The 115,343-nt window shown below is 44.9% G+C and carries 116 protein-coding genes, 1 pseudogene and 1 riboswitch (1 of these 118 cut by a window edge); of the genes and pseudogenes, 87 read left to right on the top strand and 30 right to left on the bottom strand.

All coding sequences use genetic code 11. The annotated features are described in order from the left end of the window. On the bottom strand, positions 1-830 hold the 5' portion of the coding sequence (locus AC3AQ9_RS10395; protein ID WP_488307400.1) for an ABC transporter substrate-binding protein. It extends 493 nt beyond the left edge of the window; 830 of the gene's 1,323 nt are visible here — the first part of the coding sequence; its start codon is at positions 828-830; its stop codon lies off the left edge, out of view. Between the two features lie 335 nt (positions 831-1,165). On the opposite strand from AC3AQ9_RS10395, the gene AC3AQ9_RS10390 reads away from it, so the two are divergent. The 7 genes from AC3AQ9_RS10390 to AC3AQ9_RS10360 all read left to right on the top strand — a co-directional run bounded on the left by AC3AQ9_RS10390 (position 1,166) and on the right by AC3AQ9_RS10360 (position 6,922). Then, the gene (locus tag AC3AQ9_RS10390) at positions 1,166-2,296 is read left to right on the top strand and encodes an ABC transporter ATP-binding protein (protein ID WP_488307399.1); all 1,131 of its coding nucleotides are present in this window, start codon (positions 1,166-1,168) and stop codon (positions 2,294-2,296) included. A gap of 35 nt (positions 2,297-2,331) precedes the next feature. Further along, a riboswitch (TPP riboswitch) is annotated at positions 2,332-2,435 on the top strand. Between the two features lie 154 nt (positions 2,436-2,589). Beyond that, positions 2,590-3,273 carry a thiaminase II gene (tenA, locus tag AC3AQ9_RS10385; protein ID WP_488307398.1) on the top strand — a complete coding sequence of 228 codons (684 nt, stop codon included), beginning with the start codon at positions 2,590-2,592 and terminating at the stop codon, positions 3,271-3,273. A 1-nt stretch (position 3,274) separates the two neighbouring features. Continuing rightward, complete coding sequence (gene thiM / locus AC3AQ9_RS10380; RefSeq protein WP_488307397.1) at positions 3,275-4,063, top strand: hydroxyethylthiazole kinase; 789 nt, start codon at positions 3,275-3,277, stop codon at positions 4,061-4,063. Then, positions 4,060-4,899: a bifunctional hydroxymethylpyrimidine kinase/phosphomethylpyrimidine kinase gene (gene thiD, locus AC3AQ9_RS10375; protein ID WP_488307396.1), complete on the top strand. Its 840-nt coding sequence runs from the start codon at positions 4,060-4,062 to the stop codon at positions 4,897-4,899. Before thiM ends, thiD begins: the two co-directional genes overlap by 4 nt. Then, positions 4,880-5,536 (top strand): thiamine phosphate synthase, encoded by a 657-nt coding sequence (gene thiE, locus AC3AQ9_RS10370; protein WP_488307395.1) that lies wholly within the window; start codon positions 4,880-4,882, stop codon positions 5,534-5,536. The genes thiD and thiE overlap by 20 nt, the downstream gene beginning before the upstream one ends. Beyond that, entirely contained in the window at positions 5,533-6,021 is a 489-nt protein-coding gene (gene thiW, locus AC3AQ9_RS10365) for an energy coupling factor transporter S component ThiW (RefSeq protein WP_488307394.1), read from the top strand. The genes thiE and thiW overlap by 4 nt, the downstream gene beginning before the upstream one ends. Before the next feature lie 91 nt (positions 6,022-6,112). Further along, positions 6,113-6,922: a YkuS family protein gene (locus AC3AQ9_RS10360; RefSeq protein WP_488307393.1), complete on the top strand. Its 810-nt coding sequence runs from the start codon at positions 6,113-6,115 to the stop codon at positions 6,920-6,922. Positions 6,923-7,089: 167 nt separating this feature from the next. Here AC3AQ9_RS10360 and AC3AQ9_RS10355 read toward each other — a convergent pair whose 3' ends face one another. Both AC3AQ9_RS10355 and AC3AQ9_RS10350 read right to left on the bottom strand, forming a co-directional pair. Then, positions 7,090-8,031, bottom strand: coding sequence for a nuclease-related domain-containing protein (locus tag AC3AQ9_RS10355; protein WP_488307392.1), 942 nt, complete (start codon positions 8,029-8,031; stop codon positions 7,090-7,092). 269 nt (positions 8,032-8,300) lie between these two features. Then, positions 8,301-9,578, bottom strand: coding sequence for an MFS transporter (locus AC3AQ9_RS10350; RefSeq protein ID WP_488307391.1), 1,278 nt, complete (start codon positions 9,576-9,578; stop codon positions 8,301-8,303). A gap of 203 nt (positions 9,579-9,781) precedes the next feature. Between AC3AQ9_RS10350 and AC3AQ9_RS10345 the strand changes: the two genes are divergently transcribed. Next, positions 9,782-10,540 carry an exodeoxyribonuclease III gene (locus AC3AQ9_RS10345; protein ID WP_488307390.1) on the top strand — a complete coding sequence of 253 codons (759 nt, stop codon included), beginning with the start codon at positions 9,782-9,784 and terminating at the stop codon, positions 10,538-10,540. Positions 10,541-10,585: 45 nt separating this feature from the next. Here AC3AQ9_RS10345 and AC3AQ9_RS10340 read toward each other — a convergent pair whose 3' ends face one another. After that, a complete protein-coding gene (locus tag AC3AQ9_RS10340; protein ID WP_488307389.1) occupies positions 10,586-11,296 on the bottom strand; it encodes an alanyl-tRNA editing protein in 711 nt (236 codons plus the stop codon). A gap of 313 nt (positions 11,297-11,609) precedes the next feature. On the opposite strand from AC3AQ9_RS10340, the gene AC3AQ9_RS10335 reads away from it, so the two are divergent. Further along, on the top strand, positions 11,610-12,584 hold the full coding sequence (locus tag AC3AQ9_RS10335; RefSeq protein WP_488307388.1) for a threonine ammonia-lyase: 975 nt from the start codon (positions 11,610-11,612) through the stop codon (positions 12,582-12,584). Between the two features lie 92 nt (positions 12,585-12,676). Here AC3AQ9_RS10335 and AC3AQ9_RS10330 read toward each other — a convergent pair whose 3' ends face one another. Then, complete coding sequence (locus AC3AQ9_RS10330) at positions 12,677-13,864, bottom strand: CDP-glycerol glycerophosphotransferase family protein (protein ID WP_488307387.1); 1,188 nt, start codon at positions 13,862-13,864, stop codon at positions 12,677-12,679. A gap of 174 nt (positions 13,865-14,038) precedes the next feature. On the opposite strand from AC3AQ9_RS10330, the gene AC3AQ9_RS10325 reads away from it, so the two are divergent. From AC3AQ9_RS10325 to AC3AQ9_RS10310, 4 genes are all read left to right on the top strand, one after another. Then, on the top strand, positions 14,039-15,652 hold the full coding sequence (locus AC3AQ9_RS10325) for a catalase (protein ID WP_488307386.1): 1,614 nt from the start codon (positions 14,039-14,041) through the stop codon (positions 15,650-15,652). A 209-nt stretch (positions 15,653-15,861) separates the two neighbouring features. After that, entirely contained in the window at positions 15,862-16,362 is a 501-nt protein-coding gene (locus AC3AQ9_RS10320) for an RNA polymerase sigma factor (protein WP_488307385.1), read from the top strand. Further along, positions 16,359-17,570 (top strand): hypothetical protein, encoded by a 1,212-nt coding sequence (locus tag AC3AQ9_RS10315; protein WP_488307384.1) that lies wholly within the window; start codon positions 16,359-16,361, stop codon positions 17,568-17,570. The genes AC3AQ9_RS10320 and AC3AQ9_RS10315 overlap by 4 nt, the downstream gene beginning before the upstream one ends. A 16-nt stretch (positions 17,571-17,586) precedes the next feature. Continuing rightward, a complete protein-coding gene (locus AC3AQ9_RS10310; RefSeq protein ID WP_488307383.1) occupies positions 17,587-17,751 on the top strand; it encodes a hypothetical protein in 165 nt (54 codons plus the stop codon). Between the two features lie 628 nt (positions 17,752-18,379). Here the strand turns inward: AC3AQ9_RS10310 and AC3AQ9_RS10305 are convergent. From AC3AQ9_RS10305 to AC3AQ9_RS10260, 10 genes are all read right to left on the bottom strand, one after another. Then, positions 18,380-19,081: a P-II family nitrogen regulator gene (locus AC3AQ9_RS10305; protein ID WP_488307382.1), complete on the bottom strand. Its 702-nt coding sequence runs from the start codon at positions 19,079-19,081 to the stop codon at positions 18,380-18,382. Continuing rightward, complete coding sequence (locus AC3AQ9_RS10300) at positions 19,065-19,808, bottom strand: DUF1538 domain-containing protein (protein ID WP_488307381.1); 744 nt, start codon at positions 19,806-19,808, stop codon at positions 19,065-19,067. The genes AC3AQ9_RS10305 and AC3AQ9_RS10300 overlap by 17 nt, the downstream gene beginning before the upstream one ends. Beyond that, entirely contained in the window at positions 19,805-20,500 is a 696-nt protein-coding gene (locus tag AC3AQ9_RS10295) for a DUF1538 domain-containing protein (RefSeq protein WP_488307380.1), read from the bottom strand. The genes AC3AQ9_RS10300 and AC3AQ9_RS10295 overlap by 4 nt, the downstream gene beginning before the upstream one ends. Before the next feature lie 111 nt (positions 20,501-20,611). Then, positions 20,612-20,914, bottom strand: a complete 303-nt coding sequence (gene mnhG / locus AC3AQ9_RS10290) for a monovalent cation/H(+) antiporter subunit G (protein WP_488307578.1) — start codon at positions 20,912-20,914, stop codon at positions 20,612-20,614. A gap of 37 nt (positions 20,915-20,951) precedes the next feature. Next, positions 20,952-21,236, bottom strand: coding sequence for a Na(+)/H(+) antiporter subunit F1 (locus AC3AQ9_RS10285; protein ID WP_488307379.1), 285 nt, complete (start codon positions 21,234-21,236; stop codon positions 20,952-20,954). Further along, positions 21,233-21,718 (bottom strand): Na+/H+ antiporter subunit E, encoded by a 486-nt coding sequence (locus AC3AQ9_RS10280; protein WP_488307378.1) that lies wholly within the window; start codon positions 21,716-21,718, stop codon positions 21,233-21,235. Before AC3AQ9_RS10280 ends, AC3AQ9_RS10285 begins: the two co-directional genes overlap by 4 nt. Before the next feature lie 46 nt (positions 21,719-21,764). Then, positions 21,765-23,252: a Na+/H+ antiporter subunit D gene (locus AC3AQ9_RS10275; protein WP_488307377.1), complete on the bottom strand. Its 1,488-nt coding sequence runs from the start codon at positions 23,250-23,252 to the stop codon at positions 21,765-21,767. Then, complete coding sequence (locus tag AC3AQ9_RS10270) at positions 23,245-23,583, bottom strand: Na(+)/H(+) antiporter subunit C (protein ID WP_488307376.1); 339 nt, start codon at positions 23,581-23,583, stop codon at positions 23,245-23,247. Before AC3AQ9_RS10270 ends, AC3AQ9_RS10275 begins: the two co-directional genes overlap by 8 nt. Positions 23,584-23,585: 2 nt before the next feature. After that, the gene (locus AC3AQ9_RS10265) at positions 23,586-24,008 is read right to left on the bottom strand and encodes a Na(+)/H(+) antiporter subunit B (RefSeq protein WP_488307375.1); all 423 of its coding nucleotides are present in this window, start codon (positions 24,006-24,008) and stop codon (positions 23,586-23,588) included. Beyond that, positions 23,998-26,397, bottom strand: a complete 2,400-nt coding sequence (locus AC3AQ9_RS10260) for a Na+/H+ antiporter subunit A (protein WP_488307374.1) — start codon at positions 26,395-26,397, stop codon at positions 23,998-24,000. Before AC3AQ9_RS10260 ends, AC3AQ9_RS10265 begins: the two co-directional genes overlap by 11 nt. A 315-nt stretch (positions 26,398-26,712) precedes the next feature. Between AC3AQ9_RS10260 and AC3AQ9_RS10255 the strand changes: the two genes are divergently transcribed. Both AC3AQ9_RS10255 and AC3AQ9_RS10250 read left to right on the top strand, forming a co-directional pair. After that, positions 26,713-27,399, top strand: a complete 687-nt coding sequence (locus tag AC3AQ9_RS10255) for a universal stress protein (protein ID WP_488307373.1) — start codon at positions 26,713-26,715, stop codon at positions 27,397-27,399. 68 nt (positions 27,400-27,467) lie between these two features. After that, positions 27,468-28,109 carry a pentapeptide repeat-containing protein gene (locus AC3AQ9_RS10250; RefSeq protein ID WP_488307372.1) on the top strand — a complete coding sequence of 214 codons (642 nt, stop codon included), beginning with the start codon at positions 27,468-27,470 and terminating at the stop codon, positions 28,107-28,109. A gap of 742 nt (positions 28,110-28,851) precedes the next feature. Here AC3AQ9_RS10250 and AC3AQ9_RS10245 read toward each other — a convergent pair. Further along, positions 28,852-30,348 (bottom strand): peptide MFS transporter, encoded by a 1,497-nt coding sequence (locus AC3AQ9_RS10245; RefSeq protein ID WP_488307371.1) that lies wholly within the window; start codon positions 30,346-30,348, stop codon positions 28,852-28,854. A gap of 411 nt (positions 30,349-30,759) precedes the next feature. Between AC3AQ9_RS10245 and AC3AQ9_RS10240 the strand changes: the two genes are divergently transcribed. The 13 genes from AC3AQ9_RS10240 (at position 30,760) to AC3AQ9_RS10180 (ending at position 49,229) form a co-directional block, all read left to right on the top strand. Next, positions 30,760-31,101, top strand: coding sequence for a helix-turn-helix domain-containing protein (locus tag AC3AQ9_RS10240; protein WP_488307370.1), 342 nt, complete (start codon positions 30,760-30,762; stop codon positions 31,099-31,101). Between the two features lie 250 nt (positions 31,102-31,351). Continuing rightward, positions 31,352-31,864 (top strand): hypothetical protein, encoded by a 513-nt coding sequence (locus tag AC3AQ9_RS10235; RefSeq protein ID WP_488307369.1) that lies wholly within the window; start codon positions 31,352-31,354, stop codon positions 31,862-31,864. A gap of 207 nt (positions 31,865-32,071) precedes the next feature. Continuing rightward, positions 32,072-32,569 (top strand): DUF4334 domain-containing protein, encoded by a 498-nt coding sequence (locus AC3AQ9_RS10230; RefSeq protein WP_488307368.1) that lies wholly within the window; start codon positions 32,072-32,074, stop codon positions 32,567-32,569. 113 nt (positions 32,570-32,682) lie between these two features. Next, a complete protein-coding gene (recQ, locus tag AC3AQ9_RS10225) occupies positions 32,683-34,464 on the top strand; it encodes a DNA helicase RecQ (protein WP_488307367.1) in 1,782 nt (593 codons plus the stop codon). A gap of 240 nt (positions 34,465-34,704) precedes the next feature. Beyond that, positions 34,705-39,297, top strand: coding sequence for a glutamate synthase large subunit (gltB, locus tag AC3AQ9_RS10220; RefSeq protein ID WP_488307366.1), 4,593 nt, complete (start codon positions 34,705-34,707; stop codon positions 39,295-39,297). A gap of 83 nt (positions 39,298-39,380) precedes the next feature. After that, positions 39,381-40,868, top strand: coding sequence for a glutamate synthase subunit beta (locus tag AC3AQ9_RS10215; RefSeq protein WP_488307365.1), 1,488 nt, complete (start codon positions 39,381-39,383; stop codon positions 40,866-40,868). A 248-nt stretch (positions 40,869-41,116) separates the two neighbouring features. Continuing rightward, positions 41,117-41,551 carry a hypothetical protein gene (locus AC3AQ9_RS10210; protein WP_488307364.1) on the top strand — a complete coding sequence of 145 codons (435 nt, stop codon included), beginning with the start codon at positions 41,117-41,119 and terminating at the stop codon, positions 41,549-41,551. 87 nt (positions 41,552-41,638) lie between these two features. Beyond that, the gene (locus AC3AQ9_RS10205) at positions 41,639-42,550 is read left to right on the top strand and encodes an HD-GYP domain-containing protein (RefSeq protein WP_488307363.1); all 912 of its coding nucleotides are present in this window, start codon (positions 41,639-41,641) and stop codon (positions 42,548-42,550) included. 128 nt (positions 42,551-42,678) lie between these two features. Then, positions 42,679-43,350, top strand: a complete 672-nt coding sequence (locus tag AC3AQ9_RS10200; RefSeq protein WP_488307362.1) for a hypothetical protein — start codon at positions 42,679-42,681, stop codon at positions 43,348-43,350. A 112-nt stretch (positions 43,351-43,462) separates the two neighbouring features. Further along, positions 43,463-44,920 carry a circularly permuted type 2 ATP-grasp protein gene (locus AC3AQ9_RS10195; protein WP_488307361.1) on the top strand — a complete coding sequence of 486 codons (1,458 nt, stop codon included), beginning with the start codon at positions 43,463-43,465 and terminating at the stop codon, positions 44,918-44,920. After that, positions 44,920-46,797, top strand: a complete 1,878-nt coding sequence (locus AC3AQ9_RS10190) for an alpha-E domain-containing protein (RefSeq protein ID WP_488307360.1) — start codon at positions 44,920-44,922, stop codon at positions 46,795-46,797. The genes AC3AQ9_RS10195 and AC3AQ9_RS10190 overlap by 1 nt, the downstream gene beginning before the upstream one ends. A 141-nt stretch (positions 46,798-46,938) precedes the next feature. Continuing rightward, positions 46,939-48,384 (top strand): DEAD/DEAH box helicase, encoded by a 1,446-nt coding sequence (locus AC3AQ9_RS10185; protein WP_488307359.1) that lies wholly within the window; start codon positions 46,939-46,941, stop codon positions 48,382-48,384. Positions 48,385-48,662: 278 nt separating this feature from the next. After that, positions 48,663-49,229 carry a 3D domain-containing protein gene (locus tag AC3AQ9_RS10180; protein ID WP_488307358.1) on the top strand — a complete coding sequence of 189 codons (567 nt, stop codon included), beginning with the start codon at positions 48,663-48,665 and terminating at the stop codon, positions 49,227-49,229. Between the two features lie 81 nt (positions 49,230-49,310). On the opposite strand, the gene AC3AQ9_RS10175 is transcribed toward AC3AQ9_RS10180, so the two are convergent. Next, positions 49,311-49,535, bottom strand: a complete 225-nt coding sequence (locus tag AC3AQ9_RS10175; RefSeq protein ID WP_488307357.1) for a DUF378 domain-containing protein — start codon at positions 49,533-49,535, stop codon at positions 49,311-49,313. Positions 49,536-49,978: 443 nt separating this feature from the next. Here AC3AQ9_RS10175 and AC3AQ9_RS10170 point away from each other — a divergent pair, with 443 nt between their 5' ends. The 5 genes from AC3AQ9_RS10170 (at position 49,979) to AC3AQ9_RS10150 (ending at position 53,809) form a co-directional block, all read left to right on the top strand. Beyond that, on the top strand, positions 49,979-50,821 hold the full coding sequence (locus tag AC3AQ9_RS10170) for a MurR/RpiR family transcriptional regulator (RefSeq protein WP_488307356.1): 843 nt from the start codon (positions 49,979-49,981) through the stop codon (positions 50,819-50,821). Positions 50,822-50,901: 80 nt separating this feature from the next. Further along, positions 50,902-51,738, top strand: a complete 837-nt coding sequence (locus AC3AQ9_RS10165) for a transporter substrate-binding domain-containing protein (protein WP_488307355.1) — start codon at positions 50,902-50,904, stop codon at positions 51,736-51,738. Between the two features lie 20 nt (positions 51,739-51,758). Next, complete coding sequence (locus AC3AQ9_RS10160) at positions 51,759-52,424, top strand: amino acid ABC transporter permease (protein WP_488307354.1); 666 nt, start codon at positions 51,759-51,761, stop codon at positions 52,422-52,424. 13 nt (positions 52,425-52,437) lie between these two features. After that, positions 52,438-53,160 carry an amino acid ABC transporter ATP-binding protein gene (locus AC3AQ9_RS10155; protein WP_488307577.1) on the top strand — a complete coding sequence of 241 codons (723 nt, stop codon included), beginning with the start codon at positions 52,438-52,440 and terminating at the stop codon, positions 53,158-53,160. Positions 53,161-53,383: 223 nt separating this feature from the next. Continuing rightward, positions 53,384-53,809, top strand: coding sequence for a CBS domain-containing protein (locus tag AC3AQ9_RS10150; protein ID WP_488307353.1), 426 nt, complete (start codon positions 53,384-53,386; stop codon positions 53,807-53,809). A gap of 68 nt (positions 53,810-53,877) precedes the next feature. Here AC3AQ9_RS10150 and AC3AQ9_RS10145 read toward each other — a convergent pair whose 3' ends face one another. Continuing rightward, entirely contained in the window at positions 53,878-54,291 is a 414-nt protein-coding gene (locus AC3AQ9_RS10145) for a hypothetical protein (RefSeq protein ID WP_488307352.1), read from the bottom strand. Between the two features lie 402 nt (positions 54,292-54,693). Here AC3AQ9_RS10145 and AC3AQ9_RS10140 point away from each other — a divergent pair, with 402 nt between their 5' ends. The 8 genes from AC3AQ9_RS10140 to AC3AQ9_RS10105 all read left to right on the top strand — a co-directional run bounded on the left by AC3AQ9_RS10140 (position 54,694) and on the right by AC3AQ9_RS10105 (position 61,199). After that, positions 54,694-55,230: a TetR/AcrR family transcriptional regulator gene (locus tag AC3AQ9_RS10140; protein ID WP_488307351.1), complete on the top strand. Its 537-nt coding sequence runs from the start codon at positions 54,694-54,696 to the stop codon at positions 55,228-55,230. A gap of 276 nt (positions 55,231-55,506) precedes the next feature. Further along, the gene (locus AC3AQ9_RS10135) at positions 55,507-56,400 is read left to right on the top strand and encodes a beta-keto acid cleavage family enzyme (RefSeq protein ID WP_488307350.1); all 894 of its coding nucleotides are present in this window, start codon (positions 55,507-55,509) and stop codon (positions 56,398-56,400) included. Further along, positions 56,400-57,365: an L-carnitine dehydrogenase gene (locus tag AC3AQ9_RS10130; RefSeq protein ID WP_488307349.1), complete on the top strand. Its 966-nt coding sequence runs from the start codon at positions 56,400-56,402 to the stop codon at positions 57,363-57,365. Before AC3AQ9_RS10135 ends, AC3AQ9_RS10130 begins: the two co-directional genes overlap by 1 nt. A 22-nt stretch (positions 57,366-57,387) precedes the next feature. Beyond that, complete coding sequence (locus tag AC3AQ9_RS10125) at positions 57,388-57,858, top strand: thioesterase family protein (RefSeq protein ID WP_488307348.1); 471 nt, start codon at positions 57,388-57,390, stop codon at positions 57,856-57,858. A gap of 32 nt (positions 57,859-57,890) precedes the next feature. Then, positions 57,891-59,084, top strand: coding sequence for a quaternary amine ABC transporter ATP-binding protein (locus tag AC3AQ9_RS10120; protein ID WP_488307347.1), 1,194 nt, complete (start codon positions 57,891-57,893; stop codon positions 59,082-59,084). Then, positions 59,081-59,911 carry an ABC transporter permease gene (locus AC3AQ9_RS10115; protein ID WP_488307346.1) on the top strand — a complete coding sequence of 277 codons (831 nt, stop codon included), beginning with the start codon at positions 59,081-59,083 and terminating at the stop codon, positions 59,909-59,911. Before AC3AQ9_RS10120 ends, AC3AQ9_RS10115 begins: the two co-directional genes overlap by 4 nt. Positions 59,912-59,933: 22 nt before the next feature. Next, positions 59,934-60,806 (top strand): glycine betaine ABC transporter substrate-binding protein, encoded by an 873-nt coding sequence (locus tag AC3AQ9_RS10110; protein ID WP_488307345.1) that lies wholly within the window; start codon positions 59,934-59,936, stop codon positions 60,804-60,806. Between the two features lie 96 nt (positions 60,807-60,902). Beyond that, positions 60,903-61,199 carry a cupin domain-containing protein gene (locus AC3AQ9_RS10105; RefSeq protein WP_488307344.1) on the top strand — a complete coding sequence of 99 codons (297 nt, stop codon included), beginning with the start codon at positions 60,903-60,905 and terminating at the stop codon, positions 61,197-61,199. 142 nt (positions 61,200-61,341) lie between these two features. Here AC3AQ9_RS10105 and AC3AQ9_RS10100 read toward each other — a convergent pair whose 3' ends face one another. Then, positions 61,342-62,058 (bottom strand): DUF6904 family protein, encoded by a 717-nt coding sequence (locus tag AC3AQ9_RS10100; RefSeq protein WP_488307343.1) that lies wholly within the window; start codon positions 62,056-62,058, stop codon positions 61,342-61,344. An 11-nt stretch (positions 62,059-62,069) separates the two neighbouring features. Beyond that, the gene (gene rluF, locus AC3AQ9_RS10095) at positions 62,070-62,777 is read right to left on the bottom strand and encodes a 23S rRNA pseudouridine(2604) synthase RluF (RefSeq protein WP_488307342.1); all 708 of its coding nucleotides are present in this window, start codon (positions 62,775-62,777) and stop codon (positions 62,070-62,072) included. A 227-nt stretch (positions 62,778-63,004) separates the two neighbouring features. Between rluF and adh the strand changes: the two genes are divergently transcribed. From adh to AC3AQ9_RS10075, 4 genes are all read left to right on the top strand, one after another. Beyond that, positions 63,005-64,528 carry an aldehyde dehydrogenase gene (gene adh / locus AC3AQ9_RS10090; protein WP_488307341.1) on the top strand — a complete coding sequence of 508 codons (1,524 nt, stop codon included), beginning with the start codon at positions 63,005-63,007 and terminating at the stop codon, positions 64,526-64,528. Between the two features lie 166 nt (positions 64,529-64,694). Further along, the gene (locus AC3AQ9_RS10085) at positions 64,695-65,057 is read left to right on the top strand and encodes a DUF779 domain-containing protein (protein ID WP_488307340.1); all 363 of its coding nucleotides are present in this window, start codon (positions 64,695-64,697) and stop codon (positions 65,055-65,057) included. A 134-nt stretch (positions 65,058-65,191) separates the two neighbouring features. Next, complete coding sequence (locus tag AC3AQ9_RS10080) at positions 65,192-65,386, top strand: hypothetical protein (protein WP_488307339.1); 195 nt, start codon at positions 65,192-65,194, stop codon at positions 65,384-65,386. Next, positions 65,379-65,966 (top strand): Fic/DOC family protein, encoded by a 588-nt coding sequence (locus AC3AQ9_RS10075; protein ID WP_488307338.1) that lies wholly within the window; start codon positions 65,379-65,381, stop codon positions 65,964-65,966. The genes AC3AQ9_RS10080 and AC3AQ9_RS10075 overlap by 8 nt, the downstream gene beginning before the upstream one ends. 169 nt (positions 65,967-66,135) lie before the next feature. On the opposite strand, the gene AC3AQ9_RS10070 is transcribed toward AC3AQ9_RS10075, so the two are convergent. Continuing rightward, the gene (locus AC3AQ9_RS10070; protein WP_488307337.1) at positions 66,136-66,966 is read right to left on the bottom strand and encodes an AAC(3) family N-acetyltransferase; all 831 of its coding nucleotides are present in this window, start codon (positions 66,964-66,966) and stop codon (positions 66,136-66,138) included. Between the two features lie 92 nt (positions 66,967-67,058). Between AC3AQ9_RS10070 and AC3AQ9_RS10065 the strand changes: the two genes are divergently transcribed. Further along, positions 67,059-67,541, top strand: a complete 483-nt coding sequence (locus AC3AQ9_RS10065) for an acyl-CoA thioesterase (protein WP_488307336.1) — start codon at positions 67,059-67,061, stop codon at positions 67,539-67,541. A gap of 226 nt (positions 67,542-67,767) precedes the next feature. Next, a complete protein-coding gene (locus AC3AQ9_RS10060; protein WP_488307335.1) occupies positions 67,768-67,983 on the top strand; it encodes a hypothetical protein in 216 nt (71 codons plus the stop codon). A 643-nt stretch (positions 67,984-68,626) separates the two neighbouring features. On the opposite strand, the gene AC3AQ9_RS10055 is transcribed toward AC3AQ9_RS10060, so the two are convergent. From AC3AQ9_RS10055 to AC3AQ9_RS10045, 3 genes are read right to left on the bottom strand one after another with little or no spacing between them, the layout of a single operon-like run. After that, entirely contained in the window at positions 68,627-69,646 is a 1,020-nt protein-coding gene (locus tag AC3AQ9_RS10055) for a YecA family protein (protein WP_488307334.1), read from the bottom strand. A gap of 49 nt (positions 69,647-69,695) precedes the next feature. Then, a complete protein-coding gene (locus AC3AQ9_RS10050; RefSeq protein ID WP_488307333.1) occupies positions 69,696-70,220 on the bottom strand; it encodes a GNAT family N-acetyltransferase in 525 nt (174 codons plus the stop codon). An 11-nt stretch (positions 70,221-70,231) separates the two neighbouring features. Then, positions 70,232-71,134: an acetamidase/formamidase family protein gene (locus tag AC3AQ9_RS10045; protein WP_488307332.1), complete on the bottom strand. Its 903-nt coding sequence runs from the start codon at positions 71,132-71,134 to the stop codon at positions 70,232-70,234. A gap of 132 nt (positions 71,135-71,266) precedes the next feature. On the opposite strand from AC3AQ9_RS10045, the gene lepB reads away from it, so the two are divergent. The 8 genes from lepB (at position 71,267) to AC3AQ9_RS10005 (ending at position 82,967) form a co-directional block, all read left to right on the top strand. Beyond that, positions 71,267-71,800, top strand: coding sequence for a signal peptidase I (lepB, locus tag AC3AQ9_RS10040; protein ID WP_488307331.1), 534 nt, complete (start codon positions 71,267-71,269; stop codon positions 71,798-71,800). A gap of 25 nt (positions 71,801-71,825) precedes the next feature. Beyond that, positions 71,826-73,253 carry a response regulator transcription factor gene (locus tag AC3AQ9_RS10035; protein ID WP_488307330.1) on the top strand — a complete coding sequence of 476 codons (1,428 nt, stop codon included), beginning with the start codon at positions 71,826-71,828 and terminating at the stop codon, positions 73,251-73,253. 173 nt (positions 73,254-73,426) lie between these two features. After that, entirely contained in the window at positions 73,427-75,109 is a 1,683-nt protein-coding gene (gene hutU, locus AC3AQ9_RS10030; protein WP_488307329.1) for a urocanate hydratase, read from the top strand. Continuing rightward, positions 75,102-76,349: an imidazolonepropionase gene (gene hutI / locus AC3AQ9_RS10025; protein WP_488307328.1), complete on the top strand. Its 1,248-nt coding sequence runs from the start codon at positions 75,102-75,104 to the stop codon at positions 76,347-76,349. Before hutU ends, hutI begins: the two co-directional genes overlap by 8 nt. Beyond that, positions 76,346-77,278, top strand: a complete 933-nt coding sequence (locus AC3AQ9_RS10020; RefSeq protein WP_488307327.1) for an agmatinase family protein — start codon at positions 76,346-76,348, stop codon at positions 77,276-77,278. Before hutI ends, AC3AQ9_RS10020 begins: the two co-directional genes overlap by 4 nt. A 24-nt stretch (positions 77,279-77,302) precedes the next feature. Then, complete coding sequence (locus tag AC3AQ9_RS10015) at positions 77,303-78,634, top strand: YjiH family protein (protein ID WP_488307326.1); 1,332 nt, start codon at positions 77,303-77,305, stop codon at positions 78,632-78,634. Positions 78,635-78,773: 139 nt separating this feature from the next. Then, on the top strand, positions 78,774-80,288 hold the full coding sequence (gene hutH, locus AC3AQ9_RS10010) for a histidine ammonia-lyase (protein WP_488307325.1): 1,515 nt from the start codon (positions 78,774-78,776) through the stop codon (positions 80,286-80,288). A gap of 315 nt (positions 80,289-80,603) precedes the next feature. Beyond that, the gene (locus AC3AQ9_RS10005) at positions 80,604-82,967 is read left to right on the top strand and encodes a purple acid phosphatase family protein (RefSeq protein ID WP_488307324.1); all 2,364 of its coding nucleotides are present in this window, start codon (positions 80,604-80,606) and stop codon (positions 82,965-82,967) included. A 259-nt stretch (positions 82,968-83,226) separates the two neighbouring features. Here AC3AQ9_RS10005 and AC3AQ9_RS10000 read toward each other — a convergent pair whose 3' ends face one another. After that, positions 83,227-84,390: a pyridoxal phosphate-dependent aminotransferase gene (locus AC3AQ9_RS10000; RefSeq protein WP_488307323.1), complete on the bottom strand. Its 1,164-nt coding sequence runs from the start codon at positions 84,388-84,390 to the stop codon at positions 83,227-83,229. A gap of 87 nt (positions 84,391-84,477) precedes the next feature. Here AC3AQ9_RS10000 and AC3AQ9_RS09995 point away from each other — a divergent pair, with 87 nt between their 5' ends. After that, positions 84,478-85,278: a carbon-nitrogen family hydrolase gene (locus tag AC3AQ9_RS09995; protein WP_488307322.1), complete on the top strand. Its 801-nt coding sequence runs from the start codon at positions 84,478-84,480 to the stop codon at positions 85,276-85,278. Between the two features lie 41 nt (positions 85,279-85,319). Here the strand turns inward: AC3AQ9_RS09995 and AC3AQ9_RS09990 are convergent, their stop codons facing one another. Further along, positions 85,320-85,901, bottom strand: coding sequence for a GNAT family N-acetyltransferase (locus tag AC3AQ9_RS09990; protein WP_488307321.1), 582 nt, complete (start codon positions 85,899-85,901; stop codon positions 85,320-85,322). 152 nt (positions 85,902-86,053) lie between these two features. On the opposite strand from AC3AQ9_RS09990, the gene AC3AQ9_RS09985 reads away from it, so the two are divergent. The 4 genes from AC3AQ9_RS09985 (at position 86,054) to AC3AQ9_RS09970 (ending at position 90,351) form a co-directional block, all read left to right on the top strand. Next, positions 86,054-86,992, top strand: a complete 939-nt coding sequence (locus tag AC3AQ9_RS09985; RefSeq protein WP_488307320.1) for a carbohydrate kinase family protein — start codon at positions 86,054-86,056, stop codon at positions 86,990-86,992. 29 nt (positions 86,993-87,021) lie between these two features. Next, positions 87,022-87,471, top strand: coding sequence for an OsmC family protein (locus AC3AQ9_RS09980; protein WP_488307319.1), 450 nt, complete (start codon positions 87,022-87,024; stop codon positions 87,469-87,471). Between the two features lie 358 nt (positions 87,472-87,829). Next, positions 87,830-88,831 (top strand): M14 family zinc carboxypeptidase, encoded by a 1,002-nt coding sequence (locus tag AC3AQ9_RS09975; protein ID WP_488307576.1) that lies wholly within the window; start codon positions 87,830-87,832, stop codon positions 88,829-88,831. Positions 88,832-88,923: 92 nt separating this feature from the next. Next, on the top strand, positions 88,924-90,351 hold the full coding sequence (locus tag AC3AQ9_RS09970; RefSeq protein ID WP_488307318.1) for a M20/M25/M40 family metallo-hydrolase: 1,428 nt from the start codon (positions 88,924-88,926) through the stop codon (positions 90,349-90,351). Between the two features lie 85 nt (positions 90,352-90,436). Here the strand turns inward: AC3AQ9_RS09970 and AC3AQ9_RS09965 are convergent, their stop codons facing one another. Next, positions 90,437-91,129 (bottom strand): oxidoreductase, encoded by a 693-nt coding sequence (locus AC3AQ9_RS09965; RefSeq protein WP_488307317.1) that lies wholly within the window; start codon positions 91,127-91,129, stop codon positions 90,437-90,439. A 234-nt stretch (positions 91,130-91,363) separates the two neighbouring features. Between AC3AQ9_RS09965 and AC3AQ9_RS09960 the strand changes: the two genes are divergently transcribed. From AC3AQ9_RS09960 to AC3AQ9_RS09935, 6 genes are all read left to right on the top strand, one after another. Beyond that, positions 91,364-92,044 carry a TrkA C-terminal domain-containing protein gene (locus AC3AQ9_RS09960; RefSeq protein WP_488307316.1) on the top strand — a complete coding sequence of 227 codons (681 nt, stop codon included), beginning with the start codon at positions 91,364-91,366 and terminating at the stop codon, positions 92,042-92,044. A 93-nt stretch (positions 92,045-92,137) separates the two neighbouring features. Then, on the top strand, positions 92,138-94,246 hold the full coding sequence (locus AC3AQ9_RS09955; protein ID WP_488307315.1) for a type IA DNA topoisomerase: 2,109 nt from the start codon (positions 92,138-92,140) through the stop codon (positions 94,244-94,246). 77 nt (positions 94,247-94,323) lie between these two features. Continuing rightward, positions 94,324-94,530 (top strand): heavy-metal-associated domain-containing protein, encoded by a 207-nt coding sequence (locus AC3AQ9_RS09950; protein ID WP_488307314.1) that lies wholly within the window; start codon positions 94,324-94,326, stop codon positions 94,528-94,530. A gap of 261 nt (positions 94,531-94,791) precedes the next feature. Continuing rightward, positions 94,792-94,986: a hypothetical protein gene (locus AC3AQ9_RS09945; protein WP_488307313.1), complete on the top strand. Its 195-nt coding sequence runs from the start codon at positions 94,792-94,794 to the stop codon at positions 94,984-94,986. Between the two features lie 24 nt (positions 94,987-95,010). Further along, entirely contained in the window at positions 95,011-95,433 is a 423-nt protein-coding gene (locus tag AC3AQ9_RS09940) for a DUF1259 domain-containing protein (protein ID WP_488307312.1), read from the top strand. Positions 95,434-95,524: 91 nt separating this feature from the next. After that, positions 95,525-96,223, top strand: a complete 699-nt coding sequence (locus AC3AQ9_RS09935; protein WP_488307311.1) for a Na-translocating system protein MpsC family protein — start codon at positions 95,525-95,527, stop codon at positions 96,221-96,223. 46 nt (positions 96,224-96,269) lie between these two features. Here AC3AQ9_RS09935 and AC3AQ9_RS09930 read toward each other — a convergent pair whose 3' ends face one another. After that, entirely contained in the window at positions 96,270-96,974 is a 705-nt protein-coding gene (locus AC3AQ9_RS09930; RefSeq protein ID WP_488307310.1) for a Na-translocating system protein MpsC family protein, read from the bottom strand. Between the two features lie 209 nt (positions 96,975-97,183). Here AC3AQ9_RS09930 and AC3AQ9_RS09925 point away from each other — a divergent pair, with 209 nt between their 5' ends. Next, on the top strand, positions 97,184-97,684 hold the full coding sequence (locus AC3AQ9_RS09925) for a DUF2243 domain-containing protein (RefSeq protein ID WP_488307309.1): 501 nt from the start codon (positions 97,184-97,186) through the stop codon (positions 97,682-97,684). Continuing rightward, positions 97,685-98,473 (top strand): cytochrome c oxidase assembly protein, encoded by a 789-nt coding sequence (locus AC3AQ9_RS09920; protein ID WP_488307308.1) that lies wholly within the window; start codon positions 97,685-97,687, stop codon positions 98,471-98,473. Positions 98,474-98,631: 158 nt separating this feature from the next. Here AC3AQ9_RS09920 and AC3AQ9_RS09915 read toward each other — a convergent pair whose 3' ends face one another. Continuing rightward, positions 98,632-99,213: a protein-L-isoaspartate(D-aspartate) O-methyltransferase gene (locus AC3AQ9_RS09915; RefSeq protein ID WP_488307307.1), complete on the bottom strand. Its 582-nt coding sequence runs from the start codon at positions 99,211-99,213 to the stop codon at positions 98,632-98,634. 161 nt (positions 99,214-99,374) lie between these two features. On the opposite strand from AC3AQ9_RS09915, the gene msrA reads away from it, so the two are divergent. From msrA to AC3AQ9_RS09855, 12 genes and pseudogenes are all read left to right on the top strand, one after another. Next, complete coding sequence (gene msrA, locus AC3AQ9_RS09910; protein ID WP_488307306.1) at positions 99,375-100,052, top strand: peptide-methionine (S)-S-oxide reductase MsrA; 678 nt, start codon at positions 99,375-99,377, stop codon at positions 100,050-100,052. 116 nt (positions 100,053-100,168) lie between these two features. Next, positions 100,169-100,864 carry an MgtC/SapB family protein gene (locus AC3AQ9_RS09905; protein WP_488307305.1) on the top strand — a complete coding sequence of 232 codons (696 nt, stop codon included), beginning with the start codon at positions 100,169-100,171 and terminating at the stop codon, positions 100,862-100,864. 129 nt (positions 100,865-100,993) lie between these two features. Continuing rightward, complete coding sequence (locus AC3AQ9_RS09900) at positions 100,994-101,383, top strand: GntR family transcriptional regulator (protein ID WP_488307304.1); 390 nt, start codon at positions 100,994-100,996, stop codon at positions 101,381-101,383. After that, positions 101,380-102,477, top strand: coding sequence for a DUF1648 domain-containing protein (locus tag AC3AQ9_RS09895; protein ID WP_488307303.1), 1,098 nt, complete (start codon positions 101,380-101,382; stop codon positions 102,475-102,477). Before AC3AQ9_RS09900 ends, AC3AQ9_RS09895 begins: the two co-directional genes overlap by 4 nt. Positions 102,478-102,498: 21 nt before the next feature. After that, entirely contained in the window at positions 102,499-102,693 is a 195-nt protein-coding gene (locus tag AC3AQ9_RS09890; RefSeq protein WP_488307302.1) for a PLD nuclease N-terminal domain-containing protein, read from the top strand. Continuing rightward, positions 102,690-103,571, top strand: coding sequence for an ABC transporter ATP-binding protein (locus tag AC3AQ9_RS09885; protein WP_488307301.1), 882 nt, complete (start codon positions 102,690-102,692; stop codon positions 103,569-103,571). The genes AC3AQ9_RS09890 and AC3AQ9_RS09885 overlap by 4 nt, the downstream gene beginning before the upstream one ends. Continuing rightward, on the top strand, positions 103,568-104,353 hold the full coding sequence (locus tag AC3AQ9_RS09880; RefSeq protein WP_488307300.1) for an ABC transporter permease: 786 nt from the start codon (positions 103,568-103,570) through the stop codon (positions 104,351-104,353). The genes AC3AQ9_RS09885 and AC3AQ9_RS09880 overlap by 4 nt, the downstream gene beginning before the upstream one ends. Before the next feature lie 133 nt (positions 104,354-104,486). Continuing rightward, positions 104,487-104,891 (top strand): VOC family protein, encoded by a 405-nt coding sequence (locus tag AC3AQ9_RS09875; RefSeq protein WP_488307299.1) that lies wholly within the window; start codon positions 104,487-104,489, stop codon positions 104,889-104,891. Beyond that, positions 104,884-105,588 (top strand): CBS domain-containing protein, encoded by a 705-nt coding sequence (locus tag AC3AQ9_RS09870; RefSeq protein ID WP_488307298.1) that lies wholly within the window; start codon positions 104,884-104,886, stop codon positions 105,586-105,588. The genes AC3AQ9_RS09875 and AC3AQ9_RS09870 overlap by 8 nt, the downstream gene beginning before the upstream one ends. 13 nt (positions 105,589-105,601) lie before the next feature. Continuing rightward, entirely contained in the window at positions 105,602-106,426 is an 825-nt protein-coding gene (locus AC3AQ9_RS09865; protein WP_488307297.1) for a metallophosphoesterase, read from the top strand. Between the two features lie 67 nt (positions 106,427-106,493). Beyond that, positions 106,494-106,913, top strand: a pseudogene (locus tag AC3AQ9_RS09860) (NUDIX hydrolase); the annotation flags it as partial. A gap of 73 nt (positions 106,914-106,986) precedes the next feature. After that, positions 106,987-107,484: a GNAT family N-acetyltransferase gene (locus AC3AQ9_RS09855; RefSeq protein WP_488307296.1), complete on the top strand. Its 498-nt coding sequence runs from the start codon at positions 106,987-106,989 to the stop codon at positions 107,482-107,484. Between the two features lie 72 nt (positions 107,485-107,556). Here the strand turns inward: AC3AQ9_RS09855 and AC3AQ9_RS09850 are convergent, their stop codons facing one another. Further along, the gene (locus AC3AQ9_RS09850; RefSeq protein ID WP_488307295.1) at positions 107,557-107,880 is read right to left on the bottom strand and encodes a CHY zinc finger protein; all 324 of its coding nucleotides are present in this window, start codon (positions 107,878-107,880) and stop codon (positions 107,557-107,559) included. Positions 107,881-108,599: 719 nt separating this feature from the next. Between AC3AQ9_RS09850 and ribE the strand changes: the two genes are divergently transcribed. The 7 genes from ribE (at position 108,600) to AC3AQ9_RS09815 (ending at position 115,343) form a co-directional block, all read left to right on the top strand. Then, a complete protein-coding gene (gene ribE / locus AC3AQ9_RS09845) occupies positions 108,600-109,229 on the top strand; it encodes a riboflavin synthase (RefSeq protein ID WP_488307294.1) in 630 nt (209 codons plus the stop codon). 14 nt (positions 109,230-109,243) lie between these two features. Continuing rightward, positions 109,244-110,437 (top strand): bifunctional 3,4-dihydroxy-2-butanone-4-phosphate synthase/GTP cyclohydrolase II, encoded by a 1,194-nt coding sequence (locus tag AC3AQ9_RS09840; RefSeq protein ID WP_488307293.1) that lies wholly within the window; start codon positions 109,244-109,246, stop codon positions 110,435-110,437. 13 nt (positions 110,438-110,450) lie between these two features. Continuing rightward, the gene (ribH, locus tag AC3AQ9_RS09835; RefSeq protein ID WP_488307292.1) at positions 110,451-110,915 is read left to right on the top strand and encodes a 6,7-dimethyl-8-ribityllumazine synthase; all 465 of its coding nucleotides are present in this window, start codon (positions 110,451-110,453) and stop codon (positions 110,913-110,915) included. A 112-nt stretch (positions 110,916-111,027) separates the two neighbouring features. Then, positions 111,028-111,735 (top strand): DUF421 domain-containing protein, encoded by a 708-nt coding sequence (locus tag AC3AQ9_RS09830; RefSeq protein WP_488307291.1) that lies wholly within the window; start codon positions 111,028-111,030, stop codon positions 111,733-111,735. Between the two features lie 9 nt (positions 111,736-111,744). Next, complete coding sequence (locus AC3AQ9_RS09825) at positions 111,745-112,275, top strand: histidine phosphatase family protein (RefSeq protein WP_488307290.1); 531 nt, start codon at positions 111,745-111,747, stop codon at positions 112,273-112,275. Between the two features lie 168 nt (positions 112,276-112,443). Next, on the top strand, positions 112,444-114,264 hold the full coding sequence (locus AC3AQ9_RS09820) for an LTA synthase family protein (RefSeq protein WP_488307289.1): 1,821 nt from the start codon (positions 112,444-112,446) through the stop codon (positions 114,262-114,264). Positions 114,265-114,329: 65 nt separating this feature from the next. Further along, positions 114,330-115,343 (top strand): GTPase, encoded by a 1,014-nt coding sequence (locus tag AC3AQ9_RS09815; protein WP_488307288.1) that lies wholly within the window; start codon positions 114,330-114,332, stop codon positions 115,341-115,343.

The following is a 115,343-nucleotide window of genomic DNA, read 5'->3' as shown; positions in this document are numbered from 1 at the left end:
AAATCGCCAGTGAAGAAAGGGTGTCCTTGCTGGCTGTCAATCTGTGCTTGATAGGAGTTGACTACATCTTCGCCGTATCTGTCTTTCCATGTTTTAAGCCAGTTTAATACTTGTTCATTTTTAGGAGTATCAATTTCGAAATTGTTCTGCTCGTCAAAATAGTTCTGGCCGTTGGCGTTTAAGAGCCATACATCATAGCCGATGCCCCATAACGGATAGAAACCGACACGGTCATAGTCCTGTCCGGCTTTTTTATCCAATTTCTTTGCATATTCTTCGAGTTCTGCCCATGTTGTCGGCGGCTTTTCAGGATCCAGCCCTACTTCTTTGAAGGCGTCTTTGTTATAAAAAAGTACGCGTGTATCGGTATTGAAAGGAATTCCGTATGAATCACCTTCGTAAAGAGTTGCGTCCCAAAGCTCAGGGTAGAATCGTTTTGAAATATCGTCTTTTTCCAGGAACTGCGACAAGTTCATTGCCTGCTTTTGCTGTCCGCGAAGAGCAGTCGCATTGATATCGTTGATTACAACATCAGGCGGATCGCCAGCTGCAATCGCTGCAAGCTCTTTCGTCCAGATGTCACCGAACGGCAGGAAAGTGTGCTTCACTTCGATTTCATCTTGGGATTCGTTAAAGTCGGTGATGATTTGTTCAATAATCGGGCGGCGGATTTCAGATCCCCAGAAAGTCCAGAAATCGATGACGGTTTTGCCGTCTTCATTTACCGCTGCTTCATCATTGCTGCTGTTGCTTGTCTGGAATCCCGAACAGCCGCTGAGAAACAATGCTAGTGCAGCAATCAACATAATAAAAACTTTCAAATTCTTCATCTGCTTCACTCCTCTTTTGTATTGAATAAAATGAGTCCGTAAATATCTTCGACAGTCGAAGTAAAATACCCACATCCGCCTGAATTTCATCAGAACCAGGGCTGTTTCTCCTTGAAAAGAGTAGAACAAAATATTCCAGCTTCTCATGTCTAGTAGAAGTATATAACAACTTCTCCTTCTTTTCAAAGTGAAATCTAAATATACTGACAATGGGTATTTTTATCGAGTTTAAACCGTTGTAGATATGGGTAAGGCCTTAATAATTTGCATTTCTAATTTGTAATATACAGAAAACTGGTTATAATTAAGAGTAAAAAAGAATGGGGAGAGGCATGATGGCAGAAATTCTAATTAATAATTTGGGAAAAACGTATGATAACGGTGCTACCGCCGTAACTGATTTTAACCTCCACATCAAAAATGAAGAATTTATTGTCTTTGTCGGTCCCTCGGGCTGCGGAAAATCCACTACTTTGCGGATGATTGCAGGACTTGAAGAAATAACAGACGGTGAATTTTTCATCGATGGCAAACGGATGAACGATGTCCAGCCGAAAGAGCGGGATATTGCCATGGTGTTTCAGAACTATGCTTTATACCCCCATATGACCGTGTATGAAAACATGGCATTCGGATTAAAACTGCGCAAATTCAAAAAAGATGAAATTAAAAGACGGGTGAATGAAGCCGCTGCTATTTTGGGCCTGGAAGAGTACCTGGACCGGAAACCGAAAGCGCTGTCAGGCGGCCAGCGCCAGCGGGTTGCTCTTGGACGCGCGATTGTACGCGACGCCAAAGTATTCCTGATGGATGAGCCTTTATCCAACTTAGATGCAAAATTGCGTGTTCAGATGCGCGCTGAAATTGCAAAACTCCATCACCGCTTAAAAACGACAACCATTTACGTAACGCACGACCAGACAGAAGCGATGACGATGGCTACACGGATTGTCATCATGAAGAGCGGTGTCATCCAGCAGGTCGGCAGCCCGAAAGAAGTATATGATTTCCCGGCCAACCGCTTTGTCGGCGGCTTTATCGGTTCGCCTGCAATGAACTTCTTTGATGGCAAATTAGAGAAAGGTGCGTTTGTCATGGGAGATCGGGTCATCGACATTCCTTCAGAAACTTTGAGTATGTTAAAGAGCCAGGGCTATGACGGCTCGCCGGTTACACTTGGGATCCGGCCGGAGCATATCCACGTCAACAGCGAAGATCTGACGGGCATCAAACACAGCGACATCGATGCGGTCATCACCGTTTCGGAGCTGACAGGTGCGGAAACGATTATTTATGCCGTGTACGGCGACCAGGAATTTATTGCCCGTGTGGATGCCAATACGACGATTGAGCCGGGGCATACTGCGCGCTTGGCGTTCGATATGTCACGCGTTCACTTCTTTGATCCGACAAGCGGGGAACGAGTGAAACCTGAAAAATCAGAAAAACCGGTTGCGGTTTCGTAAATCTGTGTTAAAGTGATTTTGACAACTTGAATATTAAACACCACTAGGGGAGCCGGATATCGGCTGAGACGGGCATAAGCTCGGACCCTTTGAACCTGATCTGGATCATACCAGCGGAGGGAAGTGGCGGAACGCATGCTATTTCCTTTTTGACTGCATACGCCGCTTTCCTTTACTGGAAAGCGGCGTTTTTTATTTGTCGAAGAAAAGCGGAAGTGTTGGTTCGGCTTTGGTTTATTTTCTGGAGCGTCAGGTGCTAAAGCTTGAATCACCACGGAAAAGGAGATGGAGACATGACATTTTGTAAAGAAGTGCGGGTTGAATGCAATGATTTATGGCAGGCAAGTTTTGAACATCCGTTTGTGAAAGGTATTGCCGATGGCACGCTGCCGCTGGATATATTCCGGCATTACGTTATGCAGGATGCCTATTACCTGACCCATTTCGCCAAAGTCCAAGCGATTGGAGCAGTGAAAGCCACCGATCTGGAGACCACAAAACGCTTTGCCTTTCATTCGGAGCACACTTGTGCTGCCGAGTTGGCTTTGCACGAGTCGTTTATGGAGCTGCTCGGGGTCACGGCAGACGATTGGGCAGTTTTTGAACCTTCACCGAGTGCCTATGCTTACGTTTCCCATATGTACCGCTCGTCTGAAGGCGATTTGGCGGATGTCGTGGCATCAATTCTGCCTTGCTACTGGCTTTACTATGAAATCGGTGAACGGCTGAAAAAGGCCAAACCCGATCATCCGATTTATGACCGCTGGATCGCTACATACGGCTCGGAGGAATTCGGCGCTTTGGTTAAAGAGCAGATGGACCGGATGGACAAGCTTGCAGAAGGTTTGCCGGAAAAACGCCGTGCTGAACTGAAAGACCGTTTTCGCCGCAGCAGTTATTACGAATGGAATTTCTGGGAGCAGGCATGGGTGCGGGAATCGTGGACAGTCAAAACGTATGACCGGGCAGGTGTTTAACATGCTGGAAAAACTGCGTTCAGAAAAACCGATTATCCACTGCATCACCAATCACGTCGTCTCGAATTTCCAGGCTAACGGACTGCTTGCCCTTGGCGCTTCTCCCATCATGGGCGAAGCGCCGGAAGAAGCGGCTGAACTGGCTGCTTTAGCGGATGCCGTGTCGCTTAATATCGGCACATTGAACAAGCAGAGCCTGAACAGCATGCTGATTGCCGGAAAAAAAGCCAATGAGCTGGGGGTGCCGGTCGTATTGGATCCGGTCGGAGTCGGAGCAACAGCGTTCCGGGCAGCTGCCGCCAATAAAATCCTGGAAGAAGTGGACGTCACAGTTCTGCGCTGCAATGCCGGTGAACTTGCGGCTATCGCAGGCGCCCACTGGCAGGCGAAAGGAGTCGATGCCGGCGAAGGGCAGGCGGATATCCATGTACTGGCGAAAGATACAGCTAATAGATTTGGATTCATTGTTGCGGTATCCGGCGAATTGGACATTGTCACGGATGGAAAGCGGCTGGCTGAAATTCCATATGGACATAAAATCATGGTTTCTGTAACAGGAACCGGCTGCTTGCTAAGCAGCGTTGTGGCAGCGTTTCTCTCGGTACATCCAGAGGACGGTTTTGAAGCCACGGCAGCGGCTATGCGCTATTACGCCATTGCCGGCGAACTGGCAAGCGTGCATTCAAAACTTCCCGGAGATTTTCAAACTGCTTTTTTAAATCAATTAAATGCCATAGGGCAAAATGATATTGACGATATGATACGTCAAAAGGAAGGAGCGCTACGATGATTCCACAAGTATTGACAATTGCCGGATCAGATTCTGGAGGAGGCGCGGGCATCCAAGCGGATATTAAAACGTTTCAGGAGCTCGGGGTTTATTCGACATCGGTGCTCACGGCGGTGACTGCCCAGAATACACTCGGGGTTTCGGAAATCTACCCGATGACGCCAAGTGCTGTCAAGGCGCAGCTGGCTGCAGTAGGTGCAGATTTTAATATTGGGGCGCTGAAAACGGGCATGCTGTTTGATGCAGACATTATTGAAGAGACGGCATCCGGCATCCGGCAATTCGGCTGGAAAAACACCGTAGTGGATCCGGTCATGATTGCCAAAGGAGGAGCAAGTCTTCTGCAGCAGGCAGCGGTTAAAGCTTTGAAGGAGCATCTACTGCCGCTGGCGCTCATCGTAACGCCGAACATTCCGGAAGCGGAAGTGATCAGCGGCATAGGGATAGATGATGCAGTTTCACGGCGGCAGGCAGCCGGGCGGATATTGTCATCGGGCGCTGTTTCCGTCGTCATTAAAGGCGGCCACGGCACAGACCCTGACATGGCTGAAGACTTTTATTTGAATCAAAACGGGGATGAGCTTCTTTTCCGCTCCCCCCGCATTGCTACGGTTCAGACGCATGGAACGGGCTGCACTTTTGCCGCTGCCTTGACAGCGGAATTGGCCAAGGGGAAATCGCTGGAAGATGCCCTTTACACTGCGAAGCAATTTATCCAGGCAGCTCTCAGCGAAGAGCTTCATATTGGAGCCGGGCATGGACCGACCAACCATGCGGCTTATCAGAAGCACCAGCGCGAGAAAGGAGGCATCCATCATGTCGAAGTTGTTCGATGAACCTTCGATCTATTTTATTATGGGAACAGCCAACGCACCCGGGCGCAATCCGCTGCTGGTATTAGAGGAGGCATTGGCTGGGGGAATCCACCATTTTCAATTAAGGGAAAAAGGATCCGGTGCACTCACTGGGGATGCATTGATGAAATTTGCCATTGAATGCAAATGGCTGTGCCGCCAGTATAATGTGCCGTTTATCGTGAATGATGATCTGCAGCTTGCGCAGCTGGCGGATGCGGATGGAATCCATGTCGGCCAGCAGGATGCGGCAGCAAGCACGGCCCGTCGGATGGTGGGACCGGACAAAATTTTGGGAATATCGGTCCATTCATTGGCAGAAGCCAAAAATGCTGTAGATCACGGCGCCGACTATGTGGGAATGGGACCGGTATTTAACACCCGTTCAAAAGAGGATGCCGGCAGCCCGGCAGGAGTAGCAGGCATTGCAGCGGTGAAAAGCCTGTATCCCGAACTTCCGGTAATCGGAATCGGCGGCATCACGCCCGACAATGCCGAACAAGTATGGTCAGCAGGCGCTGACGGAATAGCGGTGATTTCCTCAATTGCCCAAGCTGAGAATATCGCCTCAGAAGTCAATCGCTTTAAAACGAATTTAAAGGCAGGTGCCCGAAAATGAAAACCCGTAAAATGGTGCTGGTCGCTATGTTTGTTGCCCTGTGTGTTGCTGGTTCAGCATTCGTTTCATTTCCTGCCGGCATTGCCCGTGCTTATCCTGTTCAGCATGCGATAAACGTCATCGCAGCGGTGCTGCTCGGTCCGGGTCCGGCATTGCTGATTGCGTTTCTAACGGCAATCGTCCGCATAATGACAGGAACCGGATCATTGCTGGCCTTTCCTGGAGGAATGTTTGGGGCGCTGCTTGCCGGACTGATGTATGCGAAATTCGGGAAAATCTGGCTTGCTGCTGCAGGTGAAGTAATTGGAACAGGGATTATCGCTTCATTGGTAGCAGTGCCTTATGCTCATATTTTAATGGGAACTGATCTTGCCGCTTTCTTCTTTTTGCCGCCTTTTTTAGTCTCCAGTTTATCAGGAGCCTTACTGGGCGTAGTCATTGCCAAGAAACTGAAGCAAGAAAATAGATTATTACAAGAAAATTAAAAATATTTCATTCCCAAGTTGGTGTTTATTGCAGGTCAAAGCAGGGGAAATAAGTACATAAACACAATTTGAAAAGGGAGTGGACAATAGTATGGTGAAAATTGCAGTAGAAGAACCGTTTACATCCGTAAAAGATGCACTTGATAAAAGAGGGTACGAAGCTGAAATGCTGGATGACAAAACAGAATCGATGGATTATGACTGTGTAGTAGTCAGAGACAAAGAGGACTTAGCTGATTTTCACATGAATGTCCCTCTAGTTGAAGCAAAAGGCCGCACGTTAGAAGAGATTGTGGATGAAGTGGAAGAACGTTTAGTTCGAAGCGGGAAAATTCCAGCTCCGGCTCCAAGCGGCGGGATTACCAGCAGTTCATTCATCAAAGGTGCTGCTACAGGCGCGATCGTCGGCGCGGCTGCGGGCCTTTTATTGACTCCTAAGAGCGGGAAAGAAATGCAGGCGGTAGTTAAAGAAAAAACTTCCGGCACGAAAGAAAAACTTGGCGGCGTCACTGAAAAAGCCAAAGGCACATTGGGTACAGTGAAAGAAAAAACCAGCGGCACTGTAGGCACAGTAAAAGAAAAAACGAGTGGCGTAACTGATAAGGCCAAGGGCACAGTAGACAACTTAAAAGCGAAACGCCAAGAGATGCAGGAAAGCAAAGAACTAAAAAAGCAGGAAAAGGCAGTGAAGCAAGAAGCGAAAGCTGAAGAAAAAGCACAAAAAGAGCATGAAAAAGCTGAAAAGCAAGCGGAAAAAGAAATGAAAAAAGCTGAAAAAGAAGCTGCTCAAGAAAAAGGCTCTATTGAAGTCGTAGAACTGGGCGACGCAGATGTTCTTACAAATGCATCTGGCGGAGCAACAGTAGTTTCCAAAGAAACGGATAATAAGAGCAATAAATAAGAGATGAATAAGCCAGGCAGCCGTTGCATGACGGCTGCCTGGCTATTTTTATTGGGGGGGTTTTGAAAGTGTGCCCAAGTTAAAGCAGTTTATGCCCAACTAAGACTTGGTTATGCCCAACTTTCAATGTTTTATGCCCAACTTCAATCAGAATATGCCCAACTCGCCTAAAATACGTAGTTTGTCCCTTTTAATTGCCCTTTTTTTATTAGATTCATCTCCGTTAAAAGCCTTGTCGTCAACCGGCGGTCTTCTATCTGCAAAAACTCCCGGCAACTCCGGTTCGTTATCGGTCCACCAGTGAGCCGGTGCCAATCTTTTATTGTCTGGATATGGGCATTCTTGTCAGATTCACTGCAACTTGGGCAATGCCAGGTGCCGTATTTCCTTTTCATGCCGATCCGGTCACATGCGGCGCACCAGACGCCCCGGGTCATAACTTTAATCGGATAAGCGGGATTGGAACAAATGGGTTTTGGAACATAATGAGAATGAGCTGCTAAAATTTTATTCGCCAGCTCCGTCATTTTAATAAAATCCAAAATTTCTTTTTCACTTTTGATTTTATTGAGGAACATCGGAAGCTGGTGGGAAAAGAGGAGGGTATGGGTAGCAGGGACATTTTCAGGGATTTGTTTTGGATAGGAGAGCACGAGAACGGAGCGAAGAGGCAAATGAACGCCTGAAGCATTCAGCCATTCCTCGAAGAGCCACTCGTTGGTATCGATCTGCTCGATGGGGCTTTTGCGCCCGATGACAGTACCGTCTTCTTTGGTCTGAATGAGCTGCAATGGCGATTGCTCGAAACGGAGGCGCCCCGACATGTTTTTGACTTCAAATACGTAAATGCACCAAGGGGTAATCATCAGGGAATCCAGTTGAAAGCGTTGAAACGATATCAATGAGACGTTATGAAGAAAGATGTGGGGGAAAGGCAATCGGCTGGCAGCCACGTAATCGTCAAAGCGCTGTTCGCCGCCAATCCCGGCAGAGTCGTTGTAAAAATCCTCTTTCACTTCTTTGTATAAAGCATGAGTCTTCGGAAGCCGCCTGAGCAGCACCTCAAGCCGCTCTCTTTCGAGCGATGTTCCTCTCGTTTTCAGTATCAAAGCCATCCCTCCATTTTTTAAATAAAACCATAGCATGCATGGTGTCATCTAGCTATACTTCTTCCCATAATAAATATTTAGAGCCGCCTGGAGCGGCAAATATAGGATTTGAATGATGTAAACTCATTTTATGCCCAAGTAGCATCGGGTTATGCCCAACTTGCCCGAGTTTATGCCCAACTTCCACCAAGTTATGCCCAACTCCAGCCCGAATATGCCCAACCAACAAAAAAGCCGACCCGGCGGCAATCGCCAGATCGACTAATGTTTTATTCAGGAGCTACTTCGTCAACTGCAGCGTGCGGTACCGGTTCAGGCACTCGCGACAAGATGATGAGGCCGGCCACAAACAGAATGACGAGGCTGAAAACACCCATGCTCGAATTCCCGGTGATCTGGGAAGTGACGGCTACAAGGAGCGGGCCCAGAATGGCGGCGAATTTGCCGAAGATATTGTAGAAGCCAAAAAATTCGTTTGAGTTTTCTTTTGGCACCAGCTTGCCGAAATAAGACCGGCTGAGGGCCTGGATGCCGCCTTGGCTGGTGGCGACCAGCATAGCGAGAATCCAGAAATCGACAATGGTCTCCAAAAAGAACGCATAAATACAGACGACAATGTAAACGCAGATGCCGACATACAGCATCTTTTTGCCGGTAAAGCGTTCTGACAGCCGTCCATACAAAATGGCAAAAGGCGCGGCTACCACTTGAGTAGCGAATAACACAATCAGCAGGCTGGTCGATGACAGCCCAAGATCCGTTCCGTAAGCTGTGGACATCGAAATGATGGTGCCGACGCCGTCGATATAGAAGAAGTAAGCCAGTAAGAACAAGAACAACGCACGGTACTGGCGGATTTCACGGATTGTTTTACCCAAACGCTTGAAACTCTGCGCAACGGGATTCGGTTCTTTTTCGATGAAATAACGCTGGCGGACATTGCGGAACAGCGGAATCGAGAACGATACCCACCAGAGGGCCGTAATCAAAAAGGCGATGCGGCTCGCGTTAATGGTGGAAATAGGCAGCACGCCGTTGCTTGCCAGCAGAATAATAGCAATCGACAAGATGAACGGGATGGTTGATCCGATATAACCGAGGCCATATCCAAATGCGGATACATTATTCATCCGTTTTTCCGTTGTCACATCGACGATAAAAGCATCGTAAAAGACATTTGCACCGGTAGCGCCAAGAGCCGCAAAGGTAAAGCAGATCAATAGCATCAGCCAATTATCGCTCGGGACGAAAGCCAGCAATGCGGTCGAAGTGGTACCAAGCAGGAAGAATGCGGTGAAAAATTTGCGTTTCATGCCTTCGTAATCGGCAAGTGTCCCTAAAATAGGGCCGATCATTGCCAGAATGAATGTGAAAATAGCAATCGTATATCCCAGATAAGCGGTGGAATCGGATAAACTGACACCGGCTTCAGTCGCGGCATTTTTATAATACAGCGGGAAAACAGCGGTCGTGATGATGATTGAATAAGCGGAACTTCCCCAGTCATAAAATGCCCAGCTTTTCTCTTCTTTCGTGAACTTTTTCATGTCTCTATCCCCTTAAGTGCCATATAAGTTCATTGTACAAGAAGACTGAAAAAAATGATGCTGTATTTTTAAAATTCACTGAAAGTTTACATAATTTTATTAGAGATGGCAATAAAGTGAAATTCCATCATAAGCTGCCCGGTTTGAGAGGAATCAAATTTTCAAGTAAACTGAAGTTATCAGAAGGAAAGTAGGTATAGGTTTTGAAGCTTATTTCATGGAATGTCAACGGCTTGCGGGCCGTTATGAAAAAAGGGTTTATGGATTTTTTTACGGCCGTGGATGCAGATGTGTTTTGCCTTCAGGAAATAAAACTGCAGGAAGGCCAAATCGAAATGGATCTCCCGGGATATCATGCATATTGGAATTATGCTCATAAAAAAGGATATTCCGGGACGGCGATTTTTACGAAAAAAGAGCCGCTGTCTGTTCAATACGGATTGGGAATCGAAGAGCATGATACAGAAGGCCGCATCATCACCTTGGAGTACGTAACGCATTTCGTGGTGACCGTATACACACCGAATTCACAGCACGGGCTGCTGCGCCTCGATTATCGGCTGCTTTGGGAAGAGGCTCTGCTGTCCTACATAAAAGATTTGGATCAGCAAAAGCCGGTCATTTTATGCGGTGATTTGAATGTAGCCCATCAGGAAATCGATTTGAAAAATCCGAAAGCAAATTTAAAAAATTCCGGATTTACCCCGGAAGAAAGAGGGAAAATGACGCAGTTTTTAAACAGCGGATTTGTCGACACATTCCGCCACTTTTATCCGGAACAGACTGGCAGTTATTCCTGGTGGTCATATCGGTCAAATTGCCGGGAGAAAAATATTGGATGGCGCATTGATTACTTTATCGCATCCCGGGCGCTTGCTTCTAAACTGGCGGATGCGAAAATCCATACAGATATCCGAGGCTCTGATCATTGCCCGGTTGAACTAAAGGTCAATATAATTTGAAAAAAGCAATCCCTCCTGATAGGTGAGGGATTGCTTTTTATTATGTTAAACCACGTGCACTTCAAGGCGGGTGATGCCTTTGCCTTTGTTTTTCGTTTTATCCAGCACAAATTGTCCGACGCTGCCGGTTCCGTTTACATGGGTGCCTCCGCAGGCCTGTTCATCAATGTCACCGATTTTGACAAGCCGAATGTCCTTCACTGATTTTGGAATCAGATTGACAATCGTCTTGATGACGCCTGAAATGTTTTCCGCTTCTTCCCGCGGCAGGGTCCGGACTGTCACGGCATGGTTTTGCGCGAGTTCTTCGTTAGCCTTGGCAATCAATGCATCAAGCTCTTCGTTGCTAAGATCAGTGATGCCCGTCAAATCAATTCTGGCTTTATCCGGATAAATTTGATTGCCGGTGCAAAGTGAATTTTGCTGTTGATGGAAAACGGCAGAAATTACATGCAGCAAAGTGTGGTGCTTCATCAGATTCTCTCTCCGCTCCCAATCAACTTTCGCCGTCACTGGCCCTAAAACAAGTTTTTCCGGCGTGCTGACATAATGAAAAATTTCGCCGCCTTCTTTTTTAAGCTTCGTTACTTGCACTTCCTGTCCGTTTTGGATCAAGACGCCGGTATCGGCTTCCTGTCCGCCGCCTCCAGGATAAAAAACAGTCTGATTCAAGATTACTTTATTTCCATCGATTGATGTTATCTCTGCTTCACATATTTTCAAATAGCTGTCTTCTAAAAACAATTCTTTCGTCATTGTATCCACCCTTTGTTTTAAGACTGACTTTATTGATGTGATGAATTCTAATCAGAGAGGTTCTTCCACTCTATTTCATGAAGATTAAATCCACTATATCATAAAAATATTGAATTGATTGAAAGTTTAGACATAGAATGAAATCATACAACAAGGGGAAGAACGGATTTAGAAATGGCTTCTTTCTCGTTCTAAAAGTTATGCTCTCCGTCACAGAGCATTCTGAGATTCAGGAAAATCCGCAATGCACTGCCGTTTACGATCTCGGCAATAATTGGATGGCAGATATTCGAAACCAGAAGGGAGTTCTCTCATGTATATCACCTTGCAGCAAATCCAGCAGGCAAAAGCAAATCTTGCGGGAGTGATTATCCCGACCCCTTTACAGGTTAGCCGGACATTTTCAGAGCTGACTGGGAATGAGGTTTACTTGAAGGCGGAAAATCTTCAAAAAACCGGATCTTTTAAGATCCGCGGCGCTTTCAATAAAATCGCCAATCTGACGGAGGAGGAAAAAGAAAATGGCATCGTCGCTTTTTCTGCAGGCAACCACGGTGCAGGAACAGCTTATGCTGCGCAGCAGCTGGGCATAAGCGCTACGGTGGTCATGCCCACAAATCCGGTAGCGAGCAAAAAAAATGCCATCCTGCAGTATGGAGCCCGGGCGATTGAGTACGGCACCACGTCGATTGATATGTATGAAAAAGCGCTCGAACTTCACCGCGAAGAAGGGCGGACGATGATTCATCCATTTGAAGATCCATATGTTATTGCAGGACAAGGAACGATAGGGTTAGAGATTTTGCATGAATTGCCCGAAACAGAGGCAGTCATCGTGCCGGTCAGCGGCGGCGGATTGATTTCAGGGATGGCAGCGGCTTTAAAGGAAATCAAACCGACATTGAAAGTGATCGGCGTCAACACGGAAGGGGCAATGGCGATGTACAAGTCTCTTCAGCATGGAAAGCCGATGGAAGTAGAAAAAGTGGAAACGATTGCGGACGGGCTGATGGCGAAAAAACCAGGAGATCTGACATTTGCACACACTCAGCGCTATGTTGACGATTTGGTGCTTGTTTCAGAAGCGGCCATCGCCGATTGTGTGGCTTTTATGGCAGAACATACAAAACTGGTTGTAGAGCCCTCTGGTGCTGCTGCGATGGCAGCTATGCTGAGTGGAAATGTAAAGTTAAAAGGGAAAAAAACCGTTGTTATGGTCAGTGGCGGAAATATCAGCTTTAAGCTATACCAATTGCTGATTCAGCAGTATAACGAAAAAAACTATTGAAACGGTTAATGTACAGCCACATTATCTCCGCTTAAGACAAAAGCACCCGCCAAAACCGTAAAAACGGTTTTGCAGGTGCTTTTTCAAAAAAATTAAACCCCCAGCACTTTTTGAGCCAGGCGCTTGCAATTCTGGTGATCGAAAAAATCGATGTATTGGTTAGCTTTTGGATACCAATCATTTGTTGTAATGTTGTCTTCGACAATCTTCTTCAAGTAAAAATACACTTCTTCAACGGTATCCGCTTTATAGCCGTATAAGTCCGTTTCAAGGCTCAGATAGGTGCCGCGTTTTTCCAAGTATTCTTCCCGGTCGAACATATTGAAAATGATGGGTTTATTCAAATAGAGAAAATCCCATGACACGCTGGTGATATCTGTCAGCAGCATATCGTTTTCTTCGATTGCCCGAGTAATTGACGGATTAGTTGAAGAAAGAAATTCGATCCCGCTTTTCGGATCCGCAAGCCCGGTAAAATGCTTTTTGAATTTCTTCATAAACGGATGGAGGGTAATCTGCATCGTCATATCGTTGCGGCGGATCAGTTCCCGGATTCCAGGATGGCTGATCAAGCCTATTGTATTGAGGAAATAAGCGCTTTCCACAAATTCCTCCTCGCTTAAGTCAAACAGCCACTCGCGCCAAGTCATCATCATCAAGATTTTCTTCACTTTCTTGACCGGCTTATTCTCCGCATAGCGGTCAAAACGGGGCAATCCCGTGACAATCAATTTATGTTCGGGAATCTTCCATTCTTTCCGTTTTAACTCGCGCTCGTATTCAGAAGCACAATTGAAGTAATTTGTCCGTTTCAGCAATGGAACATCTTCTTTTTGGATCAGGATCTTTTTGAAGCCTTCAATGCCATGGCTGACATGGGTGATGATGGTTTTTCGGTTGAGGAATAAAAACTTATCAACGGAAGGAGCAATATCATACATTAAGGAATGTCCGTGGAAAGTGTAATCCGCTTTGAAAAAGAGGAGATAGTTCCGGAAGCTGCCAAGCGGTACAGCATTCGGGATGCTCCCATCTTGCGCATAAGATGTCTTCGGATCGTACATCCAGTAAGCAGTTACTTGATCCTGGTGATTATTGACCAAGTAAGCGTGAAAAACAGCAGCATTGTCCTCGTATTTTTCACCGAGATTTCCTCCGACCAGCGCAATTTTTTTCTTTTCTTTTGTTAAAGAGAAAACGGAAACCAAAAAAGCGGCAGTTACTTTTAAAAACACTTTTAACGGGTCCAGTTTCCCTTTTTCTTTCAATGTTACACTCATTTCCAGCCCTGCTTTCTCTAAATAGTCCTTCTTCAAGTTTTTCACATTCTTCCGGTTTTGTCCATCTGGAAAAAATATACTAAAAACTTTCTTTTCTTATAGAAGAAGAGATGTTTATTTATTCAGAAAAAGGGAAGACTTAAAGTTGATAGACTATTGTGGAGGAGGATATTCATGACTGGAAAAAATGAAGATTTTAAAAACAAAATGGGCACAGGCGAAAGTGAAGAAACGCTGACTACCCGCCAAGGGCATCCGGTAAAAGACAACCAGAACATACGCACCGTTGGAAACCGCGGGCCTGCTACTTTAGAGAATTATCACTTCATCGAGAAAATCTCACATTTTGACCGTGAAGAAATACCAGAACGGATTGTTCACGCACGCGGTGCCGGTGCGTTTGGATATTTTGAAACTTACGGCAAAGTCGGCGACGAGCCGGTAGAAAAGTATACACGTGCGAAAGTATTCTCAGGTGCAGGAAAACAGACGCCATTGATGGTCCGTTTTTCTACAGTTGCGGGATCGCGCCATTCTTCTGAAACGGCACGTGACCCTCGAGGATTTGCGGTTAAAATGTACACAGAGGACGGCAACTGGGATTTGGTCGGAAACAACCTTAAAATTTTCTTTATCCGTGATGCGATGAAATTCCCGGATATGATTCATGCGTTTAAAAACGATCCGGTTTCAAACGTGCCAAACCCTGAGCGCATGTTTGATTTTGTTGCACGAAGCCCGGAAGCGACGCATATGATCACGTTCTTGTTCTCGCCATGGGGCATCCCGGCGACGTATCGCCACATGCAAGGTTCTGGCGTAAACACGTATAAATGGGTAAACGATAAAGGCGAAGCAGTTCTCGTTAAATATCACTGGGAGCCAAAACAGGGCATCCGCAACTTAACGCAGGCAGAAGCCAATGAAATCCAGGCAGAAAACACCGGACATGCAACACAGGACTTGTTTGAAGCAATCGAACGGGGAGACTATCCGGAATGGGAGCTGTTCGTTCAGATCATGAGTGACGATGAGCACCCGGAACTTGATTTTGATCCACTTGATGATACAAAACTATGGCCGCAGGATAAATTCCCATTCCTTCCTGTCGGGAAAATGGTCTTGAACCGCAACCCTGAAAACTACCATGCAGAAGTTGAACAAGCTGCATTCGGTACCGGGGTCCTTGTGGACGGGCTCGACTTCTCGGACGATAAAATGCTGCAAGGACGCACATTCTCGTATTCCGATACGCAGCGTTACCGTGTAGGAGCTAACTATTTGCAGTTGCCAGTCAACGCACCGAAAAAACGAGTAGCAACGAACCAGTACGGCGGGATGATGGACCGGCCATCTGAATATGTGCCGAACCCGTCTATCAACTACGAGCCTTCTGTTCTCGGTGGCGTGAAGGAAGCTGAAAAGGTAGCACCGCCTCATGAGCCGGCATATAATGCCAAAGTGGTCAGCCAGCCGATTGACCGCACCAATAACTATGGCCAAGCGGGAGAGACATACCGCAGCTTTGAAGACTGGGAACGTGAAGAGCTGATCAACAACTTGGGCGATGCATTATCGATTTGCGATCCAAGAATCCAGGAAGAAATGATCTATCACTTCACACAAGCCGACGAAGATTATGGCCGCCGTGTCCGTGAAAACATGGAACAGAAGATTAAAGCGATGGAAGAAATGAAAGACAGCGAACCTAAAGTTTACGGCAAGCCTGCTGCCAATAAAGTGGCGCAAGGCGCTGCTGCAAAAGGCCACGAAGCTGGACCATATTAATTTAGAACCGGAATGCCGGCAAGCTGAACAAGCTTGCCGGCATTTTTTGTGCAATCATCTAACCTGTATTTTTTAAATTCATCAAATAATGGGAATGCACTTTCATGTCTCAAAGCGGAATCTAAAAGAAGTAACCATTCGTTCAACTTACAACTCCGAAAGTTTTTTTATTTTCTTCAAACACTTTAACTGTTTCATCCGTTATCTTAATGAATAAGGCAAGACAACAGAAAGTGGGGAATGGGATGGAAGCAAACGTGATGCATGACAACTTAAAAGATGACCTGATCCGTTTTGCCCGTTCCATTTCCCGGCACGAGCAGGAAGCGTATGACCTGGTACAGGATGCGTGGGAAAAATCATTGAAACAGCAAAACCTTACGGAATTGCCGCTCCATAAACAGCGGGCGTGGTTTTTCCGGGTGATGAAAAACCGGCTCATTGATGACCGCCGAAAAGAAAGCCGCTTGGCGGTTTGGGAAGAAGAAATCGATTTTCCGGAGCAGCCGCTGGCTATGCACCATTTGGAAATGACAGAACTGCTAGCCCGGTTATCACCTGAAATGAGTGGTTTGGTGTTCAAGCGCTACTGGCTGGGAATGACCAGCAAAGAAATTGGGGAACAGCTTGATATGCCAGCAGCTACGGTCAGATACAAATTGCATTTTGCAATCAAGATACTGAGAAAACATTTGGAGGATGATTTTTGATGGGACAGCGAATCGGCAATGTAGGGCTTTTGAATTTATTGAACGCGACCGAAGAAAGCGTCAAGGGCTATGACAAAATTGACAATGTGGGAGCGGTCTTATACCGCACCGGACAATCGCATTTATTGTCAGCACTGAATATCGGCAATATCGGAGCAACGATTGAACTGCCTGGCGGCTACACTTACTACAATGGAGTTCTGAATATCGATGCCGCATATCTGGAGTCTTTGGATAAGGAGCTGAAACTGCTCGTCAATGGCACCGTCATTATCGGCAGAGATGTTTTGCCGGAACAGCTGGATGAACAGATATTAAAACTCATCGTGAATGGCGAAGTTTATGCGCCTTCCCGTTTAACAGGAGTCGTTAGCCGGGTTTTTGCGGAGGGCAGCTGCACAGTTAAGCCTTATACGAATTTGCCGCCGCGTTTCGAAGAGGGCAACTTTACGCTCAGCAATGCTTTTCTGCAAGCAGCAGATGAGCCGATGCATCTGGTGGTGAACGGAATCTTGACTGTACCGAGAGACTTGGATATGGGGCTGTTCAATGAAAAAATAAGCAATATTGAAGTGAATGGAATACTTTCCATACACGAAGAGCATGAAGTGAATATATACAAGAAGATGAGTTCTTCGCCAAATGGCCTCATTTCAGTGATACCTGCCGGATACGAAGTGCTAAGAAAAACAGTCAAATTCAATTCCCGGTCTATTCGCAGTTTACATGGGAAAAAGCTGCTTGCTAAAAAGCCGCTGATTTTTGAAAAAGACGTTTCCCGTGAAGCATTTGGAAAGGCAATTGAAAAAATCAATTCCAAATCCTATATCGTCTGCAGCGAGGAACTGGAAGATTTAATATACGAACGGCTAGAGCGGATGGAAACGGAAGTGCTGCCATATGAACATCAATATGCCTTTATTGACGGCGAACAGGAATGGTCGAATGAACAGTTTCTTTCATTGGAAAACCAAGTGAATTTGATCGTAGAAGGCCGTCTTGTATTAAACTCTAACGTTACAGAAGAGACGTTGCGCGAAAAAGTGGCGGCTATCGATGTATTCGGGGAAGTTCAAGTAGCAGACAAAAAAGCCAAGGGTGCTTTGCAGAACAAATTGCGTGTGAATGAAGGACAGATTAAAGAGCAAGGGGAATCAGCGGAAGCCGAAGGAACAGGATTGCAAAATGTTGGAGAACTAGCCCTGTAAAAAGGAGGAGATCCAGATGTTCCGGACAGATGAAACGATTGTGCGCCAAAAAATGGAGGATATCCGGCTGGAAGTCGAACGCGGCCGTCGGTATGCCCAATTTAAAAAAACTAAAAAGCAGAGTACACCGCCGTTTTGGATTGTGCTGTTCACTCTCTTGCATTTACGGAAAAAGAAATAAAAGAAGTGCTGGAACTGAAAAGATTCCAGCACTTTTTCAGGCTGTCGAGAAGCTCTTATTCTCTTTTTTCATTTCGCTCCAGGACGGACGCTTTTCGCGGGGTGCGACCCTAAGCCTCCTCGCTCGCTGGCAAAAACCGTGTGCTCCTGCATCGCTGCGCTAGCTTCGTCGCAAATGAATGGGGCAAAAGTATTTTGCCCCATTCATTCCCTGCGGGGTCTTAGGATTCGCACTATTCCCGCAGAAAAGGCATCAGCCAACCATAGTTGGGTGGTGCCTTTGCGACGAAGCGCCTGGCGCTGCAGGAGCACATCTTTGCCCTTCGCCGCCTTCCGCTGCATTCAACGTTGTTTTATCACCTTTAGAGACTCTTAAAACGGTGATTGTTCGAGAAAGCTCTCTATTGTTTGTTCCTATTCTCCAGATATAGAGCCAAACAGTGGAGACGCCTGCGGGATAGCGAGACAGCCGAGACCCTGCAGGAGCGCAGCGACGAAGCGGCTTGGCGCTCGCCCGCGGCAAGCGCAGCTGGTTGGCGGAATATCGGTTATGAAAGGATCACTAATAGAAACTTTAACTTCCTCAATAAGCTAAAAAGTGCTGGAATTGAAAGATTCCAGCACTTCTTTTACGTATTATCCCGATTCAAAGAAGAATGGTTGACCCCGAATACTTTTTCCACATCGATCAAAAAAGCGATGCCTTTTCCCGGAGCATCTAAATCGATGGCATTTTCAATGCTTTGAATAACATCATCGGTATAACTTTCGGGAATCAGTGTCAGGACAATGTCTTTTTCGGGATCAATCGTGAAGTTCATGAACTTCTTCTGTTCATTGACGCCAGTGCCTCTGCCGGTCAGGATGGTGCCGCCTTCAGCTCCAGCTTTCGCTGCGGCTGCGACCACTTTTTGAGAATCGCCGCTGTTCACAATTGTAACAATCAATTGGAATTGTTCGGAAATCGGTTTCATTGGCCGCTCACCTTTCTTGGGTTTAACGTAAGTTATCCGATTGGAGAGATGCGGTACACCCAGCAATTTGCTCAGATGCACGGTGAAGCCGAGGCCGTGTCCAGGAATGCCGAGTTTTCCGGCCCGGGAAACCGCTTCGGCGACGGCATCTTCAAGGCTGCCATCAATGGCGATGAGCACTACATCTTTTTCATGAGTAGCGGGCAAGCCGAAAAAAGTCGGTTTCTCATTGCGGCCAATTCCTTCAGCATAAAGAATTGTTGCTCCATCGGCCCCCGCTTCTTTAGCTTCCTCAATGACCGCTCTCGAATGCCCGCGTTTTACAATGGCTATCATCAATCTATGATTCAGATTCATCGTTTTCAGCCCCACCTTTTCTTGTGAAAATCAGCCCCAGTATCAGCACTGCGAGAATAGGTGTCAGTGCTACTAATGCGATAAGGCCAAAACCGTCAGCCAAGGGATCACGCCCTGCCGTTGCAGAAGCTACCCCGACAGCCATTGCCGAAATGAAGGTTACAGTCATCGGGCCTGTGGAAACGCCTCCCGAATCGAACGCTATCGCAATAAAGATAGCCCTCGAATAAAAGGTCAAAATAAAGGCAAGCAAATAACCCGGAATAATGAAGTACCAGAGCGAAATTCCGAAAAGGATCCGGAACATGGATAATGCTACCGAAATACCGACTCCTGTGGAGACGGTATACAGCATTAATTTTGCCGAAATATAACCTCCTGTTACACGGTCAACTTCGTCATTCATAATGCTGACAGCAGGTTCAGCAAAAGTGGCGACAAACCCGAGAGCAAAACCGATCGGGATGATAATCCAGGGAAAAGACATTTCTCCAAACGTTTCGCCCATCATTTGGCCGATTGGAAAAAAACCGACATGGACTCCTTGAAGGAAAAAAGCTAATCCCAGAAATGTTAAAACAAATCCAAGTAGTATTTGAAATACCCGTTGCCTGGGCAATTTAAGCATGAAAACCTGGAACATGGCAAAGAAGATAAACAAGGGGATAAGCGCAACACCGACTTCGCGGAGGATATCCAAAAAACCGTCAAATACACGAATGTTCATTGAAACAGCACCCCCAAAAGCATAATTGCCAGGATGGGGCCAATAGAGGCGAGTCCGATTAACCCGAAACCTTCACTGGAATCAGCGGATGAGGAACGCAATACGGAAGCAACACCAACGCCGAGGGCCAGTATGAAAGGTACAGCCATTGGGCCTGTCGTAACTCCTCCCGCATCAAAAGAAATCGATACAAAAGCTTCGGGGACAAATATGGATAGGATGAAGACCAGTGCATAGCCACCAATCAGCATGTAGTGGATGGGAATACTGAAGATTGTACGGACCATCGCAGCAGCAACAAAAATGGCTAATCCAAGAGCAACGGCCATCACCAATATGCCTGAGCTGATTTCACCGGCTGAAACTTGGTCGATTTGCTTGGCGAGCACCCGGACATCCGGTTCTGCTATGGTTACCGCCAATCCCAGAAGGAATCCGGTGCCGATAATGAGCCAGGGTTTTTTAGTTTGGGGAAGCCGCTTGCCGATCAATTCACCAACCGGCAAAAGCCCGGCGGTGACTCCCAAAAGGAACAGGAAAAAACCGATGCTGACAAAGGCAACGCCGACTAAAAACTGGAGCAAGGCTTCAAGGGGGAGGCGCATCAATGTTACTTGGAGGATAATGACCACGATGGTGACAGGCAAGATAGCAGCGGCAACTTCTTTGAAAGTATCTTTGATGTTTTCCATCTCCAAACTCCTTCAACCGCTTTTTTCCTGCTATTCCCTTTGCATTTTTAACATAAACCTGACAACAAAAAAGATGTTAGAGAATTTAGACGATTCCCTAACATCTTTTAATCAGTCGTGCTCTTTTTTGTGAATAACTTCTTTTAATGCATCTTCTGTAGAAATATCAGCGAGTTTTACGTTGGAGCGGTAAGCGGCCCGTGTAATCAAATGGCCTGAAACAGGCGCTGTTAAAAATACAAAAGAGATTCCGAGCAGAAGGCGGACGCTGATGAAGTTCTCGGTAGCCCAGAAGTAGATGAAAGTGCCGGTTAAGGATAACAGGACCGCGAGCGTCGAACTTTTAGTGGCCGCATGGGAGCGCGTATAGACATCAGGCAATCGAAGGATGCCAAAGGCACTGATTACTGCCATAATGGAGCCGAGCAGAATGAGGATAACTCCCGCCCACTCAATAATTTCTCTTATGCTCAACGATATCCCCCCTCTCGACAAATCGGGCAAAGGCAATCGTGCTGATAAAGGCCAAAATACCGACGATCAAAATAACTTCCAAATACGCGTGTGTGCCGAGCACTACTGAAAATACGGCAACCCCTGAAATAAGGTTAACGCCAATCATATCAAGTGCGACGACACGGTCCGGCATTGAGGGTCCTCTGATGATGCGGTAAAGGGCAAGCAAAATGGCCAGGCAGAATAGGGACAAGGCAATAGTTAAAATCGTATTGATCATCCTCTTGTCACCTCCATGATCGCTTTCTCAAAGACCTTAATGGAACGCAGCAAGGTTTCTCTTGATTCTTCGACATCCATTGCATGGATGTAAAAAACTTTTCCGTCCGGTGAGACTTCCATGACCACAGAACCAGGGGTCAATGTTAATAAAAGAGCAAGAGTCGTCAGCTCATAAGGACCTCTCATACTGTGTTCATATGTGAAAATACCGGGTTTGATATTGAGCTGGGGGCTCAGGATTTGTTTTATGATCAGCAAGCTGGATTGAGCCAGCTCTGAAGTGAATATAAATAACAACCTAATAGTGGAGTAGATTCTCAGCAAATAAAACTTGGTCCCGAAAAAACGGTGCATCATGAACAAAATGCCGATGCCGATTAAATAGCCGGCTATAAAGGTGGGAAAGTAAAAGGCATCTTCGTCCATCAGCAAGGTCCAAAGAAGTGCAATCATTATATTTATCAGGAATTGTGCGGGCATCAGCTAACATTCCTTTCTTCGCTGCAGTTTAGCAGTTTATAAAGATTCATGGCTGGGCACCTTCCAGTACCGCATCAATGTAAATATCAGGATTCAATAAGGTTTCCGCCGCGTCTGTGACGTAAATGGAAAGCCCTTCCGTTCCAACTCCGATGCCAATAGTCAGGAGGACGAGCAGTAAACAAGGGACCAAAAACCGATTATTCAAAGGCAGCTGATCTTCTTTACTGATAATGGTTTCTCCCCAAAAACTGTTTTTAAAGATGCGGAGCAGCGAATAAAGCACGAATAGGCTTGAAAGCAACGACAGCGCCAAAAGCATATAAGCTCCGCTTTCAATGGCGCCTTCCGACACCAGGACTTTTCCGATAAACCCACTGAGAGGCGGGACTCCGGCCAGCGACAGCATAGTGATAAAAAATGACCAGCCAAGCAAAGGATAGTTCTTCATCAAACCGCTCATTTTATTAAGCTGTGCAGTGCCGGTGAGTGTTATGACTGTACCAACCAGCAGGAAGAGAAGGGCTTTTGCGACCATATCATGGATTAAATAATAAATCGCTCCTTCTATGGCATTTGGTGTAGAAACAGCAAGGCCTACCAGGATAAAACCGACCGCTATGACAACATTGTATGCGGCGATCTTGCGGATATCATTATAGGCTACAGCGCCCAGGCTTCCGCCAATCAGTGTTAGGGCGGCCATGATGCTAATGATGGTATGGGTGATTTCAGGCTGCTGATTGAAAATCAGTGAAAATACACGGAACAGGGCATAAATCCCGACTTTCGTCAGCAACGCCCCGAATAGAGCGGAAGTGACCGCAGGAGGCGTGCTGTAAGAACCGGGCAGCCAGAAGTAAAGAAGCAGGCCGGCTTTTAAACTGAACACTATCATGAAAACGATGCTTATGGTTGTCAAAAGCGGCCCTTGCCCCGCTTCAGCTACACGGACAGAAAGGTGAGCCATATTTAATGTCCCAACGGCTCCGTAGATATAAGCTAAGCCCACCAAAAAGAACCAAGAGGAAACAATATTGATGACGACATACTTGATGGCTTCACGGAGCTGCCTTTTTGAGCCGCCCAGCGTTAACAGGACATAGGACGACAGCAGCATCACTTCGAAGCAGACAAATAAATTGAACAAATCGCCGGTCAGAAAAGATCCATTTACTCCAGCGATCAAAAACAATACAGAAGGGTAATAGTACATCGACTGCAGCAGTTTACCGGTAGAAAACAAGGCATACATTAGGCAGATAAGCGCTACGATACTGGCTGTCAGCACCAGCAAAAGAGAAAATGAATCGGCGACAAACGAAATGCCGAAAGGCGGTGCCCACCCGCCGAAATCGAGGCGCTGGATGCCTTCATCCTGGACTTTTTCCAAAAGATAAAACGAAATTCCGGCTGTCAGCGCCATAGTAGCGATGCTGAACCAGGCTTGGGTTCGTCCGTAATAACGCAGAAAAATCAACAAAATTCCTACCATAATGGGAATCAATACAGGCAGCAATATGATATTATTCATCGTTCACACCTCTCATTTCATTTAGGTCATCTGTGCCAAGTTCTTGATAAGCACGATAGGCCAAAACAAGAATGAACGCTGTAACAGCGAAACTGATAACGATGGCAGTCAAAATCAGCGCTTGAGGCAATGCATCAACATAACTTTCTGCTTCTTCGCCAAGCAGTGGAACAGTACCTTCTTTTAAACCACCCATCACAAGAATCAGCAAATGCACAGCATGCGACAGAATGGCGGTTCCGAGGATGACGCGAATCAAGCTTTTAGCCAATAGCAAGTAAATGGCCACAGCTGTCAAAACACCAACCAGTAATATGATTATCGTTTCCATCGCTACTCATCCTCACTTATACTTGTAATAATATTTACGACCACTCCAATTACCGTCAGAGCCACTCCGGTTTCAAAAATCGTCACTGTGGCCAGTTCAGTTTTGCCGAAAACCGGAAGATCAAAATAACCGAACGACTGGCTCATAAAAGGTTGCCCGAATAGCATTGGCAATGTACTGCTTGAGAAAGCCAACAATACCCCGATGGCCGAAATCTTTTTGAAATCGAACGGGATGGCTTTGTTGACGGTATCGGAGTCAAATGTTAAGAACATCAGGACGAAAGCCGTGGCGAGAACCAAACCGCCGATAAATCCGCCTCCTGGCTGATGGTGGCCGGATAAGAAAAGATAGACGCCGAAGGTTAAAATGATCAGCACTCCTGCTTGAGAAACTGTTTTTAATATCACATCATTAATCTTCATCTTTTCGTGTCTCCTTTCCGCCTTTAATCCGAATCAGCGTGTAAACCCCTAAGCCGGCAATAAATAGCACAAGCGATTCAAGCATTGTATCAAAGCCGCGGAAATCTCCTAAAATGGCGTTAACGATATTTCTTCCGCCAGCCAGTTCATAGGAATCCTCATAATAACTTGAGATGGATTCGAATAATTTTCCTGAACGCACAGATAAAGCGATCAATGTTACAGTCGCACCTCCGGCGACAGCAATGACTGCTTTTCTGATTTTCAGGCTTCTGGAAGAGTTTTCAGGCTTCCATTCTGGCAGAAAATAAAAGCACAGCAGGAATAATGCTGTCGTTACGGTTTCGATAACAAGCTGTGTCAGGGCCAAATCCGGAGCTCTGAATAAAACAAAGAAAATGGCAATCGAAAACCCAAGCACCCCATTCAATAACACTGAAGTTAAGCGGGATTTCACGAACAACATGGCCACAGCAGCTAATGCCATGACAACCGCCAAGATCAACTCGTAACTCGGAATAGGTGCATCATTGGAAAAATCGAATGAAAACGCATCTGTTGCAAACAAGGTTCCGGCAGCAACCAAGATGAAAAAGCTGAAAATATAAGCGAAGTAGTGGGGAAGATGGCCTGTCATATATCTATTTGTCAGTAAGTTTGAATTGTTCTCAACCGACTCCAGGAGTTTATTGTATAGGACATTGAAGGTCCAATCTTCCGGCAAAAATGTATATATCTTTTTCCAGAAGCGCAAATACACAAAGAGCAGTGATCCGACAACAACGATGCCAATCGTCATCCAGAGCTCAGTATTAAAACCGTGCCAGGCAGTGATATGTGGCGCTGCACCCGTGATGCCAGGCAATACCCCATTCAGCGCGGGGCGAAGCAAGTGATCACCAAGCAAGTTCGGGAAAAAGAACAGCCCTACAATCAATACAGATAAAATAGCTGGTGGAATAAGCATGCCAATTGAAGGCTCCACCGGTCTCTTATCCAATTTATCCGGCTTATACTTTCCGAAGAATGTTCTAAAAACGATGATCATGCAATACACGAAAGTCAAAGCACTAGCGGTCCAGGCAATGACCGGAATAAGCCATGCCCAATTTCCTCCTGAAAAAATAGGAAGGCTGACGGCATTGAGAGAAGCAGTGAAGAACATCTCCTTGCTCAAGAAACCATTGAATAATGGCAAGCCGGCCATTGAAAAACTTCCGATGACTGCAAAAGTGAAAGTGATTGGCAAAAATGCCATCAAACCGCCGAGACGACGGATATCCCGTGTTCCGACCTGGTGATCCACAATCCCGACGACCATGAAAAGGGCCCCTTTAAATGTCGAATGATTGACCAGATGGAACAAGGCAGCAAAAGATGCCAAGCCATACAAAGTCCCTTCGTTTCCATCTCCAAAATAGATGGCTGCAGACCCCATGCCGAACAAGCTCATAATCAACCCAAGCTGGCTGACCGTAGAATAAGCTAGCAGTGCTTTTAGATCTGTTTGGCGAACTGCGCAGAAAGAACCCCAGAACAACGTGATTAATCCAACTAGTGTAACCGTCCAGAACCAGGCGGAAGTGCCGCCGAATATGGGGGTAAAACGCGCAACCAAGTAAATTCCAGCTTTTACCATGGTGGCGGAATGCAGATAAGCACTAACGGGAGTTGGAGCTTCCATTGCATCCGGAAGCCAAATGTGGAAAGGAAATTGCGCAGATTTTGTGAATGCTCCAAGCAGTACCAGGAACATAGCAGGATAAAACAAGGCGTGGTCTGTATATTGCCCGATTGTTGACGCAATTTCACGGACGCTGAATGTGCCGGTCATTGTATGCAGCATTAAAAACCCAGCAAGCATCCCGAAGCCGCCAAAAACCGTGATCAGTAAAGATTTTTGTGCCCCGTAGCGTGAATTTTTCCGGTGGAACCAGAAAGCGATCAGCAAGAAAGAAGAAATGCTTGTTAATTCCCAGAAGACATATAAAACGAGTAAATTATCTGATAGCACAACGCCTAGCATGGCACCCATGAACAGGAGCAAATAAGCGTAAAAATGCGGCAATGAATCAGCAGAGGATAAATAATAGATGGAATAGAGAATGACAAGAGTCCCCATCCCTGTAATCAGCAAAGCAAGAATCAGGCTGAGCCCATCCAGATAAATCGTAAAGTTGATTCCCAGTGATGGGATCCAGTTCATTGTCGCCATTACAGTATCCCCTGAAGAAATAACCGGAATCTGCAAAGCGAAAATCACAAACAGTAGAAAAGGGATCACTAGCACAAGCCAACCGATGTTCAACGGTCCGAGGCGCCTATATATAAAGGGAATGAGCGCGGCAGCTAAAAATGGAACTAAAATTGCTAAAATCAGTAAATGCACAGCAAGACCTCCTGAATCAGAATAGAAAAATACAAAAAAGGAATAACACAATATATAATATAGTTACAGTCTAATGATATAAAAGAAGGCAAATAGCACTGTAAAATTAATATATAAGCATATACATTAAATTATACAGTAAAAAAGGGTTGCTTTCACTTGTGAAGTCGGCTATGGTCTAAATTAAGCAATTCAAATCAGATAGCAAATTTATATAGAAAGCCACATTTCCTTGATTTTTACTAGGATTAGCAGTATAATTTCATAGTTTTGAAATGACGGCTTATGAATAACAATCCCTGGAGGGGTAATACAATGAAAAAAATTAGAGGTCGGATGGATGAAAGCATATTGGTTTGTGTATTTTACGGGCCGAATGGTGAGCGCCTTATTAACCGAGGCAATAAACTCGCGAACATGCTGGACTGCCCACTATATATCTTAACGGTGGATGCTCTTCCATTTGATGAATTTGATGCGGAAAAATCTGCTTATGTCGAGCGCTGGAAAGAATTGGCTGAAGAGTATGGAGCAGAGGAATTCATTATCCGCGATAATGAAAAGCGCCCCTCCGCAAAAGTCATTGCGGAAGTGGCCCATAAGTTGAATATTACACAGATTATTGTGGGCCAAACGGCAAGAAGCCGCTGGGAGGAAATTACTAAAGGTTCTTTCATGAATACTCTGCTTCGTGAAATTCCATTTGTCGATTTCCATGTCGTTTCTGTGGATCGCAATATTAAAGGGGAAGACCATGAAGAATTTGAAAAAGGTGTCCGTTGTTATCTGGTGAAAGATGGAGATACTTTCAAGATCAGCTTTTCACAGACAAAAGAATGCCAGTACGAAGGCATCTTCTTTAAAGACATCGGAACAGACTTCAATAACGGGATTTTCAAATTCATGCACAACAATAAATTGTATCAAGTAGAAGTGACAGATGACCGGATCATTCAGCCTAAGGTTGTTAACTCCTGCTTGGACAAAGAATTAGTGAAATAATAGGTGACGCAATAACGGCTGCTTTTTTAAAAGCAGCCGTTTACTTGTATTAAGGGGAGAAATGAATAATGAAAAAGGCCAATCGAGCGGCACCTTCAATGCCGAAACAGCTGGAAATCCGTCCGTTTCTTTCGGCGGTCGATGACACTTACGTAAGCCGCTGCAAGATTGCACATGAAACCATTGATTACGGAAGAGATGAAGCTCTGCATATTGATCAAGTAGTTTTTGAAAATGTGAATTTTTTAGAAGTGGTATGGCCGTGCAGTGAATTTGTCGATGTATTGTTTTTGAACTGTGATTTGTCGAATGCGGATTTCAGCCGCGCTGTCTTTCACCGGACCGAGTTCCATAATTCAAAACTGGTCGGCACCAATTTTGCCGAAGCCGGAGTACGCCATACTTTATTTAAAGAATGTGTGCTCAATTACGCAACATTTGGATTTTCGCTTTGCAATACGGCCCATTTTGAAGATTCATCGTTGCGTTACGCTGATTTTTATGAGGCGGAACTGAAAAACACGGAATTCCAAAAATGCGATATGAACGATGCGAATTTTGTCGAAACCAGTTTGAACGATGTCGATTTAAGCAGCAACTCATTTGAAGCCATCCAGGTGACGACAGAAAAACTGGCAGGCTGCCAAGTATCAACGGAACAGGCATTGGCATTTGCCCGGCAGATGGGGCTGGTAATTAAAGAAGGCTGATATATTATAGAAGAAAAAGGCCCGGAAGCATTTTCGCTTCCGGGCCTTTAGATTGCTATCGAGCTTTTTCATTTCGTCTTCATTTCGCTTCAGGCGGACGCTTTCCGCGGGCACGGCTTCAGTCTCCTCGTCGCTTCGAAAACCTTGTGCTCCTGCATCGCTTCGCTAGCTTCGTCGCAAAGGCCTGGCCTCACAGGTTTCGGCCAATGCCTTTCCTGCGGGGCCTTCAGCTCGCGCTGATTCCGCAGGAGTCGCCGCCTTCCGCTACATTCAGCTTTGTTTTGTCACCTTAAAGGATTCTCTGGAATAAGGACTGTTTGAGGGGGGCTCTATTTGTTTGTTCTTATTTTATAGGTATAGAGCCAAACAGTGGAGGCGCCTGTAAGAAAGCAAAGCTCCTTTATGGAACATAGGTTATTGAAAAGGTTTCTAGCTTCCTCAACAAGCGAAAGGCCCAGAAGCATTTGTGCTTCTGGGCCTTTCTATTTTTCATGGTGTTCTAGCTTTCAGCACCTAGCTCCTCGAGACGCTTCGGATATGCCGACAATGGCAAAAGGCGCCATTACCTTCAAGTCCTCCAGCGCTTGTCGGAGCTGAACAGGTGCTTCCGCTTTTCAAAGTTGTCCAGTTGCAGCGGCCAGATTCTCGGGTCATAAGCCAACCCAGCTGTGCGGTAAAGAGCGCCACTTCGCTGGTCTGCCTTAAGCCTGTCGAATCTGAACGGCCGCTTCCGCTTTTCGTATTACCTTACGCCTTTCATAAAGCGCTGGATAGTCGGGGCGAAAAGGAACAGGATAATACTCAGGACGATGGATGCTCCACCGATTAATCCGAAGTACATCATTTCATTTTCGACTGTATAAAACTTCACGAGCTGCGCGTTGATCGCTTGTGCAGCGGCATTTGACAAGAACCATAAACTCATTGTTTGTGCAGAGAATGCAGCAGGCGCCAGTTTTGTCGTAGCTGACAAACCGACCGGCGATAAGCACAATTCACCCAATACAACGATGAGGTAGCTGAGAACCAGCCATAATGGATTTACTAATGTATTCGGACCGCCAAAGTAAGCTGGCAAAAGAATAACGAGGAACGAAATCCCGGCAAACAATAGACCGAGAGAGAATTTTTGCGGAATGGAAGGCTGGCGGCTGCCTAGACGTACCCATAACCACGCAAATACAGGAGCCAAAGTAATGATAAACAATGGGTTCAATGATTGGAACCAGGCGGGGGAAATAGTGATTCCTGCGAATTCCAGATCAGTTCGTGTATCTGCATAGGCCGCCAGGATCGTAGAACCTTGTTCCTGGATTGCCCAGAACATGACTGAAGCGATAAACAATGGAATGTACGCTAAGATGCGTGAACGTTCCACTTCGGTTGTTTTTTTGCTGCGGTACATTACGACAAAATAAGCTGTTGGGATTAATATACCAAAGACACCGACTGCAGCGATAAAGCTATTGAACGTCAAGAATCCATATTGAAGACCGAAATAAACAACAGCAGCAATGATGATAGCCGCGATAGTGAAAATTTTGATAGTCCGTGACTTTTCAGAAGGCGACAATGGATTCGGAACGATTGTTCCGGCAAGTCCAAGGTTTTTCTTTTTTGTTGCCACAAAAACTACTAAACCTATGAACATCCCGACAGCGGCAATACTAAAGCCTAAGTGGAAGTTTACTTTCATGCCGACTGTACCGACAATCAATGGAGCAAGGAAAGCTCCTAAGTTGATGCCCATATAGAAGATGCTGAATCCGGCATCCCGGCGATTGTCATTTTCAGCGTAGATCTCTCCGACCACACTCGAGACATTGGGTTTTAACAAACCGGTTCCAAGTACAATCAGAACCATGGAGACGAAGAACAGCGGCAAGCTGCCTGGAATAGCAAGAGCGATATGCCCAAGCATAATGAGAATTCCGCCGTAGAATACGGCTTTAGAAGTGCCGAATACTCTATCGGCGAGCCAGCCGCCGATAATGCCGGACATGTATACAAGTGAACCGTAAATGGACATGATAGAAAGAGCTATCGTCTGATCCAGTCCGAGTCCGCCTTGAGATAATTCATAGTACATATAGTAAACAAGGATGGCCCTCATCCCATAATACGAGAAACGCTCCCAAAACTCTGTGAAAAATAAAGTAAACAATCCTTTAGGATGGCCAAAGAACCCTTTTTGCGGCACACTGTTTACGATGTCTTGTCTATTAAAGTTGTCAGACATCTTACAACCTCCTTTTTATGTATGTTACTATAATACTTTTTTTATTATTGAAAATCAAAATAAATTTAAAAATTAGTAATATAGACACTGTCTAAAAAGGTTGAGAATTAATTCTTGAAAATAATTCTCATTAAAGTTTGATTGAAATAACTGTCAGCAATAAATGATCCAGCGTTTATTTATACGGTTTTTCTTTCGTTTCCCAAAACATTAGAAATTTAAATAGCTAGAAAAGATGTAAAAACAATAATAAATTACCATATTATTCATGGCAGGTCGAAATATGTCGAAATTGTTCACTAAATTATCGAAAATTTCACCCAATATTATAGAAATATATTGTATAATATTTTAAGATACAGTATATTTTAAATAGTTAGAAATCTACTTATAGAAGGAGCAGGAATAAATATGAAAGATTTAGGGAAGAAAATCAGAGATTTAAGAGAAGCTAGAGAGCTATCCCCGGAACAACTGGCTGAAAAGGTCGGTTTTGCCAAAAGCACAGTTTGGGCTTATGAAAGTGGGAAAAAGCAAATCTCTGTCAGCCATCTTTCAATACTCGCTGATTTCTTTGGTGTATCAGTCGATGGGTTGTTGGATCGGACTGAGAAGGTCATTGATGCGTCCACTATAAATGATTATAAAATTTTGCTCGACAATCAGCCGCTTGATGAAAAAGAGATTGCCGAAGCGGCTTCATATATTCAAGTGAAACGCCGGATGGATGGTTATGGAGCGGTTAATTCTTAATTTGTTATTTTATAAAACGAAAATATAAGCCCATTCCTGTTCAGGAATGGGCTTATATTATTTTGCAATTGGATGCTGGAAACTCATTGCTGCGTAGCATTTTCAAAAACAGCATAAATTAAGTAGAAAGAAAAACAGGGCAGGAGAGTTAATTGATACTGCTTTGCATGAAAATTTTGTATGATGTTTGTATAGATAGATGAATACCCATAAGGTTGGATTAAATTTTAGTGAAGCGGGCGATAATGCTATGAATAGATACACTTTATATGAAACATACCGGCTGGCTATACTGATTGATTTGATCAAACCTGAGGACTTGATCCGTAAAATTGATGAATTCATCATGGCAAGGCCGATTGAAGAGATTCCACATGTGTTTTATGTGCTTTCCCTTTCAAGCAATCGCCGCCGAATGCTGGAATTGTTGACAGACTTATCTAGGGGTGTGGACCAGGACCTTCCAAGCTGCATAGTGGCAGGCCTTCTGCACCGAGAACAAGAGCATTTTCGAATAGAAGAGTTATATCGAAAAGCCGGGATGCTGGCTTCTTTATTAGCTGATCAAGACGAGGAGATAGCAGTAGAATTCAACCAATTAAAAGAAGCGAACGATGCTGCTCAGCAAGCATATGGCATGCGGTTCAAACGCAAAAAGGCGAGAGAGCGGATGCTGGCTAAAAATGAAAAAAACTTGAAGGATGCATTGGCAAAATATGAAAAGTACGCTGGATTTTTTGATAATCAAGATTGGGGAAAGTAAGCTGCACTTACTTTATAGGCTAAAGCTTTCTCTTTTTGGAGTGTTTTCCGGAAGAATATATATTATAGAAGAAAACCGATTCGTAATGCACTGTATTTCTGTGAAAAGATAACTAAAAGAAGTGGAGAAGAGATGGCTGAGAATTTAAAAACGTCCCTTTCTATTGCTGCTTTTAAAATAAAAATCTTTTAGAAAGGAGTGTCTGCGATGGAAGCTAAAGCAGAATTCTGGACGATAAAAGAGCGGGGGGAAACGGACACCCATACTGCCTGCAGAATTTTTGATGAGCTTGATCCAGTAGAACTTGAAGAGCTGCTTGGCACTTGGGAAGGCAGAGACTTTTGCACCGGGCATCCGCTTGATGGTGTATTGAAGAAGCTAAATTGGTATGGCAAAGCATTTCATGATGCGGAAAATGTAGACCCCTTACTTTTTAAAGGATTGAGCGGAGACATATTTGCAGTGGATCCGGTTCCGATTATGGATTTGAGGAAACTGATAAAAGCGGAAGGCGGCAAAGCAAGAATGCGGCAGATTGTCCACCGGGGAAAATGCAGTGCGGCGATGGTGTATGACCATTTACCGATTATTGACCATTTCCGGAGAGTGAACAACCACGTGCTGATGGGCATGATGGACCGTAAAGGCGACAAAGAACCTTATTTTTTTGTGTTGGAAAAAGTGGAAGCTGTTTCAGAAGCATAGGCTTTTGGAACAGTTTTTTTGTTTTGCCGGTTCAGGTGGTTTCGGAAAGAGAAAAATTAACCTGAAATATGATAAGCTACTCAATACGAGACGAGTTTTGGGAGTGTTTAATTTTGTTGGATGAAGCAAGAAAATTACTGCAATCGTACTTTGGCTATGAGACGTTCCGGAAGGGACAGGAACAAGCGATTACACAGGTTTTTGAAGGCCACAATTCGATTTGTGTCATGCCTACAGGCGGCGGGAAGTCGATGTGCTATCAGATTCCTGCGCTGGTGATGGAAGGTACGACCATTGTGATATCCCCGTTGATATCCCTGATGAAAGACCAGGTGGATTCGCTTTTGGCTGCCGGGATACCAGCGGCTTATATAAACAGTTCCCTGGGTTTTGACGAAGTACGGGAAACGTTGTACGACGTCCAGCGAGGTGCCGTGAAACTTTTGTATATTGCCCCGGAACGCCTCGATTCTGAGATGTTCCTGAATGAATTGCAAGGTGTCCATGTACCGCTTATCGCTGTCGATGAGGCGCATTGTATTTCACAATGGGGACACGATTTTCGTCCGAGCTACCGTTTGATCAGCCGGATGGCCGGTTTGTTTCCGAACAATCCGACTGTACTGGCGCTGACAGCGACAGCAACTCCGCAGGTGCGGGAAGATATATGCCGTATTTTGGATATCGAAGAACAGCATACCGTAATGACTGGATTTGAACGTTCGAATTTAACTTTCTCGGTGATTCAGGGGCAAGACCGCGAACGTTTTGTAAAAGAGTATGTACAAAAGAACGATAATGAAGCAGGAATCATTTATGCAGCGACTCGGAAAACGGTCGATTCCGTATACGACATGCTGGTGAAAAAAGGCGTGAAAGCAGCCAAGTACCACGCAGGAATGCCGGATGCGGAACGTAAAAACGGACAGGAGCAGTTTCTGAACGATGAAGTGACCGTGATGGTGGCGACCAATGCCTTTGGTATGGGGATAAATAAATCCAATATAAGATATGTTATCCATTATCAGCTGCCGAAAAATATGGAGAGTTATTACCAGGAGGCCGGCCGTGCCGGCCGTGACGGTTTGCCAAGTGAATGTATGGTGCTGTATGCCTCACAAGACGTTCAGACCCAACGTTTTTTAATCGATCAAGCGCAAGATCCAAGCCGGATTCCCGGAGAATTGGTGAAACTGCAGGCAATGGTCGATTATTGCCATACTGAAAGCTGCCTGCAGCAATTCATCATTCATTATTTTGGTGATTTAGCTGCTGAACCATGCGGCCATTGCGGAAGCTGCAACGATGAGCGGGAAAGCATGGATGTTACAAAAGACGTACAGATGGTGCTGTCCTGCGTCATCCGTATGGGCCAGAAATTCGGGAAGATGATGACGGCGCAAGTGCTGACGGGTTCCCGCAATAAAAAAATTCTGGATTTCGGTTTTGATAAATTGTCGACATATGGCATACTGAAACACCAATCCGCTAAGGAAGTGTCAAACTTAATCGAGTTTATGATTTCCCAGGAACTGCTGGCGGTAGAGCAAGGGGCATTCCCGACAATCTATGTGCCCGATGGCGGACGGGATGTGCTGCTCGGCAAGCGGAAAGTATTGAGAAAAGGCGCGGTCGTAACCAAGCGGATAGCGGAAAATGATCCATTGTTTGAAGAGCTTCGCAAAATCCGGAAAGAACTGGCGGATGAAGCAGGAGTGCCGCCCTTCGTTATTTTTTCGGATAAGACATTGCAGGATATGTGTGCTAGACGTCCGAAAAATGCTGAAGACTTTCTGGAAGTGAATGGAGTCGGGGCTAATAAGCTAGAAAAATACGGAGAATCTTTTCTTGGAGCGATCCGTTCTTTTGAGGCGTCCCATAATTCAATAAAATAAACCGCAAAAGACCCTGTAATTGAAACAGGGTTTTTTTGCTGTGTTAATGTATAATTATGCATTGAAGTAAATACAGTGAATTTCCTTTAAACTGGAATTTTGTAAGCGTTTGCAATGGAAAGTGGAATTTTTTCTTTGAAAAGAGAAAATTTTCACTCATTTTTATTGCATATATATTCACCTCCTGTGTTATAATATTCAAACATTCCGACACTTTAATGTGTTGAAGGAGGCGATTTGATGAGAATGAAAGAATATCCATTACAGCAGGGACTTTATCATCCGGATCAAGAGCATGAAGCATGCGGCATTGGCATGATTGCCAATATTAACGGTGAAAAATCACATGCGATTGTGCAAAACGCCATAAATATCCTTTGCAATCTTGAACATCGCGGCGGCCAGTCGTCAGACACAAGCACCGGGGACGGAGCGGGAATCCTGACTCAAATCCCCCATCGTTTTTTTCTGAAACAATGCGACAAAGAAGGTATCACTTTACCGGATGAAGGAAAATACGGAATTGGTATGTTGTTCATGCCAAAAGATTACGACCTGCGTATGGAAATTAAAGACATCATTCTTCGGATTGTAAAAGAAGAAGGTCAAAACTGTCTAGGTTGGCGTCCAGTTCCAGTCAATGATTCATTCGTCGGTAAAGTGGCATCTAAAACAAAACCGGTCATTCGCCAAGTATTTATCGGCGCTTCAGAAGATTTAACAGACCGGATGGACTTGGAACGCCGGCTTTACATCATTCGCAAACGCATTGAACAGGAAATGGGCAATGACGAAAAGTACAAAGATGTGTATTTCAGCAGTCTTTCATCCAGTACCATTGTTTATAAAGGCATGCTGATTCCGGAGCAGCTGGATTCATTCTATATTGATCTCAACCATCCGGAATTCAAATCGGCAGTCGCACTGGTCCACTCTCGTTTCAGCACTAATACATTTCCCAGCTGGCAGCGTTCCCATCCAAACCGATACTCGATCCATAACGGCGAGTTCAATACGTTAAGAGGCAATGTCAATTGGATGCGTGCAAGGCAGCTGCTTTGCACTTCTCCTTATTTCAATGAAAAAGAATTGAACAAAGTATTGCCGGTCATCGATGAAACCGGAAGCGATTCGTCCATGTTCGATAACTGCTTTGAATTTTTGCATTTATCAGGCAGATCCCTCGCCCATACCGCTATGATGATGGTTCCAGAGCCGTGGGTGAACGATCCGACAATCAAGCAAGAGAAAAAGGATTTTTACGAATATCACAGTACGCTGATGGAGCCTTGGGACGGGCCGGCGGCTTTAGTCTTTACGGACGGACGGCAGATTGCAGCATGTCTTGACCGCAACGGACTACGGCCTGCCCGCTACTACGTCACCAAAAGCGGCATGATCGTACTCGGTTCTGAAGTAGGGGCGTTGGATATTTTCGCAGATGACATCATTTACAAAGAACGGCTGCATCCAGGGAAAATGCTTTTGGTTGATCTGGAAGCCGGGAAAATTATTCCGGATGAGGAGATTAAGCTGCAAATCGCGGCAGAACTTCCTTATAAAGACTGGATTGAAAACAATATGCTGAATCTGGATGACCTGCCTGAACCTGATATGGACTTGAACGACAACGCTGACCTAAGGTCTGCTTTGCTGGAACAGCAATTGGCTTTCGGCTATACCACAGAAGAATTGCAGAAAATCATCAAACCCTTGGCAACAGAAGGGAAAGATCCGGTAGGTTCAATGGGCTACGATTCTCCTTTAGCTGTTTTATCCAAAAAGCCGCAGCTTTTGTATAACTATTTCAAACAGCTGTTCGCGCAAGTCACAAATCCGCCAATCGATGCAATTCGGGAACACATCATTACTTCTGCCCGCACGACGATTGGAGCAGAAGGGAATCTGGTACAGCCTGCACCGGAAAGCAGCCGGCATATCCGTTTGGAAACGCCGATTTTGACGAAAGTTCAATTGGAAAAGCTGCGCCAGCAGAAGAACGTTGAATTTAAGGCAGTGACGCTGCCGATTTTATTCCCGAAATCAGGAGGCTCTTCAGCGATGGAACAAGAGCTGGAAGCATTGTTCTTGAAGGCGGATCAGGCATTTGAAGAAGGAGCTACTTTGCTGATTTTATCGGACCGCGGCGTCAATAAAGAGTATGCGGCTATACCGGCGTTGCTGGCAGTTTCAGGATTGCACCATCATTTAATCCGCCAAGGCACACGGACGAAAGTGAGTCTCTTGATCGAATCGGGGGAGCCGCGTGAAGTGCATCATTTTGCGGCGCTTCTAGGATATGGCGCTGAAGGAATCAATCCGTATCTGGCTTTCCGCTCAATCAAAGAATTGATAGCAATTGAAGACATTGCAGGCAGCACATACGAAGAAGCGGAAAAGACTTACGTCAATGCGGTGACGGACGGCATCATCAAAGTGCTTTCGAAGATGGGCATATCGACGATTCAAAGTTACCGGGGAGCGCAGATCTTTGAAGCAGTCGGCATTCATATGGATGTTATTGACCGCTATTTCACCCGTACATCGTCCCGTCTTGGCGGAATCGGGCTTGATATCATTGCTAAAGAAGTGCTGATGCGCCATGAGCAGGGCTATCCGGAGCGCAAAGCAGGAGACCAGTCGCTGCAGACAGGTGATGAATTTCAATACCGGCCAAACGGGGAGACACACCAGTACAACCCGGTAACGATCCATACATTGCAGCATGCCTGCCGCACCAACAATTATGAGGCATTCAAGAAATACACCAAGCTGTTAACGAAAGAAACTTCGAATGTCCAGTCGCTGCGCGGCTTGATGGCATTTAAAGAACGGACGCCCGTGCCGATTGAAGAAGTGGAGTCGATCGAAGAAATCTGTGCCCGCTTTAAAACCGGCGCTATGTCTTTTGGTTCCATCAGCCAGGAAGCGCATGAAGCATTAGCCATCGCCATGAACCGGATCGGCGGCCGAAGCAATTCAGGCGAAGGCGGCGAACAAGTATCACGCTTTGTGCCGGATGCCAACGGCGACAACCGCCGAAGTGCAATCAAACAAGTAGCGTCTGGCCGTTTCGGCGTAACAAGCCATTACCTGGTCAATGCTGATGAAATCCAGATTAAAGTCGCTCAAGGAGCTAAACCGGGCGAAGGCGGCCATTTGCCGGGCAAAAAAGTTTATCCATGGGTTGCTGAAGTCCGCGGTTCAACACCGGGAGTGGAACTGATTTCTCCGCCGCCGCATCATGATATCTACTCAATCGAAGATTTGGCGGAGTTGATCTTTAACTTGAAGAATGCCAATCCGACGGCCCGCATCAGCGTTAAGCTTGTATCTGCTGTTGGAGTAGGGACGATTGCAGCAGGTGTTGCCAAAGGACGGGCAGATCTCGTGCTGATCAGTGGCTATGACGGAGGAACGGGGGCAGCACCGAAAACCAGCTTGAAGCATACTGGGCTGCCTTGGGAAATCGGTTTGGCAGAAACGCACCAGACATTGATGCTGAACGGTTTACGCGACCGGATTGTCGTAGAGACAGACGGCAAAATGATGACCGGCCGTGATGTCGTGATTGCTGCACTATTAGGGGCGGAAGAATATGGCTTTTCCACGGCGCCCCTTGTTGTTCTCGGCTGTATTATGATGCGTGTCTGCCATTTGGATACATGTCCGGTCGGCATAGCGACGCAAAATCCGGAACTTCGGAAAAAGTATATGGGCGACCCGGAACATGTCGCTAACTTTATGCGCTTTATCGCAAGAGAAGCGCGGGAATTGATGGCAGAGCTCGGGTTCCGCACAATCAACGAAATGATTGGCCGGACGGATATCCTTGAAGCCAACAAAGCGATTGACCATTGGAAAGCAGAAGGCATTGATTTGTCAGCGTTGCTGTATCAGCCGGAACTGCCGGAAAAAGTGGGGCGTTATGCAACGGTCAAACAAAACCATGGCTTGGAACAGACTTTGGATTGCCAGGAATTGCTGCCGCGCTGTGAAAAAGCGATCGAAACCGGAGAACGCGTCGAGGTGAGCACCGCTATCCGCAATATCCATCGTGCCACCGGGACGATTGTCGGCAGTGCCATTTCCAAAAAATACGGCGCAGAAGGGCTGCCGGAAGATACCATCAACTTGAATTTCAAAGGATCAGCGGGACAAGCTTTTGGGGCGTTTACGCCGAAAGGGATGACGTTGAAATTGGTTGGAGACGCGAACGACTTTGTCGGCAAAGGCTTATCCGGAGGCAAAATCATCACATATCCTGCGAGTGATTCGACGTTCCTGCCGGAAAATAATATTATTATCGGCAATGTCGCCTTTTACGGTGCTTCTGCCGGTGAAGCTTATATTTACGGTTTAGCGGGTGAACGTTTTGCCGTTCGAAACAGCGGCGCGAAAATTGTTGTTGAAGGCGTTGGCGACCACGGCTGCGAATACATGACCGGCGGGCGTGTTGCCATTCTTGGGAAAACGGGGAAAAACTTCGCTGCCGGTATGTCTGGCGGCATCGCTTATGTATTGGACGAAGAGGGAACCTTCGGAAACCGCTGCAATGCGGAGATGGTCCATTTGCAGCCTATGGCTGATCCAGCGGAAATCGAAGAGCTGCGAGAAATGATTACAAAGCATGTCGGCTATACCAATAGTAAGAACGGCAAACGCCTCTTAGCAAACTGGGATATTTACTCGGCTAAATTTGTGCGGGTCATTCCAAAAGCTTACCTGAAAATTAATGAGCGAATCAGCAATCTGCAAAACAGCGGCATGTCTAAATTTGATGCTGAAATGGCGGCCTTCGAAGAAAGCAAAATGGCTGGGGCAGGAAAATAAAGAGAAACCTTAATCAGCGGGTTCGCACCGATTGTTGGCTGATCTGACCGTTAAAGCGTAAAAAAGCGAATTGGAGGGATACGATGGGAAAAGCGACTGGGTTTATGGAATACAACCGGCAGACATTGAAAGAACGCAATCCAGCGGAGCGGACAAAAGACTGGTCCGATTACACGATTCCCTTGTCAGATGAAGAAGTGAGAAAGCAAGGCGCCCGCTGCATGGATTGTGGAGTGCCGACTTGCCAGTCCGGAATGGAACTTAACGGCGTGACAACCGGCTGTCCGGTTTATCACCTGATTCCTGAATGGAATGATCTTGTTTACCGTGGGCAATGGAAAGAAGCGCTGCGCCGTGAACATGTTATGAATAATTTTCCGGAATTTACGGGCATCGCTTGTCCGGCTCCTTGCGAAGGCGCATGTGTACTGGGGATCAATGAACCGCCAGTTGCCATCCGGACGGTTGAGCGCTCCATTATTGAGCGTGGCTTTGCAGAAGGCTGGGTTGTGCCGGAACCGCCCGAAACGCGCACCGGCAAAAAAGTGGCGGTCATCGGGTCAGGGCCTGCCGGACTCGCGGCAGCTGCCCAGCTCAATAAAGCAGGGCATCTGGTGACTGTTTTTGAAAGAAGTGACCGTGTAGGCGGCCTATTGACATACGGCATTCCTGAAATGAAATTGTCCTACGATGTTGTTATGCGCCGTGTCCGCATTCTGGAGCAAGAAGGTATTACATTTGTCACCAATACCGAAGTCGGAAAAGATTATCCGGTTTCAGCACTGCGTTCAGATTTTGATGCAGTTATTATGTGTGCAGGGGCCACCATCCATCGGGAACTTCAAGTAGAAGGAAGAGAATTGAAAGGGATTCATTACGCGATGGATTTTCTTCATGCCAATACAAAAAGCCTGCTTGATTCCAATCTGGAAGATGGCAACTACATTTCGGCAGAAGGAAAGAAAGTAATTGTCATTGGCGGCGGAGATACAGGGACGGACTGTTTAGCAACAGCTGTACGGCATAATTGCGAAACCCTCGTCCAATTTGATGTTTATGATAAAAAAGGAGCCATTCGCGATGAAGTCGGCAATCCGTGGCCCCAATATCCGCGTATACATCGGGTGGAATACGGCCAAAAAGAAGCGGCTGCCGCGTTCGGCGATGATCCAAGAGCGTATGCCGTCATGACGAAGAAATTTGTCGGTGATGAAGAAGGCAATGTGACAGAAGTGCATACGGTCAACGTAAAACTAAAAATCGGTGAAGGCGGGAAGCGGATTCGTGAAGAAATTCCGGGGACAGAAAAAGTATGGAAAGCGGACTTGGTGCTGCTTGCTATCGGCTTTAGCGGTCCCGATCAAAGCCTTATCCAAAAACTGGATGTGAAAACGGAAGCGGATTCCACTGTAAAAGCCGAATACGGCAAATATACGACTAATATTGAAGGTGTATTTGCAGCAGGCGATATGCGCCGCGGACAGAGTTTAATTGTCTGGGCAATCAATGAAGGACGGGAAGCGGCAAGAGAATGTGACCGCTTTTTGATGGGAGCCACGGTGCTGCCATAAAGATTAAAAAGGCCGGGAAGAGATTCCCGGCCTTTTTCGATGGATACTGTAATTAAGATTACTTTATTACCTAAAAATGTTAAAAATGTATTAAAAACATTGCGTGATGGTCGTAGTTCTTATATACTAAAGTAGGTGAAGAAGCCATTTTGAGCGTTTTACCCTTCAAAGACAATAGGGGAGTCTTTGTTCAGTGAATTCAGATTTGCATTCTTCACAATACCAAAAGAGCGACTGGAGGAAATAGAATGTTTAAGAAAAGTTTGATTGCTGCATTTTTTGCTGTCATGGTTGCTATGATGATTAGCACTTCGGCATTTGCTGCAGAAGAAACAACGATGAGTCCGGAAACAGCTCACGCATTGGCAGATATAGAGAGAGTTAATGCTGAAATCTACTCCGAAATTGCTAAAGCCCAGGAAGCAGCTCAACTAATTTATGACCAGTACCGTGCAGATTATTACGAAGCTAACGATGCAGAAACGAAAGCTGCATTGACCGCTAAATATGACGAAGAAGTGACGGCATTAATCCATGAGTTAGATATGAAGACAAGAGAAATGACTCGTATTGGAGTTGAAAATGCTACGGCGGCAGGCATTACTGTTGAAATTGAATGGATACCTGTACAGTTTCCAGACCGTGTTGCTTTGATAGATCCAATGAAGGTAATCGGTTGGTAAAAGCTTGTCTAAATAGATTTATATAAAGTACTATGAAAGTATGGGGTTCCTATATTTTCGTAGTTTTTTTTGAAAGGTAGTGAGTTTGTGAAAGGCTTGAACATATTAAAGAATAAGTACTTAGAAACTGTAAAAAATGGATCAACGTCTCTAAGTCTCTTAGGTCGCGGAGACGGTATTGAATTAATGAAACAAACTGTCTTAAAGGACGAACTAATTATTCTTTTTCCTGCAGAGAATCCAAGTGTTCAAGAATTTTTTTATATATTAGATGGTATGTTTGAGGTAATAGTAAATGAAGAAGCAGTAGAAATAGGGCCTGATGACTTTTTTGCTGTCAATGACTTAAAAGAAGCTATAAATTTCAAGGCAAAGACAGACGTGACTTTTTTGTCAGTTTCTACGGCACCAATATTCCACTCACTTAGCAATGAAATTAATGAATTGCGTAAAATTGGGGAAATCGTTGAACAAAAAGACCGTTATACATTTAAGCATAGTTCGCGAGTATCAAAATATGCGGTAAAAACTGCCACAATGATGAATTTGGGAAGAGCCCAAATTCAGAATCTCTTTATCGCTTCCATTTTCCATGACATCGGAAAAATCAATATCCCGGAAGAAGTGTTGAAAAAGCCGGACAAACTGACAGACGAAGAATTTGCATTGGTTAAAAAGCATCCGGGTGATGGGGCTGATATGATTCGCAAAACCGCATATGCTGATTTAGCGGATATTGTAGAACAGCATCATGAGCGGGTGAATGGCCGGGGGTATCCGTTCGGCTTAAAAGATGAAGAGATATTGATAGAAGCGAAAATTATTGGTGTTTGTGATACTTTCGATGCGATGACTGAAGACCGCGCGTACCGTAAAGCCTTTACGGCTCAATATGCAGTGGATGAAATCAAAAGGCTGGCAGGCATCCAATACGATCCGGAAGTGGTAAAGGCATTTGAACAGGTGCTCCTTGAAGAGGGGAAAATTTCCAAAAACTGAATCTAATCGCTAAGACACCTAATATGCCAAAAGGTGTCTTTTATTTTTCTTTGAAATGTTTGAAAATGGCTGAATTAGTCAATAATAAGAGCACAGTATATTTTTAAACTGAGGAGGAGTGAAACAATATGGCTAGAGGTTCAGGCGGAGTATTTGGAAAACTGATGTTACTGGGAGTCGGGGCATTGATTGGTGCAGCTATGACCCAGAAAAAAGTGGATTCAGATGGAACATCTACTTCACAGGCAAGCAACTTGAAAGAGAATGTGAAAAAAGGCTTAGAGCGTTTCAACGAACAGTCAGGCGGTATGGTCGACAAGGTGAAACCGAGTGTCAACAAAGCAGTAGAAACAGTTAAAAGTGCTATAGAGAGCCAGCAAAAGATGATGGATAAAGAGAAAGACATGCTGGATAAAGCGAACCAGACGTTACAGGATGAAGTTGGCAGTTCAAGTTCATCTGGAACTTCTTCAACATCAACAGGCACAACGGGCACAACGGGCACAACGGGCACTGCTTCTACAAACCCGAATGCAGGGTTGTCTAGCTCTGACGCTGCTGGCAGCGGAACTTCAGGCACAGCGGGTGGTTCAGCAGGGTCTGTAGGATCTACAACGAGCTCTTCTACAACTGGAGCCGGTTCGACAGGAGCTACAAGCGGCAGTGCGGCAATCGACTCTACTCCGGCAGGCGGCATTTATGGCGGCAGCACAGAGTATACCGATTCGTTGAAAAAAAACTTAGACGATGATGAATCAAAAAACAGCAAATCTTCAAAGAATTCAACATTTGACAAATAAAATAAGTTAAAATGAAAACATGGAAAAGCTATTGCTCGTTTGCGACAGAGCTATAGCTTTTTTGTAACTCTTAAATTAACAGAAAATTAGAAAAATAAAAGGGAGGGTTTCCATGTTCGAATCCTATAAGGTAAAACCTTTTTTTGATGAGATGTTTACGGCTGAAGGCCTGCCAAAACCCCATTACCGAAAATTTCATGAGATGCTCACTCAATTTTCAAAAGATGATTTAAAAGAAAAACATGAAACGGCCCAGCTTTCCTTTTTGCGCCAAGGCATTACGTTTACTGTTTACAACAATAATGTCGGCACTGAGAGGACGATGCCTTTTGATTTTGTTCCAATTATTATTTCACCTGAAGAATGGAAAACGATCGAAAAAGGAATGATTCAACGTACGGAAGCCCTCAACCGTTTTTTAGACGATGTTTACCATGATCAGAAAATCCTCGAAGATGGCGTGGTTCCCCGAAGACTGGTTGAAGAAAATCCGTATTATTATGCGAAACAAGTGCAAGGAATTGATATCCCACTGAAAAACCACATCTTTTTAGCCGGCATCGATTTGATCCGCGACGAGAATGGAAAATACCATGTTCTCGAAGACAATCTGCGGAACCCTTCCGGGATGTCCTACGTTTATCAGAACCGCTATGTAATGCGCCAAGTATACCCTGAATTCTTTTCCAAACATTCGGTCCATGCCTTGGAACATCAGCTGTCTCATTTACATGAGGCGATTTTGGATCATGCACCTAAAGCGACAGGCGACAAAGCGTTCGCGGTATTGTTGACTCCTGGCATGTATAATTCTGCTTATTATGATCATGTCTTCTTGGCGCAGCAAATGGGCATCGATCTGGTTGAAGGCCGGGATTTAGTGGTCAGAAATAATATTGTTTATATGAAGTCTATCCGAGGCTTGAAGCGGGTAGATATTATTTATCGCCGCATTGATGATGACTTCCTGGATCCGGAGGCATTCCGGGAAGACTCCGCTCTTGGCGTTCCAGGATTGGTACAGGCATACAGGCATGGAAATGTGGCTATCCTGAACGGCATTGGCAATGGTGTGGCCGATGATAAAGCGATCTATGCTTATGTTCCTGAAATGATCCGTTACTATCTGGATGAAGAACCGATTATCGACAATGTCAAAACCTATCTGCTCGATAACCCCGAAGAGCGCGAATGGGTGCTTGAACATCTGGAAGAACTGGTAGTAAAGAATGTCGGCGCGTCGGGAGGCTATGACATGCTCGTTGGTCCGCATGCCTCAAAAGAGCTTATTGAAAAATTCCGGGAGAAAATTTTAGAAACTCCGCACCAGTACATCGCCCAGCCGACCATCAAATTATCAAGAGCTCCGGCGTATCAGGGAGAAGATTTTTATCCTTGCCATGTCGACTTGAGGGTATTTGTCATGAGAGGGGCCAAAAGCCGTGTGCTGCCAGGCGGATTGTCCCGTGTCGCATTGAAAAAAGGTTCACTCGTCGTCAATTCTTCTCAAGGCGGAGGCGGGAAAGATACCTGGGTCTATAAAGAAAAAGAAGAGAGGGGGGCTCTTTAATGTTAAGCCGTGTAGCCAACTCATTATATTGGATGTCGCGTAATGCAGAGCGCGCTGAAAACAATGCCCGTATATTGGATGTGCAATTGCTCCAGATGATTGAAGCGTCTGACGAAGAACTGGTCAGGGAAAGTGACTGGAAACTGACGTATGAGATTTGTTCGTCATGGCAGGAGTTAAACTATCTCAAATCACTTTCATCTTATAACGAAGATCAACTGATCCATTATTTGGCGATGTCGGACAATAACCTGAATTCGATTGCCAACTGTGTCCGGCTGGTAAGAGAAAATGCACGGGTCAGCAGAGACCATATAACGGATGATTACTGGGAAGCTTGGAACAGCTGTTATTTAGCGTTGCAGAACATAAATTCCCAGCAATGCCTGACAAGCGAAATCCGGGAGTTTCTGGAGTTGGTGAAAACGACTTCCCTGACTTCCCAGGGCATTATTGAATCCTCCATGCAGCGGGGCGTGGAATACCAGATTATCAAAATCGGCAAATGGCTGGAACGGGCCGAAAAAACAGCGCGGATTTTAAATGTCGTCTGTGAGCGGACTTATGAACAGCAGCTGCAGGAACAAACAGAGGATTATTATTACTGGTTATCCGCTTTAAGGATGACTAAAGGCTATGAAGCATATTTAAAAGCCCATCTGCCGAAAATGGACCCGCGCCAGGTTCTAAGTTTTCTCATTTCAGATAAATCTTTCCCGCGCTCCATCCGCTATTGCCTGGATCATGTGAGAGATGCAGTGGATGAAATGGAAGAAGGAAAAGTTTCTCATTATTCATGGGAGCTTTTTGCAAAGCTCGATGAAGTAAGAACGGAATTTAATGAAATCGATATAGACGAGCTCTCTGCCGATGAAATGATGGATTTTTTAAATCATTTCCAGGATGGCTGTAATGAAATTGGCCAGCTTTTCTCAAAGACTTATTATTTGATTGATCCTTCAACGGAAGAAACAGCCAATAGCCAAAGCCAATCTCAATCTACTAGTGCGAAGGGAATTACCACTATGAAGTATAAAGTCGAGCATGCAAATATATTCAAATACGAAACGATTGTAGACCAAAGCATGAATTCCATCCGCTTGAAACCGAAAACGGATGAAACGCAGCGCCTATTATCTTACCGGGCTGATATCACCCCGGCGACACTTACGAAAGAGCATATTGATATCTGGGGAAATGAAGTAGAGACATTTTTCATTGCCGAACACCATCAGAATCTGGAAGTTAAGACGACGTCTATTGTCAGTATCCAGAAAAGCCCTTTTATTCACCGCATTGAGTATTCACCGGAAATGAATGCCATTTTTCATTCCAAATTATTCAGTGAACAGTATATGGCTTATTTAAGCAATACTTCTTATACGTATTTAAGCCCTGAGCAAATTGAGCAGATCGGAAGGGATTTAGGGGAAATGCAGAATCCGGTGCAGTTCTCAATTGATGTGATGGGTTATCTGCATGACCGCTTTACCTATGACGGGGAATCCACGACGGTTTCAACAAAAGCGGAGGAATCATACGGTTTGATGAAAGGTGTGTGCCAGGATATCACCCATGTTATGCTGGGGATTTTGCGCGGCAATCAAATTCCAGCCCGCTACGTCAGCGGTTATTTATATGTCGGGGAAAATTCGGCGCTTGTCGGGGATGCCGCAAGCCACGCCTGGGTAGAAGTGATGGTGCCTGGAATCGGCTGGGTAGGGCTGGATCCGACAAATAATGTAGAAGCTCTTGAACACCATATACGGGTTGGGGTTGGCCGGGACTATAACGACGTCAGTCCTGTACAGGGCGTATACAGAGGCGGCAGCCAATCGCTCGACGTCAAAGTTTCCGTCAGCTTATTGGACCAATAGTTTGTATGGCGATCAGCGGTGATTTTTCCGCTGATTTTTTAGTGAATAAAAACTTAATAATTGTTTAATGGAAGAAACAGGCTCATCCATGCCATAATAGAACGACGTATAGATTTTTTTGAGCGGAGAAGGAGCAAGAACATGAATACAACAAAATTTAACCAATATAAAATCAGTGAACCGATTTTGAAAGCACTGGAAGGTCTGGGGTATACAAAACCGACTGAAGTGCAGGAAAAAGTGATTCCAGTAGCACTTTCAAAGACTGACGTGGCTGTTAAATCACAGACGGGCAGCGGGAAAACTGCGGCTTTTGGAATACCAATCTGCGAATTGGTCGATTGGGAAGAAAATAAACCGCAAGCGCTTATATTGACGCCGACACGGGAACTGGCTGACCAAGTGAAAGAAGACATTACAAACATTGGCCGCTTTAAACGCATTAAGGCAGCGGCAGTGTACGGCAAACAGCCATTTGCATACCAGCAAGCCGAATTGAAGCAGAAATGCCATGTAGTCGTAGGAACTCCAGGGCGTGTTTTTGACCATATCGAACGCGGAACTTTGAATTTGAGCCGGATTGAATACCTGGTGCTCGATGAAGCGGATGAAATGCTTAATATGGGCTTTATTGAACAAGTGGAAGCCATTATTAATAGATTGCCTGAACAGCGGACAACCATGCTTTTTTCTGCTACGCTGCCTGAAAATGTAGAAAATCTACAGCGCAAATACATGGACAATCCAGAACATATTGAAATCGCATCTACTGAGACATTAACAGACCGGATTGAACATTCGCTTTACACGGTCGAAGAGAAAAAGAAATTTTCTTTGCTGCGCGATGTAACGATTATTGAAAATCCGGATAGCTGCATTATTTTCTGCCGGACGAAAGACAATGTCGATTTTGTGGTGGAACAACTTGAAATGCATGATTATACCTGTGATAAATTACATGGCGGAATGATGCAGGAAGACCGCTTTGCGGTGATGAACGAATTCAAGCGCGGTGAGTTCCGATATTTAGTTGCCACTGATGTGGCAGCCCGGGGAATCGATATCGACAGCATTACCCATGTGATTAATTTTGATATTCCACTTGAGAAAGAAAGCTACGTGCACCGGGCAGGAAGAACAGGCCGTGCCGGAAAAAAAGGGAAAGCGATCACTTTTGTAACACCGCATGAAGATAAATTTTTAAGTGAAATCGAATCTTATATCGGCTTTGAAATTCCGGAGCGAACAGCTCCATCGCCTGCAGAAGTGAGCGCGGCTAAACCTGCTTTCATGGAAAAATTGGAAAGCTTGCCCGAGCTTAAAAAGAATAAAAACGAGCAAGTCAATAAAGACATCATGAAACTGTATTTTAACGGCGGGAAGAAAAAGAAATTGCGTGCTTTCGATTTTGTAGGCACTTTAACGAGCATTCCAGGAGTTACAGCAGAAGATATCGGGATTATTAAAATCCAGGATACTGTTACTTATATTGATATCTTGAACGGCAAAGGCCCCATGGTGCTGAAAGCTATGAGAGACAAGACGATCAAAGGGAAAACCTTGAAAGTCCATAAAGCCAATAAATGATTTGAAAGCGGATGCTGTGCAAAACAGCATCCGCTTTTTTATATGTATTAGATAAAACGGAATTGAAAAACAGGGAAATATTATACAAAAGTCACGTCTTTTATCCCTTTTCATAAACCGTAATGAGCAGGTTTTTTACAAACGAAAAGTGCTTATGTCACGAAAAGCAGTCAAACTGTAATGAAACAAGTCATAGAATGTTACACGGCTGTAATGTTGCCGTGCTATTTTATTGTTATTGAAAAAACACTTACAACACCCACAAAGGAGAGAACAGATTGAAAAAACTATTGATTATTCTAAGTTTTGCACTGGTTTTGTTCCTTGGCACTTCACTGGAAAGTTCAGCGGCAGCAAGTACATATACAGTTAAAAATGGAGACACTTTATATAAAATTTCTAAAATGCACAAAGTATCGGTAAGCAATTTAAAGTCTTGGAACAAATTAAAATCCGATGTCATCAAACCGAAACAAAAGTTGAAAGTTACAGGATCTGCAGCGAAGAAGGCCTCTAAAGCAAAAACACCATCACGTTCATCAGCGGGATCAGTGGTTAAAGAATTTACAGTTTCAGCTTCGGCATATACCGCATCATGCAAAGGCTGTTCTGGAATTACTAGAACCGGGATTAACCTGAAGAAAAACCCGGGATTAAAAGTTATTGCAGTCGATCCAAGAGTCATTAAATTGGGCACAAAAGTCCATGTTGAAGGGTACGGTTATGCCGTAGCCGGAGATACAGGCGGTGCCATTAAAGGCAATAAAATCGATGTATTTATTCCTTCGAAAAGCAGAGCCCTTAAATGGGGAAGAAAAAACGTAAAGATTAAAATATTGAAATAAACAAAATGAAATCCTCCATGCCGTACTTTCGGCATGAAGGATTTTTTGTATTGAGCAAGAAAAATTCAGTGGACTGCCTTTTTAACGGCGTACATCGCTGTGTCGATGATCATGGTTTACCATTGGCAGGAATTTTAGAGCGTAGAGCGCGCATAGTCCGACAATCACATAAATGATTCGTGACAAGATTGATGTGGTTCCGCCGAAAATGGCTGCTACTAAATCAAATTGAAACAACCCGACGAGCAGCCAGTTCACTCCTCCGATAATCAGCAAAATAAGGGCAACAGAATTCAAGCCTCTCATCCATCTTCTCCTCCTTTCCCTTTATTTACAGATGTTGTTAATTAATTATTCCCCCTTAAAAAATATAGAAACCTGAAAAATCAGAATATTTAAGTGCTACAAATATTTCATTATTGTATCAGAATAACGTTTAGTGATGAAAGGACTAGGGAATGTTTTTTAATATTGCCGCTGAAAATTCTGCATAATTCCACTTTTCCCTCCTCTTTGAAAGAATTTGTGAGCCGCCTTCTTTCAAATGCTAAAGAATTCTTTGGTTCATTAAGCCAAAAAGCTATAAATACATAATAGGGACGAAGAATAGCTATACAGCGAATAAATATTCCAAATATTTATAAGTAATTATTTATCTAGAATATTTGAATAACTATTGCAGGAATTCCTGCAGAAATGTATACTTTTTATAAGTATTTGAGTAAGTTCTTGTTTTGGAGGCGTGATAGATGCAGGATTTACTGCGAAGTGTTTCAGAGGCATATAAGGATTTCAGTACTGGACAAAAGAAAGTAGGAGATCTTTTTTTCCGGGAACCTATTTTTTTGGCATTCTCATCTGCCCTGGAAGTAGGAAGAAGAGTAAATGTCAGTGAATCGACCGTCATTCGATGGACGCAAAAATTAGGTTATAAGGGTTATGCCGAGTTTCAGCAAGTGGTTCAGCGGAAGCTGGCTGAAGAAAGGTTTGAACAGGCTGAACAAGAAACACTGGAACCGAACGCCGACCAATCTTTTTTGGAAAACCTGCTCGATGCGGAAATTACAAGCATCATTAAGTTAAAGCAGTCGATGAATGAAGAAGACCTTCTGCAAGCAGTTGACTTGATTTGTTCTGCCAAACACATCTACGTTGCAAGTGATTTTTTTGATTATGGACTGGCCCATTGGTTTTCGGGATGGCTGGATATGACAATCGGTTTTACGGAAATGATTTATCCGGCAGATCGGCATTATTACAGCCAATTATCTAAGATAGGGCCGGGAGATATTTTAATCGCATTTGTGTTCCCGCGATACACCAGAATGGTTGTCGAAACAGTCCGTTCTGCTAAAGAACGGGGAGCGGAAGTTATCTTGTTAACGGATTCATCTGAATCACCTGCTTTAGCATCCGCTGATATCGCGCTTAAAGTCTCACTCAATACAAACTTGAATATTGATTCATATACGGCGGTTCATGCACTGCTAACTTCCATTATGCGTTTTGTATATGTGAAAGAGCATGGCAAAGTAAAAGAGAATCTGGCTAGAATTGAAGCCGTTTATAAACAAAAAGATATTTTTTATTAAAAAAGCATTTATCATTCTGGCAAGTCCCGAAACGCTTTGGCGCTTTGGTCAATTATATAAAACGAAAAGGGGAGAATAAGATGAAAAAGAAATTATCATTTTTAAGTGTAATTTTATCGGCGGGTTTGGTTTTGTCAGCTTGCGGAGGATCAGAAGATTCAGCCGGTTCGGGTGGATCAAGCACTGAAGGCGGCGGCAATGAGCTGGGTTTATTGGAAGAAGGTAAATTCACTACTGCAGCCAGCGGACTATATAAACCATTCAACTATGAAGAAGGCGGAAAACTGACAGGTTTTGATATTGAAATTGGTGCAGCCCTTTCGAAAGAAATGGGACTGGAACATAATCCGGTAACCAACCCGTTTGAAACAATCATCCAAGGATTGATCGGCAAGAAATATGATGCCGTAATCGGTTCGATGGCGATTACAGACGAACGTGCGAAGACGGTTGCGTTCTCAGACCCGTACTATTTGTCAGGCGGTAAAGTTTTCGTTGCTGCAGACAACAATGAAATTAAAGAAGTGGCAGACCTGGAAGGCAAAAAAATCGGGGTAGTTGCACAGTCGACATACGACAAAGCAGCTCAGGAGTATACAGATGATATCCAGTACTATAATAGTGACGTGGTCGCTTTGCAGGACTTGGTACCAGGAAGAATAGATGCGGTCATCACCGCTGACGTGGTTGGGTTTGAAGCACAGAATGCCGATCTTGAGATCAAAGACGTAGGTGAAAACCTGTGGATAGAAGAAGCGGCGATTGCTGTGCGTCCGGAAGATAAGGCCTTGTTAGAAGAGGTTAACAGAGCATTGGATGCTATTATTGAGAACGGAACATATGCGGAGATTTCTGAAAAATGGTTCGGCACTAACCTCCTCGAAGTGGAGACAGAAGGAATCGAAGTTCTGCGCTAAGCTGAGAGAGGGGAAAAGCCATGGAGAGCATTCGAACGATAATTGATATTTTTCTAACCACATATCCGGGATTTTTAGATGCCGTTGTCATCACCCTTGAATTAACTGCGATTTCTGTTGTTCTCGGGACGGTCCTGGGCCTATTCTTTGCACTAATGAAAATTTCTAAATCAAAAATTCTGCAGGGCATCGCAAATCTCTATATTACGATCATCCGTGGGACACCATTACTCGTCCAAATCATGTTTTTGTATTTTGGAATCACGCAAATTGTGGTTTTGGACAATTTTTGGGCAGGGGCCATTGCCCTTGGGGTCCATAACGGGGCTTACATCGCAGAAATCTTCCGCGGCGCCATTCAAGGGATTGACCAAGGGCAGACTGAAGCAAGCCGGGCGCTTGGCATGACGAGCAGCCAGACCATGCGGAGAATTGTTTTTCCACAGGCGCTGCGCCGTTCCATTCCGCCGTTAGGGAACCAGTTCATCATCACTCTGAAAGATTCATCTCTTGTCTGGATGATCGGGGTAGCGGAATTGTTTTCGGTCGCGAATCGGGCAGCAGCAAGTTCCTTTAAGCAATTCGAGACATTTATAGTTGTTGGTTTTTATTATCTAGTGCTGGTTATGATTTTCACTTATATCGTCAGATGGTATGAAAACAGACTGGACGTAGACAAAGTGTAAGGGGGGACAAATGATGATCATTGGAGAAAACATCCACAAATCCTTTGGGGATTTGGAAGTGTTAAAAGGCATCGATTTACATGTGAAACCCCAGGAAGTTGTGGTTCTTGTCGGTGTCAGCGGATCGGGAAAAAGCACACTTTTACGCTGTTTCAACTTTTTAGAGGAAATGAACAGCGGAAAAATTACCATTGACGGCCATGTCGTTAATCCCAAAAAAGATAAACTGGCGGATATCCGTGCTGAAGTCGGAATGGTGTTTCAGCATTTCAATCTTTTCCCGCATAAAACCGTGCTGGAGAATGTAATTGAAGCGCCTGTCATCGTGAAAAAGATGGATAAAGAAAAAGCGAAACAGCTCGGTATGGAACTTCTTGAAAAAGTAGGGCTTGCTGAAAAAGCGAACGTCTATCCGAGTAAGCTGTCAGGCGGCCAAAAGCAGCGGGTCGCTATAGCCCGGTCCTTAGCGATGCAACCGAAGGTCCTGTTGTTTGACGAACCTACATCGGCGCTTGACCCGGAACTGGTGGGCGAAGTGCTGCAAGTTATGAAACGGCTTGCTGAAGAAGGAATGACGATGGTAGTCGTCACGCATGAAATGAAGTTTGCAAGGGAAGTGGCGGACCGTGTAATCTTGCTGGATAAAGGCGTCATCGTCGAATCAGCCGATCCAAAAACCTTTTTCGAAAATCCGCAGCATGAACGGACACGCCAATTTATTCAATTGGTAGAATAAGTGAATGACTCAAAGATGGATCCGATGTTTGAATCGGATCCATCTTTTCTTTTCGATAAATGCGTTTTTAATTCAGAAAATCGGTTAAAGAGTAATAGACGCTGATGAAAGGAGGCAAGTCCACGGATATAAGTGATGGAATGTAGCAGATTAGGAAAATTGGAAAAGCTTCGTTAAGACTGTAAGTTAACAAAATAACTTTACTAAAACGGAGGAATAGACCATGAAAGTTACAGAAATTATGACCAGCAATGTGGATACTTGCTCACCCCAAACCTCTTTACAAGAGGTTGCATCAAAAATGAAAGATTTGGATGTCGGATCGATTCCTATTGTAGACAATGATAAATTAGTGGGAATCATAACGGATCGGGATATCGTCACACGCGGAATAGCTGAACAAAAAGCATTGGACAGCCCGGTAACGGATATTCTTTCTTCCGACCCGGTGACAGCCAGCACAGATATGGATGTTGAAGATGCAGCGAATTTGATGGCCCAGCATCAAATACGCCGGCTGCCTGTTGTAGAAGGCGATAAAGTGGTGGGGATTGTTTCTTTAGGCGATATCGCGGTAAAAGACAAATCTTACGATAATGCAGAAATCGCGCTCGATGACGTATCAGAACCGGCTGAACCTGAACGATGAACTTTATCAACATATAAAACCAGCTCTTTTGTGAGCTGGTTTTTATATGTTGAACGGATAGTAAAGAGTTATTCTGTTTCAATAACGGATGCAGAAATGAGGGGCAAATCCTCTTCAGCTGTTCCATCATAGATGCCATGCACTGTTACAGAATCTCCTGCCTCAACTAAGGTTTCAGCCATATTGCGGATAAATACCCGGTTTTTCGCGTCAGTTAAGATAAACGCAGGAAAAGCGCCATCATCTGTCAATTCTTCAACTTTTCCTGATAAAATGACCGCTGTCCCTTCTTCGACTTCTCCATTCGCCAAAGCAGTGAATGTGATGGGCTCTGCTTCATCTACATCTTCAGGGGCGGTTGGGTCAAATTCTCCTTCAGGAGCAGTAACTTCCGTTTCACCTTCGTCAGTGAGTTCTGCATTTTCTCCTCCACAAGCCGCCAAACATAAAACGAGCATAAATGGAATAAACTTTTTTGCCATACCGGATCAACTCCCGACCATGATAAAAGATGTCTTGTAAAAAATATACCCTTCAAGGTACATGGGTTAAACAGAGAAAGAAGCGGCTCTACCGAAACATATAGGTAGTATAAAAGTTAAAATGAGTATACGGCGCTTAAATTTCACTTTAAAGAAGCTATAATAAATAACTAAGTAAACAAAGTTGCGCCAAAATTAGGCATGAGGATTTTGGAGCTGTCAAGCAGTTGGAAGCAGCAAGGGCATTAAGGTATGATGAACAGAAATACCGCAGCTCATGGAATAATGAAACAAAAATCATTATATTTTAAAACGATTTTTTAAATAATTCTGGAATGAATTTGTAAAAAAACCGTCCAGGTAGTATAGTGAGAAACAAATTCATAACGGAGGGGGTTTCATGTGGGCAGAATAACAAGGAAAGTAGAAATTTTACATGCAGCATCAAAAATAGTCAGTGAAAGAGGGATTTTTAATCTGACTTTAGAGGCCACGGCAGCGGAAGCAGGTGTCAGCAAAGGTGGTCTCTTGTATCATTTTCCATCAAAAGAAGCTTTGGTCCAAGGAATGGTCGAGCATCTGGCAGATAATTACCGTGAAAAGATTGCAGCGGCAGCACAGGAATCTTTATTGGAAAAAGGAAAATGGACCACATCATACGTGGATGTTACATTTAACAAACCTTATAAAAAAACAGATATGACTTCAGGCCTGCTTGCGGCGAAAGCTGTGAACGAGGAGCTCCTGGATCCTATCAGGAATCTCTATATGGATTGGCAATCAGAAATCGAAAATGATGGAATCGATCCAGTGAAAGCCACCATTATCCGGTTGGCAACAGATGGATTATGGTTAAACGAACTTTTTGACATTAATCAATTGACAGACGAAAAGAAGGCGGCAATTTATAAAAAATTAATTTCATGGGCAAGTGAGTAATCAGCTTAAAATCAGATCATCTTCGGATGATTTGATTTTTTTTTGAAAAAAATTAAAGACGACTATTTTTTGAAAAAACCTTTAAGTTCAAAGGTTAAAACCGGTTTGAAAAATCAGAATACAGGCACTGTAAAGCGAAGGAAGCAAAAAGTGACCTTGAAACATTACCGTCCAGATGGTACAGTTTAAAGCATCGGAAAATTAGCAGATAATTATAGTAACAAAATACATAAAAAGAATGAGCCGATAGAACTAAAATGTATTGGAGGAATTTGCTTGAAACAAAAAATTTTATTAACAGCAGCTGTGACTGGTGCTGGGGATACAACGGCAAAAAGCAGTTATGTCCCAGTTACACCAAAAGAAATAGCAGAATCGGCTATTGAATCGGCGAAAGCGGGAGCGACCGTTGCGCATGTACATGCGCGTGATCCAAAAACAGGCGGCATTAGCCATGACCTGAATCATTATAAAGAGATTATTGAGCGGATCCGTGAGTCGGAAACGGATGTAATTATTAATATTACATCAGGCGGTGGAGGAGATTTCATCCCTAATCTTGCAAATCCGGCAGTTGGCGGAAAAGGGACAGATATGCAGACTCCCTTTGAACGCCATGAACCGGTAGGTTCATTATTGCCGGAAATGTGCACACTTGACTGCGGCAGCGTCAATTTCGGGGACATGGTTTACATGAGCCCGACAAGCTGGCTTAGGGAGCAAGCGAAGTTGATTCAGGAAAGCGGAGTAAAGCCGGAGCTTGAATGCTTCGATACAGGACATCTGCGTTTTGCGAAACAGCTGATTGACGAAGGCTTAGTGGATGGTGATCCGATGTTCCAGTTTTGCCTGGGTATTCCATGGGGAGCGGAAGCGGATGAAGAAACAATGCTGTACATGAAAAACCGCCTTCCTGAAAACGCTCACTGGTCGGCTTTCGGTATCGGGCGCATGCAGATGCCGATTATGGAAATGGCGGCACAGCATGGTGGAAATGTCCGGGTAGGTCTTGAAGACAATCTCTATCTGGGCAAAGGGATATTTGCCAGCAACGAACAGCTGGTTGACGAAGCGGTCAAAAAATTGCATGCGAGCGGCGTTGAAGTAATGAGCCCTGCAGAAGCACGTATCCATTTCCAACTCAGCAACCCTTACGGAGGTGATCGATAATGAGTCATGAAGCGCAAATAAAGAATATAACGGTCGTAGGGACCGGTGTCATCGGCAACGGCTGGATTGCCCGATTCCTGGCAAAAGGATATGATGTCATCGCTTTCGATCCTGCTGAAGGGGCAGAAGACCGGACGAAAAAGGCTGTTTCACAGGCATGGACGTCTCTCGAAAAAATGGGATTGGCGGAAGGCGCTGATCAAAGTCGCATTACCTTCAAGCCGACAATCGAGGAAGCAGTGCGTGAGGCGGATTATATCCAGGAAAATGTTCCTGAACGGGAAGAATTGAAAAAAGCGGTCCTGGCGAGCATCGATGAACACGCCAAACCCGAAGCCATCATCGGCTCCAGCACGTCAGGCATCGTGCCAAGCATATTGCAGGAAGGCCTCAAACATCCGGAAAGGCTGATTGTCGCACATCCGTTCAACCCGGTATATCTCTTGCCGCTCGTTGAACTGGTCGCTGGAAAACAGACGGATGCAGCTGTGATGGATCGTGCACGCTTATTTTTTGAAGAGGTGGATATGAAACCTTTGATCATCCAAAAAGAAATTGAAGGCCATCTTGCGGACCGCTTGATGGAAGCATTGTGGCGTGAAGCACTGCATATGGTCAATGACGGAGTGGCGACGACCGAGGAAGTGGATGCAGCTATCGTTTATGGCGCTGGGCTTCGCTGGGCACAAATGGGGCCATTCATGACCTTCCATTTGGCAGGCGGGGAAAAAGGCATGCGGCATATGCTTGATCAGTTCGGTCCGGCACTGAAACTGCCATGGACAAAACTTGAGGCTCCAGAATTGACGGATGAACTGAAAGAAAAAGTCATTAACGGCTGCGAAAGCCACGCGGGTGATACAAGTATTATGGAACTTGAGAATAAGCGCAATGAATTCTTAGTGGAGCTGCTTGATCTGGTTGAATCTTACTGGCCTGAAACGAAATTGGCCATGAAAAACTGAGCGTTCAAAAGGAGGATGCGGTGTGGCGGAAACAAATATGGAATACAAAGTTTCAGTTCTAAGTGAATGGGTCGATTATAACGGCCATATGAATGACGCAGCGTATGCCAAAGTATTCAGTTTGGCTGTCGATAAAACTATCGAAGCTATCGGATTGGATGCTGAAGCACGTAAAAAGCACAACTATACATTTTTCACGCTGGAAACGCATCTGTGCTATTTGAAGGAAGCCCATGAACATGAATTGCTTAGCGCAAAAATGCAGCTTCTGGACAGTGATGCCAAGCGCCTCCATGTATTTTTCACCCTGGAAAATGATGCTGGAGACTGCGTGGCAACGAGTGAACAGATGCTGATGGGCATAGATTCGGAGCAGGGGAAACCGGCATCTTTTCCGGAACCTGTCGCTATAGCTGTGGAAAGAATAAAGAATGAACATAAAGAGATGAGCTTGCCAAAACAAGCAGGCCGGACAATCGGAATCAGGCGTTAAATCCGGTTCAAGAGAAAAAGAGGAGAATGTTGATGAAAAAGATTGAAGTGAACAACTTAACGAAGATCTTTGGTTCTCAGCCTCAGCAAGGGCTGAAACGTTTGAAAAATGGAGAACAAAAAGAAGATATCTTGGCAAAGACCGGCATGACCGTTGGGGTCAACCAAGCGACTTTCTCTGTTGATCCCGGTGAATTCTTCGTAATCATGGGATTATCAGGCAGTGGGAAGTCGACTTTGATCCGCCTTGTGAACCGGCTGATTGAACCTACTGACGGTGAAGTGCTCATTGATGGAGAAGACATCACAAAGATGAACAAAAATGAATTGATCAATGCCAGACGCCAAAAGCTAGGCATGGTTTTTCAGCAGTTCGGTTTATTCCCGCACCGGACAGTATTGGAAAACGTCGGCTATGGCTTGGAAATTCAAGGAATCAATAAAGAAGAACGCAACAAGCGAGCTCAGCAATCGATCGAGGATGTCGGTTTGAAAGGGTATGAAAACAGTTATCCAAAAGAACTCAGCGGCGGTATGCAGCAGCGCGTCGGGCTGGCGCGGGCACTGGCCAATGATACGGACATCCTGCTGATGGATGAAGCATTCAGTGCGCTTGATCCGCTAATCCGCAAAGAAATGCAAGACGAGCTTTTGAAACTGCAGAATAAATTAGGCAAAACAATTTTATTCATTACTCATGATTTGGATGAAGCACTAAAGCTGGGTGACCGGATTGCCATTATGAAAAATGGCGAAATCGTCCAAGTTGGAACTGCAGATGAAATTCTGGAGAACCCCGCCAATGAATATGTTTCCAATTTCGTCAAAGATGTGGACCGCTCTAAAGTGCTGATGGCTTCCCATGTTATGAAAAAACCGATTGTCCATATTATGGATAAAAGCGGTGCCTTAGCAGCCGTGAAAAAAATGGAAGATGCAGGGGTCTCAAGTATATTCGTTGTTGATAAAGACAATGACTTCAAAGGGCTGCTGACGATTGATGATGCCATTAAATCGTATAAATCAAGCTTGGCAATCGGTGAATTGCTGATTAAAGATATTCATTCCATCTCACCAGAAACCCCATTAAACGACCTCTTTGGAATTGCCGTCGAAGCCAAATATCCACTGGCAGTTATTGAAAATGGAAAGCTCTTGGGAATCGTCTCACGCGTCTCGATCCTTTCCGGATTAGTTCTAGGGAAAGATGAGGTGGCATCGGTATGAATTACTTCATCCTTCCATTAGAAGAATGGACAAATAATTTTGTAAATGACTGGCTCTTGCCGGTCACTGGTGAATTTTTTGACGCTATCAGCAACGGATTGCGTACATTTGTCGATGGTATGACAGATATTCTGATCGCCATTCCGCCTGAACTGCTGACAATCGTAATAATGTTGCTGGCCTGGAAAATTTCCGGGAAAGGAGTTGCCTTGTTCGCACTCGCTGGAAGCCTTTACCTCGGTTCAGTCGATTTATGGGAAGCGGCGATGCAGACAGTGGCAATCGTAATCGTATCCACCTTTATATCCGTGATCATCGGAATTCCATTGGGGATTATTGCTGCAACAAATAAAACCATGTCAAGTATCGTTCGTCCGGTGCTCGATTTCATGCAGACTCTACCAAGTTTCGTTTATCTGATACCGGCAATCCTGTTGTTCGGACTTGGCAACGTGCCGGCGGTAATCGCCACTTTCGTATTTGCTACACCGCCTGCTGTCCGGATGACGACTTTAGGGATTCAGCAGGTGCCTGCTGATGTTGTGGAAGCTTCCAAAGCATTTGGATCTACTAACTGGCAGCTTTTGTACAAAGTCCAGCTACCGCTGGCTACGCCTTCGATTATGGCGGGCATCAACCAAACGATGATGCTGGCTTTGTCAATGGCGGTAATCGCATCGATGATCGGTGCACCTGGTCTTGGATCAGTTGTTTTGGAAGGCATCTCAACCGTCAATGTCGGTCTAGGATTAACAGGCGGGTTAGGCATCGTGGTCCTGGCGATTATCATGGATCGCATCACTCAAGGCTTGGCGCATAAGTTATAAAAAGGAAAAGAGGAAATTAGACATGAAAAAGATTTTATTGACAGCAATAATGGTCTTATTGGCAGCAGTAGCGGCGGCTTGTTCTTCAGAAACTTCACAGACAGAAGAAGGAACAGCAGGCGCATCCCAGAAAACAATCACTTTCGGTGTGACACCTTGGACGAGCACAGTGCCACCGACTAAAATCGCAGGTTTGATACTGGAAGATATGGGCTATGAAGTGGAAGAAACTGAAGCGGATGCGGGAAGTATTTATACGGGTCTTTCACGAGGAGATCTTGATGTCTTCATGGACGCCTGGGTTCCGATGCATCAAAACTATTTGGATAAATTCGAAGATAAAATTGAAAGCGCATCTATAAGTTACCCCGAAGCAGATACAGGCTGGGTAGTTCCAGCTTATATGGAAGACATCAATACGCTGGAAGATTTGAAAGGCCGCGAAGGCGAGTTCGATAATAAATTCTTTGGCATTGAAAAAGGTGCCGGTGCTTCACTGGAAAGTGATGAAATCATCGAAGCGTTTGAATTTGACTTCACACAGGTGAATTCCTCTGAAGGAGCAATGCTTGCTCAGGCTCAGCGCATGATGGCGCAGGAAAAACCGGTGGTCTTTTATGGTTGGAGACCGCACACGATGTTTAATAAATTTGACTTGAAAGTTCTGACGAATGATAAAGGGTTCTTTGAAACTTCATCTGTTGAAGTAATTACAAACAAAGAACTGAAAGAAAATGCGCCAGAAGCTTATAATTTTTTAAGCAACTGGAACATTTCGATTGATGAAGTGGAAGAAATGATTGTAAAGATTGAAGAAGGGGGAGACCCGGAAGAAATTGCCCAAGAGTGGATTGACAACAATCCGGATAAAGTGGCCGAAATGAAAGGTGAATAATAGATATAGGAAAGCCGGAACTTCCATTGTAAATGGAGGGTCCGGCTTTTTTGTGGCAAATAAGATTATAAGAAAAGGAGAGGATAAAAAGTAGAGTTGATTGATACACCGTTCTTGTTGAATGACAAGAAGAAGCATATCTATAAAGCACTGGCTTTTGGAAAGGTGAACGTTGTGAATATGCAGCTTCAGCGGGGAGAAATTATAGCTGAGCACGAAGTGGATGCCGATGTCCTGATCATTATAAAAGAAGGGGAAGTAGCTTTTACAGTGGAAGGTGAACGTGCAGAAGCAACTGCGCAGAATATTCTCCATATGAATCCGGGCGAATGGCATAGCTTGGAGGCGCTGGAAGTCAGCGATTTTATCGTTCTGCAAATCAGGCGCTCGTGAAAATTCGAACTGAGGCAGGAGCGGACCGAAAATTCTTTTAATCGTGCAGGCGGACTTCTTTTGGCAAATAGCGAAGGAAGTCCGCCTTTTAATTCTGTTCCAACCTACCTGCTGGAATTACAGCAGTGTGGGTACCTTTTAATTACCACTCAATTTCATCAGGATACTCAGCCTGCAGCCTGATTTCATGGATCGGCATTTTGTTGGGGGTAGCCGCCGCCAGAACCTGGTTGCGGAAAGTTATATAATCTTTGTCTTGCAAAGCAATTTTCAAAGCGATGACGCCCAAACTTTTCTCGCGCTGTTTTTTGGGCATGTCTATATACTTGATATTTAAGAAATCGATGTATTGGATTGCATATTCTTCCCCCGGCACCGCCTGCTGGAAAGCTTTTAAAATCTGCTGGTACTCTTCTTCGGGAACTTGTCCATGCAGACAATCAAGGACAAGAGACTGGAAGCGGGCGATTACATGCAAGTGAATATCCCAGTCCGGAAATTTGGCATCTTCCCGGTGGAGGCGGACGAAATCTTTCAGCGCGATAGCTGCATACAAAATTTCAGGCCACAGCACTTCGGTTGAAAAATAAATGTTTTTGTCAGGTGCGATAAAGCTGTGCTGCTTTTTCGTATGGTCATGCAAGCCATTAAAAACAGATTCGACATTGCGGTCCCCTTGGGCGGCATGGCGAATTTCATATGAAATCCCAAGAATCCGCATGCGGGATCCTGCATAATCATAATATTTGTTTTCGTCGCCGATTACATGGTAAATCGCCTGATTCAGTTCATCCAAATCAAAGTAATCGCCGCTGATTTTAACGCCGGTATGGTTCGGAGTGTTCGTTAATGTAAGCATGCCTGATTCTCCTATCGTTTCGGTTTATAGTCCAGTTGATCGAATAACTCGTTCCGTTCTTGATCGGTTAGATCCCGCCATTCCCCGACCGGCAGATTTCCGAGATGAATATTCATAATACGGATCCGTTTTAAGCCACGCACTTCATATCCCAATGCACTGCACATGCGGCGGATCTGGCGGTTCAACCCCTGGCGCAAAATAATGCGGAAAGAGTATTTGGATAATTTTTCAGTTGTCGTAGGGAGCGTCTTCGTATCGAGGATTTCCACCCCTTCAGACATTTTCTTCAGAAAAGATTCGGTCACCGGCATATCCACTTTAACGATATACTCTTTTTCATGTTCATTTTCGGCGCGCAGAATTTCATTGACGATATCTCCGTCATTCGTCAATAAAATCAGACCTTCCGAATCTTTGTCCAGCCGGCCGACATGGAATATCCGAAGTGGATGATTGACGAAATCGACAATATTCCCTTCAATATGGCGTTCTGTTGTACTTGTTATGCCTACGGGTTTATTAAGCGCGATATATACGTATTGCTGCTTCGGCTGTTCAATAACGTTGCCATCCACCCGCACTTCGTCCCCAGGTTGTACTTTGCTTCCGAGTTCGGCCCTCTCGCCGTTGATGGTCACCCGGCCGTCTTCTATAAATTTATCCGCGCCGCGTCTAGAGGTAATGCCTGTTTCACTTAAAAACTTATTGATTCTCATAAAAAAATCCCTTCAAATATATATTTCATTGATATATCCTATTATACCCTGATAAAACCTTAAACAAAACGAAGGATGGAAATGAAGAAAGAATTTACAATTAAAAGGTTGCAATTTTCCGATTAATTTGACAATATAGAAGGGAAGCCGTCTCGTTGCTTATCCTGCTTTATCCCAAAAATGTAAGCGGATTCAAAGAGGCGAAAAAAGATAAGGGAGGAAACAGAATGGTATTGTACTCAGCACCAAATACGGAAGGCGCGAAAAGCAGATTCAAGGAAAGATATGAAAACTATATAAATGGTGAGTGGCGTGCTCCGGCGAAGGGCCAGTATTTTGATAATGTATCGCCGGTAAACGGGAAAAAATTCACCGAAATCGCCCGCTCAACAGCGGAAGATGTAGAAGCTGCACTTGATGCGGCACATGCAGCGAAAACCGCATGGGGCAAAACTTCTACTACAGAACGTTCGAATATCCTGCTTAAAATTGCAGACCGTATGGAACAGAATCTGGAAATGCTGGCTGTAGCAGAAACTTGGGACAACGGAAAAGCAGTCCGTGAAACGCTGAATGCCGATTTGCCTTTGGCAATTGACCATTTCCGTTATTTTGCAGGAGTGATCCGTGCCCAGGAAGGTTCCATCAGCCAAATCGATGAAGATACAGTCGCTTATCATTTCCATGAACCTCTTGGGGTAGTGGGACAAATCATTCCTTGGAACTTCCCGCTTCTTATGGCAACTTGGAAATTGGCGCCTGCCTTGGCAGCGGGCAACTGTGTTGTCTTGAAACCGGCTGAGCAGACTCCGGCAAGTATTTTGGTGTGGGCTGAGCTGGTGGGCGATTTATTGCCGCCGGGCGTATTGAATATCGTAAACGGATTTGGTCTGGAAGCTGGGAAACCGCTTGCTTCAAGTCCGCGCATCAGCAAAATAGCATTTACTGGTGAAACGACGACGGGCCGTATGATTATGCAATATGCTTCCCAAAACCTGATTCCGGTGACGCTGGAACTGGGCGGGAAATCACCGAACATTTTCTTTAAAGACATCATGGACCAGGACGATGCTTTCCTTGATAAAGCAATCGAAGGTTTTGTCATGTTTGCCTTGAACCAAGGTGAAGTATGTACATGTCCTTCACGTGTACTGATCCAGGAAGACATTTATGAAGAATTTATGGAACGTGCATTAAAGCGTGTGGCTGCTATCAAAATCGGCAACCCGCTTGATCCCGAGACAATGATGGGTGCTCAGGCTTCACAAGAGCAGATGGAAAAAATCATGTCGTATTTGGATATCGGCAAGCAGGAAGGCGCTGAAGTATTGATCGGCGGCGACCGTAACGTTTTAGAAGGCGATTTGGCAGAAGGCTATTACATCAAGCCGACAGTTTTCAAAGGCGACAACAAAATGCGGATTTTCCAGGAAGAAATTTTCGGGCCGGTCGTATCGGTCACAACGTTTAAAACAAAAGAAGAAGCGCTTGAAATTGCCAATGATACATTGTATGGATTAGGAGCGGGCATCTGGACACGTGATACGAATACCGCCTACCGTTTCGGCCGTGGCATCCAGGCAGGGCGCATTTGGACAAACTGCTACCACCAATATCCGGCTCATGCTGCATTTGGCGGTTACAAAATGTCCGGCGTTGGCCGTGAGAACCACAAAATGATGCTTGATCACTATCAGCAGACTAAGAATATGCTTGTCAGCTACAGTGAAAACAAACAAGGGTTCTTTTGATCCCGTTGGCCAGTAAGATTTCTACGGGATAAAGTTTCTCTTTATCCCGCTTTAACGGTCAGTAAAAAAATCAACTGACCGTAAAAGCCCGAATGGATCAACTAATAATCTGCAGGATGAACCCCTGCAGATTAAGTTTCTCTTTACCAGGAAAGAAGGGATACCAATGGTCGAACGTGTAACGGCAACGGATGCGGCGCTCGAGCTGATAGAACTGCTGAAACAAAAGCACGGACCGGTCATGTTTCATCAGTCGGGAGGATGCTGTGATGGCAGTTCACCGATGTGTTACCCTGAAGGCGATTTATTCATTGGTGATCAGGATGTGCTGCTCGGTGAAATTGGCGACAGCAAATTCTATATGCATAAAAACCAGTTTGATTACTGGAGTCATACACAACTGATCATTGATGTAGTAACAGGGCGAGGTGGCATGTTTTCTCTTGAAGGGGTCGAAGGCAAACGTTTTCTGACGAGATCGAGGGCATTTACTGCGGAAGAAACCAAAGAATTGCAGCAGCAGAAATAAGAAAAACCGGGTGTTTCCGCACCCGGTTTTTCTTATTTTTTATAGGTTTTTTTAGCTAGAAAAGCGCTTGGATCCACGGTTTACAATGGAAAGAGAGAGCGGGAAATGCTATAATAAAAGAATGAAAGGTGGTAATGATTTTGACGAAATTAGTGAACCGGGTTTCCCGTGAACAAGCCAACCAAGCGATTTCCTATGCGTCACATTCTCTCACCACTGAAGGGTTTAACGTGACAAATGAGGATCAGAATTTTGTTCGGTCGGTCTTGACTGGTGAACAGACGGAAGCACAATTCCACCGGGCCATTAAGACAAAATTCAATGTCTAAGTACCAGCATTCCTCGATGTACTGCTATCCGGATTCGGACGTATTGATCAACCATTTCAACTTGATGGATGATAAGAAATTGAAAGAGCTGGAAAAAGTCTATACGCTTTTCCGACTTTCAGAACTGCAAATCAAAAAGCCTGCAGATCCAACAGATGTGGAAGCATTTTTGGCGATACATCAATACATTCTTCAAGACGTGTATCCCTTTGCAGGTGAGTTGCGGAAAGAGATGATTTCAAAAGGATCTTCTTCTTTTGCACACCCAAAGTTTATCGAGTCTGAACTTCACAAGATTTTTGCGGAGCTGGCTGCAGAAAGTTATTTAAAAGATTTACCGCGCGAAAAATTCATTCCGCGGCTTGCTTATTTTTTAGCGGAATTGAATGCACTTCATCCTTTTCGAGAAGGCAATGGACGCACCGTCCGGGAATTTGCCCGGCAACTGGCAATTAATGCAGGTTATCAGCTGGACTGGGAAAAGATTCCGGAACCTGCTGAAATCATTAATGCGTTTGTGGATTCATTTAACGCTAACAATAACAGGCTCGAAAATTTACTGGATGAAAGCATCTCTTAAGAAAAGCCGATCCCTTACTTTTGGGATCGGCTTTTCTTAAGGTCCAGATACATTCTCGGCAGCCTTGTTCATTGCGCTTCAGATGGACACTTCCGCGGGGCCAGCTTCAGCTTCTTCGTCATAAAGACATCGGCGGAATATCGGTTAAGTGGATCAAATTTAAACAGCATTATATCTTTTCTTCAGGCGATTTTTCAACCGGTGCAGGATGCTGCTGGAGCCATTCGATGCCAAACTCGACGAGCGGCCGCATCTCAACGAGTTTCACTTCCGCTTGTCCGAGAGTGCCGGCAACAATTTCGCCTGGATAGTCTTTTGCCAGTTCCGGAAACCGGTCAGAGTCCATATCCACACAGTCATAAGTCTTCCAGACACGTTTTCCGTCAATCATCATGGCGGCGCCTTGCGGAGAAGTAGTCCGCGTTTCCTGGACGAATTCCGCATAATGCAAAGCTGTGCACGAATCAAACCCGGTCCCGATAAAGAGAATCTTGACATCTGCTTTCATCATTTTTCCAAGCGGCGAGCCTTTTCCAAACGAATCATCGATCGGCTGTTCGCTCATCCATTCGGCGGCCTGTTTTCCCCAAGCCATAAATGAATGGGCCGGATGAGGGCTTCGAATGGCATCAGGATGGCGATGAAAACATTCCGCAATTTTTCCCATTCCCCGGAGTTCAGTTAAATGAGGGTTGAAAGCAGGCGAACTTTCACGAAACGGCTGATGCCAGTTTTCGGGGATAGGCGGATTCATCCAGTAGACAGGGTCGGAGTTGTCTGCTGACTGTGAAGGCATGACCAGGGTGCCTTCGGCCGTTATGGTCTCTATTAAGGCTTCTACAACGGCTTGGGCGCCTCCTGCTATCCATCCCATCGATTTTAACGATGAATGGACCATAAGGTCGTCCCCGGCTTTTATGCCCAATCTGTTAAGCTGCTGCTTAAGTGTTTCTTTTGATTGGAATTCAGGTGTATTTAATATATGCAGAAATTCAGTCATCTTTATTCCCCCCTTGATGTAAATATACCATAGCAGGAAAGCTTGCCGTTTTGCTTTTCGCAAGTTAGCATTAGTTGAAAGGAGTGTTGAATATGGAAGCAAGGCCAATGAAAGAATCCAGAACAATCCAGACGAAATTGGTGCTGCCACCGGACACGAATCACATGAATTCGATTTTTGGCGGAAAAGTGCTGGCGTATATAGATGAAATTGCAGGCATCGCGGCCATGAAGCACTCACGCCGCCATGTCGTGGTCACCGCTTCGATCGATTCCGTGGATTTCTTGTCCTCAGCCCATGTCGGGGAGGTGCTGGAGTTGGAAGCGAATGTGACTTCTACCGGACGTACATCGATGGAAGTATATGTTCGCGTAAAATCTCAAAACCTGCAGACCGGCGAAGAAAAACTGACCACTGAATCATTTTTGACGATGGTAGCCATGGGGGATGACGGAAAACCGGTACCGGTTCCTGGAGTGATTCCGGAATCAGAAGGCGAGAAACTGTTTTTCAATTCAGCGCCAGCCCGGCGGGACCATCGGAAAATGAGAGTAAAAACGCCCCGCACTACTTAAAAACGAGCAAGGCATTTATTTTTTTAAATGTATAGCCATAATGTGGACCTGTGGATAAGATATTGTCAGAAAAGTTATCCACATGTGAATAAGCGCTTTTTCCGCTATTAGTCCACAGAAAAAAAGGATAACTTTTTGATTTTGTGCATAAACTGCTATTAGATTCCGATTTTTCAATAAATGCCTGTTGATTAAATTTTAGGTATTTGTCTGAGAAGGAGTTGAGATGATGGAAGTTTTTCTGAATTTAATAAAAGGGATCGCCCTGTTTTTCTTTGCAGCAGGACTTGTCTTATCAATTTTGGTTTTGCTGAATTATGGACTGGATTTTACAGGAAGCGAGTGGCTGGCCACCCGTTTTTTGCGGCTGTATCTATTTCTAACTGTAACGGGGATTCTGGTTTATATTTTGATCCGGTTTCGGAGAAGAAAAGGGCAGTAAAGAGCAGCTTGATTCAAAGGCATCGTTCGTGGCTAATCATTAAACACGAAACGGAAAAAGGAGCAGCCGCGGCTGCTCCTTTTCCAGCTTGTTGAGGAAGTTAAAGTTTCTATTAGTGATTCTTTCTTAACCGATATTCCGCCAACCAGCTGCGCTTGCCGCGGGCGAGCGCCAAGCCGCTTCGTCGCTGCGCTCCTGTCTCTGCATCGCTTCGCTAGCTTCGAGACATGAAAGGGCGTTGCAGGGTCTCGGCTTTCTCGCTATCCCGCAGGCAAGACATTAGCCGACGCCTGCGAGGCTAAGTCTTTGCGACGAAGCAGCGAAGCGATGCAGGAGCAGTACGGTTTTCTCCGCTGGTTGGCTCCATATCTAGAGAGCAGGAACAAACAAGAGAGGATTTTCTTAAACCGTCACTCTTTTAGAGAGCCTCTAAAGGTGACAAAAGCGAGCTGAATGCAGCGGAAGGCGGCGACTTCTGCGGGAACAGGGCGAGTCCTGAGACCCCGCAGGGAGCATAGCGACTGAGGAGGCTCAGGCCGCACCCCGCGAAAAGCGTCCGCCCTGGAGCGAAATGAGAACAGGCTATCGAGAGTTTCTCGATAGCCTGAAAAAGGAGCAGCCGCGGCTGCTCCTTTTCAATGGTTTAATTTTTAGCTAGAAGTTCTTCAAAATAAGAACCGAATTCTTTGGAACGTTTTAAGATGGTGCTCGATGAAACATTGAACTTTTCGCTCAAGTCTTTTGGAGCAAGCATTGGCCCTTTGATCAATTCATGGTCTTGCAAGAAGCGCCAATAACCTGCAACAAGTGCTTCCGGTTTTTGGACAGTAGGCTGCTGGCTCACCAAGTAGCTGTTCATGATGCTGGTCACGTTGTCTACGGTTTCCTCATCAAAATCAGCTTGTTCGATGTGTTTGCCAAGTTCTGCCATAACCGAATTGTGTTCAGGGGAAAGCTCAATGCTTTCTTCTACGATGCCGGTTGAGTACTTCACGATTTGCTCAACCACTGCCAAGTAATTGTCATGGATATATTGGTTGCCATCTGTCGTGTTTTCAGCTTGCATCTTGGCTTTTAACTGCTCAAAGAACGGATTGAAATCGCCAACTACCGTCAAGTAGCCATTCAGGAATAATGCGCCTTTTTCTCCGATGCGGGAATCAGGGAGCAAAATTGCCAATAAACCTTGGCCATCCTGCATATCAGTCGGCGGCTGGTCAGTCATTTCATAAACGTCGCCAGTGAAAGCATCTTTGAACTGAGCGGATGCCTCATTGCCTTTGATGAATTGTCCGAGGAAAACCCGGACATTTTTCCAATTTTCAAGAACTTCTTTAGTGGATGGGCGTTGAGCAAGCTCAATATGCTTCACTAAGAAATTCTGCCATAATTCGGGTTTCTTCATAAACAAAAAGTTCTCAATGACAAATGCTTGCGCATCATTTTCTGCCATCGATTCCATTAACCGGGGCTGCCATTCCTGCTGGAGCAGACGGAAATCCGGCAGTTGTTCCTGGTTCGGGTTTTCTGAAAAGAATTGCTGGCGAACTTTAAAAAGTTCGTCATTCACTAAATCATTAATGGAAACGGATTGTTGTTTTCCGTGACATTTTTTGTATTTCTTGCCGCTGCCGCATGGGCACGGATCATTTCTTCCTACCATTCTTATCACCTACATTTTTTCTTGAGTGTAACACAGAATGGCGTTTCGCTCAAAAGTCGGACGATTCTGACGTCAATTTGCCGTATAAATACATGTCATGGCGCTTTCCATCACGCTGCAAAAACTCCCGGTAAACCCCTTCTTTTTGAAAACCTAATCTTTCATACATAGCAATGGCCGGCTGATTGTAATCAAAAACGGTAAGCTGCAGACGGTGCAGGTTCAGTTCATTCCACGCATAATTCATCAGAATAGCCATGGTTTCTGTACCATAGCCATGGCCTTGGAAATCAGGTCCAAGTGCAATGGACACCCAACCCACTCTATGTGCCCACTCAATGTCTTCAATGGCACAGACTCCCATAAAGGTATCAAGGCCGACTGGACGAATGGCAAAGCGAAAATCCCGGTCCGAGCTTTCCTGAAACCAATCGTTTGCCTGTTTCTCGGAAATTTCTCGGATCGGGCTGGAATTGTAATTTCGTCCAAATCCCGCTTCGCCATTCCATTTTCGGTAATCGGGTAAATCTTCGATTCGCATTGCTGTTAAACGAACTTTTTCTCCTTTAAACATGGCGGTCTCCTTTAACTGAATAATTGGATGTCCAGTGCATCCAGCACATGTTGAGGCACGAAAAAGCGGACAGTGACTAGCGGGTCCACTACTTGGCTGATTTGAGTTTCGCCAGCTGCGCTCATCAGCATGGTGATTTCACTGACGCTCATGTCGGTATAAGGAAGCAGCAAATCAATGGTTTCTTCCACAGCGGTTTTGACCGCTTCATCCAGAGTCATGGCTGAAACAAGCAAGGAGAACCCTTCGCTGTTTTGAAGAAGCGGAAATTTGGAATGTGTTCCTTTAATGACGTCAAACGTCACAGTGGCGCGCCCCGGGACTTCAATTCCGGAAACGCTGACTTCGCCGTCTCCCATTGCCGCGTGAAAATCACCCAAGGCAAAAAGAGCGCCTTCTGTGAAGACCGGGAAGTATAATGTCGCGCCTTTGGTAATGAGTTTGGTATCCATATTGCCGCCATGTGCTCCAGGAGTGCCGCATGATACGGGCTTTCCTTCAGGAGCTACTCCGATTACACCAATCATAGGGTTCAATGGCAGATGCAGGCGCTCGTTGAAAATCGCTTTGCCATCTTTGATCGGAATAATTTTCGCTTCCATCTGCTCAAGGCGGTGTCCCATGACTCCGAGTTCCGGACCGGTTACCATAACGCCCTGGTCGCCGATTTCCAACTCGTCAATCGTCACTTTCAGGAGGTCTCCGTATTCCGCTCCTTCAATAAAGATCGGACCGGTTGCAGGGTTAATTTCATTCCAATCGATTGCAGCGATTTCCTGATCGGCTGAGTGAATCTGATTTTTAAAGCAATCGTAGGTTTCAATCGTTACAGTATCACCCGGCCGGGCATGCATCACAGGCGGATGTAAGGTTGAGAAACTGTAGATTACATCTTTAGCAGGCAAAGTTTTCATCGGTTCCAGCTCCTTTTTTGAATATTTACATAATTGTAGCAAGACAATTGGCGAATAGCAAAAGCCAGAGTGCAAGCGGGCGGGCGCTGTAGTAAGATTAAGTGGAGAAAAAATAGCAAGAGGGGGATGCCTGTGGATGAAGAAGCTTTGAAAGGCCTTATTAATTGGATGAAAATTATTATTCTTACTGCCGCAATTGTTCTGGTGTCCCGCCAATTCCTGTTTGAACCGGTTTCGGTCCATGGACAATCCATGATGCCGACTTTTGAAGAAGACGATAAAGTGGTCTTGACTAAAATCAGCCGGATTGACAATTTTGATATGATTGTTTTTGTGGCGCCGGATAAGAAAAATTACATCAAACGAGTGATTGGGATTCCGGGTGACCGGGTGGAGATGAAAAATGATCAACTGTATTTGAACGGGAAGCCGGTTGATGAACCTTATCTTGAAGAGAACCGGCAATGGGCAAAAGAGAATGGCTATCCGGAACTGACTGCTGATTTTGGGGAGTTTACAGTGCCGGGGGAATGTTATTTTGTCTTAGGGGACAATCGGTTGAACAGTGTTGATTCCCGGATGATCGGGTTTATTTTAGAAGAAGCTGTCATTGGGGAAGTGAAGTTCCGCTTGTCTCCAGTTGAGAACATCGGAATCGTCAAATAATGGACTAAGTGAAAGGCGTGGAATTATGAAAATTGTCGTCTTGTCTCAGAATGCCATAGAAGCGCAGGGCTTGAAATGGATCATCGAATCGCATATGAATGGAGTTGAGGTCACATTTCATGAAGAAAAAGCAGAAGCGGACTGTTTGATTTGTGACATGGACTTGTGGACGCCGGAACTTGAAAAACAATTGCTTCAAGCCGGGATGCCTTGGATCGGCTTATCGTCGGACAGAACTTTCTCTACAGCTTACCGTGCCTTGAAAGGGAAAGCCCAAGATCTCTTGTTTCGCCCTTTTGATCCGATGGTATTCGTGAAACAGCTGCAGCAAATCCGCTTTCAATTGCGCAACCAGCAGGCGGCAACAGCTTTGAGAAAAAGCCCAAGGTTATTCTATGAGGATTTTTTCAGCAGGGAAAGCTTGAGGCCTGAAGTGACTTTCGTTGCTTTTGTAACACCCGGACAAGACACATACCCCATTTTGCATCGGTTGTTGAAGGAATATCCGTTTAATGAAAAAGCCGAAGTTTTCACTTTCTCGGATTTTATTTTGCTTGCTTATTTTTCTGAGGATGAACTTGCATGTACCGAAGAATGCCGTAAGTTTTATGCGTCCTGGAAGCGCCAGGTAGAAGAGCCTTTATCCATTTTTGTGAATGCCAATCGCCGCGAGAGCGTGAAAAAGTATTACCAGGAAACAAAAGAAATGACTTCACTGATTTTTTATGAAGGGTATGATATTGCTGGAGTGGAGCAGGAACCATTGCGTTGGCAAGCCCTTGATCCTTTTCTGACGCCAGTAGAGCAGCGCATTTGGGTTGAAATGCTCGAAACACGAGACATTGGCGGCATTCAAAAGTGGATGGACAATGAGTTTTTAACTTATGCCAGGCCGTATCCGGCACCGGAAATGATCCGTATCCGGCTCACCAGTGTATTGGCACAAGCAAGGCGGTTTATGAAATCCATCCAGCTGCAGGATGAGCATTGGGAACAGCGCTACCATTCAGTGTTCGAAGTGATTGTCAAAGGCCCTGTGGTCTATGGCATTGTCCAGACCGCCTCCCATTTTTTTGTTGAACTTGTATTAGCTGCAGGCAAGCGCCAAGGGGACGGCAGAAGTTCCATTTCCGAAAAAGTCCGTGAACTGATGGAAGCGAACTACTGGAATCCTGATTGGAACTTAGCGGCTTGTGCAGAAACGCTTCATATGAACAAAAGTACATTGAGCCGCAAATTTCAGGAAGAGGCAGGGCGTAAATTTGGGAATGCCTTGGCTGAAATCCGTCTGCGTGAAGCGAAGCGGCTGATGAAAGAAACGATATTGCCGCTTGACGAAGTGGCCAAACTTACAGGTTTCTCAACCGCCTCCTACTTTAGTGCGGTTTACAAACGGCATGAAAAACTGACGCCATCCGAGTTTAGAAAAAAAGGCTTTCATATAATGACTTAAAAACCGGCTTCGATTCTGAAGCCGGTTTTTTTGGGAGATAAAGTGAAATAAATTGATAAAGTGCGAGATATATAAACGAAATGAGAAATAAATTGATAGAAATGAATTTTTTTATAAATAAAATTCAGAATAATTTATTTAGAATGAATATATAGACAAAGGAGGAAGGTAAAATGAAAACGCTATCAGAAAATAAAGTGGTTCGATACAGAGGGACTGAACTCCATACAAAAGGATGGCAGCAGGAAGCGGCCTTGCGGATGCTGATGAATAATTTGGATCCCGATGTGGCGGAGCGCCCGGAAGACTTAGTGGTTTATGGCGGCATCGGCAAAGCGGCACGCAACTGGGAAAGCTTTGAGGCCATCGTCAAGTCGTTGAAAGAATTGGAAAACGATGAAACTTTAATGGTGCAATCAGGCAAGCCGGTGGCGGTTTTTAAGACGCATACCGATGCGCCGCGCGTCTTGATTGCTAACTCGAATATCGTGCCGGCATACGCAAATTGGGAAACCTTTCATGAACTCGATAAAAAAGGGCTGATGATGTATGGGCAGATGACAGCGGGAAGCTGGATTTACATCGGTTCACAGGGAATTGTACAAGGAACCTATGAAACGTTCGCAGAACTGGCAAAACAGCATTTCGGCGAGTCGTTGAAAGGAACGATTACATTGACTGCCGGGCTTGGCGGCATGGGTGGGGCGCAGCCGCTTGCTGTAACTATGGCAGGGGGGGTCTGCATTGGCATAGAAGTGGATGAGACGCGTATTGACCGACGGATTGCCACGCGTTATACCGACATCAAAACGGATTCACTCGATGAAGCGATTCGCTTGGCTGAAGAAGCGAAAAAAGAAGGGAAAGCGCTGTCGATCGGCTTGCTGGGCAACGCATCGGATATCTTGCCCGAAATGCTGGAACGTAGATTCACGCCGGATGTCCTGACCGACCAGACGTCTGCTCATGATCCGCTGAACGGATATGTGCCTTCCAACATGACTTTGGCAGATGCCGAAGCATTGCGGAAGTCAGATCCTAAAGAGTATGTGAAGCGCTCCAAGGCTTCTATGGCAAAACATGTTCGGGCAATGCTCGAGATGATGCATAAAGGGGCCATTACATTTGATTATGGAAACAATATCCGCCAAGTGGCAAAAGACGAAGGGGTGGAGAAAGCATTTGATTTTCCAGGATTTGTTCCGGCGTATATCCGCCCTCAATTCTGTGAAGGCAAAGGCCCATTCCGCTGGGTTGCATTATCAGGTGATCCTGAAGATATCCGGAAAACAGATGAAGTTATTTTGCGGGAATTCAGCTATAACACGCATTTATGCAATTGGATCAAAATGGCACAGGAAAAAATTCAATTTCAAGGCCTGCCTTCACGCATTTGCTGGCTTGGCTACGGAGAACGGGCCCGGTTTGGCAAAATCATCAACGATATGGTTGCAAGCGGGGAATTGAGCGCTCCCGTTGTCATCGGGCGGGATCATCTCGATTCAGGTTCGGTCGCTTCGCCAAACCGCGAAACGGAATCAATGAAAGACGGCTCGGATGTTGTCGCTGACTGGCCCATATTAAATGCCCTGGTCAATGCAGTGGGCGGTGCGACTTGGGTGTCGCTTCATCACGGCGGCGGAGTCGGTATGGGGTATTCCATACACTCGGGTATGGTCATTGTTGCTGATGGCACGAAAGAAGCGGAAGCCCGCATTGAGCGGGTTCTCACTACGGACCCGGGCATGGGCGTAGCGCGGCATGTGGATGCTGGATACGAATTGGCGGAAAAAACGGCGCGCGAAAAAGGCGTCAATATACCAATGATGAAAGGGGCGCCTTCAAAAAATGAATAAACCGGTATGGATAAAAAATGCAACACTCGCAACGTTAAAAGGGCAGCCGGGTCCTCGTTCAAAAGAAGCAATGAGTGAACTCGGGTTAATCGAAAATGGCAGTGTATGGCTGGAAAATGGGAGCATTCAGGCGGTAGGGACGACAGAAGAACTAACTCTGACGTATAGTGGCCGTTTAGAAGAAGCGGAAATCATCGATGCAGAGAGCCGGCTGGTAACGCCTGGCCTCGTCGATCCGCATACGCATGTAGCATTCGGCGGAAGCCGGGAAGGCGAATTTGAAAAACGCCTTCAAGGTGTTTCCTATATGGATATCATGAATGCTGGCGGCGGAATTCATGCCACCATGCGCATGACCCGCGAAGCGACGCCAGAGGAATTGTATCAGCAGACCTGGAAACGCCTCGATGCCTTTCTAAAACATGGTGTCACGACTGTAGAAGGAAAAAGCGGCTATGGCATGAACTTGGAAACAGAATTAAAGCAGCTTCAAGTGATGCGGCGCTTAAACCAGGAACATCCGATTGACCTGGTTCCAACTTTTATGGGTGCGCATGCTGTGCCAGCTGAGTTTAAAGGAAAAGAAGATGGCTTTGTCGATTACTTGATTGAAGAAATGCTCCCCGAAGTGGCCGGGCTGGCTGAATTCAATGACGTTTTTTGCGAGAAAAACGTCTTTACGCCGGAGCAGTCAGAACGTATTTTGGAAGCCGGCAAGCAATACGGTTTAACGCCGAAAATTCATGCCGATGAAATTGTTTCGTATGGAGGGGCAGAATTGGCCGCAAAAGTCGGTGCCATTTCAGCAGAACATTTATTGAAGGCATCAGATGAAGGAATTCAAGCGATGGCTGATGCGGAAACCATTGCTTGTCTTTTGCCGGCTACCGCTTTGTACTTAAGGGAAGAAGCAGCACAAGGCCGCAAGATGATTGACGCCGGAGTGGCGGTTGCCGTATCGACCGACTGCAATCCGGGATCGTCTCCAACCGTTTCGATGCCGCTCGTCATGAATTTGGCCTGTATTTCGATGCGCTTGACGCCAGCGGAAGCGCTAGTTGCCGCTACGTACAATGCGGCTTGCGCGATTAACCGCCAGGACCAAGCCGGCTCTTTGGAAGTCGGCAAGCAAGCAGATGTAGTTATGTGGGATGTTAAGACATATCAGGAACTGCAGTATTTGTTTGGAGTCAACCATGTACAAGCAGTTTGGAAAAACGGCAGGCAGGTGGTTGGATGAGTTATTTGAAAAAGCCGGAATGGATCTGGCAAACAGACAGTGAAACGACCCATGTCCATCAGTGGATTAAGCAGGAAGGGGCAGCTGATGTTGTCCTATTTGGCGCTCCTCTTTCACGTTCTTCGATTTCGGCATCTGCGGCTTCGGAGTATCCGGAAGCGTTCAGGAAAATGTGGAAAAAGTTTGCTGCCTACAATATTGACGAACGCGTAGATCTCACGGCAATCAAAGTGCGTGATGCAGGGGATGTCGCCATGCACACGACCGACATATTGGAGTCGCATCGGCGAATTGAAGAAACGGTGAGAGAATTAGCAGGCGAATTGACTTGCATGATTGGAGGCGACCATTCCACAACGGCATGTGCCGTGCGTGGAGTAAAGGCAGCTTTTCCGGATGAAACCGTTGGGATTTTGCAGCTTGATACCCATCTGGATGTCCGCGATCCTGCTGAACTTGGGCCGGCGAATGGCACGCCGATCCGCCAGTTGATCGATGGAAAAACGGTGCGCGGTGAGAATGTGGTGAATATCGGTTTGCATGGTTATTTCAATGCCAAACCACTGGTCGATTATGCTGACCAGCATGGAATCCACATGGTGACGATGCGGGAGGCGAGAAAAAATGGGATTGCCCGTACAATCACGGAAGCTGCTGAATTATTAAAAGGAACTGACCGGATCTATGCCACGATCGACCTTGATGTTTTGGACATCAGTGCCGCGCCGGGTGTTCCAGCTTCCACTCCCGGCGGCATGAAAGCGGAAGAACTTTTTGAAGCTTTGCTTGAAATCGGGAAATTGCCGAAGGTAAAACACATTGATTTTGTTTGTCTGGATCCTGCTAAGGATAATCATGTTGCTGCCACCGTCAAAACAGGGGTGTATGCGTGGCTGCAGTTTATGACAGGGTTTGCCTTGCGATCATAATCTAATTGAATGGGGCTGGGGGAAATGGTGACAAAAGAGGTTAAAGAAACGAACTACACAGAAACCGGCAAAAAAGCGGCCATGTGGAAGTTTTTTGTCTACAGCTTTATTGGGGCGTTCATGTTTTTTGTACCGATAACTATTGGCGGGAAAAGTTCAATCACGCTGGATCATATCGTTACATTTATTCGTGCAAATGCAGGAGGCGTTGTACCTTACTATGCGCTGGCAGTGATTGCGGCTGGAGCCGTTTATCCGTTTGCATCAGGGACTTGGAAAAAAACTGCAGTCGATAAAATCTTTTCGGCTTTTAAAGTTGTCGGCTTGCTGGTCGGAATTATGATTTTGTTCAATATTGGCCCAGCATGGCTTTTTGAGCCGGATATGGGGCCATTTCTGTTCAACTCGCTCGTAATACCGGTCGGCTTGCTTGTGCCAATCGGTGCTGTCTTTTTAGCATTGCTCGTCGGCTATGGTCTGCTTGAGTTCGTCGGTGTTCTGGTGCAGCCGATTATGCGTCCGGTATTCAAGACGCCTGGCCGTTCGGCAGTCGATGCCGCAGCTTCGTTTGTCGGCAGCTATTCGCTTGGCTTATTGATCACCAATCGCGTCTATAAAGAAGGGAAATATTCCGCTAAAGAAGCAGCGATCATCGCTACAGGGTTTTCGACAGTATCAGCGACATTCATGGTAGTGGTCGCTTCAACGCTCGATTTGATGAGTATGTGGAATACGTACTTCTGGATAACACTTGTAGTGACCTTTTTAGTGACAATGGTGACTGTGCGGATATGGCCACTGTCAAAGATAACAGACGAATACCATCCGGATGCAGTTCCACAGCCTGAACAGAAAGTGGAAGGCGGAAGATTCGCTGCGGCTTGGAAAGAGGCGAAAGAAACTGTCGCCGTGTCCCCTAAACTGATGGATAACGTTATCCAAAATTTAAAAGACGGTTTTTTGATGACGATGGCGATTTTGCCGACCATTCTTTCCATCGGTTTGCTGGGTCTTGTGTTAGCTGAATTTACACCGGTGTTTGATTGGCTCGGCTATTTATTCTTCCCGATTACGTGGGCGCTGCAATTGCCTGAACCCATGCTTGTGGCAAAAGCCAGTGCGCTCGGCATTGCCGAAATGTTCTTGCCCGCGCTTCTTGTAGTGGAATCGGTCCTTGTAGTTAAATTTGTTATTGCTGTTGTTTCGGTTTCAGCTATTATTTTCTTCTCTGCGCTCGTTCCTTGCATTGTTGCAACCGATATTCCGGTTTCCATACCAGAGTTGGTAGTCATCTGGATACAGCGCGTCATTCTGACATTGATCTTTGTCACACCAATCGCATATTTAATCCTTTAGTGTGATAACACACTATCACTGCATCTTGTTAAAAATTGGTAATTAAAAATTGATATTAATTTTCGGAAAATTTATACTGACAGTAACTAGAGATGCGGGAGCCTGTGCTATCGCGTCTTTTTTGAAGGGCGGGAAGATGATGATTACTTTGACAGGGAACGATTTAACAATTGAGCAGATGCGCCGCATCTTGTTTGAAGAGACAAAAATTGAACTGGACTTGCATGCGCTGGAGCGGGTCCGCAGAAGCCGCGAAGCTGTAGAGCGCATTGTTGCGGAAAGTAAGACGGTGTATGGCATCAATACAGGGTTCGGGAAATTCAGTGATGTCAATATTGCTGAAAAAGATGTTAATCCGCTTCAGCTTCATTTAATCCGTTCCCATGCTTGTGGAATAGGCGAACCGTTTTCAGAAACGGTTTCGCGTGCGATGACAATCTTGAGGTTAAACGCTTTATTAAAAGGATTTTCCGGAATCCGTCCGGTTATAGCAGAACGTTTAGCGATGATGGTCAATGAACGCATACATCCCGTCATTCCACAGCAAGGATCGCTTGGAGCATCAGGGGATTTGGCTCCGCTTTCGCATTTAGCATTGGTGCTGGTCGGAGAAGGGGAAGTATGGCAAAAAGGAGAGCGTGTTCCAGCGGCAAGGGCATGGCAGAACCTTGGGCTGGAGCCGTTGGAACTGGCAGCGAAGGAAGGGCTCGCGTTGATCAATGGAACGCAGGCAATGACAGCTCAAGGAGCGGTGACATATATTGAGGCTTCTGCATTGGCACTCCAGAGTGAATGGATTGCTGCCCTTACTTTTGAAGCATTGTTTGGCATAGCTGATGCCTTTCATCCGGCTATCCAAGAAGCGAGAGGATATAAAGAGCAAATCGCAGTGGCAGAGCGGATGCGCTGGTGGCTGGAAGGCAGCGAATTAACGACTATCCAAGGACAGGTCCGTGTGCAGGATGCTTATTCACTTCGCTGTATTCCCCAAGTGCACGGGGCAACTTGGCAAGTTTTAGAATATGTGAAAGAAAAGATCGAAATCGAGATGAACGCGGCAACGGATAATCCGCTCATCTTTGAAGATGGTCAAGTTGTGGTATCTGGCGGGAACTTTCACGGCCAGCCAATTGCTTTTGCCATGGACTTCCTGAAAATAGGGATGGCGGAACTTGCTAATATTTCAGAACGCCGCATCGAACGGCTGGTGAATCCAACGTTAAATGCCGGATTGCCGGCATTCTTAAGCCCGGAACCGGGCTTGCAATCAGGAGCTATGATTTTGCAGTATGCGGCAGCGAGTCTGGTATCGGAAAACAAAACATTGGCTCATCCTGCCTCGGTCGACTCTATCCCTTCATCGGCCAATCAGGAGGACCATGTCAGCATGGGAACCATCGGTGCCAGACATGCCAGGGATATTGTGGACAACGTCAGAAGAGTGCTGGCCATTGAGGCATTTTGTGCAGCACATGCGGTAGAATGCCGGGGAGTTGAAAAGCTGTCAATCCGGACTCGGGAACGCTGGCATGCGATTCGCCAAGTGGCCTCGTTTATTGACGAAGACCGTGTTTTTAACCGGGAAATTGAGCGCATTGCTGATTTTTTGCTGGCGGAGGCATATTTCGGAGTGAAAAAGGAAGTAATTTCATAATAGAGCTTTGGAAATTTTTCAGCATACAAGAAAATGAGCGGTAAGTTAAGCAGGCGGCTAGGCTGGAAACCAGTCATGGATAATAGACTTCAGAAGTCCGGAACTATTCCGGACTTTTTATTTTACCTTATTGAATTTTCCTGTCTGCACTATGTAAGAGAACCTCTTTTGTCATGTTTTGCAAAAAAGAATCGTAGTTCGTGGAACCTATTCACAGGTTTCTTTTTACTATTTTTCATGTATAATAAGAAAAATCAGAAATTTTAATGGATTTTATTAGGCTGATATTTAAAGCATCTTATGGGAGTGGTAGTGATGGCTCGTTCAACTGGAAATCCGCGAATATTAAAGAATTTATATATAGCAGCCATTGGGCTTTCTATAGCATTCACGCCTTTTAATTTAAGTACTGGTACAGCAGCAAATGGAACTGCCGAAGCGAAAGCGGCCAGCGCTTTAAACAGTCAAGGCTTATTGGGGAACGGGGCTATGGACGGCCTCGCTGGAAAACTGGCGGATGAACAGAGGCGCTCTTATCAGGAGAAATTATATAGCTCATTGAAAATCTGGGATGAAGAATTTCTGGATCGTTACAATAATCCGGATATTTATCCTGCTATAGCCATAGCATTTGCCCCGGGATCAGATGAAACCAGCTTTAATTTTTCCTGGTATTCCCCAAAAACTAATGCCCCCGGCGTGATTGAGTATGCCAAGGTTGAAGGTGATGGACCGGCTGTCTTTCCGGAAAATTCGAAAGTTGAACCAGCAGCGCTTGCCAAGGCGTCTTTCGGGTTTTCAGCTCATGAAGCAATCATCGATGGTATTGAACCGGCTTCTGAATATGTCTACAGGCTAGGGGATGGCAAAGGGAATTGGAGTGAAACATACAGCTTCAATACCCGAAATCCTGATTCCTATAATTTCCTGCTGATGGGTGACCCGCAAATTGGTGCTTCAGGAAATCCGGCGGAAGACAGAAAAGGTTGGGAGAATACACTGGATAAGGCACTTGAAAAATTCCCGGATACTGGTTTTATCCAATCGGCAGGGGATCAAGTGGATTACAGAAGTTCGGAAAAAGAATTTGTCGCTTATTTTGCTCCAGAAGCTTTGCGGCAATACCCGACCGCCACAACCATTGGGAATCATGACTACAATAAATATTACGAATTCCATTTCAATGTGCCGAATCAAAACCCTGAATTGGGAAATTACGATAATTCCGGCGGAGATTATTATTTTACTTACGGCGATACTTTGATCATGAATTTAAATTCGAACAACGAAAAGGCTGAAGAACATATTCAGTTTATGGAAGAAACAATCAAAGCGACTGCTGACCGGGACTTTAAGTGGAAATTTGTTGTATTCCATCATTCCATTTACAGTGCAGCAGCCCACTCCGATTCAGACAACATCATCAAATTGCGGGAAAGCCTCGTGCCGGCAATAGATGACCTGGATATTGATGCGGTTTTAATGGGGCATGACCACAGCTATGTCCGCACTTATCAAATGAAGGGGCTGCAGCCGCTGAAGAACCAAATGGTTCAAGACGGCAGTGTGGTGAATCCTGAAGGAACGGTTTATTTCACAGCCAATTCGTCCAGCGGAAGTAAATATTATGAAATCGAACCGGATCCTGAACCGTATGCAGCGGTAAGGGCCCAGCTGAAAATGACGACATTTACAAATGTGGCAGTCACTCCGACAAGCCTGGAGTTTACTACTTACCGCACTGATACGATGGAGGCAGTGGATTCCTATAAAATCATAAAGGACCCTTCCATTCCTGTCGTGATTCCAGCGCTGGAGAAAGTAGAACTGGAAGCTACCGGCAAGGTATTGTCCATTAAACCGACCTCCCTTTATCCGGAAGTGGCGTTAACGGTCAAGGGGACAAATGTGGCAGGATCACAGTATGACATCCTGCCGGAACAAGTCGAATATAAAGCCGACAGGGAAGGGCAAGTCACCTTTGCAGCTGATGGCAAAGTTTCTCTGGCTGAAAATGCGGAACCGGGAGAAGTCAAGGTCTGGGCGGAAGTGGCAATAGAAGGAGAAACGTTCAAGACAGACGAAATCACTCTTTCCATTGTGGATTATGAAGAACAAAAGTTTGTCGAAAAAAACAGTGAATGGTATTATCTCGATGATGGCTCCGACCAAGGAACGGAATGGAGAGAGCTGGAATTCGATGACAGCAGCTGGGACACGGGCAATGCTCCATTAGGCTATCCGGAAGATGAAGAGCATGAAGGATTTGGGAAAATTGAAACGGCCATAGGGTATGGACCTGAAGAATCAGACAAATTTGCCACCTCTTATTTCCGCACCGAGTTTGAAGTGGAGGATTTAGATTCGATTGGGGACCTCGGCTTTATTGATTTTACTGTGGATGACAGCGTAATCCTTTATCTGAACGGCCAGGAAATCGGGCGCTTCAATCTGCCGGAAGGCGAGATTTCCTATGAAGATTATCTATACGATTTAATTGAAAAAAATCCTGCAAAGGAAGGGGAAGTAGAAAGAATCCAGTTGAATGAAAGCCAATTGGCTCACCTGGTGGAGGGCCGGAATGTCTTGGCGGCAGAAGTGCATCAAGACGATGCGCAAAGCTCTGATTTGTATTGGGACATGGAATTGGCAACTGCTATAAAACCCGGAAACGAGTAAAGAGAAACTCAGTCAGTGAGGATTTTTATCCCCGCTGGCCGTTAAAGCTGTATAACAGAAGCTAGCTGAAACGCCCAACAAATTGATGTGGTTTGCTGGGCGTTTTTTATAAGGAAAATATTCAAATGAGTGACAATAATAAAGAATAGAGTTAAAACGATTATAAAATGAACAAAAAATAAAAAAGCTCAGCTGATTTCGGCTGAGCTTTTCCTTGTTCTCTAGTAGAAACTCCTAAACATTATTCCATATACTGCTATTAAAACAAATTCAGTTTTTCGATACGTGCAATTGCTTCTGCAATACGGGCTTCGTCCACCAGCAGGCCGACACGGATATACCCTTCGCCGCTTTCCCCGAAGCCGCTGCCAGCAGCTGTGGAAATATTGGCATGTTCCATCAGGAAATCCGCAAATTCCACACTGGTGAAGCCTTTCGGAACAGGCAGCCAAGCGAAGAAAGAGCCTTTCGGAGCATCGATTTTCCAGCCGATGCGCTCGCACTCTTCCTTAAGGACAGCCCGGCGTTTTTCATACGTTTCAACCAGGTCAGTGACGCATTGCTGATCTGCTGTCAGTGCTTCAACCGCAGCCAACTGAAGGGCTGGCGAAAGCCCGGCGAAAAGATGGTCCTGAATCAAGTTCAGCGCTTCAATGATTTTCGGATTGCCCACCGCAAACCCGATGCGCCATCCTGCCATATTATAGGTCTTCGATAAGGTATACATTTCGACGCCCACTTCTTTTGCGCCAGCGGATTGCAGGAAGCTTGGCGGTTTTACCCCATCAAATCCAACAGCTCCGTAAGCAAAGTCATGGACGACTGCAATATTGTTTTCTTTTGCGAATGCCACAGTTCCATCGAAAAAGTTTGGATTGGCGACAGCGCCCGTCGGGTTGTTCGGGTAGTTTAAATAGATGAGTTTTGCCCGTTCCCTTGCTGGTTCAGGTATTTCTTCAAAATCCGGCAAAAAACCATTTTCTGCTTTAAGAGGAAAAGTTTCAAACAGAGCTTCCGCTAAAGGGGTCCCGGATAAATAATCGGGATAACCGGGATCCGGAAGAAGCATCAAATCACCTGGATTTAAAAAAGCGAGAGGCAGCTCAACTAAGCCGATTTTTGTGCCAGCAAGTACGGCAACTTCCGTATTCGGATCAATGTCCACATCGTATTCGCGTTTATAGAATTCAGCAGCAGCCTGGCGCATTTCCGGGATGCCTCGAAAAGGCGAGTATTTATGGTTTTTCGGATCAGCTACGGCTTTTTGCATTGCTTTGATGATATGTACAGGTGTAGGCTGATCTGGGTTACCTTGTCCCAGATTAATAATGTCACGGCCTTCTGCCAATGCATTGCCCGTTTTCGTCGCAAGCTTCGAGAAAAATTGCGGCGGCAATTGTTGTAGTCGATTTGAAAATTCCATTATTGCGTCCCTCATTTTCTAAATAATTGCACTTCTACTCCAAATCTTATAGAGTTTAAGTACACTTGTCTACTGGAGGAGAGAAATATGAGGATTGCTTGTGTACAGATGGATATTGTTTTTGGTGAACCGGAAGCTAATTTCAACAAAGTCTCTGAGTATTTAGCGGAAGCTGCCAGGAACGGAGCAGACACGATTGTGCTGCCTGAAATGTGGAATACAGGCTATGCGCTGACAGAACTGGAAACTCTGGCAGACCGCTCGAACCGCACAGTTGATTTTCTGAAGAGATTTGCCAAAACCAATCGGGTTAATATTGTTGGAGGATCTGTTTCGATAAAAAAAGAAGATGGATTTTACAATACTATGTTCGTGATCGATAAAGATGGAGAAATGGTATCAGAATACGATAAGGCCCATCGTTTTGGATTGATGGATGAACATATTCATTTGGAAGAAGGCCAAGGCCTTGGCACTTTTGAATTGGAAGGTGTCACTTGTGGCGGGGTGATTTGCTATGACATCCGATTCCCGGAATGGATCCGTACACAGGCATTAAATGGTGCTAAGGTTATTTTCGTCCCTGCAGAATGGCCAGAAGCCCGTATTGACCATTGGAAAATCTTGCTGCAGGCCCGGGCAATTGAAAACCAGTGCTTTATCGTTGCTGTCAACCGCATTGGCAGTGATCCAAGAAATGCTTTTGGGGGCAGTTCAATGGTTATTGCTCCGTGGGGAGAGGTCCGTTTGGATATGGCAATGCAAGAAGGTATTGGCTATGCGGATATCGATTTAGATGAAGTGGAAGAAGTGCGCAAGCGTATTCCGGTATTTACGGATCGCCGTGAAGTTTTATACAACAGCTTTCAACAATTAATGAAAGAATAAAAACAACTGCCGCTTCCGGAAAAAACGAAGGCGGCAGTTGTTTATTTTATCTCAGCAGCAGAGCCGACGTTTTTCACCATATGGTGGAACGGCTCTCCAATAATGGTCCATGGTTCGGAAATAGTAAAGCCCAGCCGTTCATATAAACGAATAGCCCCTTCTTTTTCCACATCAACGTTAAGGGACAGTTTTCCTCCCCCTTCTTTCATGACTAACAGGTCTGCGTAAGAAAGCAGCCGGGTTCCAATTTTCTGCCCTTGGTATTGAGGGTCTACAGAAATTGTATCGATATACCATTCATCAAGATGGGCTTCCGGTTCAATTGTCCGATGATGGCCTTCAGCTTTCAGCATATCAACCAGATATTGATCCAATTCCTGCGCTTTACTCCCATGATAAAGGACAAGCGCTCCCGCAACGGCTTCACCTATTGTAGCGACCCAAGTGAAACGATGGCTGTGCCGGGTATGCTCACCTCGAATCATTGCCTCCACTTTATGCAAAATGGCTTCCGATTCAGATTCTGCTGTCATATTGGCTGCGATATCGCCGATTGCATTGATAATCAGCGGAGCGACAGCTTCAGCATCTTGAGGGACAGCCTGACGTATCGTGAGGTTCATGCGATATCACTCCTTTTACTTGCTTATATCTAACAATGCCTGAAATAATAGAGAAAGTAAATGAAATGCATATCCTTATCAAAGTTAAGGGGATATCATTTTCTGATCAAATAATTATCGCTGCTGAGCGTTAAAAACAGGAGGCAAATTTTATGATAAATCCAAAGCACATCCTTACTTATGGAGATGCTTTTGTCGATTATATTGCATTAAACACTAAAAATGATTCATTCAACAGGCATTTAGGAGGGGCGACCGTCAATGTGGCTGCAGGTGTCAGCCGGCTCGGCCTGCCTTCAAAGTTCATCACCATCACTGGAGATGATGATACTTCTGCATTTGTGCGCGGAGAACTTGAAAAAGAAGGAGTCGATTTAAGTTATTCCATTTTGGTGCCGGAAAAACGGGTGAGCGGTGTGTATGTCCACTTCACTCCGGAATATGACCGGATATTTGCCAATTATGAAAATGAAACGCCTGATCTTCAAGTGGAGGCAAACGATTTGAAAGCTGAGGCATTCCAGAATGCCAGTATTTTTCATATGTGCACAGGGACAATGTTTCATCCGGAAGCTTTGAAGACAACTATGGAAGCAGTCCGGCTTGCAAAAGAACAGGGAGTGCTTTGTTCCTTCGATGTCAATATCCGTCCGCTTAGATGGGAAAGCGAAGAGCAATGCCGGGACACTGTTTTTAAATTTCTGGCAAATGTTGATATATTGAAGTTGACAACAGATGAATTGATTTTTTTGATGGAAACTGATTCTGTTGAAGATGGGATCAAGCAGCTGTCCAAATTCAACATACCGCTGGTGCTGTTGACGGATGGAGAAAACGGGACGCATGCCTTGTTTGAAGGAGAGGATTTCCACGTGCCGGTCATTCCGGTCCAACCGGTGGATACGACCGGGGCGGGGGATGCCTTTGTAGCGGGGACTCTCCGCTATATCCATTTGAACGGGATGCCTAAAACAAGGGCGGAAGTGATTGATTGCACCTTATTCGCCAATAAATTAGGGGCACTTTGCACCACTAAACCCGGAGCGCTTACGGCGATGCCGAAGCTGGATGAATTAGAAGAGTTGTCTTAATAAGCATAAATCGCAAAGGGGAGAGGAAATTGGCAAAACACAGTTTTCATTTAACAGCGCAATGGCCGGGGCTTCGCAATGATGTGGGAGAAATCGAAGCAGGCAACTTAAAAACCGAAATTTCGATTCCGCCGGAAATGGACGGACCCGGAGTTGGGACGAATCCCGATGAAATGCTGCTGGGAGCTGCAGCGACCTGCTACATCATTACGTTAGCGGCTATGTTGGAGCGCAGCAAGCTGAACAAGGAATCCCTGACGATGGAATCTGAAGGCATCGTGGACGTTACGAACGGCGTTTTTACGTATCAAAAGATCATCCATCGACCAAAATTGGTACTGGGCAAAGAAGCATCGGAAAAAGATTTTTCCCTCGCTCGGAAACTTGCTGAAAAAGCAGAGTCATCCTGCATGATTAGCCGGGCAATTAAAGGCAATGTGGAGATTGAATTGCAGGCAGATATATCTATTGCCCAATAATAACTAGTTACTTAAACCATCCGCCTCTGAAATTCAGAGACGGATGGTTTTTTAGATGGGATGCTTCATTAATTTAATTAGTTCTAATGACTCAAATAAATAGAATATTACGAAACTATCTTCCTGTTTTGGATTTTCTAGAAGGATTTTACAAAGCTTGAAATGAATAACCCTTAGGGATGCGAAACTTTCTGAGGGACAGCTTGTTCATTTCTTTTGTGCGCATCCAGAACCAGAAAATTTTTATAAAACCAGAGGGAGTGGTGGATGAATGGTTAACGGATTCACAAAGCAGAAGGATGGGAAACAGAATCGTGCAAGGAAGAAGCTGGTGGCATTTTCAGTTGCCGGGGCGCTGATGCTGAGTGCTTCGCCGTTTACAGCCCCTACGGCAGAAGCTGTTGGTAATGGTCCAGGGTATGGCGGCAACGAAACCATCAACACATCAATTTTGCACACATATGATGAAATGGTAAATTTCTTAAAGAAACAGGAAGCAAAACAAAAGAATATGGAACTGGAAGTAATCGGCCAAAGCGTTAAAGGGCGAGATCTATATTTAGTGAAATATTTGACCAATCCTGAAAATCCCACCATCCTGTTTTTGACCCAGCAGCATGGCAACGAACAGCTGACTACGGAAGGTGCTCTTGAATTTATCAAGCATTTAGGGACAGGGAAAATGAAAGGGGTTACAGACGGAGTCAATATCCTGATTGTGCCAATGCTCAACGCAGACGGAGCGATGGGAGATGTCGATTTTTCTTTGGAGGATTATGTGGCCAGTGGCGACCGCCATTTGACGCGCTATAATGCCCGTGAAGTGGATTTGAACCGCGACCACGTCAACAAAATACAGCCGGAAACCCAGGCGCTCCATAATAACGTGATGCGCAAATACGATATTGATTACATGATTGACCTTCATCATCAGGGCACACAGAGTGAGCGGGACGGCAAGCTTGTGTCAGGATCTATTCTTTATCCGACTACTCCCAATGTTGATCCGGACGTTTTACTGAAATCCAAACAGCTTGGCGCCGTAGTCTTTAATGCCGTTGACCCTACAGGATGGGGCCATATCGCCAAACACAGCGGAGGCGATGCAGAAACCATCAGCCGCAACGGAATTGCTGTAGAATATGGCATTTCAACGCTGTTATTTGAAATGAGAGGTATGTCCGACCATGAATACGAACCGTACGTCCTTGGGCAGAAAAGCAATGGCTACCTGATTAAGCAGACCATTACAACACTTGATGCGGCAGTGCAGGCGATAGCGGACGGTTCCATTGCAGACGCTGATATTTCATTCTGGGATACACTTGCCACGCAAACCACACGTCCGTCCGAAGAATAATGCCATATTTATGTCCGAAAACAGGAACCTGAAATTTATGCATTTGCTTTTTCCGTACAACTATAAAATTTCTAAAGGAGTGTTAGAAAATAATGAAGAAATTTTTATTCAAGAATGACAGCCAGCCCGCTAAAATAAAAAAATCCATTTTAAGTTATGCGTTAGCAGGAGCATTGGTGTTTAGCGCTTCGCCGCTCGCCATTCCTGTGGCAGAAGCAGGCAGTGTTTCGGTTGCAAATAATGCGGCTCAAGATCAGAAAATAGTGAAGCGTGTAGAAGCTGAACGGGCTATTGAGCACGTCCGCTATCTGTCGGAAGAAATCGGTTCAAGACCAGGCGGGCTTGAAGCGGAAAAGCAAGCTGCAGATTATGTAGCCAAAACTTTGAAAGGCTATGGCTACGATGTGGAGTACCAATATTTTCCGGTAGCAGATCAGTATATTGCGGAGGTTTCTTTTGAAGATGGGACAGCCTGGGAAATGGGAGCTGCACCTAATGGGAAAATAAGTGCTGAAGCCGTTTCAGGAGATGTCATTTATGTTAAAGGGGGCCTAAGCCCATCTGATTTCCCTGCAGAAACAAAAGGGAAAATCGTTCTTTTGACCAGAGAATCTACAACAGCCAATTATCGCATCCAAGTCGATAATGCAATCAAAGCAGGAGCTGCGGGTGTCATCCTTCAAAGTGTAGTGGGAAGCCGTGGGAACTACGGTTCCACCTTCAATCCGAGCTTAACGACATCTTACGACGTTCCGGTATACGGGGCGGCTTATGTTCAGGGCGAGTGGCTGAAAGAGCAGCTAGAAGAAGGAGCGGTGAAGCTTGAGCTTACTGCTGCCCGTTATACGGATTTGAAGTCGGTCAATGTGATCGGCACGAAAAAAGCGAAGAACCAAAAAGCGGATAATAAAGAAGTTCTATTGACTGCACATATGGACAGCGTAGTCGGGGCTCCCGGGGCCAACGACAATGCTTCAGGTGTAGGGCTGATGCTGGAACTGGCTCGGGTATTCAAAGGTTACAACACAGATAAAGATTTGAAATTCATTGCATTCGGTTCGGAAGAAAGAGGGTTGCTCGGCGCAAGGTACTATGTCGACCAGTTATCGCAGCCGGAAAGAGATAATATAGAAGCGGTATTCAATCCAGATATGGTAGCTACGAAATACGAGCAGGCTAAAAACCTATATGCCATGACAGTTGATGGCAGCAAAAATATTGTGACAGATTCCACAGTGGCAGCTGGAGCACGCCTCGGGAATTCAGATATTTTGCCTGGGCAGTTCGGATCGAGCGACCACGTGCCATTCCATAATGCGGGTATTCCGGCAGCACTGTTCATCTGGATGGGAATAGACAGCTGGGATCCACTTGTATACCATATCGAAAAAGTTTATCATACGCCGGAAGATACCATTGAAGACAATATTTCGAGCGAGCGTATGCAATCAGCGCTGGATATCATCGGCGCAGGCTTGTTTGACGTCATCCGGAAAGACGTGCCGGCAGCGAAGAAATAACCGGACATCTAAGAGTTATGAACCGGACAGCTTAACAATATTGGACCTGGCGTGAAATGAAAAAATGACATCGGATTTCCCGATGTCATTTTTTTTGTGGTGTTGTTTTGGAACGGCTGATTTCATAGATTCGGTTAGATGGATAAGTGAAATGGCCGCTGTAATCCGTCTGGCCGATCTGATACATCGCATAAGCCACACGCCGTGCGCTCACGGGTTTGTATTTCCTCAGTTTTCCAAACAAAAGAGGGCTGAACACCGGAGCCAAGAAACTGGCAATTTTTTCACCGAGCCGGAACTCCTCTCGGTCACCCAACAAAAGTGAAGGCTGGAAAATGTGCAGGGCGGGCAAATCCAAGTTTTTCAGCTGCTGTTCCACTTGCCCCTTGGTGCGGCTGTAAAAGACTTTTGAGGATGGATCGGCGCCAAGCGCTGATACAATCAAGAAATTTTTAGCGCTGTGTTTTTTCGCCAGCTCGGCCATCTTTAATGGATATTCATAGTCCACTTTCCTGAAGGCTTCTTTTGAGCCGGCTTTTTTGATAGTGGTGCCTAGACAGCAATAGATATCGTTTACATTAAAATATTCTTCGTAATTTTCAAGCCGGTTAAAATCAACCAGTACTTGCTCTAATTTTGGATGTTTGATTTCCAGCCGTTTTCGGACAAAAATCTTTACTTCTTCATAATTCGGACTTTCCAGCAGTATATGCAATAATTCAGTACCGACCAATCCACTGGCTCCTGCAAGCAAAGCAGTTTTGCTATCAATTGTCATAGTATGCTCCTCATCCTTTTCTGTAGAACGCCCCGGATTTTGAGGCAGCCGGGTATCTTCGTAAAACCTTGATATTCTATTAAAACATAGAGGCAACTGTTCAGGGAATAGCAACATTTTAAAGAAATAGTAAAACTTTTTTTTATTATACTACTCAGGATTTTCTTGTGCTGAGGATTTTAAATTTATCGGAAAGGGAATATTACTTTTAATGCTGGGAACGGAGGAACTAATATGACGGAAATCTTGTTCATCCTATTATACTCTGTCATTATGTGGCTGGTTATTGAGATCGCAGTTGTCCTTTTTGCAGCCACTGGCCTAAAAAAACCCATCGCCCGCTATCAAGTCATATCTATGCTTACAGCCACGGGATTCACTACAGATGAGTCTTCATTGATCATCGATCATCCGATTCGAAGAAGGATTAGCGCTGCTGTTATTTTATTCGGGTATTTTTCTCTTGCTGTGATGATTTCATCGATTGCATCCATCCTTTCCAATGATTTGCGCATAAATCTGCTGTTCGCCGTTAATATTGCCTTTTTCGCTGTCTTGATGATATTAAAGAATAAAAGCATTTCAACGTTCTTGACTAATAAATTTGAACATGAAATGGATGAAGAATATGATTTGGAAGACTGGCCTCTTAGAACCGCGCTGTCATTGAAGGAAAACGATATGGTAGCAGAGGTTGAAATAAGAGAAGACTCGAAGTATACAAACCAGGCATGTGAAAAAATGATTTTGAGGGATGATGATATTCACTTGCTGTTCATCAAAAGGGGAAATATCATTTTGCGCAAATCACTGTTGGAAGAAAGATTGCAGCTTGGGGACCGGATTATGATTTTTGGAGATAAAGAGGCGATAAAAAATAAGTTTTCAGGAATGCTGGTAGATGAAAAGATATAAAAGTATAACGATACAGGAGAGTTATCAAAATGCTATGTTTTTCAACGTGAAAGGGTACAATATAAGGAAAGGAAGAACGAAAGGACGGAATATATGAAACCAGTTATAGTGGCTGAAAAGCCAAGCCAGGCAAAAGCATATGCCGAAGCGTTCAAGACCATAAAACGTGAAGGATATATGGAAGTGGCTCCGGACCCGATTTTTCCTGAAGGGGCATATATCACATGGGGAATTGGCCATCTTGTGGAATTGAAAGAACCGAAAGCCTATGACCCAAAATGGGGGAAGTGGAAACTTGAGGCTTTGCCGATTCTGCCGGAGCAGTATCAATTTCAAGTGGCACGGGGAAAAGCGCAGCAATTTGGCATCATAAAAAAACTTATCCATCAAACCGATACCGTCATTAATGCATGTGATGTGGACCGGGAAGGATCTAATATATTTTATAGCATTTATTATCAAACAGGGGCTAAAGGCAAAAAAATCCAGCGCTTATGGATCAACTCGCTTGAAGTTGATGAAGTGCGCAAAGGCTTTAAGGAATTGCGCGATAATCGCCAGGACTTATTGTTGTACCAAGAGGCAAAAGCCCGCCAGATCAGTGATTGGCTGGTTGGCATGAACGGCTCCAGACTATATTCCCTGCTGCTTCAGGAAAAAGGGATTCGTGAAGTGTTTGCCATCGGGCGAGTCCAGACGCCTACTGTATTCCTGATCTATCAGCGGGAAAAGGAAATTGAAGCGTTTGTGCCGGAACCGTTCTATGAAATCGAAGGTGTCTTTCAAGCCGAGAAAGGCAAATACAAAGGGAAAGCGAAGATCAAAGCAAAAGAACGCAAAGAAGCGGAAGAGCTGCTGGCTAAACACAAAATCACCAAAAAAGCGGATGGTGTGGTGGCCCAGCTGAAAACGACGGAAAAGCGGGTGTCACCGCCTTTGCTTCATTCGCTTTCCACCTTGCAAGCCGCCGCCAACCGGAAGTGGAAATACAGTCCGGCAAAAGTGCTGTCCGTTATGCAGGGCTTGTACGAGAAAAAACTTGTCAGCTATCCGCGTACGGATGCACAGCACATTACACCGGGAGAATTCAGCTACCTGGCAGGACAGGTGGAGAAGTACCAGCAATTGATCGGCGCAGAATTCCCGGTGGCGTCAAAAGCACCGAAAAAGCGCTTTGTCGACAGCGCAAAAGTGCAGGAACACTATGCCATCATCCCGACGAAAACAATTCCGACTGCCCGTAAACTTGAAGGACTTGCTCACGATGAGCGCAATTTGTACGAAGAAGTGCTGCGCACGACACTTGCAATGTTCCATCGCGACTACCGCTATGTCGAAACGAAAGTAACGACGGATGTACAGGGTCTGCCGTTTTTCACGACCGGCAAGACCGATCTCGAACAGGGATGGAAAGAACTATTTCCCCCAGCCAAAGAAGCAAAGCAGGAACCTTCTCTTCCGGAACTCCGGGACCACGAACCGGTGAAAGGCGACATTGCCATTAAAGAAGGCATGACTACTCCGCCGAAACCGTACACCGAAGGCCAGCTGATTGCCATGATGAAAACATGCGGGAAATTTGTCGATGATGTGGAAGACACCGAAATCCTCAAAGAAATCGAAGGATTGGGAACGGAAGCGACACGCAGTGGAATCATCGAGACCATCAAGCGGCATGAATACATTACAGTCAATAAAAACATTGTCTCGATTACCGGCAAAGGGCGTATCTTGTGCCAGGCTATTGAAGGGAATTTATTGTCTAGTCCGTCGATGACGGCGAAATGGGAAACTTACCTGAAGAAAATAGGCCAAGGGGAAGGCTCGCCGGAAATTTTTCTTGCAACAATCGGCAAATTCATCCGCAAATTATTGGATGAAGTGCCGGCGCAGATGCAGAAAAACGGTTTGCCTGAACAGATGGCTACACCGGATGCAAAGGATGAAATTGCACTATGTCCACGGTGCAAAAAAGGCATGATTGTGTCACGCAAAGGGTTTTACAGCTGCACTGAATACGCCAATGGATGCAAACAGTCATTTCCGGCGACTTTCCTGAAAAAGCGGCTCACTGCAAAACAAATCGAGTATTTATGCACAAAAGGGAAAACGCCGGTAATTAAAGGATTTGTATCAAAAAATGGTAAGAAGTTCAGTGCGAAATTGGTGCTTGAAGAAGGGAAATTAAAGATGGAGTTCTAGCCGCTGAATAAAATCTCTTTTATCGATCTGTTTTTCGGGTATAGACTAGAGAAACGGATATACGAAAGGATGATTTTATGGCTACCATGACTGTTACTGTAAAAGAAGCGACATCTGAAAATTCCATTCAAGCATTAGAGGGAATTTTAGTGGAAATGGATGAAGTGGAGCGTGCACTTATAGATGTTGAAGAAGGCGGAATCACCATCACCTATGATGAAAACCAAATTGATGAAGATCAAATTATCAAAAGGATTCAGTTGGAAGGTTTCCATATCCTTTAACAAATTAGGAGGAAAGTTTCTTTACGGTACTGGAAAAGTAATGTAAAATGAATTTACTTGGAAAACAATAGAGTTTCCAACTTGTGCCGATCATTTACTTTTAATAATAAAATCCTTGTTGAATGAACATAATTTAACTTGCTATATAACTTTATAATTTGGTGTCGTGTTTCAGACAATAGCGCTGATAACAAAGCCGAAAAGAATCCTAGGGATTCTTTTCGGCTTTTTTCGTCTTTTATTCGAAAAGGAGCTGGGTGTATGCAATATTTCGTTGACCACAAGCACAAACAAATCCATCAAAGACAATATGCCGGAGACCGCTGTGGCTTTGTGGAAACACCGGTTGAAAAGAGAGAGTTTACGGATTCTGTTTCATACATTGCGCGGCTCGAAGAGGAAAAAGCGTATGTCCAATGTCCGTTTTGCCGCACCATACAGATTGTCATTGATTAACTTTGCTTTGAGAAGGAGGTCAATATGGAATACAAAGAAGCAATAGCAGAAAAAGTGGCTGCTCTCATGGGTTCTGAAGTAAAAGAGACAGCTGGAAAATATAAGGTCATAAAGAGCAGGACGATTGAGGTAGAAGTAGATGAGGTTCGTTTTAGCTGTACGCTCGAAATGGATATCTTTTTTGAAAAAATGCAAGATGACGGTTCTGCCTTCAATAAGGCGGAGATTTTCCTGTTGCCGGATGAATGCCGGATATTCATGCTGGCACTGATTGAGCATGATATGCCGCTGCCGAACACGTATCGGCAATGGCAAGTTGCAAACCCGAATATCGTCGGCATGTACTTGGAAACGCTTGAGCGGCCGGAACATTTTGCTGAACGGCTTTCCAAGGCTTTTCAAGCTATTGAAGTAGGATCTGAACAAAAAAATCCACCGTACAGGTGATTTTTTATTGCTAAAGGGCTTTTACATCCCCAATTTTCAAATCCTCAAAATAAAGATGAGTACTTTTTCCGGAACAAAGGAGCAGATAGGTATGGCAAGAGAAAAAACAATAGAAAGAGAAGTGGGCAGTTATATCTCCACTTTGCTGCGGGATTATTTCGGGAAAGGACCTTCGTCAGTTTATGTAACCGTTGCTGACCCTTTCATCGTGATCCATCTCCGTGGATTCTTAGCGCCGACGGAAAAAATCCTCTTAAAACAAAATGAATTAAGACGTGTGCTCGAAACGCGGGATATACTGATGAACGATTTAAGAGCCGAGATTAGTTTAGAGTTATTAAAAATAGGAGATTTCCGGATTACTGAAATGTATGCAGACTGGAATCTTGAAGAACAGACAGGATTAATCCTCGCAATTTTTGAATCCAAATCAGGGAAGCAGGCACTGGAATGGCCCAAAAAAATTGAACAGCAAGAGTTTCAAAAAGCGATAAAGGGATTTACTGAAAAAGCGCAAAAGATCCCGGATCGGATTGAAACATTTTGGCTGAATAACCGGACCATTTTAATTGAACGATCAGGAATTTTTATCCACATCGAAACAGAACTGATTAAAGCTGGATTTATTGAAGAGCTTAAGCTGGTGAAAAGGCCGTTAGAGCGACGGTTGCTGAAACAGCTGGATCTTCAGCCGACCTTAAAGAGAAATATGCATGAAGTCTTTTTAGACTGGAATTTTGAGGAAGACAAAGGATATATCATATTGATTTTGGAGCCGGAAAATACATAAAGGCCAAAAAGAATCCCCGCCTGGAAAAGAAGGCGGGGATTTCCTGTTAGTTTGAAGTGTTGCTTGCTTCCAAGATTAAAACCATATAACCCTTGTCTCCTTGAAAATCCCAATCCACAAAAGTCTCCAGAACTTCTCGTTTTATAATCTTCCATAATTCGGATTCATTCACCAGCCGGTATTCCAAGGGTCGTTTAGCGAGTTTAAGCTGCTCCCAAAAACCGTTTTTAATCAATTCTTTTTCAATTTGGACAAAAATCCCTACACGTTTAACTAATACTGTCCGATTGTCTAACCAGTAGGATTCAGTTTTATGGGGTTCTTTTTGCCCCTTGATGCTCATCTCCACCATTTCTTTATCAAAACTCTCATGGTCAATTTCAGCCGGCCATTCAAAGTCCTGAGGATCTGAGTCCTCATGCAAAATCGCCAAAATCAAACCTGAATGATTTTCGGGATGCCAATCCGCATAAATTTCTTTTACATCAAATTCTCCGATGCCCCAAAAATTCAGCTTGATTTCAGGCGTAAGTTCACTCATTACCATATCCCTGGTTTCTAAAACGCGCTGTCTTTGGTTTTGGTTAAGCAGAGATTTTTCAGTCGGACCTAAAAAACCTCTTATATGAGCTGAGATGAACGGAAATTTGATCGTGACGAATACAGAGGTCGGCCCTTTGCCAAAATGCATTCGCAACAAGGAGGAAATATAACCGCCAATTTCCGTTTGGGGCGATTTAGACTGTAGCATTTTAATGCTCCTCCAGACCGGATGATTAGCTATCCATTCCAGTTACCTTAATTATACGCTCAAAATAGAATTATAGATAGAAAATTCCAACAATTAAGGCTTGCAGGTTTTAAGTGATATAAATGCGGGTATCATTTTCCAACAATACTAATGGTTAAAATATTCATTCCAATCGAAAGAAGGCATTCGGGTAAAGGGGGCAGGTATTCATGTTCGCCACTAGTGAAGATGCGAGGGCTTTCGTTAATGGCAAAAACCGCAAGCTATACGCAACACGCAATTTGTGGTCAGGTGTTCTTTTCGGGCTCGGTCTGGCAGCTTTTGTTGATGAAACTGTTTTCCATCAGCTTCTGCATTGGCATCATTTTTACGATCAATCAACAAGTAATATCGGCTTGGTTTCGGATGGCTTGTTTCATGCATTCAGCTGGTTTGCCACAATTGCCTCGCTTTTCCTGTTTGCGGACTTGAGAAGAAGGAACGCCTTATGGTTGCAGAGATGGACAGGGGGTGTGTTTTTCGGGACCGGTGCTTTCCAGCTATACGATGGGACAATCCAGCACAAATTGCTGAAGCTGCATCAAATCCGCTATAATGTCGACATTCTGCCATATGACGTGGCCTGGAATATTATTGCACTCATCCTGCTGGCAATCGGCGGCATATTGCTCTGGAAAACACGCAAGCTTCCGGAAAGGACAGGCAGTTAAATGGAACATGGATTGCAGCCCGAGTTAACCGCTGCTGAATTCGGGACAGCACTGTTATTGCTGACAGCTGTCGTAATTTACGTGAATGCGGCAGTCATGTCAAGGAAGAGATACAAAAGCTGGCCGCTGTATCGGACTTTCTTATGGGTTATTGGTGTAGTGGCTATTGGGGCCGCATTAATAGGACCATTCGCCACCCGTGCCCATAGCGATTTCACTGCACATATGTTCAATCATCTCTTGATCGGTATGCTGGCTCCGCTGCTGCTGGTGCTGTCATCACCAGCAACGCTCCTGTTAAAGTCACTGCCGGCAGCTTCAGCAAGAAAAGTGGTGAAGCTATTAAAAAGCAGGCCGGTTTATTTTATGGGCCATCCCATTACTGCGGCAATGCTGAATATAGGCGGGCTATTTGCGTTGTATACTACGGACTTGTTCTATTTGATGCACGAATACTTACTGATTTTTGTGCTTGTACATTTCCATCTTTTTGCTGCCGGCTATCTATTTACCGCTTCCATCATTTATATAGATCTGGTGGCACATAAAGTCAGCTATTTTTATCGCTCGGCCGTTTTGGTAGCGGCGCTTGCGGGACATGGGATTCTAGCAAAACTGCTTTACGCCAATCCGCCGGAAACGGTTTCGAAAAGCCAAGCGGAGGCAGGTGGCATGCTGATGTATTATGGCGGCGATGCCATTGATGCGGTTCTGATCACCATTTTTTGCTACCAATGGTTCGTCACCGCTCGTCCGCGCCGAGCGGTGCCGGAGGGTGGATTTAAATAAAGAAAAGCATCAAGCAATGGGGACTCATCCCCACTGCTTGAGTTGATCCAATCGGACTCATTAGATCTCTCGCTTTACCGTCTTACTGGGCGTTAAAAGCGGGAAGGAAGAGGCTGTGTTTCAGGCGGAGATATCCCGACGTTGAAGCGCAGCCTTTTTTACTCGTACTTTCCTTTCAGCGGCACAAATCTCACATAGTTTAAAACTTTGGAAGTTACATTGCCATTTTCATCTTTTTCAATAAGTGTCAATTCCTGCATAGCAGAAGAACCGACCGGTATCAGCATTTTTCCGTTAACCTTTAACTGTTCCACCAGTTCGTCGGGAACTGAGGAAGCGGCAGCCGTGACCATAATACGGTCATATGGAGCAAATTTTTCCCATCCGAAACTGCCATCATCAAGTTTGAAATGGATATTGGTGAAACCTGCTTCAGCGAGCCGCTCTTTTGCCCGGCTATGCAACTCCTGAATGCGCTCAACTGTATAAACTTCCGCTGAAAATTCGGCTAGTAAGGCGGTTTGAAATCCAGATCCTGTACCAATTTCGAGCACTTTCGAATCGGGCTGAAGGTCCAGGGCAAGCGTCATTTCAAGGACAAGGGAAGGCTGTGAAATCGTTTGCTCAAATCCGATAGGAAGGGCTTCATCCAGACCCGCCAATTCTTTATGCGAATCCATGAAAAAACGCCGATCCAGTTCCTGGAAGTAAGAAATGATTTCTCTATTACGGCTTTTCATGGTCATCACTCACTTTCGCTAACAAAATTAATGGACAGCTTCTTGCCTTCATTTTAATAAAATTCAGTGCCGTTTGCCTACTATTTCAGCCGGCAAAAACATTGAAACTTTCTATGTCTGACCGGGTATGTTTTACTGAAATAAAACTGGAGGGAACAGCGATGGAACGATATCTTACGATTATGGATTTGGAAAAGGAGAGGGAGGACCAACTAAGGAATGTAGAAACAGCAAGCTTTGGAATGGGCTGTTTCTGGGGGCCGGAAGCGCGATTTGGAAGTTTGCCCGGTGTCCTCCGGACAAGGGTCGGGTTTTCAGGAGGCACGACTCCAGAACCCACGTACCGCAGAATGGGTGACCATACCGAAACAATCCAAATTGATTTCAACCCGGAAATCCTCCCTTATGAGGAAGTCCTAAAACAGTTCTGGAGAAATCATTATCCGAACAGGGACGGATATAAAGGAAGACAATATATCTCGCTGTTGCATTATCACAGCGAGGCTCAGGCTGAAACAATTGAGCGGGTGAAAAAAGAAATGGAAGCGGAGCTTGGGGAGGAAATCGAGACGGAAATCGCTTCTTATAAACACTTTACGCTTGCAGAAGAACGCCATCAGAAATATTACCTGAAGCGCTATCCGAAAGCTTTAGAGCAATTGGAAATATTTTATCCAGACCCTGAATTGCTGGTAAATTCTATGTTTGCTGCCCGTTTGAATGGTTTTGTCAAAGGTTTTGGAACAAGAGAAAACTTAAGGCAGGAAATTATGGGCTGGAACATCGCCGAAGCGCACAGGCACATACTGGCGGACACATTAATGAAGCTTAAATGGTAGAGCCCCACCAGGAATATTTTTTATCATGCTGGATAATTTCGAGACTGATAAAAATATATTCGGGTAAACTGAAGTAAAAGAAAAAAAGTGGAATAAGACGGTCAGGAGGAAAGCTGATGGATTTTCTGCCTGGAGATTATTTGAGTATCGTCATTCGCTTGCTGATTGCCGCTCTTCTGAGTGGGTTGATTGGGGTAGAACGGGAAGCGCGCCAGCAGCCTGCAGGTCTCCGGACACATTTGCTTGTCGGCACCGGATCCTGTCTGATGATGATTTTGTCGGTCACTGGATTCGATGCATTTCTGGAACGGGACAGCGATGCCATCCGCTATGACCCTGCACGGATCCCATCCTATGTAATTAGCGGCATCGGTTTCTTGGGAGCGGGAACAATCATTGTGCATCGTGGCTCAGTAAAGGGATTGACGACAGCGGCATCGATTTGGGTAGCGGCAGGACTAGGCCTGGTTGTCGGGATTGGCATGTATTTTGTCGCTATTTTAACCACAGTAATTGTATTGGCTGCGCTATCGATTCTTGGGAAGCTTGAAGCGAAATACCTTCCTTCCCATAACCCGAAAGAGATTTCAGTCGTTGCAGAAGACCGGGAAGATGTTTTTTCATCCATCAGCGGACTTTTTGAAGAAAGTAAAGTGGTCATCATGGATTTTCATATTGAATCTGTCGAAGCCCATAATGGTAAAAACGTTTCGGCTTATACATTTGTCATTCGAGATGAAAATATAAAGAATGAAATTGAACTTGTAAAAAAACTTCAACAGCATGAATCTGTTTACAAAGTAACTAAATAAAATTCTGAGGAAAGCTTTGGCAAATAATGCCTCAGCTTTTTTTATTGCAAGCGATTGACGATGGGGCATGTCTGTTATATGATGTGTATAACAACTGTTCTATATTGTATAGAACAAAGAGGTGAGCAAATGTTTATTGAAATTGAACCGCAATCAGAAGTGCCGATTTATATGCAGCTAGCCCAGCAAATAATGGAAGGTGTGGCAAATGGGCAACTGCCTCCAGGTTCACCTTTGCCTTCAGGAAGGGCTTTTGCAGCTGATCTTGGCATGAATATGCACACGGTCAATAAAGCCTATCATTATCTGGAAGAGAAGAAAATTATTGAAATCATTCCGAAAAAGGGTGTTTTTATTCATCCGCATGGCATCCGGGAAGCGACAGCAGAAGAAAAAGAGCGGATTGAGCAGGAGTTGCGGCCGATTTTGGCAGAAGCTTTATGTCTCAAATTAAACAAAGAAGAAATGGAGAAAATGGTTGGAAAATTGATACGCAATATACAGGGGGGAGTAAAATGACGGTCTTTCTTATGGCTGCCGTTATGGTGCTGATCATTGGTGTTCAAGCTTTTGTTCCTTTTTTAGTAAAAAGAACGGAAGTGTTCGGAATTTATGTACCACAGGAGTATACCCAAAAAAAGACACTCAAAGTTTTGAAAAAAAGATATGCCATATGGGTTCTGCTTGCCGGCTTAGTGGCTGCTGTCAGCTATGCTGCTGCATTCAGTGTGATGGAAACGACTGAAGAAGCCGCGGCTTTATGGGGCGTCGGGCTTCAGCTGTCACTTCTATTATTCAGTATGGTTTTGTATCTCATCAATCATGTGAAAGTGAAAAACGAAAAATTGCAAGAAGGATGGACAGTAGGCAAAAAAGAAAAAGTGGTGGTGGATCTGCAGTTCCGGAATGATTTGGAAATGGTGTCCGGAATTGCCTTTTTGCTGCCTATGCTAATCACTGCTGGATTGATTTTCTATACCATCAGCCAATATGGCAGCCTGCCGAATCAAATTCCGGTCCATTGGGGACCAGGCGGAACACCTGACCGCTTTACAGACAAAACCATTTTCTCAAGCATCTCACTTTTGCTGGTGCTGTTGATGATGCAAGTGCTGTTTTATTTCTTGAACCAGGCGAGAAAAACAAGCGGGGCCAAAATAAGTGCCAGCCAAAAACAGCAGTCGCGGGCAAGGGAGTTGGCTTCCCGCAAATACGGAAGTTGGCTATTGTTCATCACTACAGTTTCTGCAACGCTGCTGCTGGGCAGTTTTCAATTGTCCATTATTCATCCGGAACTCGGAAGCGCTCTTTGGAACATGGCGTTGATCATAGGTTTTCTTATTTTGGTACTTGGAGGAGCGGCTCTTTATACATTTAAAGTGGTCAAAAGTGCTTCAGCTGCTGCTGAACAACAGCCGCAACCCGGGGTTATTGATGCGGACCATGACGAACATTGGAAGGCGGGAATTTTTTATGTCAATAAAGAAGACCCTTCAGTGATGGTGGAAAAACGCTTTGGAGTCGGATGGACCATCAATTTTGGAAATCCGAAAAGCTGGCTTTATGTGCTGCTGCCAATCGTTGTACTGTTAGCTATTGCATTATTGATATAAGCGTAAAGGGGATGAAAGAGAATGGATCAAACGACTTTGCTGATGCTGCTATTGCCGGTTATAGTGATTCAATTAGGGTTGATGGTTTTCACATTAATCGACTTGATTAAAAACCCGAATCCAAAAGGGCCGAAATGGCTGTGGGGAGCCATTATCGTGTTTATCAATATTCTAGGGCCGATTTTGTATCTGGCAATCGGGAGGCGGAATTATTGAACATCTTGGAAGTGACAAACCTGACGAAACGTTATGGAAGAGAGTTGGCTGTCAAAGAACTTTCTTTTTCATTGGAACAACGGACATCCACTGCATTGATCGGACCAAATGGAGCTGGAAAAACAACCACTTTGTCGATACTTGCCGGCTTACTGAAGCAAACAAGCGGTTCCGTCCGCTTGAATTATAAATCAGGCATCGGTTTTTTGCCTCAGCACCCTCAATTATTTCCCTGGCTGACTGCTCTGGAATTTCTGGAGATGGCAGCGCGGCTGAGCGGAATGAGAAGCAAAGATGTTAGGGGCCGCTCAGTTAAAACTTTGGAATTTGTGGGATTGGGTTCCGCCATGAACAAAAAAACCGGAACATTTTCAGGAGGCATGAAGCAGCGCCTTGGACTTGCCCAGGCAATTGTCCATCAACCGAAACTTCTGCTATTGGACGAGCCGGTATCTGCTCTGGACCCGGCAGGCCGCAGAGAAATTATGAATCTGTTAAAATCCTTGCAGCATGATACGACCATTTTGTATTCAACCCATATTCTGAATGATGCGGAAGAAATGACCGACCAATTGCTATTCCTGCAGCAAGGGCGATTGGTGGAACAAGGGTCATTGGCAGCAGTCAAAGAACGGTACGCTGAACCAAGTATCCGCATTCGCTTCCAAGACGCCGACCATGCCAGTAGATTCGCTGCAGGAAATAGATGGCTTGCGGTAACGGAAGGTGCTTCTGTTGTTTTGCCGATTGATGAAAACGGACCGCAGATGAAGGATATACTATCTGTTCTTGCATCGGATGCGAACGGAGTTATTGGTGTAGAACGGCAAAAGGCTACACTGGAAGAAATCTTTTTGAAGGTGGCGGGTGCGGAGTGAAACAATTCGGCGTTTTACTGAAAAAAGAATGGCGGGAAAATCTCAGGAATTACAAAGTGTTCTGGATCCCCATTGTTTTTATCCTATTTGGCATTATTGAGCCTCTGACAAATTATTTCTTGCCGCAAATTTTGGATTCTGTGGGTAATTTGCCTGAAGGAGCGGTAATCGATATCCCGCCTCCTGAGCCAGAACAGATTTTGGCAGCCGTAATGGGACAATATCAATTGGTTGGACTGCTGGTTCTGGTTCTCGCCTATATGGGAGCCATTGCAGGAGAACGGAAAAATGGCACCGCCACTCTTTTATATGTAAGGCCGTTATCGTACAGTGCTTATTTTCTGAGCAAATGGCTAATGGCCAGTGTGGTCGGTCTTTTGAGTGTATGGCTAGGGCTGATTGCGGCTTATTATTACACAATGCTGCTATTTGAGGCCATCGGTTTGATGGAATTTATCCAATTTGCCGGCACCTACAGTCTATGGATCTTATTGGTGGTGACTTTTGTGCTGGTGTTAAGTGCAGCCATGCCAAATGCAGGACTGGCAGCGGCAGTGTCATTATTGCTCATTATCGTCTTTCAGCTCGCAGATGGTCTGCTTGGTGCCTACTGGACTCTTTCACCGCTTAAAATTCCGGGTTATGCGGCCATGTGGCTGCTTGAAGGGCCAGATAATAGTGAATTTTGGTGGACCATAGGAATCACTGTGCTCCTGATTTGGGCGATGATCGGTTTCGGTATTTGGATGTCCAAATACAATGCTTCAAAAGCAAAAGTATAACTTTTTAGCCACTGCCTTAAAGGCAGTGGCTTTTATATTACGGCAAATTTCAAAAGCTGTCAGAAAGAACAGCTTTTGAGGCTCGAACTTTTCGCTTTCAGTCTGTTAAACTGAAAAAAAGGAGTGGGTGAATTTGCTGCATCATGTAGAAATAAATGTTTCAGATTTGAATGCATCAAAAAAATTTTACAGCGCTCTTCTTTCGGAACTTGGGTATGTGGAATACCAAAATTGGCCAATGGGATTTAGCTATAAAAGTGGCTCTACTTACATTGTGTTTGTGCAAACAGAAAGGCAATATTCACACCGGCTGTACCATCGCAAAACGACTGGATTGAACCATTTGGCTTTTCATGCAGAATCACGGGAGAAAGTGGAGAGCTTGACTGAGAAGATGAAAGGATTAGGAGTGCGGATTTTATATGAAGACCGCCATCCTTATGCAGGTGGCCCTGAACATTACGCAGTTTTTATGGAAGATCCGGATCGGTTGAAAATTGAAATTGTAGCTGCTGAAAGGGGTGGCCGGTTTGCCTAGCCAGAATTCCGCACGTTTTATCGTAGCCTTTAACAAAATTGAAAAAAACCTGAAGGATATCATCGGGGGCGCCAGCTATATCACTTTTTTCAAAGCGATTGATTTAGCGAAAAAAGACGACGCTACAGTAAGAAAATACGAGGATGACCTTCGGGAATTCGCCGATCTCCGCAACGCCATTGTCCATCATCGCACAGCAGCTGAGTATGTAATTGCCGAACCGCACATTGAAGTTGTAGAATTGATAGAGCATATAGAGTTGTTGCTGTCTCAGCCGGTCACTGTCGGGACGATGTTCGCAAGGAAAGTACATACCTTTGATGCGGAAGACAGCTTGGCGAAAGTATTGCGAATTGTAAGGGAACGCAATTTTATGCAATTGCCAATTTATCGGGAAGAGGAATTCATTGGATTGATTACTGCTGCAGGAATTGCGCGATGGCTTGCACAGACAGTCGAAGAAAAAATCATTTCCCGGGAAATAACAACGATGAATGATATTTTAAAGCATGAGAAAGCAGGAGAAAACCATCGTTTTATCGCTTCAAACACATCTGTTTATGAAGCGGAAGAAATATTCAAGCAATCCGTGATGAAAGGCGGGCGTCTAGAAGCGCTCCTCATTACTAGAAATGGAAAGAAAGAGGAAGAATTGACGGGCATAATCACGCCTATTGATTTGATCAAGATTGAATAGAGGTAACGCATAGATGAAAAAATTAATTGTATTTTTGGCCTTTGTCTTTTTTATTTTGGCCTTTGTCTGGATCAATAATAAGTGGGTTGTGACAACGGAATATACGATAGCATCTGAAGAATTGCCGGCAGCTTTTGATGGAAAGAAAATTGTCCAGATTTCGGATTTGCACAATGCCAGTTTTGGCAAGGACCAATCTTCGCTTATTGAAAAAGTGAAAACGGAAAAACCGGATGCAATTTTTATTACCGGAGATTTGATTGATAGTGACCGCTATGATTTGGATGTCAGTTTAACGTTGGTCGAGGCACTCGTGAAGATGAGCGAAGTGTATTTTGTTGTTGGAAACCATGAAATATCGGTAAATAAGCTTGATGAAATTACAGCTGCCTTAGAAGAAAGAGGCGTAACCGTTTTGATGAACGAAACTGCCCAATGGGAGATTGAAGGAGAAACGGTTCAAATTGCGGGGATTAGTGATCCGCTAATGGATGTGGATTTTTCAGAAGAAGACTTCACGCATCAAGCAATAGAAGAGGCCGGGCTGACAGATGCCTTTACTTTATTGCTGGCGCATCGACCTGAAATGTTCAGCACGTATGTAGAGGAAGAAATTGATGTGGTCTTTTCAGGGCATGCCCATGGCGGACAACTGCGCATTCCGGGTCTTGGCGGTTTAATTGCACCGGGACAGGGATGGTTTCCAACGATGACGGAAGGCATTTTTCGCAAAAATGATACACAGCTGGTATTAAGCCGAGGACTTGGAAATAGCGGTTTTCCAATTAGGCTGTTCAATTTGCCGGAAATTGTGGCAATCACATTGGAAAAAGAATAAGGGGTGTGCAATGGATACAACATTTTAATTCGGCAATCAGGTATTCAATTACCGGGTAGCGGCGGTTTGGATAGAAAATGGCCATGTTTTGCTGCATAAGCAAACAAAAGAATCCCACTGGGCGCTTCCGGGGGGACGTGCACAGATGCTGGAGGATTCCAAAACTTGTCTGCAGCGGGAGCTTAGAGAGGAACTGGATGCAGAAGTAGAGGCAAAGCGTATATTATGGGTTACAGAAAACTTTTTTACATATGAAGAGAGACAATACCATGAGCTGGGTTTTTACTATTTGGTACATAGTCAGGCAGGAGAAAAACTCTATCGCTCTGAACCCTTTTTTGGACCCGAAGGCGATCATTTGACATACCAGTGGATACCGCTTGAAGATGTTGGGAAAGTGGATCTCCATCCACACTTTCTGAAAGAGGCTTTACAAAAAATACCGCAAGCAACAGAGCATTTGATTGTATCCGATTATAAAATTTAAAAGAAATGCGAACGACTATACGAGAACCATTTTGCTTAACAGGTGGTAGCTACTTTGCAAGGAGGCGTTTGAAGTGATCAAAAAGAAAGAAGTCACTCTTCACCCTTATACATCGAAGGTGACTGTCGAATATAGCTTGCCGTCAGATCAATTGGAGTTTACCGGCCTGCCGCAGGACATTATCGAGCGGGATGCCAAAAATCCGGATAAGCACCTGATTATCATAAAAGCGCGTGATGAAGTGGCCGGCTTTTTTGAACTGGATGAATCGGACGACCGCAAATTGTATTCGAATAACCCGAAAGCACTGTTGCTCCGAGGATATTCGGTCAATCCGAAATACCAGGGCCGCGGCATTGCTACAGGTTCAATTTATGCTTTGCCCGACTTTATCCGAAAAGAATTTCCGGAATTCAATGAAGTTGTCCTTGGCGTCAATGCGCGTAATGCAGCAGCTCAGCGGGTATACCAGAAAGCCGGATTCGAAGATACCGGCAGGCGGCTGATGCGGTCTAAAGGCGAGCAGATTGTCATGTGTTTGAGAGTGGATTCAGAAAAGGAGAACAGTTGATGTTCTCTTTTTTTGTTTGGGACGAAGTATGCCATTGCACACCTGCCATTTAAATTGCTGCACAGAAGAAAACTATTCAAAATACAAATGCTTATGCAAACTGCAGCCAGGATTAAAACCAGAGCCGCACTCCGGACATGATGATGCACAGTCAAGGTATTCCTGAACAGTCAATTCATGGCCGCATGCACCGCATAAGACGGCTTTTTCGTTGAAACGCTCTTTTGGCCAAATTTGGTGATTCCCGCATCCCACAGCCTGATGGCATTCAAAGCAAGGATAGTAAATGCCGCAGCAGAAAAATTTGATAGCGATGCGATCGATTTCCGAATGATAGTGCGCACAGCGTGTTTCAGCATCAACATTGATTCCTTTTACTGTCAAAGAATGTGCCATTTTTCAACCTCCAATATGAATAAAGCAAATATTTGCTGACTATTCTTCAATTTATGCTACTATTAGTAGAACGAATAGTCGAATCAATTCTTCGGGGCAAGGTGAAATTCCTTACCGGCGGTGAGCAGGAAACTGTAAGTCCGTGACCCGATCTATGAATAATGAGCAGTTGGCTGCACTATGCGCCTGCGCTTTTCAGTGTCCAGCTCCGGCGCATAGCCCCTCGAGGTCGCTTCGGTCTGAAGGTCACGGCAAAAAACGCCGTGTCCTTCAAGCCCTCCAGCGCTTGTCAGGGCTAGACATGCGCCTGCGCTTTTCATTTTTCATAGACGGTGGAGCTGGTGTAAATCCAGCACCGACAGTTAAAGTCTGGATGGGAGAAGAATTTGAGGCTTTTTCGTTATGCATTTTTTCTGTTCGATGGAAATTTATTTTTGCTTAAAAGATCCGGCTTTTTAATGCAATGATGGAAACGAATCGATCACTAAAGTGCATGTTCAATAATTTTATTACAACCCTCTTTATTACCCTTTCCTAGCCACCCGACTGCCCCTTGGTGGAAAGAACCCATTTTGTTTTACTTTTTTCGGCTTTATATGCCGAGTGGCGCCTTCAGCCTTTATGCTGCGGACCGTCAAAGCATTTGCTACATACAATTCAATAAAGTTCCCATGGCTAGACAAAAGCTTTACGGCTTTTTCAAAGGAGCGTGAACACAAGTGTTTACTGGAATAGTAGAAGAAGTGGGCAAAGTTGCCTCCCTCCGTGCGAAGCCGCAGGCAATGGAACTGACAATCGCCTGTTCGCTTATTTTAGAAGATGTTAAACGGGGAGACAGCATTTCGATAAATGGAGTCTGTCTGACAGTTTCAACTTTTACGCACAATACGTTTACGGTCGATGTTATCCCTGAAACGGTCAAGTCTTCTACGATGTCGGAACTGAGAAGCGGTTCCCGTGTCAATCTGGAACGTGCCATGCCGGCTAACGGCCGTTTCGGAGGCCATTTTGTCAGCGGACATATCGATGGCGTTGGTGTTATCCGTTCTGTAAAAACAGAATCGAATGCGTTAACGAAAGTGATTGAAGTCAAACCGGAGCTGATGAAATATATGATGCTCAAAGGATCAGTTGCAGTGGACGGCACTTCACTCACGATCTTTGAACTTGGCAAGAACACGATAACCATTTCCTTAATACCGACTACACAGGAAGATTCTCTTTTAGGGGAAAAAGGAATTGGCTCACGTGTTAATATCGAATGCGATTTGCTTGCGAAATACACAGAACGGATTCAGACAGCGAAGCCGGCAATGACTCGCAGCTGGCTGGCTGAAAACGGATTTTGATGGAGGCGAAAAAGATGTTCTATACTGTAGAAGAAGCTGTTCGCGATTTGAAGAATGGCAAAGCCGTTATTGTCATTGATGATGAGAACCGTGAAAATGAAGGTGACTTTGTCGCGCTCGCAGAGCATGCAACGCCGGAAATAATTAATTTGATGGCAACTGAAGGGCGCGGTTTGATTTGTGTGCCGGTTGAAGAAACGATTGCGAAAAGGTTAAAAATCGGTTTAATGACTGATAACAACACGGATGAATATGGAACAGCTTTTACCATAAGTGTCGATCACAGAGATACCACTACAGGAATTAGTGCTTTTGAACGGTCGCATACGATTACAAGTATGCTGGATCCTGACGCCAAAGCTGCAGATTTCAAACGTCCTGGCCATGTCTTTCCGCTTATTGCAAAAAAGGGCGGTGTATTGCGCCGTGCCGGCCATACGGAAGCGGCAGTGGATTTAGCGAAACTGGCAGGATCTGCTCCGGCAGGTGTCATATGTGAAATCATGAATCCGGACGGCACCATGGCCCGCGTTGACGATCTGCAGAAAGTAGCGGAACGCCTGGGCTTAGGGATATTGACTATCCAAGATTTGATTGCTTATAAACGCAAGAATGAAAAATTGATCAAACGGGAAGTGGAAGTGACTCTTCCAACTGAATATGGGGAATTCCGGGCCGTAGGCTATACGGAACTTTTAACAGGACAAGATCATGTAGCTTTTGTAAAAGGGGATATTGATCCGGAACAGCCCGTTCTGGTCCGCGTCCATTCCGAATGCTTGACCGGAGACGTCTTCGGTTCCCATAAATGCGACTGCGGCCCACAGCTGCACGTAGCACTGGAACAAATCAATGCAGCAGGATCTGGCGTGTTATTGTATATGCGCCAAGAAGGCCGCGGTATAGGCCTGATCAATAAACTGAAAGCCTATGAGCTCCAGTCCCAAGGCTATGATACGGTAGAAGCCAACCAAAAACTTGGATTTGCGGATGATTTGCGCGATTATGGAATCGGTGCGCAAATATTGCGGGACTTGGGAATCGTAAAAATGAAGCTTTTGACGAATAATCCGAGAAAGATTGCGGGCATTGGCGGATATGGCTTGGAAGTCGTTGAACGGCTGCCAATCGAAATGCCGACCAATAAAGATAATGAAGCTTATATGAAAACCAAAAAATCGAAACTCGGCCATTTGCTGAATTTCTAAAGGAGAACTGGACATGACGGTACATTTTGAAGGATATTTAAACGGCGAAGGATTGCGCATCGGCATTGTGGTCGGGCGTTTCAATGAATTTATCACCAGCAAATTGCTAAGCGGAGCGCAAGATGCATTAAAACGCCATGGCGTAATTGACTCCGATGTCTCGATTGCTTGGGTGCCAGGAGCATTTGAAATCCCGCTGGTTGCCAAAAAGATGGCGACAAGCGGCAATTACGATGCGGTCATTACATTGGGCACGGTTATCAGAGGCGCTACGCCGCATTTCGATTTTGTCTGCAGCGAAGTGGCAAAAGGTGTTTCAAGAGCAAGCGATCAAGCAAATATCCCCGTAATTTTCGGCGTCTTGACTACCGATTCAATTGAACAGGCAATTGAACGTGCAGGAACAAAAGCCGGGAACAAAGGCTGGGAATCAGCAGCTGGTGCGATTGAAATGGCAAACTTGATGAAAAAACTTTAAAGCGAAACCCGGGACTAATGGTCCTGGGTTTTTTTAATTAGCTTAAAAGCGATAGAAAGGGGAAAGGGGTTACTATAGAACAATATAGGATAATTGACTGGAGGAGAAGGGTATGACGTATGTTGATATTGGGATAAAATTGATTTTCGGACTTGTGGCATTGCTTGTAGTCACAAGATTGCTCGGGAAAAAAGAGATGTCCCAGCTCACTCCTTTTGATTTTATCTACTCTATTGTTTTGGGCGGTATTTTAGAAGAAAGTATTTACGACGATAAAGTTTCAGGGCTGCATGTCTGGTTTGCAGCAGCTGTCTGGGGAATCATGCTGTTTGGCATTGAAAAGCTTTCGGAAAAATACGATAGAGTGCGGGTATTGCTTAAAGGAGACTCATCCATTCTGATTCAGGACGGGGAATTCATGGTAGAAGAACTGAACAAGAACCATTTGGAAATGGAGCAGCTCAGAACCATGCTCCGTGAACATGGAGTGTTTTCGCTGCGGGAAGTCCGTGATCTGTATCTGGAACCAGGGGGTTCAATCAGCTTGCGCAAGTATGCTGAAAAGGACAGTGTCACACCGGAAATGCTCGGCATTAAAACAAAAGACGACTCTTTGACGTTCCTGTTCGTTGACGAAGGCGAAATCAATGAAGGGATTTTAAAGTATGTCGGTAAATCGAAAGAATGGCTTTATTCAGAGTTGGAAAAGGAAGGATTTAAAGACATTAGAGAAATTTTATATGCCGAATGGTCTAAAACAGACGGATTTTTCATAAAGACTTATAATGAATCTAATAAAAGCGCCGCAAAAGGAAATTAGGAGGGTCATATGAAAAAGACAATTTTTTTAGTTCGGCATTGCAAAGCAGAGGGGCAGGATCCGAGTGCTGTATTGACTCCGGAAGGTGAAAATCAGGCCCGTGAACTCGCGCGTTTTTTCGAAAGCCAAAAAATAGACCGAATCATATCCAGCCCGTTCACACGGGCTATTCAATCTATTGACCCGACAGCGGAAAAGCTGGGCCTTCGTCTTGAAATTGATGACCGTTTGGCTGAACGTGTATTGAGTTCTAAAGATGTGCCTGATTGGATGGAGCGGTTAAGAAAGTCTTTCCATGATTTGGATTTGAAATTTTCAGGTGGTGAGTCCGGCCTCGAGGCGACTGAGAGAGCCATGGAAGTGCTGAAAGCGGCTTCTGACCGCAGTGTCTTAGTAACTCACGGCAATTTGCTGGGGCTGATATTGAAGCGAATCGATGAATCCTACGGATACGAGGAATGGGTAAAGCTTTCAAATCCAGATGTTTACAAAGTGGAAATTGATGAGGGAACACTTCAGATGATGAGAATGTGGAAGTGAAAATAGAGGCTTGCTGATAAAGGACTTTGTTTTAGATTTTGATTTAATGCAGTTATAATATATGTATAAAAAATGGCCGGATGATGAGTCCGGCTATTATTTCCCGTTCCTTAAAACCTGTAAAATATATCATTAGTTTAATCATCAGCTGAATGGGAGGTGGAACTCATGAAAACAACAAAGACAATTCCGTATTTATTGCTTTTTCTCTTCTTGTTTATCAAGGTGAGTGCGTTTCGAATGCTGATCTTTGACACGAAGTCCATCGGGCATATTGCTTTTGTCGAGTTTCCGGTATGGGCACTCCTTTTGGCGATGGGACTTTTGATTTTTAAAAAGCATAGATGGCTTACCGTTTGGATCTACAGTTTTCTTGTCTCCGGCATTTTCTTTGCAGTGACGTTATACAGCCGCTATTATACGACCATCCCCTCCTATTACGATTTGCAGCAGACAACGCAGTCAAGTACGGTGGGCACAACGATTCTGCTATTGATCAACCCCTTAGACTTTTTGTTTTTCATGGATTTGCTCCTATTGGCTTTTGTGAGACGCAGATGGCGTAAGCTTCCCCGGACAACTGCACTCAAATACGCCGTCATCGGATTTGCGGCCGTAAGTGCCATCACAACAGCTTATGCCATAAAACAGCCCATTATAGACATTTCATATTTTGCAAAGGAAAATGGGTATGCACAGTCTCAGCTTGTTCAAATGTACCAGCAAGTAAATGACAAAGCTCATGCCTCTTCAATAAAATTATCCCCCAAAAAACTGGAAGAATTAAAAGGGAATGAATTCATCCCAGTAAATAGCCAGGAGACTTTCGGCCTGGCGGAAGGCCGCCATTTGTTTGTGGTACAAGTTGAATCGATGCAGAATTTTGTGGTTGGAAAATCATTGGACGGACAGGAAATCACCCCGAATATCAATGCGCTATTAGGGGAAAGTGCTTATTTTTCCAATGTTTTTCAGCAAATCGGTGCCGGCACAACCTCTGACGCCGAATGGATTGTGAATACTGGGCTGTATACCGAAGGGATGGTGCCTATCGTTAATCAGCTGAACGGCAACAAAGTGCCTTCACTAGCGCATGCGCTCGAAGATAAGGGCTATGGCTCGGCAACTTATCACGCTGATGATATAGAGTTCTGGAATCGGGATGTCCTGTATCCCGTCCTCGGATTTGATGAAGTGTTTTCGATTGAAGATATACCGGACATCAAACAAGTCGGTTTTGGGCCGGCAGATGAAGTGCTGGTAGATTTTGCTCTTGGCGAACTTCCACGGCAATTGAAAAACTACGACCGCATATACTCCAACATCGTCATGATGACAAGCCATACCCCGTTTCTGATGCCTGAAGACATGCAATATCTGGATTTGCCGGCTGAATATGAAGGTACGCATGTTGGCAATTATCTGCAGGCCGCCCGGTATGCAGATGAACAAGTGGGCGTCTTTATCCAGGAACTGAAAGATGAAGGATTGTTTGATGAGTCACTGATTGTCATATTCGGTGATCATTCCGGCATCCACGGATCTCCCCTTGCTTTAGAAGATGAGGTCCTAATGAATGATTTCCTTGGCCATCCGTACTCCATGAAAGAACGATATACGATTCCGCTTGTCATGACCGGAGGTGGCCTGTTTGAAGGGGCGGAAATGAAGCAGCTTGGTGGCCAAGTGGATATTATGCCAACTGTGCTGTCGCTGCTTGGAGTCGAGTACGACGAGCCGTTAATGGGCCATAATTTGTTCCAGTATGAGAAGAATTTGCTTGGCATGCGCTATTATATGCCAGGAGGATCATTCATCCAGTCTGAACAGCTGTATAAAGCACCGGGAGCAAAACTGCCGGATATGCTGTATAACTTGAAAACGATGGAAGAGCGAGGCAAAAATAGCGAGACTAAAAAACATATCCGCGATGTACAAGTGCTTTTGGAATATGGGGATAGCTTGCTTAAACCTTATATCCAAGACTGAAAATCACACAGAGACACAGTAATTGATTATAATAGTCAGTAAAGATCGAAAAGGGGGAACGCCAAATGGTAAAAGAGTTTGAACAAGAAGTTAGCCAAATGATGGATGCGATGTTTGAAAATGAAATGAAAAAAGTGAACGACATGCTCGAACAGGACTTGCTTATCTCCTTAATTGGGGAAGTGAACGCTGGAAAGTCATCGACAGTCAATAAAATCATTGGTGAAAATATCGCCAGCACAAACCCTATGCCGGGTGAAACTATCAGCGTAGATCCTTATAATATCCGCGGGCTGGAAAACATCAAATTCATGGATACACCTGGCCTTAACGACCCGAACGATGAAAATCCGAAAAAGACGCTTGAGTTTGTTCAGAAATCAGATGTCGTACTGTTTTTCCTGAATGCAGCCGGAACTGTGTTTTCGGAAAGTGAAAAAGAGAAATTTACAGCAATCGAGAAGCACAATAAAGACATTCTCATTGTGCTGAACAAAATTGATGCCGCTGAAGACATTCCATCAATTATCCAATTTGTAAAAAATCATACAAAAAATAAATATAAAGTTATCGCCATTTCTTCAAAAACAGGTGAGAACCTTGAAAACTTGAAGAAGGAAATTCTTTTTTTGCTCGAAAAGAAGGGAAAAGACCTGCTCTTCGCTAAAAGCATGAAAGAAAAATCTTCTGCTGCCAACCGCTGGATTATCGGTTCCGGTGTTTCTGCAGGGGTAATCGGTGCATCACCGATTCCCGGGTCTGATGTGATTCCTCTTACTTCCTTGCAAGTAGGGCTAATTATCAAGTTGTCGAAGCTCTATGATAAGCCTCTTAGCAAAAAGGCAGCGAAAGACATGATTGTCATTACAGCTACACAGACAATCGGGCATACACTTTATCGCCAAGCATTGAAATTCATTCCGGGTGCCGGTTCGGTCATAGGCGGAACCGTTGCTTCAGCAATGACGCTGGCGCTTGGCTATGGTGTTAAATATGCTTATGAGAATAATATTGCCATCGATTATGAGATGATCGGTGAGCTGTTTGAAAAATATCGGACGCGTGAGAAAAAAGCGTGA

This window comes from Planococcus sp. VCh962 (assembly GCF_057748275.1).
This window is presented reverse-complemented; position numbering and strand designations above follow the sequence as displayed.

Coding starts and splice junctions, on each gene's coding strand:
- AC3AQ9_RS09995 (WP_488307322.1), top strand. CDS start 84,478: ATGAGGATTGCTTGTGTACAGATGGATATTGTTTTTGGTGAACCGGAA.
- AC3AQ9_RS10060 (WP_488307335.1), top strand. CDS start 67,768: ATGATGGAAGTTTTTCTGAATTTAATAAAAGGGATCGCCCTGTTTTTC.
- AC3AQ9_RS10300 (WP_488307381.1), bottom strand. CDS start 19,808: ATGAACATTCGTGTATTTGACGGTTTTTTGGATATCCTCCGCGAAGTC.
- AC3AQ9_RS09965 (WP_488307317.1), bottom strand. CDS start 91,129: ATGACAATTGATAGCAAAACTGCTTTGCTTGCAGGAGCCAGTGGATTG.
- AC3AQ9_RS10285 (WP_488307379.1), bottom strand. CDS start 21,236: ATGATCAATACGATTTTAACTATTGCCTTGTCCCTATTCTGCCTGGCC.
- AC3AQ9_RS10310 (WP_488307383.1), top strand. CDS start 17,587: ATGTTCCGGACAGATGAAACGATTGTGCGCCAAAAAATGGAGGATATC.
- AC3AQ9_RS10350 (WP_488307391.1), bottom strand. CDS start 9,578: ATGAAAAAGTTCACGAAAGAAGAGAAAAGCTGGGCATTTTATGACTGG.
- AC3AQ9_RS10045 (WP_488307332.1), bottom strand. CDS start 71,134: ATGAAAACTTTGCCTGCTAAAGATGTAATCTACAGTTTCTCAACCTTA.
- AC3AQ9_RS09900 (WP_488307304.1), top strand. CDS start 100,994: ATGTTTATTGAAATTGAACCGCAATCAGAAGTGCCGATTTATATGCAG.
- gltB (WP_488307366.1), top strand. CDS start 34,705: ATGAGAATGAAAGAATATCCATTACAGCAGGGACTTTATCATCCGGAT.
- AC3AQ9_RS09830 (WP_488307291.1), top strand. CDS start 111,028: ATGACGTATGTTGATATTGGGATAAAATTGATTTTCGGACTTGTGGCA.
- hutI (WP_488307328.1), top strand. CDS start 75,102: ATGAATAAACCGGTATGGATAAAAAATGCAACACTCGCAACGTTAAAA.
- AC3AQ9_RS09840 (WP_488307293.1), top strand. CDS start 109,244: ATGTTCTATACTGTAGAAGAAGCTGTTCGCGATTTGAAGAATGGCAAA.
- AC3AQ9_RS10200 (WP_488307362.1), top strand. CDS start 42,679: ATGGCTAGAGGTTCAGGCGGAGTATTTGGAAAACTGATGTTACTGGGA.
- AC3AQ9_RS10320 (WP_488307385.1), top strand. CDS start 15,862: ATGAATAAGGCAAGACAACAGAAAGTGGGGAATGGGATGGAAGCAAAC.
- AC3AQ9_RS10325 (WP_488307386.1), top strand. CDS start 14,039: ATGACTGGAAAAAATGAAGATTTTAAAAACAAAATGGGCACAGGCGAA.
- AC3AQ9_RS10185 (WP_488307359.1), top strand. CDS start 46,939: ATGAATACAACAAAATTTAACCAATATAAAATCAGTGAACCGATTTTG.
- AC3AQ9_RS09940 (WP_488307312.1), top strand. CDS start 95,011: ATGGAATACAAAGAAGCAATAGCAGAAAAAGTGGCTGCTCTCATGGGT.
- AC3AQ9_RS09960 (WP_488307316.1), top strand. CDS start 91,364: ATGACGGAAATCTTGTTCATCCTATTATACTCTGTCATTATGTGGCTG.
- AC3AQ9_RS10240 (WP_488307370.1), top strand. CDS start 30,760: ATGAAAGATTTAGGGAAGAAAATCAGAGATTTAAGAGAAGCTAGAGAG.
- thiE (WP_488307395.1), top strand. CDS start 4,880: ATGTCGAAGTTGTTCGATGAACCTTCGATCTATTTTATTATGGGAACA.
- AC3AQ9_RS10080 (WP_488307339.1), top strand. CDS start 65,192: ATGATTTTGACGAAATTAGTGAACCGGGTTTCCCGTGAACAAGCCAAC.
- AC3AQ9_RS10265 (WP_488307375.1), bottom strand. CDS start 24,008: ATGAAGATTAATGATGTGATATTAAAAACAGTTTCTCAAGCAGGAGTG.
- AC3AQ9_RS10145 (WP_488307352.1), bottom strand. CDS start 54,291: ATGGCAAAAAAGTTTATTCCATTTATGCTCGTTTTATGTTTGGCGGCT.
- AC3AQ9_RS10100 (WP_488307343.1), bottom strand. CDS start 62,058: ATGCTTACATTAACGAACACTCCGAACCATACCGGCGTTAAAATCAGC.
- AC3AQ9_RS09975 (WP_488307576.1), top strand. CDS start 87,830: ATGCTGAGTGCTTCGCCGTTTACAGCCCCTACGGCAGAAGCTGTTGGT.
- AC3AQ9_RS09820 (WP_488307289.1), top strand. CDS start 112,444: ATGAAAACAACAAAGACAATTCCGTATTTATTGCTTTTTCTCTTCTTG.
- AC3AQ9_RS10305 (WP_488307382.1), bottom strand. CDS start 19,081: ATGAATCTGAATCATAGATTGATGATAGCCATTGTAAAACGCGGGCAT.
- AC3AQ9_RS10275 (WP_488307377.1), bottom strand. CDS start 23,252: ATGAATAATATCATATTGCTGCCTGTATTGATTCCCATTATGGTAGGA.
- AC3AQ9_RS10280 (WP_488307378.1), bottom strand. CDS start 21,718: ATGCCCGCACAATTCCTGATAAATATAATGATTGCACTTCTTTGGACC.
- AC3AQ9_RS10215 (WP_488307365.1), top strand. CDS start 39,381: ATGGGAAAAGCGACTGGGTTTATGGAATACAACCGGCAGACATTGAAA.
- mnhG (WP_488307578.1), bottom strand. CDS start 20,914: ATGGCAGTAATCAGTGCCTTTGGCATCCTTCGATTGCCTGATGTCTAT.
- AC3AQ9_RS09815 (WP_488307288.1), top strand. CDS start 114,330: ATGGTAAAAGAGTTTGAACAAGAAGTTAGCCAAATGATGGATGCGATG.
- AC3AQ9_RS10165 (WP_488307355.1), top strand. CDS start 50,902: ATGAAAAAGAAATTATCATTTTTAAGTGTAATTTTATCGGCGGGTTTG.
- AC3AQ9_RS09925 (WP_488307309.1), top strand. CDS start 97,184: ATGTTCGCCACTAGTGAAGATGCGAGGGCTTTCGTTAATGGCAAAAAC.
- AC3AQ9_RS10020 (WP_488307327.1), top strand. CDS start 76,346: ATGAGTTATTTGAAAAAGCCGGAATGGATCTGGCAAACAGACAGTGAA.
- AC3AQ9_RS10155 (WP_488307577.1), top strand. CDS start 52,438: ATGATCATTGGAGAAAACATCCACAAATCCTTTGGGGATTTGGAAGTG.
- AC3AQ9_RS09990 (WP_488307321.1), bottom strand. CDS start 85,901: ATGAACCTCACGATACGTCAGGCTGTCCCTCAAGATGCTGAAGCTGTC.
- AC3AQ9_RS10360 (WP_488307393.1), top strand. CDS start 6,113: ATGGTGAAAATTGCAGTAGAAGAACCGTTTACATCCGTAAAAGATGCA.
- AC3AQ9_RS09930 (WP_488307310.1), bottom strand. CDS start 96,974: ATGCTACAGTCTAAATCGCCCCAAACGGAAATTGGCGGTTATATTTCC.
- AC3AQ9_RS09895 (WP_488307303.1), top strand. CDS start 101,380: ATGACGGTCTTTCTTATGGCTGCCGTTATGGTGCTGATCATTGGTGTT.
- AC3AQ9_RS10035 (WP_488307330.1), top strand. CDS start 71,826: ATGAAAATTGTCGTCTTGTCTCAGAATGCCATAGAAGCGCAGGGCTTG.
- AC3AQ9_RS10005 (WP_488307324.1), top strand. CDS start 80,604: ATGGCTCGTTCAACTGGAAATCCGCGAATATTAAAGAATTTATATATA.
- AC3AQ9_RS10150 (WP_488307353.1), top strand. CDS start 53,384: ATGAAAGTTACAGAAATTATGACCAGCAATGTGGATACTTGCTCACCC.
- thiD (WP_488307396.1), top strand. CDS start 4,060: ATGATTCCACAAGTATTGACAATTGCCGGATCAGATTCTGGAGGAGGC.
- AC3AQ9_RS10330 (WP_488307387.1), bottom strand. CDS start 13,864: ATGAGTGTAACATTGAAAGAAAAAGGGAAACTGGACCCGTTAAAAGTG.
- AC3AQ9_RS10250 (WP_488307372.1), top strand. CDS start 27,468: ATGAAAAAGGCCAATCGAGCGGCACCTTCAATGCCGAAACAGCTGGAA.
- AC3AQ9_RS10050 (WP_488307333.1), bottom strand. CDS start 70,220: ATGTTTAAAGGAGAAAAAGTTCGTTTAACAGCAATGCGAATCGAAGAT.
- AC3AQ9_RS09915 (WP_488307307.1), bottom strand. CDS start 99,213: ATGAAAAGCCGTAATAGAGAAATCATTTCTTACTTCCAGGAACTGGAT.
- AC3AQ9_RS09825 (WP_488307290.1), top strand. CDS start 111,745: ATGAAAAAGACAATTTTTTTAGTTCGGCATTGCAAAGCAGAGGGGCAG.
- AC3AQ9_RS10085 (WP_488307340.1), top strand. CDS start 64,695: ATGGTCGAACGTGTAACGGCAACGGATGCGGCGCTCGAGCTGATAGAA.
- rluF (WP_488307342.1), bottom strand. CDS start 62,777: ATGAGAATCAATAAGTTTTTAAGTGAAACAGGCATTACCTCTAGACGC.
- AC3AQ9_RS10075 (WP_488307338.1), top strand. CDS start 65,379: ATGTCTAAGTACCAGCATTCCTCGATGTACTGCTATCCGGATTCGGAC.
- AC3AQ9_RS10340 (WP_488307389.1), bottom strand. CDS start 11,296: ATGACGAAAGAATTGTTTTTAGAAGACAGCTATTTGAAAATATGTGAA.
- AC3AQ9_RS09920 (WP_488307308.1), top strand. CDS start 97,685: ATGGAACATGGATTGCAGCCCGAGTTAACCGCTGCTGAATTCGGGACA.
- AC3AQ9_RS10295 (WP_488307380.1), bottom strand. CDS start 20,500: ATGGAAAACATCAAAGATACTTTCAAAGAAGTTGCCGCTGCTATCTTG.
- AC3AQ9_RS10130 (WP_488307349.1), top strand. CDS start 56,400: ATGAGTCATGAAGCGCAAATAAAGAATATAACGGTCGTAGGGACCGGT.
- AC3AQ9_RS10000 (WP_488307323.1), bottom strand. CDS start 84,390: ATGGAATTTTCAAATCGACTACAACAATTGCCGCCGCAATTTTTCTCG.
- AC3AQ9_RS10230 (WP_488307368.1), top strand. CDS start 32,072: ATGGAAGCTAAAGCAGAATTCTGGACGATAAAAGAGCGGGGGGAAACG.
- AC3AQ9_RS10245 (WP_488307371.1), bottom strand. CDS start 30,348: ATGTCTGACAACTTTAATAGACAAGACATCGTAAACAGTGTGCCGCAA.
- AC3AQ9_RS09945 (WP_488307313.1), top strand. CDS start 94,792: ATGCAATATTTCGTTGACCACAAGCACAAACAAATCCATCAAAGACAA.
- AC3AQ9_RS09865 (WP_488307297.1), top strand. CDS start 105,602: ATGAAAAAATTAATTGTATTTTTGGCCTTTGTCTTTTTTATTTTGGCC.
- AC3AQ9_RS10190 (WP_488307360.1), top strand. CDS start 44,920: ATGTTAAGCCGTGTAGCCAACTCATTATATTGGATGTCGCGTAATGCA.
- AC3AQ9_RS10235 (WP_488307369.1), top strand. CDS start 31,352: ATGAATAGATACACTTTATATGAAACATACCGGCTGGCTATACTGATT.
- AC3AQ9_RS09905 (WP_488307305.1), top strand. CDS start 100,169: ATGGATTTTCTGCCTGGAGATTATTTGAGTATCGTCATTCGCTTGCTG.
- AC3AQ9_RS09850 (WP_488307295.1), bottom strand. CDS start 107,880: ATGGCACATTCTTTGACAGTAAAAGGAATCAATGTTGATGCTGAAACA.
- AC3AQ9_RS10175 (WP_488307357.1), bottom strand. CDS start 49,535: ATGAGAGGCTTGAATTCTGTTGCCCTTATTTTGCTGATTATCGGAGGA.
- tenA (WP_488307398.1), top strand. CDS start 2,590: ATGACATTTTGTAAAGAAGTGCGGGTTGAATGCAATGATTTATGGCAG.
- AC3AQ9_RS10210 (WP_488307364.1), top strand. CDS start 41,117: ATGTTTAAGAAAAGTTTGATTGCTGCATTTTTTGCTGTCATGGTTGCT.
- AC3AQ9_RS10270 (WP_488307376.1), bottom strand. CDS start 23,583: ATGGAAACGATAATCATATTACTGGTTGGTGTTTTGACAGCTGTGGCC.
- AC3AQ9_RS10255 (WP_488307373.1), top strand. CDS start 26,713: ATGAAAAAAATTAGAGGTCGGATGGATGAAAGCATATTGGTTTGTGTA.
- AC3AQ9_RS09890 (WP_488307302.1), top strand. CDS start 102,499: ATGGATCAAACGACTTTGCTGATGCTGCTATTGCCGGTTATAGTGATT.
- AC3AQ9_RS10055 (WP_488307334.1), bottom strand. CDS start 69,646: ATGGTAGGAAGAAATGATCCGTGCCCATGCGGCAGCGGCAAGAAATAC.
- AC3AQ9_RS10015 (WP_488307326.1), top strand. CDS start 77,303: ATGGTGACAAAAGAGGTTAAAGAAACGAACTACACAGAAACCGGCAAA.
- AC3AQ9_RS10335 (WP_488307388.1), top strand. CDS start 11,610: ATGTATATCACCTTGCAGCAAATCCAGCAGGCAAAAGCAAATCTTGCG.
- AC3AQ9_RS10110 (WP_488307345.1), top strand. CDS start 59,934: ATGAAAAAGATTTTATTGACAGCAATAATGGTCTTATTGGCAGCAGTA.
- ribH (WP_488307292.1), top strand. CDS start 110,451: ATGACGGTACATTTTGAAGGATATTTAAACGGCGAAGGATTGCGCATC.
- thiW (WP_488307394.1), top strand. CDS start 5,533: ATGAAAACCCGTAAAATGGTGCTGGTCGCTATGTTTGTTGCCCTGTGT.
- AC3AQ9_RS09955 (WP_488307315.1), top strand. CDS start 92,138: ATGAAACCAGTTATAGTGGCTGAAAAGCCAAGCCAGGCAAAAGCATAT.
- AC3AQ9_RS10065 (WP_488307336.1), top strand. CDS start 67,059: ATGGAAGCAAGGCCAATGAAAGAATCCAGAACAATCCAGACGAAATTG.
- AC3AQ9_RS10160 (WP_488307354.1), top strand. CDS start 51,759: ATGGAGAGCATTCGAACGATAATTGATATTTTTCTAACCACATATCCG.
- hutH (WP_488307325.1), top strand. CDS start 78,774: ATGATTACTTTGACAGGGAACGATTTAACAATTGAGCAGATGCGCCGC.
- AC3AQ9_RS10170 (WP_488307356.1), top strand. CDS start 49,979: ATGCAGGATTTACTGCGAAGTGTTTCAGAGGCATATAAGGATTTCAGT.
- AC3AQ9_RS09935 (WP_488307311.1), top strand. CDS start 95,525: ATGGCAAGAGAAAAAACAATAGAAAGAGAAGTGGGCAGTTATATCTCC.
- AC3AQ9_RS09950 (WP_488307314.1), top strand. CDS start 94,324: ATGGCTACCATGACTGTTACTGTAAAAGAAGCGACATCTGAAAATTCC.
- AC3AQ9_RS10070 (WP_488307337.1), bottom strand. CDS start 66,966: ATGACTGAATTTCTGCATATATTAAATACACCTGAATTCCAATCAAAA.
- hutU (WP_488307329.1), top strand. CDS start 73,427: ATGAAAACGCTATCAGAAAATAAAGTGGTTCGATACAGAGGGACTGAA.
- AC3AQ9_RS10390 (WP_488307399.1), top strand. CDS start 1,166: ATGGCAGAAATTCTAATTAATAATTTGGGAAAAACGTATGATAACGGT.
- AC3AQ9_RS09985 (WP_488307320.1), top strand. CDS start 86,054: ATGATAAATCCAAAGCACATCCTTACTTATGGAGATGCTTTTGTCGAT.
- AC3AQ9_RS10195 (WP_488307361.1), top strand. CDS start 43,463: ATGTTCGAATCCTATAAGGTAAAACCTTTTTTTGATGAGATGTTTACG.
- adh (WP_488307341.1), top strand. CDS start 63,005: ATGGTATTGTACTCAGCACCAAATACGGAAGGCGCGAAAAGCAGATTC.
- msrA (WP_488307306.1), top strand. CDS start 99,375: ATGGAACGATATCTTACGATTATGGATTTGGAAAAGGAGAGGGAGGAC.
- AC3AQ9_RS10115 (WP_488307346.1), top strand. CDS start 59,081: ATGAATTACTTCATCCTTCCATTAGAAGAATGGACAAATAATTTTGTA.
- AC3AQ9_RS10120 (WP_488307347.1), top strand. CDS start 57,891: ATGAAAAAGATTGAAGTGAACAACTTAACGAAGATCTTTGGTTCTCAG.
- thiM (WP_488307397.1), top strand. CDS start 3,275: ATGCTGGAAAAACTGCGTTCAGAAAAACCGATTATCCACTGCATCACC.
- AC3AQ9_RS09970 (WP_488307318.1), top strand. CDS start 88,924: ATGAAGAAATTTTTATTCAAGAATGACAGCCAGCCCGCTAAAATAAAA.